We start from the raw sequence: 111499 nt of genomic DNA, 5'->3' as shown, positions 1-111499 counted from the left end.
CTAATTGTCATCAAAATGAAAACACGCCGGGTATACATGCTCCCCCGGGAAATCCCGAATGGCATCTGCCTCCTGCTGATATGAAAATGGTTTTTGAAGGTAGAACTGCGAACCAATTAGCTAAACAGCTTATCGATAAATCTACAAATGGGAATAAATCGATTAAAGAGTTGATTGCTCACGCAGAAGATACGTTGGTAAAAGCAGGCTGGCATCCCGCAGAAGGGCTATCTTTGCCACCTATGAGTCACGCCGAGTTTAAGGAGGCGTGGATAACCTGGCTTAAAACCGGTGCGTATGCTCCGGAAGAAGCAAACTAAAATATAACTCCAACACAACTTTAAGTGCTGTACGATAAGTTTTATACTAAAGAAAGAGCCGCTAATTTAGCGGCTCTTTTTGTTTAAACACGTTTATGATTTTATACTTCTTCCAGAATAGGATGGTTGTAAAAGCGTTTATTTTTTGCACGAGACAATGCATTAGTATACGCCGCAAAAATAGGAGGGAAAGGAGGTTCACCTAATCCTGTTGGGTTTTTACCATTTTCAACAAAATGCACTTCAATATCTTTAGGAGATTCGGGCATACGAATCAATCGGTAATTGTAAAAATTACTTTTTTGAGGAACACCATCCTTAAAAGTCATTTTGCCAAACATCGCATTTCCCAAACCATCGGTTACTGCGCCTTCCACCATATTTCGTGCAGCATCCTTATTGATAACAATGCCGCAGTCTACGGCACTGTATACTTTATCAAAGACTAATTTCCCATTGTCATTCTTCAAGTCAACAACATGACCTACATAACTGTTATGACAATAATAGGCTGCAACCCCTCGATGAATGCCGGGTTTTGAAGACTCCCAATTTGATTTGTTACGTAACAATTCAAGTAGCGCAATAAAACGATCTGCTTCATAATCATTGTCTTCACCTACCGGACTTATTTTTGCTTTTTCAAACAATTCTAATCTAAATGCAATAGGATCTTTACCAGCAGCAACAGCAACTTCATCTAAAAATGCCTGTTCAGAACCTCCCATAAAATTAGATCTCGGAGCTCTAAAAGCTCCGATGGTAATATTTGAATTAATTTGCCAGCTTTCAGCTAGATAATTGTCAACCGCTCCTGCCGGGAAACGGTTTGCATGCAGCGGACTTTCAGGTATACCGCCTGTTTTTATGTGGTAGGCAACCATTTTATTATTTTCATCCAAAGCTGCTCTGAAAGTAGCGTGGTAGGCAGGACGGTAAATGCCGTAAGTCATATCGTCCTCACGGGTATACACCAGTTTTACCGGTTTTTTTATTTTTTGAGAAATTACAGCAGCTTCAACGACTTCGTGAGAATATGCCCGTCTGCCAAAACCACCACCCATACGGGTCATAATAATTTCAATTTGATCTTTACTCATTCCTAGCCGTGCGGCAACCGTAGGCTCTGTAAGTTCTGGCGCCTGTAAAGGACCGGCTAATATTGCTTTATCATCAGTAACGTGAGCAAAAAAGTTTACAGGTTCCATGGCATTATGTGCCAAAAAAGGAGCGGTATATGTACTTTCAATAATCTTAGCGGCATTTTTAAAAGCTGTTTCAGGATCGCCATCTTTGCGTACTACAGTACCCGGTTCTTTAGATTTAGCATCCATCTGTTCCCAGTGATCCTCAGAACTCTCCAATCCTGCTGGAACTACCTGAGTCGATTTATTGCCAAAGACATTGAGTTTAAGCGTATGTTCTTCAAAGGGTTCCCACTCCAGTTTTAATGCTTTTTTTGCTTGCATAACCTGCCAGGTAGAATCACCTACCACTACCACTAGATTGGGAAAGGTAGCGGTATCAAAGATGTTTAACTCATAGCCTTCATTGTAAATATCAATATCAAAAATAGCAGTTATGCCGGGCATTTTTAAAGCTTCCGTACCGTCGTAAGATTTCAATTTAAGTCCAAATGCAGGAGGATGTTCTATGGTAGCATACTTCATTCCCGGCACCTTATAATCCATTCCAAATAAGGGTTTTCCGCTTACAATGTCTGGTAAAGCAACATTCTTTTTAGAGCTGCTTATGATCGTAAAATCCTCGGTATTTTTTAATTCTACAGACTCTGGGACTTTTTCTTGCGATGCTGCTTCCGCCATTTCGCCATAAGTACTTTTTTTACCGGATGTATGTTTTAAAAAGCCTTTTGTGGTTGTAATTTCTGAAGCTGAAACATTCCAGACTTTGGCAGAGGCATTAATTAGCATCTGGCGTGCTGTTGCTCCGGCTGTACGTAGGGCATTATAACCTTGCCGTACAGATTGACTGCCGCCAGCAAATTGTCTCGTATATAAATCGGTACGAAAAGGGGCTTGCTCAACAACAACTTGATCCCAGTCTACGTCTAATTCTTCAGCAACAATCATAGGTAAGGATGTTAATACATTTTGACCAAATTCTGGATTGGGAGCCATTATTGTCACTGTCCCATCTGTAGCTATTTTTAAATAGGCATTCATTTCAAACCATCCTTCAGAAATTTGTTCTTCAGCAATCGCTTTGGTGTTAGAATGCAAGAGCCAATTGAAACTTAATAGCATTCCGCCACCGGCTAAAGCTGAGGTTTTAAGAAAAGAACGACGATTTACGGAAGTTTTTATTGTACTCATAATTTTCGGTTTAAATTTCTGAACTTCAGAAATGCTAACCAATTTAGCAAATTAAAATACTATCTGAAACCTCTTGATATGCAAACCAGTAAAAAGGGTTAGCAATGCCGTAATATAATTAAGTTGCTTTCTTGGAAAGCAGATTAGGAAAATAGAATATGTAAACTGAAACTTTATTAGAATCAGAATTTAATTTTATGACGGTTGCAGCTGCAAAGCATTTATGTTCTATAGATTATTATTTAATTCTTAAATAATATTCACTTTAAAGACCTGATATATTGAAAAATGCTATGCTTTAAAATAACAGTCGGTTAAAAGTGCAAAAAGAAAAGGCTATCTAATTAGATAGCCTTTTTAAAATTGTAATACTATTTGGTTTTAATTAAAACCAATAGTCTCTAAACCTTGATGGCTTATTTTAATTGCTTCTAATGGAGTAGTATCAAACGTCTGATCTTGTTCTACAAAATAATACTGCATTCCAGATTTTTCTTTTTCGGCAAGAATACGTTTAAAGTCAATTGTTCCTTCACCTACAGGAGCAAATTTGCCTTCGTCATCCATATCCTTTACATGCCATAATTTAAACCTACCCGCATACTTTTCAAAATAGGCGACAGGATCTGCACCAGCTTTAGTTACCCAATATAGATCCATTTGAAAGTTAACATTTTTAGTGTCGGTGTTTTCAAGCAAGTAGTCTATAGGCACAATTCCGTTCTCATTTTTTTTAAATTCAAAGTCGTGATTGTGATACAACAATGTCAGTCCTGCAGCAGTACATTGTTCTCCAAGCGTGTTTAGAATAGTAGCCAGTTCTTCTACAGTTCCATCCATTCCCATAGTCATTGTCTCTTGATCAAAAGTAAACATACCCATAGGAGGTACCGGGATTACAAAATATTCAAAGCCGGCAGCTTTTACATCAGCAATCATTTGTGCTGCATTTTCTAGAGTAACAGATCCTTGATGCGTACTTACAGGTCTCAAATTAATATCTTCACAAAGTGATTTAAAATCTTGTGGCGTTAGATTGTAAAATTTACCATTTTCATATCCTGCTGCTTCAATATATGCATAGCCATCACTAGCAACTGTTTGCAATGTGTTTTCTGTATTTTCGGTCATTGCATCGCGTAGTGTATATAAGGCAAGACCGCCAAACTGATTTACTTCGGTTGAGTCTTGGATATTTTCATTTTCCGTCAAAGAATCTTTTTTCTTTTGATCTCCGCAAGAAAATAAGAGTAACGACACAAGTGCTATGCTTGCCAGTTTTAAATTAAGTTGAAAAGCCTGTATTCTCATAGGTATAGTTTTATTTATATTTTAAAATTAAGTTTTTATAATGAGCATAGCTTTGAAATAGTATTTTATTCATAGTTACGCTTAGTTTATGTAGATTAGCTCAATTATAAACACAGATTAAAATGCATTACTAGTTTTGTTTGTAATGGGATATTAACTCAGTTGGTTCAGAGTGTCACGTCGACAACGTGGAAGTCATTGGTTCGAATCCAATATATCCCACTTATTAAGTATTGCTTAAATAACCCTTGATATCAGTGATGTTAAGGGTTTTTTAGTTTTTAGTAGGTTTGTGAGATTGCCGTAAAAGTCTATATTTACGTATAAAATACGTATCTATTTTACGATAATTTTACGATTTATGGAGCTTAATATATTACTGTATCAAAACGATGGCAGCTCAAAAAAAGGGTTTCCGGTAAAGATCGTTTTATTTTCTAAGCGGCTAAAACGTAAAACTATTGGTCATTCTGAACTTAATGACTGGAATGAAGTACAGCAGCTTCCGCGGACATCGCACCCAGATTATGAGGATCTTACAACATCTATTCTACAGATGCGTGCTACTGCATTAAAAAGCGAATTCAAAAAACTAACCGACTTTAACCAGGCATTTGCAATGTTGCTGCACGAGAGTGTGAGTAGTGCTAGTGATGTATATACTTATTTTGATACAGTAATTGCGCGTATGCGGTCAATGGGGCGTGGTGGTACTGCAGATGCATATCATTCTACAAAAGTGCAATTCAAGGCTTTTAAACCTTTCTTAAGTTGGCAGGATGTTACTCCGCAATTTTTAGAAAGCTTTAAATATGAGAAGTTAAATACATTAAGCGATCGCACGGGGAAAAAACTAACAAATAAAACGGTGAAAGAATACGTGGCTTGTTTGCGTGCTTTGTATAATAAAGCATTAAAGGACCCGCAAGTACATCTGGTAAATACGTTTCCGTTTGAAGGAGTTACTAAGGATTTGTACACCCGCAGACGACGCAAAAAAAATAGGTATTTAGCTGTACAAACGGTTATGATGTTAGAAGGCTTGCAGGACCTTTCACCGCGTCAGCAGTTAACCGTGGATTTCTCACTACTGCAATATTATCTGGGAGGTGTTAACTTAATTGATTTGTACTACTTAAAGAAAGCCAATTTTTATAAAGACCGTTTGATGCTGGTGCGGAAAAAATTAGAACGCTATGAGGTAGAATTTGATGTTAAGGTTTTTGAGAAGGCGCGGAAAATTTTTGAAAAATATGCAGGTGTAGATCCTGTGTATTTATTTGATTTTAGTAAAGAGCCAAATGATTACAAAACCTTTAGAACAGTACATTATAAAACCTTGCAGCGTTTAAAAAAGAATCTAAATATCACCTTGTTGCCTCTTGATCAAAACTGGGGTACAAGTGTTATGCGCCACACATTTGCTACACACGCCAAATTCGCAAAAATAGATGAAGATATTATACGAGAATTAATGGGCCACGAGCGTGACGATATTGATACGGTTTATAAGGATAAATATCCGGAGGCTGTGCGTGATGCGGCACACCGCAAAGTTATTTATTTCGAGTAATAATTCAAGGTGTCGAATTCAAGACCTTTTTCCCAGCGTCAGGAAAAAGGTTCTAAGAAATAAGCCGCGCGGAAAATTTTAAAAATCATCTACTTCAGTATTCATATAGTTTTCAAAACTGTCAATAAGATCTAATACAACCTTACGTGCTTTTGCTTCTGTAAACTCGTAATCTGGTGCCAAGCTACTTCCTACTGCGGTGTAATTGTCTGGACTTATAGTAATACGTGTCGCACCATCTTTCACCTGTATTTTTACGATTGCAAATATTGCACCATCTACAATCTGGTATGCGCTTGAATAGCTGCCATCATACATTAAATATTTACCTGTAACGATACCGGCTTCTTTGTCTGAAAATTGAATGACTGACTTTGCGTCTCTAAAATTCTCAACCATCCAGTTGTTTGCCTTCACGTATAAATCTGCTGAAGATCCTGCGGCAGGTACATCACGTGAAATAGGTTCTATGCTTACCGGGGTTTTTGTTACTCCGCAGCTGTAAATTGTAAGGCTAATTAAAAAAAGTGTAATTATTTTTTTCATAAACTACTTAATAAGTGATGGTTAAAAATTGCTAAATTTTAAATTACAGAAATCTGTAAAACGATTGATTTTAACAAGTATAAATTAGGAATCCCCTTATAACTTTATACGTGATTTCAATGAAAAATAATTTAGAGGGGCTTAAGGATTTATTAGTGTACTGCCAAAATCGTGACAATTATACGAAAAAAGAGCGTAAGCAATTACGTGAAAATCTAAGAGTTGCGAGCAGCAAGACTCTTGTTAACCGTTCTTGAAAGATCGTTTATTCCCATATCTACGCTCTTTAAGCGTTTTCTTAGGCCGCTGGTCTCATCTCGTATTTCGTCTGTATTAAGGAGAATCATTTCTATGGCTTTGCTCATAAGATTTTGATTTCCTTCTAAAACATTACGCAAACCGGTGATTGCGGCTATAACTGTCTTAGCTTCATAGGAGCTTTGATCTTCGTTAAATTGAGGCTCTGTAAAGTTGGGATGACCTACAACATATTTACCTACAATTCGAGTTTCTACAAATTCTAATAGCTTGTTTATAGAATTGTTATGCGGGTTTTTTGAAGTTCCATCAAGAATTCTAGCGATTCCAGATTCAGTCATACCTGTAGCTTTAGCCATTTCATAGGCTGTAATGCCGTGTTTTTCAGATTCTTCTCTGATTAAATTGATTTTTTCTTCTTTACGTAACATAATGATTTACTGTATTTTACAATATTAATACTGTTAAAATCCGCAAAATATAGTATAGTATGCTATATTATACCATACAAATACTGTATTTTTGGAAAACCATTGACACACAAAAGGGAATTACAAACCCCGTGCCAAAAAAATGGAAATCCAAAAAAGTAAAGGTATGAATAAAACAGATGCTTGTAAAACTAATAAACCAATCTGCATCACTCCGGCCAACTTTAAGCTAGAGAGTATCACCCGCGTTGTTGCGGTTATTAATGGATTTGCAACACGGGGTTTTGATACCCGCGAGAAGTTTGTGAACATCGTTCAGGAACTGCTACCGGGAAAATATGACGGTGTTGATGGTATTAAAAAACTTTGGAATTATTACGGCTATCGCCATAAAGACGATACGATGAGTGATGATTTTGAAGCCTTACTAGAGAAACTCAAATCTGAATAATTATGAATTACATCGACTACAAAGAATTAGTAAAAGCTGAACGTGCAGAAGCTAAACACGAAGGTTTTATGTGGGGTTTTGTCGCCACGTTTTGTCTAGGCTTAGCTGCATTTGCATACTTAATACAATAAGCTATGGCATTAGATCTAGATGAATGCCGCGCACGTGTATATGCTATTAATACCAGCCTACGTCAAATAGGTTTAAGCTGGGAAGAAATAGAGACTTTCTGGGCAGAATGTTTCGCAGAGGCAAAAGCAGGAAAAGGAATAAAACCTGCCGCGCAAAATTTTGGAAAAACACCAGGTACTAAAGCTTTGAGCTCTGGTGAAGTATATATCAATTCTAAAAATCAATAATTATGAATGCAGTTCCATTTGAAGAAAGGCTTGTAGAGAAGTCAGAAAAGTTGTGTAATAATCGTCGTGAGAGACGTCGTACCAAATTTCGTCCTTTTCGAAATCGTAAAAATTACCCTACGATTATAACTCAAATAGGTCCTTTTGCCTTTTACAAATCTCATCCTAGAAAGCAGGTTATTGATTGTGGTAATGGGAAATTCAAAACAATTATTCATACAGTTTAATTCTCAACCTATGTTTTTTACTGAACACAATGTGAATTTAGAGAAGCGTATAGCTGAAGAAAAAACGACTTTGTTTTTAGGCGCTACACCTAACTATCACACGAAAGCTGCTGCTTATGCAAATAAAACCTGCAGTTACACCTATCCTGTTTTTGCATATCAGCGTGATGAGAATAAATCACGAACTACTCGCTTTGTGCAGGTGGGTTTAGCGGTGCCAAAGTAGTACTAATATTAATCATTAACCTATGTCTTCAACTGCTCAAATACTCGATGCATTCTTTGACCGCCTTAAGGCTGAAAATATGGTCATTGTACATCGTGATTTGGTTACCGGTAGCCATAAGCAAGAGGTGAGGCTTAAACAAAAGCGTTACCTCAAAAATGCTTCGCTTACTTGTAAACAAATTGCAGAAGCTGAGTTGTGGGGTGATATAGGAGAGCACCGTGTGCGTAATCTTATTAAGCAGCATTGTAAAGCTGGTGAAATCCTTGAGGTAGAACGCGGGAAAACTAAAATAACAAAAGTGATACGTGCCGGTGTAGAGCGCGTAGCACGTATAAGATCTGTAGTATGGCAGGATTGAATTGTAGAGTAGGACGTAAAGTGGATGCAGCAAAATATAAAGCGCTTATAGTAGCTGTTAAAATAGCTGAGGAAGTAGTTAATGATTCGCGGCATCTCACGGGTGTTAAAACCTGCTTAGGAAAAATGCACTGTAATCTGGATGCTACCAGTTTTGGTGATGAATGTAAAACGTGTAAAACTATACAGTAATGGGAAAAATATACCTACACCCGCAGTACAATAAATTCAGAAGGTTTCTTGCAGTTTTTGCGGGCCTTAATGACTTGAGTGAAGCAGACCTATTTGTTTATGAAAATAGTGGTTATAAGACGGTTGCTTGTTATGCTGCACGTAAATACTTTGATTTTACAGATGCACAATTATCAGAGTTTTTCCAGATATACATAAAGTTCTTAAACGAGCAATTAGAAGCTTTTGCGGTACAGATTTTAGTAGATCCTGTGCTCAAAGAAGGCTACGAGTGGGCGTGGAAAATGCATAACCAATTAGAATTAACCTACTCCAGTTATGGGGTTGAAAAATAGATGAATATGGCTTTAGAAAGAAGTTTTAAAGGTGTGTTTGTACCGCTTTCATTTTGGGAGCGTAAAGATCTGTTTTGGAATGATAAAATTTTCCTAATAGAAGCAGATTCACGCTATGGATTAAATGAAAAGTTTTGGGCTGCTGATGTTATTGAAGCTTTAGACTTTAATGAGCGTAATAATACCTTACTAATGCGATTATCTGAGCTCGGCTTTGTTAAGCTTTATGGATCTGGAGAAGTTGAATTAATAAAATCTTTAAAATGACCTATCAGTTTGATGTGGAATTAGCTAAAGAATACGGTGTAGAAAATGCCGTAATGCTTCAAAATATACACTTCTGGTGCCGTAAAAATGCAGCCAATAAGCGTAACTATTTTGAGGGGTATTTCTGGACGTATAACTCTCAGGAAGCGTTTGCGAAATTGTTTGATTTCTGGAGTAGAAAACAGGTGATGCGTGTGCTTAAAAACTGTCAAAAATTAGGTGCTTTAAAGGTTTCAAATTTTAATGAAAAGTCAAATAATCGCACACATTGGTACGCTGTAACAGAATCTGTTGAATATTTCTTAGGTCCCGTGTCTACTCATTGTCCCGAATGGGACTAACATATATAATGATACAGATAATAAACCATATATACATCAACACCCTTCTTTAGGCAAAAAAATTTATGAAGCTACAGAAGCAATAAATATCTTAAAATCTGGAGTAACAAATATTGAATCTGCCGCGCGTAAAAACAAACTTAAGATTGAAGTTGTTCAAGCTCAAATAGAAGTTTTTGTAACTGAGCAAATAGGTATAGAAAAAAGCTGGGACAATCGCCGTGACTTGTTAAGTCATTTTTTATACTGGATAGGAAAACAGGATCTCACTAATGAAAATATTGGCGAAAGTGTTACCTGGTTTATTTCAAAATTTAATGAAGTAAGCGGTCGTGGTTATGTTGCCACAGATGAGATTAAAAAGCTTTTTGCAATTCAGTTAAAAAACGGCTTTAGTGGCAGCCAGATGGTGCAGGCTGTACGCAATTTATATCACCACAATAACGACTGGCACCGCAAAAACAACTACGAGTTTGCAACGCCAGACTTTCTGCTAAAAGCTGAAAATCTAAACAAATTTTTAAACGCAAAATATTAAGGGTATGATTTCAATTAAACTAAATCCGTTAGAAAAGAGAAAAGGAAGTATAACTATTTCTCAGAAGTTTTTGTTTGAGTCTGGGGAAGCTGCTTTAAAGCAAGTTTTCTCAAACTTCTTTCCTATTGCTGTTGAATCAAGCCATAAATATAACTTTTATGATAGTGTAAAATATTTAGGGTTTAGCCCGCATTTTGAAATAGTTGAAAATGGTTGTATTACGCCTGAATATGAAATGAAATTACATACTGAAAATGATGGTACTGTAGTATTTGTTTCAATGGAAAAACTATAATTAAATGCCTTACTCAGATATCATAGCGGCAAAAAAAGAACTCAGCTTTATGGCAGATGGTTTAGCGTACTTCAAAAACGAAGAACGCAAGCTAGAGCGTATTGCGATGATTAATTGTTTTATACGGTTAGTCAATGCAGGTGAGTGCATTTATAATTCTGCTAAGACTTTTGAGCAAATAGATAGTTTGATTCTGCAGGAGTTTACAACGGTGTATGCGATGCGTGTAAAAGCGGCTAAAGTTTGCCAGATAGATGCGCTAGAGTTAATACGCAATGAGATAGGATTGTATTTGAGCTTCGGGTCTAAGGCGGCACTTGATCAGTGTGCATTTGAGTTGGCTCTTGGGTTTTTAGGTGACTATTCAGATCTGTCTGAGGAGCGTTTGAATGTAGATATTTCTAAAGATCTAGTAATGTCTGGCTTATTGAATTCTGCTCAAGAACAATTTAAACCGGCTGTAGTTGATGCTGTACGTTCAATCGCTTCACGTTGCAAATTATTGCCCTATGCAGATCTTAACCAGGCAAAGAAATACCGTGAAGATCTGGTGCAGCAATACAATGCGCTTCCGAAGGATAAAAAAGGCAATAAAGCAAACACTATAAATGTGTTAACCAATCTAATCAATACGGTTGAGAAAGATACTAAACGCAGTCTGCTTGCAGATATGGTGTGTTGTTTAATACTGCACCAGATGTTGTGTGTGTTTGAATATCACAAAGGAGAATGGACTTTAGAAATGATTGCTTCACAAGTAACATTTGTTAAGGATGCAGATCTGGATGTTCACATAGCAGCTGCGGGTGAAGTTATCGCTAATGATGTGTTTGCATATGCTGAAAAGAAAAATGCAGATGGCAGCCTAGAGGCATTGACGGATGTGATTAAGGCTAAGAAATTCACAGAATGTAAAACTCATTATATCACCCAGATGCATAGTGTACTTGGGTATTTACAAGAAAGTTACGGTTTATGGAAGAGTTAGTAGCACTAGATAAACCGATAGAAGCGATAGTAGAAGGTGTAGCCTTTGAGTGCGATCGTATTCGTGCTAGTGATAAGATCGAGAAAGAACCAGCGGTATTACTTATCGATGGGATTGCAAAGCTCACAAAGGGTAACATTAGTGCCGTAGAAGGTATAGCAAAATCTAAAAAGACATTTGGTTTAACGCTAATGATGTCTTGCATTGCTAGAGGTGAAAGTGTAGTGCCTAAGTTCTTACCGGTGGGATCTGGTAAGTTGGCTTGGATAGATACAGAGCAATCAAAGTCTGATGCGCACAAGGTAGTGAAGCGTATTGAGTATATGGCTGGTGGTGATGAGGGTCTGTTGTTCTTTGGTATGAAGCAGTATGCAGCTAAAGAGCGATTAAGTAAAACCGAGGCAATGCTTGAGAAGTATGGCAGTGAGATAGATGTTTTAGTCATTGATGGTATTAGAGACTTTGTGCGGGATTTTAATAACCCTATTGAAAGTAGTGATATGGTTGCGCTGCTTATGAAGTGGACGGTTGACTATGATATGCACATCTGTGTGGTCCTTCACGCTAATAAAAGTGACGGGAATATGCGAGGCCATTTAGGTACTGAGTTAGAGAATAAATCTGAGACTGTATTTAAGATTGCTAAGTGTGAGAATATGAAAGATACAAGTGAGGTGTCAGAGAAGTTTGGGCGTGGTAAAAACATTGAGCCGTTTATGTTCACGATCAATGATAGAGGTATGCCAGAGTTGATTGAAGGTGATGGTATAGATACAGATGACGCACCATATTAAAATGATTATGAAACTAAGGGCTTCACATATTGACATTAATAAAGCGATTGCATTGTGTACTCGTAACGGTATCAGTGTGACCAGTGTTCAAGTTGGTAAGAAGTTCTCAGTTAAAGTTGATGACAATGGTAGAGAGGTAACATACGATCAAACGGTTTACGCGCACCAGATTAACTCAGCGATTAAAAAGACTTGGAGATACTATGCAGCAAAGCTGCTTAATAAACAAACAGAAGATGCCAGTTAAACCTAACAAAGTAGAACGATCATACAAGCCTGCAACAGTTGCATTTGCACGACCACGTGACCTAAGTTGGTTTTACAATGCGCGCAAGTGGCGCAAGACTGCAAAAACATTTAAGGAGTTAAACCCTTTTTGTTATGAGTGTATGGCAGAAGACCGTGCAGGACTTCCAGAAGTAACAGATCACATCAAAGGTCTGGGTTATTTACTAGATAGCAACCGTGATGCATATGCTAATAAAGAATTACAGAACCTGTGCCACGCTCATCACAATAGTAAATCAGGTAGAGAAAGCCACAGAAATAAAATTAAATAAGGGTAGGGGTAAAAATCACTATCACACGAACACGCTGTACAACGCCCTTCAGCAAAGTTTTTACTCACAAGAATAAATTAAGGGGGGGGTATCAAATACAAGAGTTATGAAAAATCAAGGTGTACTATCAATCGCTCACAAAGGTAAGGCCACAGATAAATTACAAAAGCTGCCGAAGCCTCCAGTTTATTTAACTGACGAAGGTAAATCTCATTTTAAAAAATGGGGTCAACTTTTAATAAAACACAATTTACTCAAAGCTCAACATTTAGCAGCTCTTGAAATTCTCGCAAATGCAATGGGTGAATTTGAATGGTCGCTACGCGAGATAAAGCGCAAAAATGAAAAGCAGATGGGGGACGGTTACATCCAAACTTTTCAAAGTGGTGCGAGCCAGGTATCTGCTGAGATCACCCTAAAGGAAAAAGCCGAAAAGAAAATAATGCAATGCCTTAAACAATTTGGTATGGACCCGCGTAGCGAGAAGGAACTCGCAGCAGAAGACAACAGCGGCCAGTTATCAATGCTTGAAGCATTTGAGCAAAAACTTAATTCACACACATCGTAATATCTAAAACTCAATAATTATGTCACAATTCAAAATCGGGGAACATTATGACCCCACATTTAAAAAACTAGATGCCCTAGAAATTCAGCAAAACCTTGAAGGTATCTGTTATGAGATTAAAGAAGAAGCCTACACTAAGCAACTCACAGATGCAGACCTCGCTGAACGCAAAACAGATCTTGCAGAAGTAAGCATCGAGATTTCAGAGCTGGAGTACGAGAAGAAACAAATTAATCAGGAATTGCGCGCAAAGATCAAAACGCCAAAGGCTGTACGTGCAGAATTACTCGAAGCAATTAAACACCGTAGTGAGCACCGCAAGGGAAAACTGTTTCTGGTTGATGAACCTGAAAGCAGTATGATGTACTACTTCGATAGTGAAGGTATTTGTGTACACGCTAGACCTATGAAACCATCAGAAAAACAAATCAAAATAAGAACCTTAAAAAACGCAAGCAATGAGTAATGAGAAAATTGTAACACAAGTATTATCTGATAAACCAGATACTAAAGAAATTATCATCCGTACTGGTGATGCTGAAAAAATACTGCACGCAGGACCTTTGACTATAAACGGTAATATAGACGCACCTGCACGATTTTTAGAAGTACGCAGTGATGTAACAGACCGTTTGGAATCACATTGTCTGGTTTCTAAATCTGACGGAACCATTAAACTCATCAACAATGAAGGTTGGGAAAATGACCGCCAGACAATCACCGGTAAAATAGAAACTGGTAAACTTTATAAAGATTTAGGCATCAATGATTCTTCTAAATCCTACGGACCTAAAGAACTTTCAAAACGTTTTAAACTGTTGCGCGCGATATTTCCAGAGCGTGCAGATCACGCAAATGTAGTAGCTACGCTTAATAATTTTCAAGCAAAAGTTAACAGCGAGCTAAAAGATACAGACGATCGTCGCGGTAATAAAACCTTAGAATTTCAGCAGGCCGTAGAATCTAATGTGCCTAATGCATTCACTATAAATATTCCTTTAGTAGAAGGTGAAAATCCTACACCTATACTGGTAGATATAATTATAGAAGCGAGTAGCAGTTTAGATGTACGTTGTTTTTTAGAATCTGCAGACGCGGCCGAAAATATTGACAAGGTTCGAGAAGAACGAGTGATGCAGGAAGTAGAAAAACTTCAAGAGTTTACAACTGTAATTTTTATCTAATTCAAAAGGGTTGCGCCCCTTCAACCCTTTTTTAAATAACTCAATTATGAAAACAACGATATCAAAAAAAACGATTGAACTCTACAAAATAAGAGGTGAGCACGGTATTTACGCAGATATTTCTATTGATGATTCAGGCAACAATGCTGGCCGTATTCAGATAGCTTCAGATTATGGCTCTTGGGAAAATTATTGGGGCGCTTGTGCTACTTCATTCAAGCAGTTTCTAATTGGATTAGACATTCATTACACCGCAGGTAAATTTGGAGCAGATAGATGGTTTGATTTGGATGCGACAATAGAATCATTAAAAGATCAAATCAAGGATTATACTCGAGATAAATTAGAGTTGAGAGAGCTTAATTCAGAATTATCAAGCCTTAAAAACTGTTCATGTAAAGAAGAATTTATTGCTGTAATGCAAGGATGCGAAAGTCTTATGGATATGACTAATCATTGTCCGGATTTATGCACTGACATATCCCCTGCATTTAAAAGCTTTTGGTTAAATCTATGGCCCGCTTTTATCAACGAACTCAAATCTGAGGCTTTAAAACCCGCAAACTTTTAACTATGGAAGCCTTTTTCAAAACCTTAGAAGCACATCCCGGTGCGGCATTATTTACCGCCTTAGTAATACTAGCTATCGTGCAAATCATTCGATTTAAAATAGAGCAGGCCCCAGAAGATTATTAACCAATTATATCAACTCAATTATGTATAAATCGCAAAAAGCAGTAATAGCAGAACTCAGAGAGTTATTTGAAATAGATGACAATATCAAAAACGGATCAACAGAATCTAATGGTAGATTTTGCATCAATAAAAAACAAATGCAAAGAGATGAAGTAATTGTCAAGCTCCAGAATTACTTCAAGGGTGTTGGTGTTCAGGACGGTTATGTAAAAGTAAGTCCTATCACTTTTATTATTACCTCTTTTGAAGTCTGCCACGGGAAACCTACAACAGTAAATAGCTAAATCTTATGCAACCCACACAAAAACAAATCGCGTCAGTACCCTTTAAGTATGCTTTAGGTGTGCAATCTGGTGAGATCATCACCGGACTGCGTATCAAGCAAGCTGTGGCGCGCTTTTTTCAGTGGGTAGAAACTGCAGAAGCAGACGGCTATTATTTAGACCACGAGGCAGGGATGCGTATCATTAACTTCTTTCCTGCCGCATTAAAACACACTAAAGGTAAAGTAGCCGGTCAGCCGTTTGTATTAGCACCTTTTCAGCAGTTTACAATGTATAATCTATTTGCGTGGAAATCTGTTGAAACGGGTTATCGTCGTATCAATACCGTGTATGATAAGCGTGCAAAAAAGAACGGAAAGTCCGCAGAAATGGCGGGTCTTGCACTGGCGGTAATGATGATAGACGGTGAGAGTAGTGCAGAAGTATATGTTGGCGCGACAAAAGAAGATCAGGCAAAAATATGCTGGGATGCAGCAGCAGATTTTATAATGCACCCGCAGCATAAAAGTGACTATTTAGAACCCTTTGGTTTCCGTAAGCTGCAAAAAGAAATCCAGTTCACTACAAATGGTTCTAAAATGCGGCCGCTAGGTGGTGACAGTAAAACGCAGGATGGTATCAACTCTCATCTAAGTATTATAGATGAGTATCACGCCCACAAAGATGACGGTGTAAAAGAAAACTTAGAAAGCTCATCGGTGCAACGTTCGCAGCCTATTACATATCACATTACAACAGCCGGAGTGTACACATCTGGAGTTTGTAAGCAATATGAAGACACGTGTATAGAAATTTTAGAGGGTAAAAAGCACGATGACAACCTGTGGATAATGATTCACGATCTGGATAAAGGTGATAATTGGGAAGATTCAACAAACTGGTTTAAGGCAAACCCACTTTTGGGTCAGGGATTGTCGCTTAATAGTATCGAAAAAGAGTACATTAAAGCAAAAAACCAACCGTCAAAGGCTCCTAATTTTAAAACAAAACACCTCAATATGTGGGTAGATGCGCCAGAGATCTGGATATCTACAGATATATGGGATAAAGGTATAGTAGAGGAGATTCCTGCTGGCATATTTAAAGAGTTAGGCTGTTATGCAGGTGGTGACCTTAGTACCACTACAGATATTACAGCTTATGTGAATTTGAGTGAGCCTAACGTTAACGGCTTTAGATATTTAAAACTGTGGGCGTTTTGCCCTAAAGAAACCATTAAAAGACGCTCCCGTGAAGATAAAGTACCCTACGAAAGCTGGGTGCAGCAGGGTTGGCTCATTGCTACCGAGGGTAATACGGTTGACTATAAAGAGTACCGTGCAAAAATTGAAGAAACCTACCATACAAATGGTGTGGTGCGCATAGAATTTGACCAGTGGAACGCTGCCGAAATGGTAAATATGTTGATGGAGCAGCACTATAATGTGTCGTATTTCAGTCAGGGAATTGCCAATATGAGCGGACCAACAAAAGAATTTGAACGCCTGGTGATGGAAGGTAAGATTCTGCACGAAGACAACCCGCTTTTACGATGGATGCTAAGCGGCACAATCGTAGTGCGTGACCCTAACGAAAATGTAAAGCCACACAAAGGTAAATCTATAGGTCACGGCTATCGTATCGATGGGATTGTCGCCACTATTATGGCGTTAGGTGGTTCTATGAGCGTAGAGAAAAAAACAAACGTAGGCAAATACACAAACCCCGATGCCGAAGTATATATCTAATCAACTCAACTTAATAATTATGATATTAACCAGACTTGGAAATAAAAGGAAAATGAAAGATCTGCTCCGCGATAACTTTCCAAAACACCGTATGCGAATTGAGCTTTTTTTTGGTGCAGGCGGTAGCTTTTTTTATTTGGAAAAACCAAAATTTTCTATTCTTAATGATTATGATAGTGATGTTTATAATTTGTATTTACAAGTGCTTAATAATTTTGAAAAATTGAAAAAAGCGATCGAGCTATTACCTGTGTCTGAAGACTTGATCAATTACTGGCGTAAAAATTTAGAATCAGATCCATTAAAAAAAGCAATTCGTTTTCTGTTGCTTTCAAACTTCACCTACTTAGGTAAAGGAGATACAATTAGATTGGGTATTAATCACGATAAAAGAAACTTGATCAATCGGCTAGAGCCTACGCTGCAATTTCTATCAGATAGTAAAATTACAAACTGTGACTTTAGAGAAGTGCTTCCTAAAATATCCTTTCAAGAAAAGGTAACCCCAAAATCTGATTGTTTTGTTTATATGGATCCAGTTTATTTAGGTACTGAGCATTATTACAAAGTGCCAAAGTGGTCTGTAAATGATACTGAAGATTGCTTCAGAATAATGCAGGACTGCGGAATAAATACTGCTATGTCAGAATTTAATCACGAATGTGTACTTGATTTTGCTTCAGATTACAATATGAATGTTATCTATTTAAAAGATCGTCAAAATATTAAAAATACCCGTACAGAGATCTTGATCACTAATTATCAAAAGCCTCAAAGCGGTTTTTTTGATATGGCTGTTTAATTAATAACTCAACTTAATAATTATGAATTATCAAAATTTAATACCAGGTCAAAAAGTTTTTTTTAAGAAAGAAAATATTCCAATGGAGTTAATTGCTCGCACAGATAGGTATGCTGTAGTAGTTCGAAATATAGATATAGAAGAGGATTATGAATTAATTTATTTTGAAGTTGAAAGAGGTGCGTATTACGATACGCAGGAGGCTTTTGAAGCTATAAAAGATTTCCCAGTTTATTCTTTGTTAGATTTTGAAACAGAAACCAGAGCCCCTTCAAATTTAATTTTTAATCCTTGGGATTTTTGGAGTAAAAATGATTGTGTTGAGTGTTTGAGGGAACTTGAAAAGGCAACACATCAGTTGTCAACTCGAAACGGCGAAAAATTAATAATAGATTGGGATAGGACTTCTAATATAAAATCTAACGTTTAAAATCTAATCACAAAAACCCTCAACTTATGCCAATTATAACACCAGAAAAATTAGCAGAAATGCAGCGTCAAAGCGCAGAGCTTCGCAGTCAGTATGAGTTAGCGCGCACTATAGGTACACGTGAAGGTTTCTTTCAGCGTTATTTTAAATTGTTGCCTACCAGCCGTACTCAAGTAGAAGCCTTTAACCAGGTTAATGAGGAGTATCTTGAAATTTTTGGAGAAACAAAATATCAGGAATACAACAGTTTTAGAAACTGCTGTAGTCGCTATCTAAAAAGTAAATAAAATGAAAATAATTTATATCGCGCATCCTGTTGCTTACCCTAATAAAGAAGAAAATTTGCAGGCAATTCGGGAAATTGTAAGAGATCTCAATTTAAGTCGTGCAGACATAGTTCCATTTGCACCCTATGTAACAGATTGTATGATGTTAGATGATACAGATCACAAGCAACGCAGCCGCGGAATTGCAAACAATATGGCATTACTTTCTAGAAATTTTGTTAATGAAATATGGTTATACGGTAACCGTATAAGTGCAGGAATGTGGCAGGAAATAGAAATTGCGATGCAACTGGGTATTGCTATAAAATCTATGACTATTGCTACACAAGCGCAACTGGATGAATTTATGAGTAATAATTGATCGCCATAACTTTAATTTTTAATACAAACTTTATGAAACAAACCTTAGCCATTTTTTTAACTATACTAATTCTATTTGTAGAAAGTCTTTTGTTAGAGATCGATTTTATAACTAAAAATCCCTTGCGTGTAGCTATTGTGGTTCTTTTATTTATAATTACAATATATATTGGCTTTCGATTTGTACAGGTGTTAAGCACGCAGAAGCCTCCAGAAAATTAATTATGGTGTATTATCGTTTTGCAAATTATTCAAGAGCAGCTATTGAAGATATTTTAAAACGCATAGGTAAAGTAAGATTTGAAAAATATATTGAAAACTCAGGCCAGCAGCGTCCTAAAAAACTGGCTAACTTTAGATTATTGTACGATGGGAAAATGTGTTCTGTAGAATATAAGTTTCCGCAGAATCAAGAATATTCTAGGCTTTTTTTAATTAAGGAGTATGAAATGCCAGAAGCTGGATGGGTTTGGGAGATGTATAAAAAATAATACTTATTTATATTTAAGTAATTGATATATTTGCAAACACATAACCCCTCAGTTGGAGCTGAAGGGTTAGTAATTTCCGGAGGCTGTGGTCATCCGGTAACCGTACTAAGTAGTTTCTAAGCTACTTTTTAGGATACATAATTTTAACAAAGAGGTAAATGGTGATTAAGCTAGCAGCAAAACCAAGAATCTCAGTAGTTAGATTTAGAATCCAATAATAATCACTTATCATTATTTTTAAAGCCGGGATGTATCTCGGCTTTTTTGTTTTTCCAAAAGTAAATACACTTAATCTGAAAAGTCGTTAATAACTCAAAATTTTCTAAAATACTTTAAACAATTAATAATCTGCATTGTAGCATTTTTTAAATATGCAACATTGTTACATAATAACCTTTTTAAACCCCAGTATGTTTACAACTCATAATTGAATTGAGTTAGAATGGGGATTCTTGACCAGGTATTTCAACCTTTAAGTTTGCGATCATCCACTACCGGTAAAACTACTGGTAGTGGTTTCCCATTTTGGGGTGCTCCCGTTACTAAAAGCGGTGCCCGTGTTAATGAAGCCAGTGCCCTTTCTATAGGTGCATTTTTTAACGCAGTAGATCTCTCCAGCAATGATATTGCTAAACTTCCTAAAGCTGTCTACCAGAAAACAGGCGATAAACTAGAGAAATTAACAGACCATCCGGTTCACTTTTTAATTTCAGAAGAACCTAACGCATTTACTACTCCCTATAATTTCTGGAAATACTTAGTCTATTGCGCTATTATTAAAAAAGACGGTTATGCATTTATCTCTAGAGATAGTGCTACAGGCCGCCCAGTTTCATTAATGCATTTGCCGCCTAACGAGGTGACACCACTTAAAGGTGCAGACAAAATGTATTACAGATACAAGGGCCAGATTATAGATGGTGACGATATGATTCACATTTTCTTTTGGTCAGACAATGGGTATAGCGGTCTTAATGTCATTCAATATGCGGCTAACGCTTTAGGTGTTGCTTTAGATGGTCAGAACTTTGTGGGTAATTCCTTCCGAGGTGTATCTGCTGGAGTGATGGAGACAGACCAGAAAGTAGATCCTAATGTCAAAAAAATATTAGAAGATGGATTCCGTAGTAAAATGTCTAAAGAAGGCGAACATAAAGTCGCTTTACTGGATGACGGTTTTAAATACAAAGGGATCAATATCACCCCTGCAGAAGCGCAGTGGATAGAAAGTGATAACCGCAGCATTATTGCGATATGCCAATTTTTAAACGTAGCTCCCCATAAGCTAAAGATGCTTGATAAAGCAAATTACAGTAACCTGCAATTAATGACGATAGAGCATCAGCAAGATAGTGTGATGCCTCGTACTGTTAATATCGAGCAAGAACTTAAGCGCAAACTCTTCACGACTTCTGAAAAAGCAAACCGCTATGTAAAATTTAATCTAAGATCTCAATTACGAGGTGACCAGAAAACCGAAGCTGAATACTTAACTAAGCTAATCAGCTCTAAAGTGATGACACCTAATGAGGCGCGAAAACTTCTTGAAATGAACCCTATGGAAGGTGGTGACGAATTACTACAGATGGTAAATATGCAAACAGATAAGCAGCTTGCTGCAGCTAAAAAGACAGGCGATGAGTAAAGAAAAAGATTACATCAAGTCTATGGATGACAATGCAGAGCGCAGATTTTTTGTAGCTCCTGTTACTATAGAAAAGCGCGCCGCAGAAGGTGAGCAAAAGTTTTATGAGATTGAAGGTTTTGCCGCAAAATACAATCAGCGTACAAATATAGGTTGGTTTGATGAGGAGATATTACCTGGTGCATTTGATGATGTTATGAATGATGACATTCGTTGCTTATTTAATCACAATCCTAACTTTATTTTGGCTCGTAGTGTAGATGGTAAAGGAACGCTAAAACTAGAGTTAACACCAGAGGGTTTAAAGTATAGATATACTACTCCTAACCGCAGTTTTGCCTTAGATCTTCAGGATGCAATTGAAGCTGGTGATGTATCACAAAGCTCCTTTGCTTTCCGGGCAAAAGAAGTAATCTGGGTAAGACCAGAAAACGAAAACGACAACGAGCTGCGCCAGATTAAAAAAATGGAACGCGTTTATGATGTGGCACCAGTTACCTATCCTGCATACCAGGACACTTCCGTAGCAAAAAGAGGATTTGACGCCTTAGAGCGTAACAATCCTGATAACGATAATGAGCAATCATCCGCAAAACTGACGGTCCGTGCAGCTCAATGTTTAACCTATAATTACTAAAAGATGAAGAAATCTGATGAATTAAAACAGGAGCGTCAGGCTTTAATTGATGCTCAAAACAATCTAGTAGAAAAAGCTCAGGGCGAAAAGCGCGAGTTTACTACTGAAGAAAACACAGCCTTTGACAAACGTCACGGTGAGATTGAAGATTTTAATGCTAAAATCACTCGCGCTGAAGCTGCTGAAAAATTACAGCTTGAGAAAGCAAAACGAACTGCTACTCCTGTACATACAGGTTTAGGTGACGGTGAGCAAAAAGAAGAGGAGCAAATTAAGAAGCGTGCCTCTATTTTAGTAGCTCTAAATGCAGTGCGTTCTGGTCTTCCTTTGACTGGTGCAGAAAAAGAAATGCACGAGTTGGGCGAATTAGAAAACAAACGTGCCAAAGTTGAATCTCCAGAAAATTCACTATTAACTATACCTATGTCAATGCTTCGTGCTACGGCTCAGACGGTATCTGAAGATGGTGGTGATTATGGTGGTCAATTAGTGCAAGATCAAGCTCCACGTGTGCAGATGCCATTTGCACCTTCATCTATTTTAGGTCAATTAGGTGTAACTCGTATGACTGGTCTTTCTGGGGGTAAAATACCTTTGCCAGTTGCTGAGAATTACGATTTTGCTTGGTTGGGTGAGACAGAAACAATTAACGTTCAAAAGAAAAAATTTGATGGTCCTGCTTTAGATCCTAAGCGATTAGGTGCAGCAGTAGAAATTTCAAATCGTCTTTTGATTCAGTCTTCTCCAGATGTAGAAGGTATGATACGCCAGTTAATTGCCAATGGTTACGATCGCGCTATTAATGCAGCTGCAATTAATGGTTCTGGAGCAGATAATCAGCCTACTGGTGTTTTAAATGCAGCGGGTGTTCAGGTTTCAACTATTACAGCAGGCGCAGCTCCTACTCGCAAATCTCTTTTAGAGTTAATGGGTCTTGTAGATACTGCAGATGCTACAGAAGAAAGTTTAGCATTCTTAATGACTAAGCTGTTACGTACAGATTTAATGGGTCGCCTTGCAGATGCGGGTAGTGGTCGTTACTTAATGAATACAAAGGATGAGCTTGCGGGTTATGCTGCATACGCTTCAAGTTTTGTACCTCAATTAGCTGGCGGTCTTCAACCACTTATTTACGGTGATTGGTCAAAATTATTTGTTGGTGAGTGGGGTTCACTATCTGTACTTACAGATCCTTATTCTGCTTCACTTTCAAACAGTGTGCGACTTGTGCTTAATGGTCACGCAGACGTTCAGATTGCGCAGCCTAAAGCTTTTGCGGTTAACAAATTTATGGATGTTTCATAATTAGAAAATATGGCAAAGAAGAAAACAGCTTCTAAGTCTTCTGCTAAGTTGGTAAAAATCACCGGTCCTGTGGCCGGTAGATTTTTACTTCCTTACAATATAGACCAGGAGGTATCACTAGAGACAAAACAGGCAGACGAACTCATAGAGACCGGCTACGCTGTTGATTTGGAAAATATAGAAGTTGTTGATGCAACCGATGTTTCCGCAGGATCAAACCCTTCAAAAAAATAAGCGATGCTTAATTACACGGTAGTAGAAGCGATAGTAGAGTCTATAGATTTAGTCACATTAGATGAAGTTAAAGATCATTTGAGGGTGTCTAAAGATATAGATCTTGAAGATGAGATCATTCAGGTTTATATAGAAGCTGCTGTAGATAGTGCTTCACAGTATATAGGTGCTCCTGTTAACAGTTCTACCGTTGTTATTAATGCTCCGTGTTACAGTAACAAAATTGTATTTCCGGTTAGACCGGTAACGGCAATTACCAGCATTAACTATGCAAATAAGGAAGGTGTTAATACGCCTCTTGAGGCTGCTGAGTACAAAGCGGTTAATTACCGGCACGAGAATAAGGTGATTCTTTTAAATGCTTTTGATACGCAGCCAGATAATGAAGAAGCAATTACTATCACTGTACAATGCGGTTACACAGCAGAAACGCTACCCGGCAGCATAAGACGGGCGATACTTCTAGAGATTGCAGATATGTACACTTATAGAGAAGATCGTAAAGAAATTACTAATAAAGCAAGTGAAGCGGCACTAAGGCCCTACAGAATATATGGCTAGTAATACAAACTTTCCTGCAACTGGCGAACTAAGAACGCCAATATCCTTTTTCGAGGTGGCCGGTGGTCGTAATTCGATAAAAGAGCAGGTAGATGTATTTACACCACTAGTTACTCTTTACGCAAAGCGTGACGATGTAAGTGGCTCTGAAGCTTTACAAGATGGTACGGTGATCGCCTTGCAGGTGCGCCGCTACTATATACGCTTTCGTCAAGATTTATATGTCAAAGGCACAAAAAAAATGATAATTGAAGACAACGGCATAAAGTGGAATATTCACTATATGGGTGTTTTAGGAGATAACCAGTTCATTGAGTTAAAGTGCGGTAAACGTGAGTAATCGGGTAGATATAAATGTAGAAGGCTTTGAAGAATTAAGAGCAAAGCTTAAACAACTACCAGATAAAGTTAAAGGTCGTGAGATTGAGAAAATAATGAGGCGTGTTGCAAGGCCTACATTATTAGCTGCACGGCAACAGGCGCCTACCGGTAAAACCAAAGCACTTAAAAAAAGAATTAGTATTACTCGCATACGGTATCGAGATGCAGCAATGGCAGGGGTAAAGGTAACCCCTTCACGCAAAAAAGCATTTTACGCACACTTCGTAGAGTACGGTCATAATGTTAACCGTAAAGGATTTAAGCGTAAACACCGTAAAGGTGCAAATGCAGGCGGTGCGATAGGTAAAACAAAAGCAAACCCGTTTATGGATCGGGCGCGTACGTCAACCGTTCCGGGAGCAATAGAAAAGGCTAGAAAAGCTCTGGCAAAATATGTACAAACAGCGATTGATCGCTTAAGTAAATAAAAATGGTAGCAGCATTACAAACAGCATTAGCAATATTGGAAGACGTGCCACAACTGGGACCTTTTGTAGATAATATTTACCCACTGTATGCAGAAGAAGGTGTGGAGGGTTTGTACATCACTTATAAGGTTGATGAGAATGCAACAGCTACAAAAAGCGGAGTTACACAAGACCGATTAACTGTAGCGGTATTTGATACTAATTATCTACACGCAGCAGAGTTAGCAGATCACATAAAAGATTTTTTTACAGCAGATAAAAGAGCAGGAAACTTCTTTCACGAGGCTACTGCTAGCGATTATACCGAAGACTTAAAAGAAGCCTTCGTAATAGTAAGTTTCACATTTAAACATAAATAAAATGGCAAATAATGTAAGTGGTGTGCTTAGGCTCACTTTTGACGGTAAAAATTACTTCCACGAAACAGAGGCGTCGATATCTTTTAGCACAACATTTAAAGATCGTGTGACTAAAGATACTGATGGTGAGGAATCTGCTCCGGATATTAAGCGATGGACTGCTTCTGGTGGTGGTTTGGTACTTCACGAGGTAGATGACGCTTTGAAAAACGCCTTGTTTGAAGATCTTTTTGATAAATGGATTGGTGATGTTGTGGTTGATGTGCAATTTACTACTAATGCATCTGGTCAAACAGCTTATCAAGGAAAAGCTTGGATAGAAAGTCTTGAAATGAATAGCAATGCTAGTGAAGATCCTTCAGCTACTTGGAGTCTTAAAGGTATAGCATTGCCTGAAAAAATTATAGTACCAGCAGTATAATGAACGGAAGCAACATACAAATTAACGGCCATAAATACCCGGTAGTTTTTAACTACAAAACCTTTAAGCTATTAGGGAAGCGATGGGGGTTGCCGGGTATTAATGACGTTATGCAAAAGATAGCAGCTCTCGGTAGTATGCAAAATGCCACGTTTGAGCAATTTGACCAGTTTGGTGAATTGGTGCTAGTAGGCATTGAGGCTGCGGGTGAAGTTTTTGACGGTGATATTGACGATCTGGTAAACGCGGTTATGTTAGATCCTGATACGCGTGACAGTTTTATGCAGGAGCTTGAAGATAGTTTTTCTGATAAAAAAAAACAGACATCCAAGCCAAAAGCGAATCCAGCGAGCCGCAAGAAGAAATAAGTTGGGATGACCTTGAGCAAGTTGCTTATAAGGTGTTGAAGTTATTGCCATCACAATTCTATTCATTGACACCGCGCCAGTTTAGCAATCTTATACAAGCTGCTGGCGAATTGTTTGAATCTGAATATAAGCAAGAATGGGAAATTGCTCGCTACCAGGCATATTATACGCTTAAGCCGTATTTAGCAAAAGCAGACCAGACAAAACCCATTAAAGATATTATTGCCCTACCGTGGGAAGTGGTTCAAAAACCAAAACTCATAACTGAAAATAAAGAACGTGCCGCTAACTTTTGGGAGCGTGCAGATAAAGCTAAAATCTAAAACTAAATGGCATCATTTGCATCTGTAGCGATTAAATTTTCAGCTGATCTAAGTAGCTTTAGTTCTGGTGTTCAGAATGCGACTCGTACAATGGACCAGGCGGGTAAAAAGATGCAGAATATTGGTAAGCAGATGAGCCTTGCTATTACTGCTCCATTGGTAGGTTTAGGTACTTTAGCGGTTAAGAATTTTGATATACAGGCAAAAGCAATTGCGCAAGTTGAGCAGGGTTTAAAAACTACCGAAAATCAAGTAGGTAAAACTAGTGCTGAACTACAAAAAATGGCTTCAGATCTGCAAAACACATCGTTGTTTGGTGACGAGGCTATTCTTAAAGATGTTACTGCGCAGCTTCTAACATTTACAAATATTGCCGGTACTCAGTTTGAGCGTACGCAACAAGCTGCACTGGATCTCGCAACGCGTTTAGATGGGGATTTAAAAAGTGCATCTATTCAATTAGGTAAGGCGTTAAACGATCCTGTTGCTAATCTTTCAGCTTTAAGCCGTTCTGGTATTCAATTTTCCGAAGATCAAAAGAAAACCATTAATGCGCTGGTTGAAACAAACCGTCTGGCAGATGCGCAAACCATTATACTTGACGAACTGCAAAAGCAATACGGTGGTTCTGCAAAGGCTGCAGCAGATGCAGGAACTGGAGCTTTTAAGCAGCTTAGTAATTCTATAGGTGACTTAACAGAATCATTTGGTCAGATAATCGCGGAAGGTTTAAGGCCTTTTATAGATCGCTTAAAAGGTGTAGTGCAAGTAATTGAAAAACTCTCACCAGAAACTAAAAAACTAATCGTAGTAGTCGCAGCATTTGCAGCTTCTTTAGGCCCTGTGTTAATTATTACAGGAACATTAATTCGTAATATTTCTACAGTAATACCGCTTATTACACGTCTAGGTGTAGTGCTAGCTGCTAACCCTTACACGGCTGCTGCGCTTGCAATTGCGGCTATTGCAACGGCTTTTTATGTATTTAATGATAATGCGAAAGAGGCAATAAAAGTACAAAGTACATTGTCTCAAGTTTCAGACACGGCTGCAAAAAGCATAGCATCAGAAAAGGCTAGACTAGAGGAATTATTATTTACTGCTCGTGATGAGAAGTTAGCAAAAGAGCAGCGTCTTAAGGCGATACAGGAGCTTAATAAAATATCGCCAAAATATCTGGGTGACTTAACGATTGAAACGATCAATACAAATGCTGCTCGTGAAGCTATTGAAAAGTACAATGCGGAGCTTTTAAGAACTGCAACAATAAAGGCGGCTCAAGAAAAATTAACGGCATTACAAGCTAAGTTGATCGATGAAGAACTTGCGCAAAGTAAAGGGCGGCGAGATCTTCAAAAAGAAATAAATGAATTGTCTAAAAGTAGTAATCAGGCAGATTTTGATAAGCTGCAATTACTAAAGAAAATTCAAAACCAGAATACACAAGTAGGTGGTATAAGTAAAAAATTACAGGAAGACCGTATTGCAGGCATAAAAGCTGAAACACAGGAACTTCTTGAGCTTATAAAAAGTAATGGTATTTATACAGATACAATTGTAAATACACCTAAGCCTAAAGGTATTGAAGGGCGTAGGAAAGTAACAACTGTTAATACTATAAAAACCGAAGGAGCAAATATATTAAGTCCGTTAGATGCATTAGTAGCAAAGCTTCCTACTCAAGAAAAGATAATATCTGAGACTACTGGTCGTATAACTGGTGATTTTGAATACATATATGCAGTTGCAAATTCAGTAGGTGATGCTGTAGGTGATGCGTTTGAGCTACTAGGAAATAATGTGGCTAAAGGATTAGGTTTAGCGAGCGATGGTTTTGAAGGTTTTGTAGGTGGCTTATTTTCTACCATCACAAAGCTTATAAGTTTGATGCTTGCATCTTCTATATCGCAATCTATTGCGGGTGCTACGGCATCTGGAACTGCAACGGGGCCAGCTGCAGTGTTTACAACTCCAGCGTTTATTGCTACAGCTGTAGGGGGTGTATTATCTGCTTTTGCAGCTATACCCAAATTTGCTACTGGTGGTATAGTACCAGGTAACTTGACTTCTGGTGACCGCACATTAATACGTGCAAATGCGGGTGAGTTAATTCTTAATGCAGCGCAACAAAATAATCTTGCGCGTCAATTAGGTGGTGGTTCTGGTTCTACAGTAGGGCGTTTAACTACAAAAATTAGCGGTAAAGATTTGCAGATTGTACTAGACCGCGAAGCGAAATCTAACAAACGTAGATAATGCAAGATATACAGAGCATACAAATACAAGTAATAGACACGTACGACACTACGAGTGCTGCACCTGTGTATGAATTTGAATATGCAGAACGTGATAGTCTTATATTTTCTGCAGAAGCAGGTGATAACAAACATCATACTTTATATAAAACCAATCTTAGTTTTTCGTTTGAAGTTAGTGATCGTAGTGAAGCAAAATATAAAGATTTATTTACCGGTGATGAGCAGCGTTACCTGGTGCGTATTGTAGATAACTACAATGTGATTCACTGGACAGGCTTTTTATTACCAGATCAGCAAAACGAGCCTTATACAAGCGGGGTGTTTTATGTGAACTTTACAGCTACAGATGGTTTGCAATCCCTTAACGGAAAGGAATTAAGTATAGATTTTTACAGAGATGTAAAAACAATACCTCAAATACTGGGTGCTTGTCTTGCACAAACAGGTCAAAATTTACCAGTTGCAATTGCTCCTGGCGTTTATAATCAGTTTGCATCAGATAACTATGATTACTTTTTATACAATACAAAGAACTGGGAGGATAATATTATTTCGACTTTAGAAGTTCTTGAAAATGTTCTCGCTTCTTTAGATGCGTTTGTAGTTCAATATCGCCAGAAGTGGTATGTCGTTGGTCACAACTTAATGGCGAAGCAGTTTATTGACTGCAAGGTTTATGATCTTAATGGGGTATTTATAGAAAATCACACGCTAGGTCGTGCAATACGTTCTATAATATTTGAAGATCCTGCAACTGTAAGTTTGGTTGCGCCTTATAAAAAAGTGATTGTAGATGCAGATGTGTCTATCAATGAAGATCTGGTTAATGAAATTGAGGTTAAGCCAGAACATTACATTTGGTTTACAAATGAACCGAGATTAGATCCAGTGAATTGGATTTCTGTTGGCCCTAAACTGCAAGGTACATTGTCGCCCGGTGCACAACTATATCAAGATAATGCTTTAGAGAATTTCAGATTTCATAATAAGAATGAATTTATAGCAGGTGCAAATCCACCTTCAGAGCCTAAAAAGCTTAACCCAAATTTTGTAACCATTCCTACTTATAGTGTAAATATGGAGGTTACTGAAGTGCAATCACTTGCTAATTATATCGAGCTTCCGTCATTTGCTTATGTGAAAAAGAATTTTAAATCACTCTTAATGTCATTAACTACACGAGTGATTGTGTATTCAGATTTTGCAGATAATTACAGTGAGAAGGAAAATGAGAATTTTTATTATGACGCTGGGTCTAGGTGTGAGATACTGCTTAATGGATCTGTTGTATTTAGCACCTTTAGAGATCACCCTACATTAAACGTTACCAAAACAGTAGTAGGACCTACAGTAAGTGAATTTTCTTCAATTAGATATTTAGATTTTGAAATTAATCTAACAGATTTTAGGGTTCAAGAAAGTGGGTATCTGAGTTTGCGAGTTTATTTGCCTAAACAAAAATATTCAAATGATGCTGTAGGATGGTTTGTGCTTAAAGACTTCAGTTTAAACCTTAAGAAAAGCTATTCAGAGAGCCTTGTAATTAATAGACCTATACCTTTTACATCTGTATATGATACGAGTTTAAGTATTATTTCTTCAGAAACAAACATTACTACAGATCAGCTGTACCTCGATACATCTGTACCTCCTAAAACTGAAATCTCAATCTATTTTACTCGAGAATTAATTGACGGTAAAGTACATTTTGTTTTAACGCGTTCTGCATATCATAATCTGTTAAAGTATAAAGATTACCTCTATTTAAAATTGAGTTTAGATGCGGAGTACACCCCATTAGATATATCAGAGTTTGATTTTGGTTCTGAAGTCAATGCATCAAATACTGCGGTACGCTATTTTTTTACACTCGTAGATATTTTTGAAGACTTTAATGATTACCCATTTGCTTCAATTAAAATTATAGAACAAAGTGAGTATTTAAAGAGGCAGCCTATACCGTTAGTCAAGGCGCGTGAACAATGGTTAAAATCTGAAGGTGATGTACTTGAGCCGCGTAGCTTAGTAAAATGCTTAGCAGAAAACTATATGGATCGCTACGCTAGGCCTCAATTTACTTTTGAGGGTCACGCATTTGAGATTTACAATCCCTTGGATATTATAAAACAACAATTTGACGGTGAGCGTTTTTTTATACCCCTGCGTATTACTAATAATTTACACGCAGGCGAATGTGATTTGTTTATGATTGAAAATACAATAGAAAGTTTGCAAGACTATGAATATAGATAGTAAAACTAAACATCTAGTAGAATCTGGGGTAAAGCAAATAGTTTTCCCTGGGTATTGTAAGAAGGTTGCTTTTTTAGGAAGTAGTGGTATATCTGGAAGTAGTGGGAAGCTTGTTAACACTGTAACCTATGTGTGTCTTGGTGAGCCTATTCTAGGAAGCTCAGAAATTTTAGGGAGTTCAAAATTACGTATAACATCAACTATATAATAATGGGATTAAAACCAATAAAAAACGGATACGAAATAGGAGATCCTAATGCAGATTCTGTATTTGAGATATTAAATGCAGTCAAAGATAATTTCACTTATATAGAAAGTATCCTGAATGGTGTAGGCTCCTTTGGACCCATCACCCCTGCAACTGCATCAACATTTAATGTAGATGGTTTTGCCACTGCAGCAACTGCAGGAAACTATGTATTTGCACCAGGCACTGCTAATGAAATAACCATCAATGTTACTTCTGAAGAACTTAAAAATGCTGTAGTTAAAATAGATAAGAAGGGAGCGGCATATACTAAACAAGTTATTGATTTGGGGTTTACTAACATTGAGACTACCGATGCAATAACCCTTGAAAGTGAAGAAGCGGCGACTTCAAGAGGTGTATTCGGTTTCATTAAAGGTAACGCAAACGGAACAGAGAAAAAGGAATTAACTTTTGGTCCTTCAACAATAGCGACGACGACTTTAACTGCTGACAGAGCGTATTTTTCTGATGTGCCTGTAACGGAGACAGGGGTTGTTAAAAATGTTAAATTATATTCACCAGCGAACTCCGTTTTAAGTATTAAAAGGTATTCTATAGGTGCCACAGCAAATGATTATGTTTATCAAAATGAATTAGAAGTAAATATTGTAGCGGGATATAATGATATAACAGGATTAAATTTTAATGTAGTTCAGGGGGATATAATCGCGTACTACACACCTGTGAAATTATACTCAGGGAGCAATGGATTTATAGGTATTAGGGGTAAATCTGGGTATTTGGATAACACAACAAATCTTACTAAAGATTCTTTGAGTTATGCTGCTTTAAATATTCAAATACAAATGGTTATCGAATATGACAAACCGGTTTTTGTTGATGGATTACTTTCTCAAAATTTCGATAAAACTGCTGAAGAAAAATGGTCAAATGATAAATCTACTGCGGAGTATGTTAAAAAAGAACTTGCAAAAAATACTCCTCTTAAAACCGTAACCGATATAGTTATGGTTATAGATTACGGTCAATCCCTTGCAAATAATACAAATGCAGGAGCGTCAACCTTTGCAGCGCCTTTGCCTTACGTTATTAATACTTCAGGGGTAAATGTGAACTTACAAGATATGAGTAGTGGCTGGGCTGAAATGTTCTATGAACTAGGCAAAGAATATGGTGTGCTTCCTATTGATTTTAAGATAATGGTTGACAGAGCTGGAGCAGGCGGGAAAGCTATATTGCAACTTAACAAAGGAACTTCTTATTACAATGATTTTATAGCCAAAATAATAGCAGGTAAAGCTTATGCTGATTCATTAAATAAAACCTTTTCAGTTTTTGTTAATTGGACTCAAGGAGAAGAGGAGTATAGATGCGGAGGTAATCCCTCGCTTTATGGTTCAGGGCTTTGGATCGCTACAGATTACCATTTAAAAATTAAGCAATTAATAAAAGATATTAATGATGATCTTAAAGATGTTTTAGATCAACCATTTCCAGTAACATTAACCTGCGATCAAGTAGGTTCACACAATGCTTATTATAGATACCCTACTATAGCACACCAGCAGCTGAAAGCTTCTATAGAAGATCCTAATATTATTTTGGCTAAGACAATGTATGATCTCGATTATAATGCGGGAGATTATGCTCATGCTCCTTCCAAATCCTATCGTAATATGGGTAATCATTATGGGCTTGCTGCGTTTAAAACCGTTGTTTTAGGTCAGAAACATTATCCTGTATTCCCTACTAAACTAACAATAATAGGCAATGAAGGGTATTTAAAATTTCATGTAGATGAAAAACCCTTACAATTTGATGTTGATCTAATTGCGCCACTTCCCGACGGTAATTTTGGAATAGATCTTTTAAATGTTCAGAATGAAACAACAGGAACATTAGGTACAATTGAAAAATCTAGTGTTTCGGTTGTTAGCGTTGAATTAGTTAAAGACGATGTAGTTAAAATAACATTTAGCGCGCCCCCTCCAAGCGGTCATAGGCTAACGTATGGTGTTAATGGTAGTATGTGGCAGGATATTGACGGAACAGGAAGCGGAGCAGTTACAGGGCGTACATTAGGCGCGCGAGGTAATTTAAGAGATAGTCGAAATTATTTTAATAAAGTTGACAACTACTTCTATCTGCACAATTTTGCACCATTATTTGAAATAGTAATTCCGTAAAACCAATATCTAATAAACCCTAAGCAAATGATAATCTGGCAATCCATAATTGAAAAAAATAATTAAATGAAACCCATAACCGCCTTTTTATTTCTATTCAGCTTTTCGTGGAATTACCTGCTATATGCGGGTACTTCTACGCTTGTTGAGTACAAGCTAGATGCCACGATTTTGAAGTTTATGATTTTGGGTTTGGTTGTGCCTCCAGTTGCTGTTTATATGCTTATACGAGATGAGAATACACAGAACCCAAATCGATGGGATATAGGGATCACCATTTTACTATCTGCAGTATTTGTGTGGATGGGTTATGAGCTGCACCACTCGTTTGAGTTTCCCTTAGCAATAGGATTGCTTGTTTCGTTTGTAACAGGTTTAGGAAGTTTAAAACTAGCGATCACCATAAGAGATAGTGGTATCAAAGCGATTGTAGAAATATTTTCAGAAGTTAAGAATTGGGCTAAAAACAAATTGCAATGAAAAAAGATTTTTTTAGCATCCTGCAAGATACGCTCGTGGAACTACCAGAAGGATTGCATATGGCAGCCTTTGCGCTTCTACTAATGTTATACGCTTTTCTTTGTTTTGGCTTCTGGATGGAACGCCGGAAACACAAGCGGCACGTGAAGGTCTATTTTGTGATTCGTACCAGTTTAATAATGCTGTATATGTTTATGAAAGCTAGTGATTCAGGCTTTGGAATGTTTGACTTGTTCCTGCCTCTTTACATCACGTGTTGGATAGATGGCCTTATTGTAATTAAAGGCTTCACCTTTTACCGCTGTGAAAATCTTAAAGATGCATTTAGACGAATGACAAATTTTAATACGTACAGGAAGTAAAATCCTTTTAATAAAATCATTATGAAAATAGCAGTTGTAATAGGTCACGAGCCAAAAAGTAAAGGAGCTTTTTCGCCATATTTGGGAATGAGTGAGTATGATTATAATAGTGAAGTTGTCAAACACTTACCTGAAGATATAGCTATCTACAGACGTAAGGCGGGAGTTGGCTACCAAAAGCAAATGCGTTTACTCGCAGATGAGATGGACCCAGAGAAGTTTGATCTGGTTATAGAATTGCATTTTAATGCAGCAAACAACTTGGCTCACGGTTGTGAAGCACTTATATACAAGAAAAATGCAAGAAGCAGAATGTTTGGCGGTTTGTTTTGTAGAAATATCACTAAAGCTTACGGTACACGTGACCGTGGTGTAAAAGAACTTGAAGTGCCTAGTGACCGTGGTTTTTACTTTGTGTATTACCAAAGTGCTAATGCGCTTATTTTGGAGCCGTTTTTTGGAGATAATCCAGAAGCTAAGAAGTTTCTAGATCCTAAAAAATACGCTTGCATTATTGAAACTACAATTAATGATTATATGGCTGTACTATGAGAAAGCACACACTACTACGTTATATAGCCAGAATCACATTGCTAATTATTCTAGCCGGCTTATTTTCAATAGCAGTTTCTTGCAAATCAAAGCAAAAAGCTACGGAACGCTATAAAAATACAACTGCTTATGATTATGATAATAGTCTGAAAGAAACAGTGCAGAATAACCTGGTAAAAGATTATGTAGCTACGCGTAAAACGGAGATAGACTGGTCTTCTATCACAAAAAGTACCCACGCAAAGCCAATAGATCCTAATAAAAAGGCATCAGTTACTTATGGTAAGGATATAAATGGAAACCCACAAATAATACTAGAAAATGCGGAGATTACTACAACGGACCAACAGGAACAAAAAAAGGAAACCACGCAAGATTCTACCGGAACAAAAGAAGTTGATCAGGGTAAAAAAGAAACTGACTTTAACCAGACAGGCAGCGGACAAACATTAGAATCCGGTCGTAACTCTAATTCAGAGACAGAAGGGTTAAATTTTTGGGTAGCTGCAGGAATAGGTCTGGCATTATTTGTACTCCTTATATTGGCCGTAATTAAAGTCTATTTGAATAGGGTTTCAATTTTGGCAAAAATTAAAAAGTTTATCTAATGTTCATTAAACGCAGATTCACAATAGATTCAGAATGGATCGCTGGGGAAAATTTCTCATTAAGCTTTAAGCTTATTGCAGGCATCGCCTATGCAAGTGACTATACAGTGCTATTAATTGATTCATTGACATCATCTGTATTAAAAACATATGTTATTGCACCTGTAGGTGATCAAATCACTTGGTCGCCAGTTATTGCAGATCTTGAGGGTTTAGAAGTGGTGCGTTTTGAAGTGACTCCTACGGTATTAACCGCGGCAAATGCTGTTCATTTTAGTGGTATTATACGTGTGGTTGCTGGTGCAGATGTTCAGAATCTCGATGCACAAATAGAAGTTAGTGGCTCTCATATCGAAGCTCAAGAAATCGTTTTTTCATCTGGTAGATATGCTAGTCAAACACCAGTAGCTTTCAAGCCTGTTATTACTCCGGTAGATCCTAATAATTTAGAATTGACTGCAGACGATGGTACGAGATGGAGGTTAAGTGTTTCTACGGGTGGTGAGGCTTTTTTTGATCCAGTTGAAACGGTTCCGCCTGGTGCTTAGTTTCCGATTAGTTTACGAAAAACATAAAATAATTGTGTAAGTTACTGAAAATAAGTGTTTAATAATTAATTAATTATTGGTTCGAATCCAATATATCCCACAAATAAGGGCAATTTTATTTTCGATAAAATTGCCCTTATTTTAATCTTATATGTTTTTCATCAATGGGCTAGGAGATCTAAAATTCCTTCTAAGCGCATTCCCCGGGAACCTTTGATTAAAATGGTTGCTTTAGGTAGTAAGTAATTTATAGGTTCTGGAATTCCTTTTTGTTCCAGATCTTTTAGGTTTTTATATTTATAATAGGTGGTTTCCGTTTTGTGAAAATTTTCTCCTATAAAAATGATATGAGCTAAATCTAAGTTTTTAGCTAAGTCAATAATTGTCTGATGCTCTATTGCAGCTCGCTCTCCCAATTCAAACATATCTCCTAAAAATGCAACTTTTGGAGTAGTTTCTAATCCTGCCAAATTATATAGAGCGGCCTCCATACTTGAAGGGTTTGCGTTATAAGCATCGAGAATAATTGTCTGTTCTTCCCTGTTAATTATTTGAGATCTGTTGTTAGCGGGTATGTAAGATTCTATTGCGTCAATAATATCTTTTGTTTCAATTTTAAAGTATTTACCAATGGCCGCTGCCGCAGCAATATTTACGGTGTTGTATTGACCAATTAGATTACTCTGTAGCTGTTCACCGTCAAGTATTAAATTTGCATAGGGATTAGCAGGTCCGTAGTTAAACTGAATTGTTGCTTCTGCATGTTGACTAAAGGAATATGTGTGGGTCTCGTCAACTTTACTTTTCTGAATAGGATCGTCTAAATTCAAAAATAAGGTGCCCTTGTGACCTATGAGATAGGTGTAGAGTTCGCTTTTACCTTTAACCACACCTTCTATGCTTCCGAAGCCTTCAAGATGCGCTTTTCCAAAATTTGTTATATAACCAAAATCTGGAGCTACAATGTCTGTAAGTAATTCAATCTCTCCAATGTGATTAGCGCCCATTTCTATAATACCAAATTCTGTAGTGGAAGTCATAGACAATAGGGTGAGTGGTACACCTATATGATTATTTAAATTTCCTACAGTTGCAACAGTCTTGAATTTTTTTGATAATACGGAATGAATTAACTCTTTGGTAGTGGTTTTACCATTGCTTCCTGTTAATGCTAAAATAGGTATGTCTAAATGCTTTCTGTGTGTATGTGCAAGATCCTGTAGAGATTTAAGCACGTCCTCCACAAGAATAATGCGTTCATCATTTGTATGAAATTCTTCTTCATCAATTACTGCATATGAAGCACCTGAGTTTAAGGCTTCTTGTGCAAAACTATTCCCATTAAAATTTTCTCCTTTTAAAGCAAAGAATAGTTTACCCTTTTCGATTTTACGGGTGTCTGTAGTAACTCCTGTACTTTCTAGGAATAAAGTATATAGATCTGTCGTACTCATAATTATCAGGTAAAAAAAATGCCCAAAGCGAATCGCAATGGGCATTAAAATTAAGATTTATATCTGTAGATACTAATTAGTTTCTAGGAGTTTTATTTTTAGTCGCTTTAGAACCTACGCGGGACATTGCATTTCTAAAACCTATATCATCTGTAGCCATAGATTGTGGTAAATATCTGCGTTGTGCAGGATCTAACCAGTATTCTCTATCTCTCCAAGATCCACCTTTATAAACACGTACTTCATCATCAATTAATGTGGTACGGTCATTTGCTTTATCATATTCTTTATTCATACCGTTTTCTCCGGCAGAAATTTTATTGATTGGTGAATCATACATTCTGTCATTTGCAGAAGCATCAGAAAAACTTTGATAATATCTAGATGATTGTTTGTCACCATCTCTAAAATTACGGTTGTCACTATCGGAAAACTGGGTTCTTAGATAGGTATCATCTTCTGTAACCGGAACTTGAAGAATTTCTCCTGGTAAGTTACGAGCAACAATTTTACCATTGTCAAGTGTGTCAAAAACAATGTCTGCAGTTGTAAGAACTTTTACGGTTCCATCTTCATTTATAGCGTTTTTAGTATAAACGTTACCACGGTAGTAGTTAAAGTCGTTATACTCATCATCTACTATAGGTCTGTAAACATCAGCAACCCACTCAGAAACGTTACCGGCCATATCATAAAGACCGTAATCATTAGGCTCATAAGATTTGATCTCTGCAGTTATGTCTGCATTGTCATCAGACCATCCTGCAATACCACCATAGTCACCATCGCCCTGTTTAAAGTTTGCTAACTGATCACCTCGAGTTTTACGATTACCAGATCTGGTATATGCACCATCCCAAGGGTATTTTTTTCTTCCGCGATAAGCGTTATATTCTCTAATTCCTACAAGGCCTAAAGCAGCATATTCCCACTCCGCTTCTGTAGGTAGGCGGTATTTTGTAGTAGAAATAATACCATCCTTCATTTGTACATAAATATCTTTAGCTTCAACACTACCTCCCGGATTGTTAGGGTTAGATTTTGGAGTGTTTGCTTTTTCTCGTTGTGCAGAAGCTCTTCCTCCCCGTATTACATCATCTTGACCGCCATAAGTAAGGCTAGGTGATTGTAAATACGTGTAGGTGTCAAAAGTAGATTCTGCATCCACATTATATTTAGCTCCCTTTTGAGTATAACCTTCTTCCTCTAGTACAAATTCATTGTATCTATTTGTTCTCCAGTTACCAAACTCAACTGCCTGAATCCAGCTCACACCTACTACAGGGTATCTGGCATATGCAGGATGACGTAAATAATTTTCAGTCATTGTCTCGTTAAATCCAAGACGGTTACGCCATACCAAAGTATCTGGTAATGCACCATAATAGATGTTGCGGTAATTAGCTTCTTCTGGAGGGAAAACCTTTTTTAAATAATCGAGATACTCTAAGTACATTAAGTTAGTAACCTCAGTTTCATCCATATAGAATGATTGAACGTGCTGCTGATTTGGAGTGTTATTCCAGTCGTGCATAACATCATCCTGAACCTGACCCATTGTAAAAGTTCCGCCTTCTATAAAAACTAAGCCCGGTGCAGCTTCCTGCTCTTTGTAGTCTGTATTAGCTTGGAAACCTCCATCTCTGTCATTAATACTCCAGCCGGTAGCTCTGGAGCTGTTTTTGTAGTCTCTGCCTTTACCTCCACAACTTGTTAATAGCATTGCGATGAGGCTGAAGCTTAGCGATTTAAGCACAAGATTCCTATTCATAGGTGTAAATTCTTTAAGCAAAATTTGGGACTGCAATATAATATAAAGCAGTCAAATTGCAATAAAATAATAAGTTATGCAAATTACTAAGTCTATTAATACAGTGAGTTAGCTTATTTTAAACGAAAAATACCACGCTTTAGTATATCTAATGATCTTTCACTTTTTTGTGGTATTTCTTACTTACTTTGCATGCTATTCTTACTTGATAAATGAGGACTTATATATTTACTACTTTTCTTTTATTTATAACATCAGTTTTTTTTGCACAACAAAAAGAGTTTAGTATTAATTGGGAAGAATCTGTAAATGTTTCTACCTCAGATAAGACTTATTATGTGCCTGGTTTTAATAACCAATATTTTAGCTTTTCTCCGGTATACGGTATTAAATATTCTAATAGGTGGGAAGTAAAATCGGGATTGTCACCTAGTAGTGTCAAATTTACGCCGCTCGTTACAAATACTATATCTATACAAGACTTAAAAGATCTACCATTAGATGCTTTACCTACATCTCCTCAATTTGATTCTAGGACCTCTATCTCTCGTGGAAAACCTAATTTTGAATTCAGCTTTTCACCTGTTTATTATGCAAACAATCAAGTATATAAGATTGAGCGATTTAGAATAGAATATGCCGATGGGCGATCTTCAAGTAATTTTATATCTTCAATTCAAGCTGCCGATAATTCTGTACTGTCTTCCGGAGATATTTATAAATTTTCTGTAGATAAAACCGGGATTTTTAAGTTAGATAAACGGTTTTTAGAATCGCTGGGAATGAATGTTCGAAGCATTAACCCACAAAATTTAAAAATTTATGGGAATGGTGGCGCAATGCTCCCATTACGGAATAAGGATAATCAATTTTTTGATCCTCAAGAGAATGCGATACGTGTTGTAGGAGAGGCTGATGGTCGTTTTGATGATGAAGATTATATTTTATTCTACGCCGAAGGTTCGCTGGGGTTTAATGCTGAAAGCTTAACCCATATTAATACATATACAGATAAGTCCTATTATTTTATTACCGCATCAGGTGGTGCCGGATTGCGTGTGCAGGAGCAGCAACAGTCGATTGAAGCTGCAGCTAGTGTTATTAATACTTTTGATGACTATCAGTTTTATGAAGTAAATGAGCGTAATTTACTGAACTTAGGCAGGCGCTGGTTTGGTGAACGCTTTGATGTAATAAATGAACAGAATTTTGAATTTAATTTTCCCAATCGGGTAGTTTCTGAACCCATTGATATTCGATTATACGTCGCAGCTATTTCAGAATCGCCTACTGTTTTTACTGCATCGGTTAATGGAAATCAATTTGCAAACCTTCCTTTACTAGCTATCAATGAGTCAATTCTCGCTCGCGGGACTGCGTATGATAGTTATAGATTTCCAGATGCTAATCCTAGGATTCAGGTAAATGGCGATCAACTTAATGTGCAAATAAATTACTTAAATAATGGAAATCCTTCAAGTACGGGTTTTCTAGATTTTATTGCTATTGGCGCAGAACGGAAACTTCAAGGAACAGGGGAGCAGTTTAGCTTTGCAAATAATAGTGTGATTAACGCGGCGGGTGTGGGCAAATATGAAATAGCGAACGCTGCTACAATTTCAGAAGTTTGGGAAGTGACCAATAAAGCGGCAGTAACTTCGGTTTCTAATAAAGAAGGTTTGTCCATCTTCAGTTTTAAGTCAAGGTTAGGTGTCTCACGTAAATTTGTGGCTCTAGATGCTCAGGATTTTTACGTGCCGCAACAGGTAAGTCAAAATGCATTAATTCAGAATCAAAATATTAAAGGTTCTGTGCTCGCAGCGCGTAGTGCTATAGATTACTTAATGATTACTTCAGATTTGCTGCGACCACAAGCAGAACGATTGGCAAACCACAACAGAAATTTTAGAGGATTAAATGTGAAAGTAGTTTCACTAGAGGAAATCTACAACGAATTTAGCTCTGGCAATCCCGATATTGGAGGTATACGTAATTTAATACGCTATGTTTATGAAAGCGAATCATCTCCCGAGGAGCGCTTAAAATATGTTTGTTTGTTTGGTGATACTTCGTTTGATTATAAAGATAGAATTTCAAATAACAATAATATTGTACCCACTTTCAATACCTATTTCAGCTTTTCTCAGTCACAATCCTATATGACTGATGATTATTTTGGATCATTAGATCCAGAAGAGGGAATTATTGAGAATGGAAGTCCGGTAGGTAATGGAGGTGCAGATCGTTTAGATGTAGCAGTAGGGAGAATACTCGCAGATACCCCGCAATTGGCAAATAGCGTAGTCGATAAAATCATAAGTTATGATTCGCAAACTGCATTGGGGAGATGGCGTAATAACTTTTTACTCGTATCTGATGATGTTGATTTACCCTGGGAATTTGAGGAGCTAGAATCTACAATTGATGCATTAGGGGATCAAATTCAAATAGAAAAGCCTTTTATAAATGTAAAAAAAATTCATAGCGATAGTTATGTTCAGCAAGCATCTGCGGGCGGTAACAGATACCCTGAGGTAAATGAAGACATTGTGAACGAACTTGAGGCAGGTGTGCTGGTAATGGCTTATTTAGGTCACGGTGGGGAAAATACATTAGCTTCAGAATTCATATTTACCAGAGATAATGCAAAAGCATTAAATAACCCAGATAGGCTTCCGTTGATTGTAACAGTAACTTGTGAGTTTACTCGATTTGATAATCCCAACCGTACGGCAGCAGGAGAAGAGTTATTCTGGAATTCTCAGGGTGGAGCCGTAGGCTTGGTCGCTACCACACGCGAAATTTCGGTACGCTTAGGGGTGAGTTTTAATCAGCAGTTAACCTCAGAGCTTTTCTCTTTTGGTACAAACGAGATAAAAAGTGTTGCTGAAAATCTTAGGGAAACAAAAAATCAGATCAATGATGATAATCGTAGAGTGATTTTTTTTATTGGAGATCCCGCTATGAAGTTGGGTTTTGCAAAACCAGATATTAGACTTACATCAATTAACGATACTCCATTAACTCAACAAATAGACACTTTAAAAGCCTTAAGTCGTGTGCGAATGGCCGGTGAGATTGTAGATGCGACTGGTAATCGACTAAGTGCATACTCTGGGGATTTATCTGCTACTGTATATGATAAATATGTTAATCGACAAACTTTAGGTAACGATGGAACCCGAAATGCAGCAGGAGAATTATTAATTCTCGACTTCAAATCCTTGGGTGCTGTCTTGTATAGAGGACAAGCTAGTGTGCAAAATGGAGTTTTTAATTTTGAATTTGTGGTTCCTAAAGATGCTTCAATTCCCATAGGTAATGGAAGGGTAAACTTCTACAGTAAGCGAACCGGTATTTTTGAAGATCAAGCTGGAGAGGATCAGCGTATTCTTGTAGGCGGACTAGACGAAGATGCACCAGAAGACAATGAGGGGCCTTTGATTAATTTATATATGAATGATGAGGGCTTTGTTAATGGAGGAATTACAAACACCTCACCTACATTATTGGTAAAGTTAGAAGATGAAAATGGTATAAATACCGCAAGTGGGATAGGTCATGATCTTATTGCGATCGTAGATGGTGATGAGGAAAACCCGATAATTCTAAATGATTTCTACGAAAGCGATATTGATAATTTTAATATAGGGAAGGCATTAAGAAAACTTAGAGATCTTGAGCCGGGAATGCATGTGGTTACAGTCATAGCTTGGGATACTTATAATAACTCTTCAACAGCCGATTTGCAGTTTATCGTTGCAGGAGATGATGAACTGAAGCTAGATCGGGTTTTAAATTATCCCAATCCATTTGTAAATTATACCGAGTTTTGGTTTAATCACAACCGCCCTTTTGAACCGTTAGAAGTGCAAGTGCAAATTTTCACGATTTCTGGTAAAGTGGTAAAAACCATACATCAATTGGTGAATACAACCGGGTTTTTATCAAGAGAAATAACATGGAACGGACTCGATGATTTTGGACAAAAAATAGGAAAAGGTGTGTATGTGTATAAGATTACTGTTAAATCTACGTTAACGAATAAGAAGGTTGAAAAAATTGAGAAATTAGTCATCCTGTAAGCATTTAAATATATATTTGTCAAAAAGCGCTACTTTAAATGAATAAATTACTACCCGTTCTACTTGTTATTGTAAGTGTTTTTCCTGCTGTAGGGCAGGAAGTAGAGGGACGACCTATTACTACAGGTGTTCCATTTTTAGCAATTGCTGCCGATGCGCGTTCTGCCGGAATGGGTGATCAAGGGGTCGCTACAAGTCCTGATGCCTACTCGCAACAATGGAATCCTGCGAAATATGCTTTTATAGAAAGACAACAGGGAGTTGGTTTCAATTATACCCCGTATTTAAGTCAGTTAGTAAATGACATTTTTTTAGGGCAGGTAACCTACTTTAATAGGATAAATGAGCGTAGTGCTTTTGCAGGAAGTATGCGGTATTTTAGTCTTGGTGAAATCGAAGCTGTAGATAACGAAAGTCAAATTGAAAACCCACTTATTTTAAGTCCGAACGAATTTACACTTGATCTATCATACGCTTTACGTCTGGGTGATCGTTTTTCGATGGCTGTAGCAGGACGTTATTTAAGAAGTAATTTAAAACTTCAGGTACAGGATGAAGACGCAAGTGCAGCTAGTTCCCTAGGAGTAGATATTGCAGGATTTTATCAATCAGAACAAATAGCGTATAATGATTTTGATGGAAGATGGAGAGGTGGTTTTAATATCTCTAACATAGGTCCTAAAATTAAATATGATGATGCGGGACAAGAGAATTTTATACCTACAAATCTTAGACTAGGTGGTGGTTTTGATTTTATTTTAGATGCGTATAATACTATAGGTATTGGTTTAGAATTTAATAAACTGCTGGTGCCATCGCCTCAGGATTTTAATGGAGATGGAGTTATAGATGGGTCAGATAATTCAGAGTATCAAAACATCGGGTTTTTGGAAGGTGTATTTCAATCTTTCGGGGATGCTCCTAATGGAATTAGTGAAGAGGTCAAAGAGGTTACTTGGTCTCTGGGAGCAGAATATAATTATGACAATGTATTTGCCTTTAGAGCAGGATATTTTAATGAAAGTGATTTAAAGGGAGCTCGTAAATTTGCTACTTTAGGATTAGGTTTTCAGTATTCTGCAGTAGATATTGATGTCTCTTATTTATTTTCTACAACACAAGTACGTAATCCATTAGAAAATACATTGCGGTTTGGGCTAACATTTAGTTTTGGAGATTCTTTTAGAGAATATTAAAACTACTGAAGAACCTAATCCCGCATCTTAAAATTACAGATGAAAAAAATACAGATTCAATCTGAGCTTGAGGTTTATGATGAGCTATCAGAGTTACCTCAGGATATACAAAATCTAATGCAGGCAGCTTTTGTCGCTAGGGATAATGCCTATGCTCCGTATTCTCAATTTCACGTGGGAGCCGCAATATTGCTAGATAATGGTGAGATTATAAAAGGAAGCAATCAAGAAAATGCTGCTTATCCTTCTGGGTTATGTGCAGAACGGACGGCAATTTATTATGCCGGAGCTAACTTTCCTGATGCAAAAATTATAATGATGGCCATATCTGCTAAAGCTAAAAATAAAGAAACACTTACTCCTATTCCTCCTTGTGGATCGTGCAGACAGGCAATTGCCGAATATGAAGTAAAGCAAAAGCAACCTATTGCTATATACTTTATGGGAGAGCGTGGAAGCGTAATTAAAAGCGATTCTCTTCAGAATTTGCTCCCCTTATTATTTACTCAAGAATATTTATAACGAGCCTAGAATAACCCATAAGTTGATTAAAACTATGCCGGTTTTCAATCTTGAAGATGTGAAGTTTTTTTTATTGAAAGACTTTCTCTCTTCCTTATGAATATACTATTTTTGTTATTCGTCAATTTATGACGAGCTGGTGTATAGATAAACCCATATTTAATGAAAGAAATCACAAAAGAAGTATACCTTAATTGGTATGAAGAGATGTCCTTCTGGCGCAAGTTTGAAGATAAATTAGCTCAAGTCTATATTCAACAAAAAGTAAGAGGGTTCTTGCATTTATATAATGGTCAAGAAGCAATCCTTGCAGGTGCTTTACATGCGATGGACCTTACTAAAGATAAAATGATTACTGCTTATCGTAATCACGTGCAGCCTATAGGTATGGGAGAAGATCCTAAGCGTGTAATGGCAGAGCTTTATGGTAAAAAAACCGGAACCTCAATGGGATTAGGTGGCTCTATGCACATTTTTTCTAAAGAACACCGTTTTTACGGTGGTCACGGTATCGTAGGAGGTCAAATTCCTTTGGGTGCTGGTCTTGCTTTTGGAGATAAGTATTTTAAGAGAGAAGCTGTAACTCTTACCTTTTTTGGGGATGGAGCTGCACGTCAAGGTTCTTTACACGAAACTTTTAATATGGCGATGAACTGGAAGCTTCCAGTTGTATTCTGTGTTGAAAACAACGGGTATGCAATGGGTACTTCGGTAAAACGAACAGCCAATCACGAAGATATTTGGAAGTTAGGTTTAGGTTATGAGATGCCTTGTGGTCCTGTAGATGCGATGAACCCGGTTGCGGTTGCAGAAGCATTTGACGAGGCTATATCTAGAGCGCGTCGTGGAGATGGCCCTACCTTCTTAGAACTGAAAACTTATCGTTATAGAGGTCACTCAATGAGTGATGCTCAGAAATATAGAACTAAAGATGAGGTTGCAGAATATCAAAAGATAGATCCTATTACCCAGGTAAAGGATATTTTGTTAGAAAAGCAATATTCAACTGAAGAAGAATTGAAAGAGATAGATAAGCGCGTAAAGAAACGAGTTGCTGAGTGTGAGAAATTTGCTGAAGAAAGTGAATTCCCAGACAAATCAATTATGTATGACGTTGTTTACGAGCAGGAAGATTATCCATTTTTAGCACATAAACCAGTATAATAGTATGGCAGAAGTAATAAAAATGCCTCGCCTTAGTGATACAATGGAAGAAGGAACCGTTGCATCTTGGCTGAAAAAAGTAGGTGATAAAGTAGAAGAAGGTGATATCCTTGCCGAAATTGAGACAGATAAAGCCACTATGGAATTTGAATCCTTTTACGAGGGGACATTACTTCATATTGGTATTGAAGAAGGAGAAACTGCTAATGTAGATTCATTGCTAGCTATTTTAGGTGAAGAAGGAGAAGATATTTCTGGATTACTTGATGGCGGTGCAGAATCATCTTCAGATTCTGAATCTAAGGGTGAAGAGTCTGAAGAATCTGTAGGTTCTGACGATGATCAAGATAAAGAAGAAGAGTCTACTGAAGACACAAAATCGTCAGATGAATCATCTAATGAAGAATCTGAAACTAGTGAAATGCCTGAAGGAGTTGAGGTAATCTCAATGCCACGTTTGAGCGATACCATGGAGGAAGGTACAGTTGCCTCTTGGTTGAAAAAAGTAGGTGATAAAGTTGAAGAGGGAGATATCTTAGCTGAGATCGAGACAGATAAAGCTACTATGGAGTTTGAGTCTTTTTATAAAGGTACTTTACTTCATATAGGAATTCAAGAAGGTGAAACTGCAAAAGTAGATGCCTTACTTGCTATTATAGGTGATGAAGGTACAGATGTTTCTGGTATTGTAAACGGAAAACAAGCAAGCTCTTCTAAAAAGGAAACTTCTAAAAAAGAAGAACCTAAAAAAGAAACTCCAAAGAAAGAGGAATCAAAAAAGGAGGAGCCTAAAAAAGAGGCGCCTAAAAAAGATTCTGGAAAACAGGAAAAAACTAAATCTGAATCTAGTTCTTCTGCAGACGGTCGCATATTTGCATCTCCATTAGCAAAGAAGCTAGCTGAAGATAAAGGTGTTGATATTTCTAAGATTTCAGGTAGTGGGGAGAATGGTAGAGTAGTGCGTAAAGATGTTGAGAATTATACTCCTGCTTCTTCTGGCGGGAATGTTCAGCAATTTGTTGCCACTGGTGAAGAAAGCTATGAGGATGTAAACAATTCTCAAATGCGTAAAGCAATTGCAAAATCACTAGGAAAATCAAAGTTTACTGCGCCGCATTACTACTTGAATGTAGAGTTCAATATGGAGAATATGATTGCATTCCGCAGTCAGTTTAACCAGTTGCCAGACACAAAAGTGTCCTATAATGATATGATCATTAAAGCGGTTGCAATTGCGTTGAAACAGCATCCTCAAGTTAACTCGCAGTGGTTTGACGATAAAATGCGTTTAAACAATCACGTTCATATAGGTGTTGCTGTTGCTGTGCCAGATGGTCTAGTTGTTCCTGTTGTAGAATTTGCAAATGAAAAGTCATTACAGCAGATAAATGCAGAGGTTAAAGAACTAGCAGGGAAAGCTCGTAACAAAAAGTTGAAGCCTGAAGAGATGCAAGGCAGCACATTTACGATTTCTAACTTAGGAATGTTTGGTATTACAAACTTTACTTCGATTATAAATCAGCCTAATTCAGCTATTCTTTCGGTAGGTGCAATTATTGAAAAGCCTGTTGTAAAAGATGGTCAAATTGTAGTAGGCAATACCATGACTTTGTCTATGGCTTGTGATCATCGTACTGTTGATGGAGCAACCGGAGCACAGTTTTTACAGACATTAAAAATGTATATTGAAAATCCAATTTTGATGTTGACCTAATGGTTAATACTCATTTATAATTTATATTTTAAAATCCCGTCAGAACTTGACGGGATTTTTTTATCTTGAACCTATGAGAAAATATTTAGTTGTTTTAAGTGCGTGTACGATGATGGCCTGTGGAAGTCATTCTGATGTGCGCGAAGTAGATGCAGCCGCAGCGGCTGATACATCTAAAGGATATAATCAAAATACCACGATAAGTGCAAATATTAATACATCATCAAATTCTTTAACTACTGCTAAAGAGATTGTAAGTCCTGATGCAATTAAAATGCACGTAGAATATTTAGCTTCAGATTTATTAAAGGGCCGAAATACGGGTAGTACGGGTATTGATGAAGCTGCTACTTATATCATAAAGCAATTTCAAGATGCTGGGGTAAAGCCTTATTTTAGTTCTTACCGAGATAAATTTGATGCAAAAGGAGTGTCAGGTTTTAATGTAGTAGGAATGGTTGAAGGTACAGATCCTGATTTAAAAACTGAATATGTTGTTATTGGAGCTCATTATGATCATATAGGTAGTGCCAAAGTAGTCAATGGAGATTCTATAGCAAATGGAGCTAATGACAATGCCTCAGGAACATCGGCAGTTATTGAATTGGCTAAATATTTTGCCGAAACTAAAACAAATAAACGTAGTATTATATTCGCTCTTTTTGCAGCTGAAGAAATGGGTCTATTAGGTTCTGCTCATTTAGCTAAACGTTTAAAAACTACTTCTATTAATCCCTATGTTATGTTTAACATTGAAATGATAGGAGTTCCTATGACAGATAAGGATTATACGGTTTATCTGACGGGTTTTGAAAATAGTAATATGGCAGAGAAATTTAATGGCTATAGTGGTTCTAAGGTTATGGGATTTTTACCACAAGCTAAACAGTATAACTTATTTAAGAGGAGTGATAATTATGCCTTTTACGAAGAGTTTAAAATACCAGCGCAAACTGTTTCAACCTTCGATTTTACTAATTTTGACTTTTATCATCATGTAGATGATGAAGCGACTGTAATGGATTTTAATCATATTGCGAATGTTGTTAATCAGTTAATTCCCGGAGTAGAAGGAATGACTAATAGTAATTCTCACGAAATTATTTGGAATGAGTAAGAGTAAAAATATTGTTCTTACAGGAACGAGTAGGGGAATTGGGTTTGAAATGGCGCAACTCTTAGCCTCACAAGGACATCAGGTATTAGCGTTATCACGGAACGAAAAGCCGTTAAGTGAGAAAAATATCCAAGGAATACATACTTTCTCATTTGATATCACTAACGCTTCAGACTTCACGCGGGTTACATCTTTTATTACTGAAAATTGGCAATCTGTAGATATTCTTATTCATAATGCCGGAGCTTTATTAAATAGTCCTTTTGAGGAGATTAGTAGACAATCTTTCCGTAGCATATATGAAGTCAATGTTTTTGGAGTGGCAGAATTAACTCAAACGGTATTGCCTTTTATGAAATCTGGATCTCACGTAGTTACCGTGAGCAGTATGGGAGGAATTCAAGGAAGTTCTAAGTTTCCGGGGTTAGCTGCCTATAGTTCAAGTAAGGGTGCAGTAATAACCTTAAGCGAATTACTCGCAGAAGAATACAAAGATAAGGGAGTTGCCTTTAATGTTTTGGCACTTGGAGCCGTACAAACCGAAATGCTAGAAGAGGCGTTTCCAGGTTATGAGGTGCCACTCTCTGCCGCTGAAATGGCGAGCTATATAGCAAACTTTTCGCTTACAGGAAATAAATTTTATAATGGTAAAGTGTTGCAAGTAGCTGCAACAACTCCCTAAGTAATGAAAGAAATTTTAGGTAAATACATACCTGATCAAGCTGTAGAGCCGGTGTTTGAACTTATTAAAGCCTTAGGAGTTCACTTAAAAATTGTTGATGAGCGGGTTACAAGGCACGGAGACTACAGAAGATTAGCAGATGGAGGTCATCAAATCACAGTAAATACAAATTTAAATACCTACCGCTTCTTAATAACCCTGATCCATGAAATTGCACATTTAGTGGCATTTCAAAAATATGGAGCACGAATCAAACCCCACGGAAAGGAATGGAAATATACATTTCAAAATTTAATGCTTGCTTTTATTAGACCAGAAATTTTTCCGAAGCAGATATTGCCCGTAATAGCAAATCATTTTAAGAACCCTAAAGCGAGTAGTGATACTGATGCTAAGTTATCGTTAGCTCTTAAGGAATTTGATCCTTCCAATGATAAAAACTATATATTTGAAATTCCAGAAGGTAGTTATTTCAAGATTTACAACGGCAAAATTTTTAAAAAAGGAGCTAGGCGGGTAAAGAGATATGAATGTATTGAAACTGCTACGGGTAGAATCTATTTATTTCAGCCTAATGCTGAAGTAGAATTAATAAAATAAATAATGATCGATAGTAAAAATTATTATGCAGTTATAATGGCTGGAGGAGTAGGATCTCGTTTTTGGCCTTTAAGTAAAGCAAATTATCCAAAACAATTTCACGATATACTTGGAGCTGGTGAAACTTTAATTGAACGAACATTTGGTCGTTTATCCCAGACAGTTCCTGCAGATAATGTATTGGTTTTAACAAATGAGCGATATAAAGCGCTTGTAAATGAACAATTGCCAAAAGTAAAGGATGAGAATATTATCCTAGAGCCAGCTATGCGTAATACAGCGCCTTGTATTTTACTGGCTGCACTTAAGATCTATAAATCTAATCCAGACGCAGTAATGATTGTTGCGCCTAGCGATCATTGGATAGAAGACGAAGCTTCATTTCTTAAAAATTTAAATACAGCTTTTGAATCTTGCGTAACTGATAATTCTGAAGAAAAATTATTAGTGACTTTGGGTATCGAACCCACATTTCCTCACACAGGATACGGTTATATCCAATATTCAGATAATACAACAGAAGTTAAAACGGTTAAAGCGTTTAAAGAAAAACCAGACTATAATACAGCTAAAGAATTTTTGGCAGAAGGTAATTATTCTTGGAATGCAGGTATTTTTATATGGAGTGCTCGTGCTATAATAGAAGCTTTTGAGAAATATCTACCAGAAATGTTCTCACTATTTAATGACGGATATGATGTGTTAAATACGGACGATGAGGCTCAATTTATTGAAGATAACTATGCCAAAGCAGAAGATATAAGCATCGATTACGGAATACTTGAAAAAAGTAAAAATGTCGGAGTTATTCCAGCGACATTTGATTGGAGTGACTTGGGCGCTTGGGGTTCTTTATACGACAAATTAGATAAGGATAAAGATGATAACGTTATTGTTAATGCAAAAGTAGTTACTAAAGAAGCTACCGGTAATTTAATACGTACCCAGGCAGGTAAAGTTGTTGTTATTGATGGTTTAAATAATTTCATTGTAGTAGATAGTTCTGATGTTCTAGTAATTATGCCTAAAGCAAAAGAGCAAGATGTCAAAATTATGCGTAATGAGGTTAAAGAGAAATTTGGGGCAGATCTAGTCTAATATTTTATGAAGGAAGAAAATAAACCAAAAGAAGAGCACGTAGTTTCTAATGAAGCTGTTAAGAAAGATGCGAAGAGTCTACTTAAAAATGTGCGAAGCTTTATGTCTGAATTACTCGACATACGGGAAGATACAGATAGAGATTCTACAATCGAAGCTGTAAAAAAAGATATTTCTTTTAAAGGTCACAATGCGTGGATTCTTATTTTCTCAATCTTTGTTGCTTCTATTGGTTTAAATGTAAGTAGTACTGCTGTTGTTATTGGGGCGATGTTAATTTCTCCATTAATGGGACCTATTGTAGGTATAGGGCTTTCATTAGCAATTAATGATATTGAGATGCTTCGGCGCTCATTAATTAATCTTGCTGTAATGATCATTTTAAGTGTACTTACAGCTACTATTTACTTTTTAATATCTCCTATAACCGAACTTACTCCAGAACTTGAGGCGCGTACATATCCAACGATTTTAGATGTATTGGTTGCGATTTTTGGTGGTTTGGCGCTTATTGTAGGAAAGACAAAGAAAGGTACTATGGCAAGTGTAATCTTTGGTGTAGCAATTGCTACAGCCTTGATGCCGCCACTCTGTACGGTAGGATATGGTATAGCTATGGGAGAGCCTTCTTACTATACAGGAGCTTTCTATTTATTTTCAATCAATGCTGTATTTATAGCGCTCTCGACATTTCTAGTGTCAAAGCTTTTAGGTTTTCCTATGGTAAAATATGCTAATAGTAAACGTAGAAGATTTGTAGCTCAAATGGCATCTTTAGTTGCGCTGGTTGTTATGATACCTAGTATGTTTCTATTCTATAATCTTTACAAAACCCAAGTATTTAATAGCGCTACCGAGGAGTATGTAAAAGAAATAATAAAGTATGAAGGTGCCGAAGTGGTGAAGCTTTCTCAAGATTATAAGACTAAAAATATTGACGTCTATTTAATCGGAGCATTAGTCCCAAAACAGAAAATAGCGGAGTGGTATAGAGGTATTCGGGAGGAAGAAAATTTAAAAGATGTGAATCTGAAAATTCATCAGGGATCTGATCAATCTTCTGAAATGGCTGCTCAATTATCAAGCGCAGTAAAGTCTGGTATTTTAGAAGATTTATATGTAAATAATCAACAGGCTTTAACCGATAAGAATAGTCAGATACTTTTATTAGAAGAGCAGCTTACACGCTTACGATCCTCAGGAATTCCTTTTGTAGGGTTAAGTGAAGAAGTGCACGTAAATTACGAGAATATAGAGCGTTTTGGGTTTTCAAACACTATAAATACCGACTTTAAAAAGGCAGATACAATCCCCGTTTTCTTTGTTCAGTGGAATTCAAAATTAAATGAAAGTTCAAAAAGAAAAGAAGAAGCTAAACTGAAAAATTGGATTAAATTAAAATACAATTTAGATACACTAAGTGTGGCCAGATATCCGCTAATACAGAATTAAGCAATCAAGAATTATTTTAAAGAGGGGTATGTTATTGATGATCTTTTATAACAGCCTCTCTTACTTTTTTAAATAAATCTGAGGAATAAACAAAATCAGTTACATCTTGATTTTCTGTATTAAAGATTGAGTCTTTAGATCCTTCCCACGCTAAATGTCCCTTTTGTAAGAATACAATTTTCTCACCTATCTCCATTACAGAGTTCATATCATGCGTATTTATGATAGTAGTAATATCATACTCGTGGGTAATCTCCTGAATAAGGTTATCTATAAGTGTCGCAGTACGTGGATCTAATCCTGAATTTGGTTCGTCGCAAAATAAATATTTTGGATTGTTCACAATAGCTCTAGCTATTGCTACCCTTTTTTGCATACCACCAGAAATTTCAGAAGGGAGCTTTTTATTAGCGTCAATTAGATTAACACGTTTAATTACTTCATTTGCACGTTCTAATCGCTCAGCTTTACGTTGTTTAGTGAACATTTTTAAGGGGAACATGATATTTTCTTCCACCGTCATTGAATCAAATAGGGCGCTTCCTTGAAATACCATTCCCATTTGCTCGCGTAATGTCCTTTGGTTTTCTGGAGATAATTCAGAATACGCCTCACCATCATATAATATTCTTCCTTCCGTAGGTCTAAATAAACCTAAAAGGCATTTTAAGAATACCGTTTTCCCAGATCCACTTTGACCAATAATCAGATTGGTTTTTCCTTTTTCAAAGGTTGTAGAGATTCCTTTTAAGACTAATTCATCTCCGCCAAATCCTTTCTTTAAATCCTTAACTTCGATCATTAGCTTAAAAGTAATTGAGTTAATACATAGTTTGCTAAAATAATAAACACACTAGTCCATACAAACGATGTGGTACTTGCTTTACCAACTTCAAGAGCCCCACCTTTCATATAATATCCGAAGAATGATGGAATCGTAGCTAATAGTAATGCAAATACAAATGTCTTTAAAAATGCGTATACCAATTGGAATGGTATAAAATTATCTTGTAATCCTACAATAAATTGATCCCCTGTTGCAAAACCACCAAAAACAGCAGCAGTATAGCCCCCAAGTATCCCAAGAAACATTGCGATAGCAATTACGAAAGGATAAAATAACATTGCAATTATTTTAGGAAACACTAAATAGTTTAGAGAATTTATACCCATAACTTCTAATGCATCTATCTGTTCTGTTACCCGCATTGTTCCTATACTAGAGGTAATAAATGAACCCACTTTACCTGCCATAATAATAGAAATGAATGTAGGAGCAAATTCTAATATTATAGATTGTCTGGATGCAAATCCTATTAATGACTTGGGTAATATTGGGTTATCCATATTGAGGGCAGTTTGTATGGCAACAACTCCTCCCACAAAAAAGGATATAAAACATACGATACCTAATGATCCTATTATTAAATCATCAATCTCTTTAAGAACAAGATTACGTAGTACAGAGGTTTTGGTAGGTTTAATAAAAACACCCTTTAACATCATAAAATAAAGACCAATCTCTTTAAGGTATCCCATATTGCTATTTTCAGGCTTAAAAATAGCAAAAATTGGTGTGCCCCCTATTTAAGATTAACTTAATCTTATTATTAAACCAAAGGATTAGTTTTGTGTAACAAATTAAATAAACAATGAATTTTACTCTTTTAAAGTCTTTCTCGCTGGGTATTTTAATGGCAGCGGGTTTGCAAGGTTTTAGTCAGGCTAACAATGAAAAACCCAAACTTGTAGTAGGTGTGGTGGTAGATCAAATGCGGTATGATTATTTAACTCGTTTTGCCAATCATTATGGCAATGATGGTTTCAAACGTTTACAACGTGATGGTTTTGATTGTCAAAATAATCATTTTAACTACGCTCCTACTTATACAGGCCCTGGACACGCATCTGTTTATACAGGGACTACGCCCCAAAACCACGGTATAATTTCAAATAACTGGTACAATAAATTTGAAAAAAATGAGGTGTATTGTGTAGAAGATACTACCGTTGCTTCTGTAGGTACAACAAATGTAGGGGTAGGGCAAATGTCTCCTCGTAGAATGAAAACAAGTACCGTTACAGATGAAAATAGAATGCATACTCAGATGCGAGGTAAAACTATAGGAGTTGCAATAAAAGATCGAGGCTCTATTCTTCCTGCTGGGCATACTGCAAACGGAGCATACTGGTTTCACGGGGCTGATGAAGGCGTTTTTGTCACCAGTACGTATTATATGGAAACCCTTCCAAAATGGGTGAAAGATTTTAATAATAAGAAAATAGCACAATCTTATATGAAGGTTTGGGATACCTACAAGCCCATAACTGAATATATAGAAAGTGGAAGTGATGAAAATAATTTTGAAGGCGGGTTTAGAGGAAAAGAAACAGCATCATTTCCGTATGATCTTAAGAAATTAGGGTCGCAAAACGGAAACTTTGATATTATAAAAAATACACCCTACGGAAACTCATTAACAACAGACTTTGCTATTGCAGCTTTAGAAGGTGAGCAATTAGGATTAGATAAGGATACAGACTTTTTAGCCGTAAGTTATAGTTCTACAGATTATGTGGGGCATAACTTCGGAGTAAATTCTAAAGAAGTTCAAGACACGTATGTGCGCCTAGATAAAGATATAGCACGTTTGTTTAAAGCGCTTGATGAGCAAGTAGGAGAAGGGAATTACACTTTATTTCTTACTGCAGATCACGGGGCTGTAGATGTGCCCTCTTACCTAACGAGTTTAAAAATTCCTTCTGGTTATTTTAAAGGATCTCAATTTAACAAAGAATTGAAGGATTTTGTGGCTAAAAAGTATGGGCGAAATGATCTTATTGAAGATATTTCAAATTATCAGGTTTTCTTTAGCTACAACGTGCTTGCCGATGAGGGCATCAATGCTGAAGAATTACAAAAGGATATTAAGCATTTTGCTTTACAATATGAGGCAGTTGCTATGGTATATACTCGTGCACAGATGGAGCAAGGATCTTATGATACTGGTGTAGCTTCTCTCATTCAGAAAGGATTTAATCAAAAACGAAGCGGAGACGTATTTATCGTGCTTGATCCTGGTTATTTAAGTGGTGGCGGAACGGGCTCTTCACACGGTTCTGCATTTAGTTATGATACACACGTTCCTTTATTATTTTACGGAAACGGAATAAAAAATGGAAAAACGGCTAATAAAACTGAAATTCCGGATATAGCCGCAACGATTTCAGTATTACTTGGGATAGAATTCCCTAATGGGATATCTGGAACTGTAATTTCTGAGGCTCTAAAGTAATTTCTGTTTGATCTTCTTCCAGCGAAGATTACGTATAAAAACACCTTCCTGTTTAGTAACTAAATAGGGTAGGTGTTTTTTTTGTGCCAGAAAAAAACCTTTTAAATAATCTATAAACAATTTAGCGCTCTTTTTCCTGAAAGCAAGTTTTCCAGAAGCAACTGTTGTGAGAAATAAGCCGTAGCGCATACCATAGAAAGCTTCACCTTGTTTATATCTTGCTTTAGAAGTATAGGTGTGCCCCGTAGGTTTTAAATGCTTGACTTTTAAATTTTGATCTGTCGCTACTTCCCATTGATGATACTGCGCAAGTAATTCATCTAAAGTATCCCATCCCATCGCTGTTTTCAAGCCATTAATAGATTCGAAACAAGCTTTACGATAGCATTTTAATGCGCCTCGTATGTGATCTTTATTTGTTAGGTTTTCTAATTGCCAAGTGCCGTTTTGTTCGATATAGCAAAACCCTCCAAACATTCCCAACTTGGGATTCGCTTGAAAATTTGAAACCAATACTTCTAAATAATTATCCGGAAAAATTAAATCTGCATCAAATTTACAAAGCAAATCATAGTCTGTAGTTAAATGTGTTAAACCATAATTAAAGGCTTGTACTACTTTACTGCCGGGTAGATGAAGTGCCTCAGATTTTTTTTGAATAAGCTGAATGGTATCATGAATTACTGCATAGCTTTTTACCACGGCAGCGGTGTCATCAGAGCTGCCGTCATCAACTACTACAATTTTATGTGCTGCATAAGATTGATTCAGTAAAGAATCTAGTGTCAAACTGATTAATGATGCTTCGTTATATGCAGGTATAATTATTACAATTTTCATTTTCGCTCTGCGTAAATCAAATAATATCTGGGTGTAAACAAGCGTAATAAAGGTCTAAAGCCAATTTTTTTGACTGGATGTGTAAATTTTTCTCGTTTCTTAATAACCCAGCCTGATTTTTCTAATAACCAATCAAATTGCCAATCCTCAAATTCGTGATAGTGCCTATCCCATTTATCATTTTTATTTTGATATGCGGGAGAAAACCAAAGTTTTAGAGGAATACTTGCGACAAGTTTGTCTGATTTTATATCCTTCAAAACATTAAAAGGGGCTAGTAAATGTTCAAATATTTCAAATGCAGTTACTGCGTCTGCAGTTGTATTTTGAGCGACTACTGTGTCAACATCCAGATCTTCACCCGTTGTATTTTGGACGTGGTAACCCTGTGTTTTCATAATTTCAGAAAACGGATTTTCTACGCCTAAGTCTAGAATAGAACTTCCCTCGGGCAATACTTCTTGGAGAAACCTTGCTGTTATAGCATATCGTTTATTGGGAAAAGTTTTTTCGTACACAGCTTTGATAGTTTTCCACAGCGTGGATATTTGAATTTTCGGATTTATTTATTTTAAAAACGAATGTAAAAGTAAGTGATTGCTCGCATTTAGTTAAAGAGATTTGTAAGGATAATAAAAAGGCTTGTGCATATGCAAAATTCTACGAAGCTTACAACCTATAATTTGTGTAGATTTGCATCATGTTGATACGACAGATTTAACAATTATGGCAGACCACCAGCTCAATCCCCAAAAATGGGTTGATAAATACTCAGATTACCTTTATAATTACACGATTGTAAAAGTTAGTGATAAAGAGATCGCTGAAGATATTATTTCTGAGACTTTTCTTGCCGGGTTAAAGTCGATGAAGAATTTTAAAGGGGAAGCTAGTGAACGTACTTGGTTAATTTCTATTCTTAAGCGTAAAATTATAGATCATTATCGTAAAATAAATTCTAATAAGGGGAAGGCTGAAGTTCGTATGAACTATGCTAGCGATGAAGAAGCCGGAGACTGGTTAGAAGAGCGCGTTGCAGATCCCTTTGACCGTACTGCAGAAGATGATTTAGAAAATACAGAACTAGGTGTTGCGATCTATGCGTGTATAGATAAATTGCCAGAGAAACAGGCTGCAATATTTAGGAAAAAAACAATTGAAGGTCAGGATACTGAAACTATTTGTAAAGAATTTGATATTACACCGTCTAATTTATGGGTAATCATTCACAGGGCTCGCACAGCACTGGCGAGTTGCTTAGAAGAAAACTGGTTATAAGAGATGAAACTATTTGTAAATTGTAAAAAGGCAGGTCACCTTTGTGATAAGGTTCAATATAAAGATGCTTCTCTATTTGAGAAACTTAGTGTGGTTGTCCATAATATGGTTTGTAAGCATTGCTCTGATTATTCAGAACGCAATTTGCGATTGACCAAGCTTATAAATGACCCTAAGTGCAAAAAGATGCCCGAAGATTGTAAGAAGCGTATTCAGCAGGAATTAGATCGGGAATTGGCTAAAGATCAAAACAAATAAATACCAGAGAATGGGTATTCCTTCTACAAAAAAGGATGCGTAATACGTAGATTGATTTTTTAAAGCTCGTAATATTGCCAGTCCCGTAAGTCCAATTACTAAATAGTGTACTACTCTTAAATAAGGAGTTATCGATACTTTAAAAAACTCCAAAGTCACGCAGATTGCAAGTAGAGCCAAGCCAAAAAGTTTGGTTTTTTTTATGCCCAATAGTTGAGGTAATGTGCCTAAATGCTCACTATCATATTTTACATCTCGTATTTCAAACGGAATGATTAAAGCGAGTACAAATAAAAATCTTTGTACTAAAATTAGAGTAACATCCCAATCCCAAACAGCTTCCTTATAAACTACAGGTAAATAGGTGGTCACTCCAGACCAGACAGCTGCAATTATAAAAATTTTTAAAGTAGGTATGTGTCTCAGATTTCTTTTCTGCGGCATAACGGGTAATGCGTAGAATAACGTCAATAGGACTAAGGGAATGCAATAGATATAAAACTGAAATTCAAATTGGAATAGAATTATCAGTAATATTAAGAAGCATAGAAATGAAAACGCCTGAATAATCTTTAATTTATCGGTGAGATTTCTATGATGTAACCCGGCCAGACTAGCATACTTCACAAAATTATAGCCGGTTATTGTTCCGAAGAATAAAAAGTAATTAAATAAAAAACCTACCTCAAGATGCAGTTCGTTTTGAGTTACCAGCGACAAGCAAAGTACAGCAAATGCAACGTGCATACTGCTATTGATATAAAAATCAAATAGACCTCTTACTAGCTTCATTTCGTAAATATACTTTAACTGTTAATAAGTGTATTAAGTGGTTGAAAAAGTCATTGTTTCATACAGTTTTATTCATAACTGAAATCGTAATTTTGCCGCATCTAAAAATACACAAATTGCATATGAGAACAGATGTTTTTGCTTTAAGGCATATTGGATCAAGACCGGAAGAGAAAGAGGAGATGTTGAAAGCGATAGGAGCAGATACTATAGATCAGCTTATTTTTGAGACTTTGCCTGATGGTATAAAATTAAAGAAGCCCTTAAACTTAGAACCTGCGTTAAGTGAATATGAGTACGCAACTCATATCAATTCGCTAGCAAGTAAAAATAAATTGTTTAAAACCTATATAGGTTTAGGGTACCACGAGGCAAAAATTCCTGCAGTTATACAACGCAATATTTTAGAAAATCCCGGTTGGTATACTGCTTATACTCCTTATCAGGCAGAAATTGCTCAAGGTCGACTAGAGGCTTTGCTCAATTTTCAAACGATGATTGCAGACCTTACCGGTATGGAGCTTGCAAATGCATCTTTGCTGGACGAGTCAACGGCAGCAGCAGAGGCTATGACCTTGCTTGCAGCTGTACGTAGTCGTGATCAAAAAAAGAATGATGTAGTTAAGTTCTTTGTTGATAAAGAAATTTTACCACAAACACTTTCTGTACTACAAACGCGAGCTATTCCTGTAGGTGTAGAGTTAGTTATAGGAAATGCTCAAGAATTTGAATTTGGTTCAGATTATTTTGGAGCATTATTACAATACCCTGCCGCAAGTGGAGAAATCCACGATTATGCAGGCTTTATTTCTAAAGCTAAAGAAGCTGATATAAAAGTTGCAGTTGCTGCAGATATTATGAGTCTTGTGTTGTTAGAATCTCCGGGACATCTAGGTGCAGATGTTGTAGTGGGTACTACTCAACGGTTCGGAATTCCTTTAGGATATGGCGGACCTCACGCAGCGTATTTTGCTACACGCGAAGAATATAAACGTAATATTCCCGGACGTATAATTGGTGTTACTAAAGACCGTAATGGTAACCGTGCTTTGCGTATGGCGTTGCAAACTCGTGAACAGCATATTAAACGTGATAAAGCCACTTCAAATATTTGTACAGCACAAGTTTTACTAGCTGTTATGGCTGGTATGTACACAGTATATCACGGCCCTCAAGGGTTGAAATATATCGCTACAAAAATTCACCGTACCACAACTGCATTAGCAGATAGTTTAGAAAAATTAGGTCTGTACCAACTTAATACAGGATATTTTGATACTATTCGCGTCAAAATTGACGGGTCTAAACTTAAGAATATCGCAGAGGCTAATGAGATTAACTTCTATTATCCAGATGAAAATACAGTTTCGGTTTCTATAAATGAGACTACAAGTTTAGCTGATTTAAACACTATAATTTCAGTTTTTGCTCAGGCTTTAGATAAAGAATTTGTTGCTTTAGAAGAACTTCTAGAACTTGATGCGTTACCAGATAATTTACGTCGCAAGACTGAATTTATGACTAACCCTGTATTTAATAGCTATCATTCTGAAACAGAGTTGATGCGTTATATTAAAAGGTTAGAGCGTAAAGATTTGTCTCTTAATCATAGTATGATCTCTTTAGGTTCATGTACTATGAAATTAAATGCGGCTTCAGAAATGCTTCCGTTAAGTGATCCGAGATGGGGAGGAATTCATCCATTTGTGCCGGTAGAGCAAGCTCAGGGTTATCAAGAAGTTCTAACTAAGTTAGAAAGTCAGTTAAATGAAATCACTGGTTTTGCAGGTACTTCATTGCAACCTAATTCTGGCGCACAAGGAGAATATGCCGGCTTAATGGTAATTAGAGCGTATCACGAAAGCAGAGGTGAAAGTCACCGTAATATCTGTTTAATTCCATCATCTGCACACGGAACGAATCCTGCAAGTGCGGTAATGGCGGGGATGAAGGTAGTTGTTACAAAGGCTACTGAATCTGGAAATATTGATGTTGAAGATTTACGCCAGAAAGCAGAAAAATATAAAGATAATTTATCTGCCATAATGGTTACTTACCCATCTACGCACGGAGTTTATGAAAGTGCAATTCAGGAAATTACCGGTATTATTCATGAGAATGGTGGGCAGGTTTATATGGATGGCGCTAATATGAATGCACAGGTAGGATTAACAAATCCTGGAAGAATAGGTGCAGACGTATGTCACCTTAATTTACATAAAACATTCGCGATCCCTCACGGAGGTGGTGGACCTGGTGTAGGACCTATATGTGTTGCCGAACAACTCGTACCATTTTTACCTACAAACCCGGTAATTAAAACAGGCGGATCTCAAGCGATTTCAGCAATATCTGCTGCGCCTTGGGGGTCTTCACTTGTTTGCTTAATTAGTTATGCTTATATAAAAATGCTAGGTGCAGACGGACTTAAAGAATCTACTGAGGCAGCAATTTTAAATGCAAATTATATAAAGGAGCGACTTAAAGGTTCGTTTGAAGTCTTATATTCTGGTGAAATGGGTCGCGCTGCTCACGAGATGATCATAGATTGCCGCCCATTTAAAGATAATGGTATAGAAGTAGTAGATATTGCTAAACGTCTTATAGACTATGGTTTTCACGCTCCTACAGTATCATTTCCTGTTGCAGGAACAATGATGATAGAGCCTACTGAAAGTGAAAGTAAGGCAGAACTAGATCGTTTCTGTGATGCAATGAACTCAATTAGAAAAGAGATTGATGCGGCTACTATAGCAGATGAAAATAATGTTCTGAAAAATGCTCCTCACACTTTGCATATGCTTACCGCAGATACGTGGGATTTACCTTATACTAGAGAGCAAGCAGCTTATCCTTTGGAATATGTTGCAGATAATAAATTCTGGCCTACTGTGCGTCGTGTAGATGATGCTTACGGAGATCGTAATTTAATTTGTACTTGCGCTCCAATTGAGGAATATATGGAAGAAGCGTAACAGCCATTTAATATTTCATAAAAAACAAAACCACCTGATCAACAGGTGGTTTTTTTATTTTTAATGTCTTGTTTAAATTCAGCATAAGTAGTTGAGATAACATATCACAAACCCTTTTTAGGTCATTAACTTCATAATGGTTTTTGTAATCCAGTTTTCTTTCTGATTAATGATTTTTTCAAGCATGGTATCTGCTTTTTCGACGAAGTCGTGTAACTCTTGTGTCTTTTTCTTGAACTTTTGTGCTTCTTTACTCGAATCATCATCAAAGTTTTTAACCCCTTCAAGAACGCGTAAAGCTGGTTTAACCTCGCGTCTGCTGCGTTCAATCGCTATCTTACGCGCTAAAGAATCTACATCTTGATCTGCAACAAAATATTCGCGACGCTCTCCGGGTTTGTATTCTTTATAAACAATTCCCCAATCGATAAGACCACGTAAATTCATACTGGCATTTCCTCGCGAAATTTTAAGTTCTTCCATAACTTCTTCCATAGAAAGTGATTCTGGTGAGATCATTAAAAGCGCGTGAATCTGAGCCATCGTTTTATTAATTCCCCATTGAGAGCCCAAAGCTCCCCAGGTCTGTAAAAATTGTGCTTTTGCATCAGTAAATTCCATATTTAAATATACTAAATATTTGAAAGTTTCAGTAATAAGTGAAACATATTTATTAGTTAGGGAGAAGTATATTTGCAGGATGAAAGCATTAATTATAGGTAACGTCTGGCCTGAGCCGGTTTCTTCTGCAGCAGGAGCTCGCATACTTCAATTGCTAAGAGCTTTGCAAAACCAGGGATATAAAATACATTTTGCATGTGCAGCCGGGAAAACAAATTATGCAGAAGATCTGGAAAATCTTGATATAACAACTCAAGAAATAAAATTGAATGACGTATCCTTTGATCAGTATATCGCAACGCTTAATCCAGATTTAGTTCTTTTTGACAAATTTGTTATCGAAGAGCAGTTTGGGTGGCGTGTAAAAGAACAATGTCCAGATGCGATACGCGTTCTGGAGACTATAGATCTCCACGGACTACGCAAGGGTAGGGAAGCGGCATTAAAAGCAGGTGTTCCCTTTACAGAAGATTTTTTAGATAATGATTTTGCTAAGCGAGAAATAGCAAGTATCTATCGATGTGATTTGTCCCTTGTAATTTCTGAAGCTGAAATGCAACTTTTAGAGGAATACTTTAGAATTCCTAAACAGCAAATTTTTTACCTGCCCTTTATGGTCGATGAAGTGACGTCTTCTACCAGTACTAATTGGAAAAGGTATGAGGAACGCGCTCACTTTGTTACGATAGGCAATTTTAGACATGAACCTAATTGGCAATCTGTACTTCAATTAAAAAAAGAAATTTGGCCATTAATTCGGAAAGAATTGCCTCAAGCGGAAATGCGAATTTATGGGTCATATCCTGCTGAAAAGAATACGCAACTGCATAATCCTAACGAGAAATTTTATGTTTTAGGTAGAGCCGAAAGTGCTTTTGAAGTTATTGAGGATGCACGTGTACTATTGGCGCCGCTTCTTACCGGAGCGGGTTTAAAAGGAAAATTATTGGAAGCAATGCAATGTGGAACTCCAGCAGTTACCAGCACAGTTGGAGCTGAAGGTATGCATGGAGAATTGCCATTTAACGGGATCGTGACTGACGATTCGGCTCTCTTTGCTCAAGCAGCAATTGAGTTGTATACCAATGAAGATAATTGGCTTCAAGCAAGAGCTAATGGTATAGAGGTTATAAATGAGCGTTTTCTAGCTAGTAAATGGCAACCCGAATTTGCAAAGAGTCTTAGCGCGTTAAAACAGAATTTAATACCACACCGCAAGTCAAATTTTACAGGATCTATGCTCTGGCACCAATCGTTACAGGCTTCAAAATTTATGAGCAAATGGATAGCAGAAAAAAATAAATAAGATCCTCAAAAGCATAACTCTTGAGGATCTTATTATTGTTTTTCAAAATGAAGAAAATTAGTTATAAAAATCGAACTTAAAACAAGTGAAATACCTGCTAAAATAATCCCGATAAGCATGTTTTCTACATTTAGATTATTCAAATTAATATATAATAACCCCACGCTTATTCCAAGGATAGCAGCCAGCCCACCATATAATCTATTATTAATTTTGTGAGATAGAATCATCCCACAGCTCTTGCACACAATAGGAGGATAGGATTTTAAACTCAGAAACTTTTTATAATTTTCTGAGTAGCTAATTTAGAATCACAATTAGGGCAATTGGCCATATGAGTTTTATTTTATTAACCCTGCTCTCTTTAATAAAGCTTCAGGATTAGGTTCTTTTCCGCGGAAGCGTTTGAACAAAACCATTGGATCTTCAGTACCACCTTGTGATAAAATGGAATCCTTAAATTTTGTTGCTACTTCTTTATTAAAGATACCATTTTCTTGAAAATAAGCAAAAGCATCAGCATCTAACACTTCTGCCCATTTGTAAGAGTAGTAACCGCTAGAGTAACCTCCTTGGAAGATGTGGGAGAAAGAAACACTCATGCAGTTCTCGGGAACTTCAGGATATAGCTTCGTGTTTTCAAATGCTGCCTCCTCATGAGCTTTAACATTAGTTATTCCGCTAGGATCTGCTGCATGCCAAGACATATCTAAAATACCAAAGCTTAATTGACGCAATGTTTGCATACCTTCTTGAAAATTGGCTGCTTTTTTAATTTTATCAATTAGTACCATAGGAATTGTTTCTCCAGTTTCATAATGCTTAGCAAAAAGCGCTAGAGCTTCTGGTTCATAGCACCAATTCTCTAAAATCTGACTTGGTAATTCTACAAAATCCCAAAACACAGAAGGTCCTGATAAACTAGGATAGGTGGTATTTGCCAGCATTCCATGTAAACCGTGACCAAACTCGTGAAATAAGGTAGTAACCTCGTTGAAGGTTAGAAGAGACGGTTTTGAAGCTGTAGGCTTAGTGAAATTACAAACGTTAGAAACGTGTGGACGTTCATTAATACCATCTTTTATAAACTGACCCTTAAATTGCGTCATCCAGGCACCTCCGCGTTTTCCTGCACGCGGATGAAAATCTGCGTAAAAGAGCGCAATAAAATTATCTTTCTCGTCAAACACTTGATAGGTTTTGACATCTTTATGATATTTAGGAATACCAAAAACTTCAACAAATCTCAGATTATAGAGTTTAGTTGCAATCGTAAATACACCCTCTATTACATTTTCTAATTTGAAGTAGGGTTTTAGGAGTTCGTCATCTAATTCAAAAAGTTCTTGTTTTAGTTTTTCTGAATAAAAAGCACTATCCCATTTTTGGAGTTGGTCTATATCGTCACGTTCTTTTGCAAAACGTTCTAGTTGTTTAAATTCAAGTTCAGCGGCTGGTTTTGCTTTTTCCAGCAGATCTTCAAGAAAACGAGTAACATTCTCTGGTGTCTTTGCCATACGCTCTTCTAAAACAAAATGCGCATGAGTTTTATAGCCTAAAAGATTTGCACGCTCGTGACGTAGATTTACAATTTCGAGAACATTTTTTTGATTGTCGAGCTCGTCATTGTGAAAACCTTTTGCGCCAAAAGCAAGAGCCATTTCTTTACGAAGTTCTCTGTTTTCAGCATACTTCATGAAAGGAATATAACTTGGATATTCTAGTGTGAAAATCCAGCCATCTTTTCCTTTTTCCTCGGCAGTTTGAGCAGCAGCTTCTTTAGCGCTTTCTGGTAAACCTGCTAAATCAGATTCATTTGTAATATGTAATTCGTATTTATTAGTCTCGGCTAATATATTCTCTCCAAAAGTTAAAGCAAGTTTAGAGAGTTCGGTATCAATTTTCCGTAAACGACTTTTTTTATCTTCAGAGAGGTTTGCACCATTACGAGCAAACCCTTTATATTTTTTCTCGAGTAAAACAAATTCTTCTCTAGTGAGATCTAATTGGTGTCGTGATTCATAAACTGCTTTAACACGTTTAAACAAGGCCTCATTTAAAGTTATATCATTTGAAAATTCAGATAATAATGGTGATATTTCCTGAGCAGTCTTTTGAATTTTATCGTTTGTCTCTGCACTATTGATATTAAAAAATACGCTGGTCACCCGATCTAATTTATAACCGGCAAAATCTAATGCAGCAATTGTATTTTTAAATGTAGGTTCTTCAATAGAATTAGAAATTGCATCAATTTCTAAACGAGCTTCTTTTATAGCGGCTTCAATTGCAGGTTTATAATCTGCATCATCAATTTTATCAAATGGTGCTATATCAAAAGTATTGAGCAATATATTTTCAGAATTTTTCAATTTGAATGTATTTTATTAAGAATATGTCGTTAATCTAGTATTGTATAATTTTTAACGGGATATCTTGTTAAATTGTTTAATTTTGTTAAACCCCAATAACTTACTGGAATAGATTTGTAGACAGGTTTGATTAATAATATTTAGAATGGTTAATAAATAAAATTTAATTGCCTAGCATTTCTATAGAGAGCCGTCTTTGACGGCTCTTTTTATTTTTTAATAGTTTTGGCGCCTTCTATGACTTTAGTCTTGAGGCTATCTTTAAAATCAACTATTTTATCTCTGATAGCGATATCGGAGGCACCTAAAATTTGAGCAGCAAGAATTCCGGCATTTTGAGCTCCGTCAAGTGCTACTGTAGCAACAGGAACACCACCCGGCATTTGTAATATGGATAATACAGAATCCCAACCATCTATTGAGTTACGCGATTTAACCGGAACGCCAATAACTGGTAAAGGTGATAATGATGCAATCATTCCCGGTAAATGTGCAGCGCCACCGGCACCAGCTATAATAACTTTTATGCCTCGCGTGTGTGCATTTTTACCATAATCGAATAATTTATCGGGAGTACGATGTGCAGAAACTATATCTATTTCTGTTTCGATTTCAAATTGCTTTAATATATCTATCGCAGCTTGCATGATTGGCATGTCGCTGGTACTTCCCATAATAATTCCTACCATATGATGTGTTTTTAAGCTTATTACTTTGTGATAACTTTTATTGTATTTTTTACTTCCTCTGCAATTTTACGAGCTTCACTAAGATCACTATTTATAATTGTGACGTGTCCCATTTTCCGGAATGGTCTGGTTTCCCGTTTGCCATATATATGAGGAATAACGCCTTTTAGTGCTAGAATATGCTCAATCTTCTCGTAAAATACATCTCCTGTATAACCTTCTTCTCCAACCAGATTCACCATAACAGCACCCGTTTTACTTTCCGTTTCTCCTAGAGGTAAACCTAAAATTGCTCGTAGATGTTGTTCAAATTGATTTGTATAACTGCCTTCTATACTGTAGTGCCCGCTATTGTGGGGTCTTGGGGCTACTTCGTTAACTATTATATCATCATCTTCCGTTTGAAATAATTCTACTGCTAGAAGTCCTACGTGCTCAAATGCTTCGGAAACTTTAGTGGCAACCTCACGTGCTTTTTGTGCTACTTGCTCATCTATACGAGCCGGGCAAATCACATATTCTGCTTGATTCGCTTCAGGATGAAATTCCATTTCTACTACGGGATAGCTTTTAACCTCTCCTTTAGGATTGCGCACCACAATTACCGCAAGTTCATTTTTAAAGGGAATCATACTTTCAGCAATACAAGGAACATCTATAATTTTATTTAGATCTTCTGCATTACGTACGACTTGTACACCTTTTCCATCATAACCACCTTGAGTACTTTTCCAAACAAAAGGAAAGCTCATTTGATTTGCTGTTAAGTCTAGTCTTAGAGCTTCTAAGTTTGGGAATCTTTTATATGCTGCGGTGGGAATATTTTGTTCTGTATAAAAATCTTTCTGTACACCCTTATCTTGAATTTTCCGTAAAGTTTGCGGACTTGGATAAACCGTAATTCCCTCGGCTTGTAATTTTTCTAAAGCCTCAATATTTACTGCCTCAATTTCAAATGTAACTACATCAGCTTGTTTTCCGAAGTTATAAACCGTTTCAAAATCCATAAGATCTCCCTGAACAAAATGATTTGCAGCTATTCTTGATGGAGCTTCTGGGCTTGGGTCTAATACCAGTGTTTGTATATCAAACTTACGAGTCTCGTAAAGTAGCATTTTACCGAGTTGACCACCGCCTAAAATTGCAAGTTTAAAATCTGAAGAGAAATAAGAATTCATTAAAATAAGGTCTGTTAGCATCAAAAATTTATGATTGCAAAAGTAAGATTTTAGCACTAGAATTGTGCGTGTATGATCTTAAAACCTTTGTAAGATGAAGCGCTCTGTTTATTTTTGGGACTCGAGTTCATATTGAAATTTCTAAAGGTTTATATTAACTAACAATATGTATCTTTGCTGTTTAGTTTAAACCACTTCCAGACTAACCATGATTAAACTACACGGTCTCCATTTTGATGAGTTTATCTCAGAAGACAAGCTCAAACAGGCAATAGAAGAAGTAGCAAATAAAATTAACGCAGATTATGATGGTAAAGAGCCGCTTTTTCTGGTTGTTCTTAATGGTGCGTTTAAATTTGCAACAGAGTTATTAAGCCGATTTAACGGCAATTGTGAGATTGAATTTTTAAAGCTTAGCTCGTATGACGGTACTTCAAGTACCGGTGAGGTAATGACACATATTCCCATAGATGCAGATCTGGAGGATCGTGAGGTTATTATAATTGAAGATATTGTTGATAGTGGTAACACTATTGAAAAGTTGACCGAAATGATGGTGAGTGGTGGAGTGAAAAATTATCGCTTTGCCAGTTTATTTTTTAAGCCTGAGGCCTATTCAAAGGAATATAAGATTCATTACGTTGGGTTAGAAATACCTAACGATTTTATAGTAGGCTATGGCCTTGATTATAACGGTTTGGGGCGTAACCTCAATGCTATTTATAAACTTAAAAACACAAAAATGACAAATTTGGTATTGTTTGGCCCTCCAGGTGCCGGGAAGGGAACACAAGCCTCTTTTTTGAAAGAAAAGTACAATCTGATTCACATTTCTACCGGAGATGTTTTTAGATACAATATAAAAAATGCTACTGAGCTAGGTATGCTGGCTAAATCATATATGGATAAGGGGCAGCTAGTTCCAGACACCGTAACCATAGATATGTTGAGCGCTGAAGTAGATAAGAATGCAGATGCTAATGGTTTTATATTTGATGGTTTTCCAAGAACTATAGCCCAAGCTGAAGCACTTGATGCGCTTTTGAGTGATAAAAACACGCAAGTATCTGCAATGATCGCATTAGAAGTTGATGATGAGATTTTAGTTCAAAGACTTCTGGAACGTGGTAAAACAAGTGGCAGAAAAGATGATGCAGATGAGACTGTTATACGTAAACGTATTAAAGTTTACTATGATGAGACGGCTATTTTAAAAGGATACTATCAAAAACAAGATAAATATTTTGGTGTTGATGGAGTAGGAGAGGTTACTGAGATTACAAACCGTTTGAGTAAAACAATTGACACACTTTAACTAGTGTACAAGTGCTATTAAGTACTTATATTTTTAATTTATAGATTTTTATGACCGAAGGTAATTTTGTTGATTATGTGAAGATGCACGTTTCATCTGGTAAAGGTGGGGGAGGTTCTGCTCACTTGCGCCGTGAAAAGTTTGTGACAAAAGGTGGGCCTGACGGTGGTGACGGTGGTCGTGGCGGTCATATTATCGTGCGTACAAACCCAAATTTGTGGACGCTGCTTCATCTTAAATTTAAAAGGCATATTAGAGCTGGGCACGGTTCTAACGGAAGTAAGCAAACGAGTACTGGTGCAGATGGGGAAGATATTTATGTTGATGTGCCATTAGGTACAGTTATACGAGATACAGAAACGCAGGAGATTATACGCGAGCTTACCGAGCTAGACGAAGAGTTTATAATTGCCAAAGGTGGTATGGGCGGTTTAGGGAATGCTCATTTTAAAACTGCAACAAACCAGACTCCTCGTTATGCACAACCAGGAATGGATGGTGTTGAGGTTAATGTTACTCTAGAGCTTAAGGTACTTGCTGATGTAGGATTAGTAGGATTTCCTAATGCGGGTAAGTCTACCTTATTATCGGTAATTACTGCAGCTAAACCAAAAATTGCTAATTATGAGTTTACAACTTTAAAACCTAATCTTGGAATAGTACAATACAGAGATTTTCAAACTTTTGTCATTGCTGATATCCCCGGAATCATAGAAGGTGCAGCAGAAGGAAAAGGTCTGGGTCACCGTTTTTTAAGACACATAGAGCGTAACTCAACATTACTCTTTATGATACCAGCTGATGCTCCAGATGTGGCAGAGCAGTATCACGTTTTATTTAATGAACTTGAGAAATACAATCCTGAGCTGTTAGATAAAGACAAGTTAATAGCAATTACAAAATGTGATATGCTTGATGCAGAGCTCAAAGCAGAGCTCAAAAAGGAATTAGATAAATCACTTGAAGTGCCCTATTTATTTATATCCTCTGTTGCACAGCAAGGACTAGTAGAGTTGAAGGATAAGCTTTGGGCTATGTTGAATAAGCCTGAATCTAACGATTAATCCAAATATTTTTTTAGGATTTTATTGACTTACATACTTCATCATTATGCCTATTTTTAGAAAAAAGCATAATGATGAAGTATTTTTCAGTTATACTGGTTGCCTTTGTTTTAATTTCTTGTGGTTCTACTCAGGTAAATTATGATTACGATGAGCAAATAAGTTTTTCTAAATATAAAACATATAATTACCTGCCTGATATGCAGACTGGTTTAAGTCAGTTAGATGCTAATAGGCTTATAAGTGCGATCGATTTGGTTATGGGTGAAAAAGGTTTTACAAAATCTGAAAATCCTGATTTGCTAATTAATATAATGTCTGATCAGTACAGAGAATCGTCTCAGAATTCAGTAGGTGTAGGAGTAGGTAGTGGCGGTTATGGTGGAGGAGTGAGTATAGGTGCCGGAATCCCTTTAGGAGGCAGTAAAGACCATCAAACGATTACCATAGACCTTGTAGATAGCAGCGAAGATATTCTTGTATGGCAAGCCGTAAGCGATAGTAATATTGCATTAAATACAAATCCTCAAGACCGAGTTTCTTACTATACTAAAGTGAGTCAGAAAATTTTCAAGAATTTTCCTCCCGAGAAATAAAGTGCGACTTACTAATTTTATTGAACGTTATATTTCTGGTCTGCTTTTTGTTTAGCTTTGAGCAAAATAATTATCTATGTCTTTTCGGTTTGTATCGTTAATTTTCATTCTCTTATTCGCTTTTCCCAGTTATTCACAGCAGTCTGAATTTGTGATGGCAGAAAATTATTATAATGCTGAAAAATTTGATAAGGCGAAGCCTCTATTGCTTTCCTATTTAAAAAAACATCCTTCAGATAAATTAACTCGAGAATATTTAGGGGATATAGCTTCCTATTCAAAAAATTGGGATTCTGCCTTATCATATTATAAAGATCTTGTAGAAGAACAATCCTCAAGTGCTAACTATCATTTTAAATATGGCGGGGCTTTAGGAATGAAAGCTTTAAGTATAAGCCGCATTCGAGCTCTTACCTATATCGATGACATAAAAGAGCACTTTCATAAAGCAGCAAAATTAGATCCTAAACATATTGAGGTTAGATGGGCACTTATTGAACTTTACTTACAACTGCCCGGAATCATTGGTGGCAGTACTAGCAAAGCCCAAGATTACGCACTAGAGTTGCAAAAGATTTCTCCTGTAGATGGATATCTTGCCAGAGGTTATGTGGCAGAATACCAAAATAATTTAAAAGAAGCTGAAGGCCTTTATAAAAATGCTATTCGTGTGGGTGGATCACCTACAACATACGCAAAACTTATCGCATTATATGAGAAGGATAATGAGCCTCAAAAAGCATTAGACGCAGCAACTACAAGTTTCAAAATACATAAGCGCAATCAAATTAATTATCAAATAGGTAAGATTGCTGCTGAATTTAATTTAGAGCCGATTCTAGGCTTAGCTAGTCTCAAACAGTACATTGCAAATTATTCTTACAAAGATGGGGTTCCTGTAGGTTGGGCGCAGTATAGAATGGCACAGATCTATAAAAACCAAGGAGACAAGACCAAAGCACTTCATTATATAAATTTATGCTTGGCAGACTTGCCAGATTTTAGTGATGCCCACGACGAGAAAAAGCAGATAATAGCTATGTAATTTATTAAATCACGATATTTTAAAAATTAGCGTGATGTGATTTTTTGTAACTTGCCTAGACAATTTACAAGCGATTATGAGAGTACATTTTATAGCTATAGGTGGGAGCGCAATGCATAACTTAGCATTGGCACTTCATCATAAAGGTTTTGCTGTTAGTGGTAGTGATGACGCTATCTTTGAGCCATCAAAATCCCGACTTCAAAATTATGAGTTGCTTCCTGTAGAAATGGGTTGGTTTCCAGATAAAATTACCTCAGATATTGATGCTGTTATTTTAGGTATGCATGCTAAAATAGACAATCCAGAATTGGTTAAAGCTCAAGAAATCGGATTAAAAATTTATAGTTACCCAGAGTTTCTTTATGAACAATCTAAGGAGAAAACACGTGTAGTTATAGGAGGATCTCACGGAAAAACTACAATAACCTCTATGATCCTGCACGTTTTGCATTATCACAGTAGAACAGTAGATTATATGATAGGCGCACAACTACCGGGCTTAGAGACTATGGTGCACCTTACCGATGAGAATGACTTTATTTTACTAGAAGGTGATGAGTACTTATCATCTCCTATAGATAGAAGACCTAAATTTCATTTATATCAGCCTAATATTGCGCTCATAAGTGGTATAGCCTGGGATCATGTAAATGTTTTTCCTACATATGAGAATTATATTGAGCAATTTGAAACTTTTGCAGAATCAATTTCCAGAGGAGGAATTCTTGTTTACAACGAGGATGATGCTGAGGTAAAACGTATTGCTGAAGCGGCTCAAGCCCCAACCAGAAAGCACTCCTATACCTTACCTGAATACAGTATTGAAAATGGAGAGACTCTGCTAAATACTCCAGACGGACCAATGCCAATATCTGTATTTGGAGAATATAATTTAAGCAATTTAGCAGGAGCAAAATGGATTTGCCAGCATATGGGTATTGATGAAGATGATTTTTATGAGGCCATTGCAGGATTTGAGGGAGCTGCTAAACGTCTTGAAAAAATAGGTGAAACGGCGATAAATATTGCTTATAAAGATTTTGCGCATTCACCTTCAAAAGTAAAAGCAACAACAGATGCAGTTAAAAATCAATACCCTAACAAACGCTTGGTTGCTTGTTTAGAACTTCACACCTATAGTAGTTTAAATGCCGAATTTATAAAAGGTTATAAAGGAGCGTTAGATGCGGCAGAAGATGCAGTAGTCTTTTACTCACCAGAAGCGGTAGCTATAAAACAATTAGAAACGATTACTAAAGAGCAAATTGCTTCAGCCTTTGATAGAGAAGATTTAATTATTTATACAGATCCCACCGAATTTAAAAGTTATCTCGAAAACACTGCATTTAATGATACAGTACTTTTACTTATGAGTAGTGGAAATTACGGCGGATTAGATTTCAGTAAAATTCAGGATTTATTATAGCTCGATGATATAAGCTTATTATTTATTTTTGGGTTTGTGATTTTTATATATGGCCTCTACATAGTTATTCATAATAGATGAATAATTTTCAGTTAGTGCCCCTTTGGCGCTTTGGATATCATTCTCATTTTTATCTTGAGATAGTTTAAACTTTCCTTCCCAGGATGTTATTTTAATTTCAAATCCTGTAACGTATTTTACAAAAGCTTCCATTCTTGAATCGTTAATATCTAATTGAAATTTTTGATTCTCTCCTTCAAGATACTGAGTTAGTTCTACCATAGTTTCCTTTAATTCTTCAGATGATTGAAGTTTTATAAGGGAGCCCTCAAGATGTATTTTAATATAATTCCAGGTAGGAAGTTGTGGAGTGGTGTATATGCTTGGTGATATGTAACTATCAGGGCCATTAAAAACTAGAGTTACTTTAGAGCCTTCCTGCAAATGGCTTAACTGAGGATTAGTATTATCTATATGTCCCAACAGTGACCCGGTATCCGCATCGGGCTTATACAATAGGGGGAGATGAGTTAATAATGGTTTGTCATCTTTAGCCGTAATAATCAATGCCAAAGGAAATGTCTTTATGGTCTCAACGATATTTATAAACTCTGATTCTTGATGATGCGAAGGGGGATAAGCCATTTTTATAATTTTCAATTTTTCAGAGGTAAAGTTACCTTAAAGCGTATTTGAAAAAGTTTACTGAATACGATTTTTGCGGTTCAATGCAATCTAATTGTTTAAAAGCGTCTTAAGTTTTAATTTCTTGAAATACATTCTATATATTTAGAGATCATTTAATTATCTAGCAATTAGTAATTTATAGTTGAGTGAGTTTTACTTAAATGTATACTATGGTGAAAAAATCAGATTCTTTTTCAATTAAAAAATGGTCGTTAGATGATCGTCCCAGAGAGAAATTATTGAATAAAGGAAAAGATGTATTGACAAATGCAGAATTAGTTGCAATACTTATAGGATCTGGAAATAGGGAGGAAAGTGCAGTAGCTTTAAGTAAACGTATTTTAAGTTCGGTAGACAATAACTTAAACGCAGTAGGTAAACTGAGTATAAATCAATTATTAAAATTTAAGGGAATAGGTGAGGCCAAAGCAGTTTCTATTGCTGCTGCCTTAGAATTAGGGCGTCGCAGAAGAATTGAGGATGTCGCTGAAGTTCATAAAATAACGGGAAGTAATATTGTGTTTGAAATTTTACAGCCTCTACTAGGCGAGCTTCCACATGAAGAATTTTGGATCTTGTATTTAAATAATGCAAATAAGGTTTTAACAATGCATCAACTTAGTAAAGGAGGTATGACCGGGACACTTGTAGATGTAAGACTTGTTTTAAAAAAGGCTTTAGAGACTGGTGCTGTAGCATTAATAGTTGCTCATAATCATCCTTCTGGCACCCTCAAACCTAGTCAAGCTGATAAAAATATTACAGAGAAACTCCAGCAAGCTGCAAAATCTCTAGATATTAAGGTTCTTGATCATTTAATCATTACCGAAAAAGCCTATTTTAGCTTCGCTGACGAAGGTTTGTTGTAATTCTTTCGCCCTTTTAAGAAAAATACAGAACTTGCCTTCAAGAAAAATTTTATGCTTCTAGTATATACTCATAAAATAACTCCACGCCTACGCTATACATTCAAACATATATGTACTGCGATTTTAGGAATCCCTGTAAAATTTACGACCGCTGTAGATGAATTTATCGTACACGATAGTCTTAAGCTTTCTTATACAAGCAAACCTTTAGGGAAAGAAATACATATAAAAAGTCAGGATGTGCTTTTTGAACAGGGCATTTCTGATATGGAAATTAATGTACAACCCTGGCTTGATACGAAGTGTTTTTTTGTAACCGGTACAAAAAGTGCGCTGCCTTATGACATATTTGCTGCAGCATTTATTCTATTGAGCAGATATGAAGAATTTTTGCCACACGTTAAAGATGCTGAAGGGCGCTTTCCGGCATCAGAAAGTTTAGGCTTTCAGGAAGATTTTCTAACAGAACCGGTGGTCGATATCTGGGCATATCACTTTAAAGATTTGCTTAAAGAGAAATATCCCGACTATAATTTTTCGACTAAAAAGTTTGCATTTCAGGCTTTAGTAGATGTAGAGCAAGCTTATGAAATGTATGACATTGGGTTTATACGGGAAATTACCAGTTTTGTAAGCGATTTATTGCGACTACAATTTTCTCGACTTTGGCTACGGCTTCAGATTAATTTAGGCTTGCGGAAAGATCCTTATGATACCTTTAGTTGGTTGATCAATGTTCAGAAAAAATCTAAATTTAAGTTCTTGTTTTTCTTTCAGGTGGGAGATTTGTCGACCTATACGCGTAATATTCGGTACAATAAACAATCCTTCAGAGAGCTTATTAAAATGGTAGGCGACTATAGTGAGATAGGTCTTTTGCTTTCAAAAGAAGCATTGGATTATCAAAAGAATATGAAGCTTGAGAAAATTCGTATTGAAGGAATTACGAATAAGCCTTTAAACGCTATACGCTGTGGTAGTGAGATGGTGAGTCTTCCGGTACATTATAGAGAGATGATTAATCAGGAAGTCAACAATGATTATTCTATGGGTTATCCCGATACCTTAGGATTTAGAGCAGGGACTTGCACGCCGTTTTTCTTTTATGATTTAGATTATGAGAGTATTACTCCGTTAGTTCTACATCCCATCTGTTCTCAGGCGCAAACTTTTGAAGCAGAAGTACTAGATGCAAAAGATTTAAATGAGGTATTGGATGTATTTTTTAAAATGAAAGCGGAAGTTGAGCGTGTAAACGGAACTTTTATTTTTAGCTTCAAAAATAAATCAGTAACGGGTAAAGGGCAGGATGAAGGCCAGTGGAAGCAATTTTTTAGAGAATTAGTACATGAGTAAATTATCTGGAGTAAATCATATATTTTTTGACCTTGATCATACGCTTTGGGATTTTGATAAAAATTCTAAACTTGCTTTTGAGACAATTTTTGAGAAGAATAAAATAGTGGTGCCAGTTGAGGAATTTCTGGCAGTTTACAGTCCGATAAACTTTAGATATTGGAAATATTTTAGAGAGTCAAAAATCACTAAAGAACAGTTGCGTTACGGTCGTCTGAAGAAGAGTTTTGAAGGTTTAAAAGTGAATATTGACGATTATTTGATAACCAAATTGTCTGATGACTATATCACACATTTGCCAGATCATAATCATTTGTTTGACGGAACATTAGAATTATTAGAAGAGTTAAATAAAAATTATAAACTGCATATAATTACAAATGGGTTTGAAGAAGTGCAGGCGTTAAAATTAAAAAAGTCAAAGATTGACCATTTTTTTAAGACGGTAACCAGTAGCGAATCTGTAGGTGTAAAAAAACCAGATATGCGTATATTTCATCACGCCTTAAGTACTGCTGGGGCAGGAGTGGCTGAGAGTGTAATGATTGGAGATACGTATGAGGCCGATATTTTAGGAGCGCAACGAGTAGGTATGCGCACGATTTTTTTTAATTACCATAAAGAAATAGCGCATAACGAGCAGCTGGTCATAGATCGAATAGATTCGGTAAAAATCTTTTTGTAATAGCATTAGATTGTACTTCAATTAAATCTTAATTTGCTAGTTTAAGTTGATAAATTTATAAAGCGTGCGGAATTCCATTCCGACTTTGATTAAAAGATATTTAGTATGAAAATTAAAATTGTTTTTTTCTTTTTGATGATAACCTGTGGTTCTGGACTAGTGGCACAAGAACTTGCAGATTATAAATATATTATTGTACCTCAGAAGTTTGAATTTCAAGATGAAGAAGGTGAATATGAATTAAATGGGTTAACACGATTCTTATTTATAAAATATGGTTTCAATGCTTACTTAGAAAATGAAGCGCTTCCTGCAGACTTAAATGAATCTGGTTGCAACACATTATACGCGCGTGCAGATGTTAGTGGATTCTTAAGTACAAACGCAGCAATAACACTTGTAAATTGCAGAGGTAAAGAAGTGTTTGCATTACCTGAAGGCAAAAGCAAAATAAAATCTTTCAAAGAAGGGCATCAGGATGCTTTTAGAAAGGCTTTTGCAAAATTAGAAGATATGGGATATTCTTATTCTGATGAAATTGTTACTAAAGCAACTATAACAGAAGAGGAAAATGTTAAAAATTTAGTTCCTGAGATACGTAAAATTCAGGCAAAGAAAGAAGAAGTTGCAAAGAAAGAAGTTCGTGTTTCTAGTGTAATTAATACAAAACAAGAAACTGTTCAGGAAGCAAAGGAGCTGACACCAAATGTTGTTAAAGATTCTAAGTCTATTTCAAATCAAAACCCATCTTCTCAAAGTAATGCCGAGCTTGTTCTTGTAAGTGTAGATGGCTCTTTTACTTTAAAATCTTCAGTAAGTGGGTTTGATGTTTATGAAGGTTCCACTAAGATTGGTACAGCTACAAAGACATCTGCGGGTTCTTACTTGGTAAGTACATCAGAGTTCACAGGGGTTGGTTTTTATGATAATAATCAATTTACTGTAGAACGTGAAATTAAAGGTGTTTCGGGCTTAGTGAAAATGATATTTACTAAAAAATAAATTAGTAATCATATTTATGGCCCCAGCGATTTTTAAGAAATTTTCTTATTCCATCCTCGCGGGCATTATCTCCAGGATCATATAACTTTTGATTTGTTATTTGTTCAGGGAGAAATTCTTGTGCAATAAAATTTCCCGTACCGTCGTGTGAATATTTATATTCATCACCGTAACCTAATTCCTTCATTAATTTTGTTGGAGCATTACGTAATGCCATAGGTACAGGTAAGTCTCCGGTCTGTTTAACCAGCTGCTGAGCTTTGTTGATGGCCATGTAGGAAGCATTGCTCTTTGGTGATGTTGCGAGATAGGTGACACACTGACTTAAAATAATACGAGCTTCTGGGTATCCTATGGTATTTACAGCAGTAAATGAATTTGTCGCCATAATGAGAGCGGTAGGATTTGCATTGCCTATATCTTCTGAAGCTAGGATTATTAGTCTTCTAGCTATAAACTTTAAATCTTCACCCCCTTCTATCATTCGGGCTAAATAATATACTGCCGCATTGGGGTCGCTGCCTCGTATAGATTTTATAAAGGCAGATATTATATCATAGTGCTGCTCGCCGGTTTTGTCATATAAAACGGTATTTTGTTGAACCTTGCTCTTCACCATCGCATTGGTAATTATGACTTCATCTGCCGTATCAGTCGTGACGAGTAATTCAAAAATATTTAAGAGTTTACGGGCATCGCCACCACTTATGCGCAACAAGGCTTCCGTTTCTTCAAGAATAATCTTTTTCTTAGATACGATAGTGTCTTGGGTAATTGCACGCTTTAGAAGCGCTCTAAGATCGTCTGCTGAAAAAGGATTCAGAACATATACCTGACAACGCGACAATAGAGCTGGTATCACTTCAAAGCTTGGATTTTCTGTGGTAGCACCTATTAATGTAACCCAACCTTTCTCGACTGCTGCCAACAAAGAATCTTGTTGAGATTTACTAAAGCGATGGATTTCATCTATAAAAAGAATAGGGTTCTTCTGTGTAAATAAACCTCCGGCAGTTTTAGCCTTATCAATTACTTCTCTTACATCTTTTACACCGCTATTTATTGCGCTCAACGTGTAAAAAGGGCGTTTTGATTCTTCTGCAATAATGGTGGCTAGCGTAGTTTTACCTACCCCTGGAGGTCCCCATAAAATTAGTGAAGGTATTAAACCAGATTTTATAGAAGATGTAAGTGATCCTTTATCACCTACAAGATGTTCCTGACTTAAATAATCATCAAGATTCTTAGGGCGCAAACGTTCTGCTAGTGGTGCATTCATAATTCAAAATTATTTAATTACTTGAGATTAACTGCCAGTATTTCCTAATTTATGATTTTGGATAAACAATTGCTAGTAGGCTATAATATGGGTAAAGAAACACATCATCATTCCTTTCAATTTAATAATCGGGTTATTATTTATCCGATATTATTCGTTCTGTTGATGTGGCTTGTATTTTGGTTTGAATTAAGGTTTAGTTTTAATTTTACAAAATACGGTGTGTTGCCTAGAGAACTATCAGGACTACGTGGAATATTATTTTCGCCATTCATTCATTCGAACCTCAGTCATCTTTGGCATAACAGTATCCCTACATTAGTACTTCTAGCCGGTTTGATTTATTTTTATCGACCCGTAGCGCTAAAAGTGTTTTTATTCCTAATTATATTTAGTGGCTTAGGAACCTGGATTGTAGGCCGAGACGCTTATCATATAGGAGCAAGTGGTATTGTCTATGGGCTAGCCTCTTTTCTTTTCTTTAAAGGTTTATGGTCTAAAAATTTCCGTTTGACAGCATTTTCCTTAATCGTCGTTTTTCTTTACGGAAGTTTAATTTGGGGAACACTACCCCTACAAGATGGTATGAGTTGGGAAGGTCATTTGTCTGGTTTTTTAACAGGAGCAATTTTAGCTTTATTGCTTCGGAATAAGATTGCAAAAGCTCCAAAATATATATGGGAGACAGAGTCTTACAATTCTAATAATGATCCTTTTTTACAACAATTTGACGAAAATGGAAATTTTATTGATCCTCCAGCACCTGATACTGAAGAAGAAAATTTTAAAGAAGATTAGCTTCTCTGCCTAACGATCTCGTATAAAAAAGCACCACAAGCTACAGAAACATTAAGTGAACTTATAGTACCCGCCATTGGTAACTTTGCTTTGTGATCTACGAGTTTTAAAACTCCAGGGGTAACCCCTTTACCTTCACTTCCCATTACTAAAGCCATAGATGGTTTATAGTCTATGTCATAAACAGAATCTTCTGTTTTTTCTGTCGCGGCTACTACTTTTACGCCAGAACCTTGTAGGTAAAATAAAGCATCCTTAATGTGATCTACTTTGCAAATAGGAATATTAAAAATAGCACCTGCAGAAGTTTTTACTGTATCATCAGTAACCGGAGCGCCACCAGATTTAGGTACAATAATCGCATCAACACCTGTACAAACAGCAGTGCGAATAATAGCGCCAAAATTACGTACATCGGTAAGTTGATCAAGTAAAAGAAACAAGGCCGGTTTTTCTAAAGACAATACGGCTTCTGCTGTAGCTTCAAAATCTGCAAATTGAATAGGGGAGATAGTGGCAATAGCTCCCTGATGATTTTGATCTGATAGTTTGTAAAGCTTTTCTTGTGGAACGTATGAAACAGATATTCCATGTTCTCTTACTAATCCTTCTAATTGTTTAGACAAGGGATTATTTAGTCCCTTTTGAAGATAGATTTTCCCTATTTCTTTACCTGCGTTTATCGCTTCAATAATCGCTCTTGTACCGTAGATATGGTTGTTTTTTGACATACTGCAAAGATAGGTTTGTTTTAAGTTTTGCGAAATAAAAAAACCACCCGTTTGCACGGGTGGTTTTAAAGATTATAATATGAACTTTAACTTAATTAACGTCCCAGAATAATTTACTTAAAACAGTATCGCCATTTTCTAGGCCTGCAGCAGCTGCAGAACGGTTCTCTCTGTTTAAGGTTTGTAAAATTTGAGGATATCTCAAACGGAATGGCAAATCTGTTACACCATTTACTCCAGATTCAAATGTATAAGTCTCAATACGATTTGCTGGTGCTTGCGCTTGAATTTGATTTTCAGGAAGTCTTACAGTATCACCTGGAAGCAATAACGTATTTGGAAATCCAGTCTTTCTATAGGTTGCGTAAGCAGTATTAGGCTGCATGTAAAGCGCTATGTATTTTTGATTCAAAACATTAGCTTGTGAAGCAGCTGGTAAAGTTGCTATATATGCATTGATATCAGCCTCTTCAACGCCCCATTTTTGCATAGAAGCACGTACACCATTTTCGTAATTAACTTGATCAAATCCGTTTTGCTCAGATAATATAAAAGCTACTTCAGAATATTCCATAAGAACTTCTCCGAAGTCTGGCTTAAGAACATTACTACTCATAAATGAGTATGCAGTAAATGGAAGAGAAGTCATATTTCTAAATGCATAAGGTGCACCAAAATAATCATCAGGATCTTCGCTTCTAGTATACGTACCATCTTTAACTTCTTGAATACTTGCACTGATTGGAGCAGCCATTTCAAAAAGTCTAGGGTCTAAACCAAAATTACCTGTTTCACCTTTTAATAAATTAATGAATGGTGCAGCTACTGCAAAGTCAGTTCTACCTATAAAAGCAACCCACATAGGAGAGGCATTTAAATCTGTAGTTTCATAACTCTGTACAGCATTGTCTGCATTTGAAGTCATAACTCCAGATTGAATAGCAGTTGTAATTGCAGCGTTTGCAGTCGCAGCGTCTACATTTCTCAAGTTATTTGCTACTCTTAAAATAAGTGAATTTGCAAATTTTTTCCATTTTGTAGCATCACCGTTAAAGATATTATCACCACTTGTGAAAACTTGCTCATTAGTATTAATCATATCAGCAGATTCTCTCAACTCATTTAAGATATCAGCGTATATTTTCTCTTGTGGAGCAAATACCGGACTTAAATTAGTATCAACGCTTAATGCTTGAAAATCTGGATCATCATTACCATAAGAATAGTAAGGTACATCCCCGAAGAAATTTGTCAACTCATAGAACATATAAGATAGCATAATTCTTGAAGCAGCTATCTGATTGTTGTTATTACCAGAGCTTGCAGCAGCATCTCTAGTCTCTTCATTTGAGTTTAAATCAATGATTGATTTTAAATCTGTTGCAACTAAGTATGTATTTTGATAGATACTTTGTGCTGAAGTTTCGCGATATAAATAACGATCTTCATCTGCATAAGCAGTTTGACCCCAATACTGAACCCAAACTTGCGTTAGTCTACCAGAGTTAAAAGCATCACGGCTAAAATCTGTGAATTGTTTTGTCGCAGAAGTAAATATGTTAGCCGTTGGAACGACCTCAGGATCGTTTGGGTTAATATTAACTTCTTCTAAGCCCTCCTCACAAGAACTGAATCCTGCAGAGATGATGAGCATTAATAAGATTATAAATTTATTTTTCATTTTTTCTTAGAATTTTAATTGAACATTCAATCCATATGAACGAGTAGAAGGAAGTGAACCACCTTCTGAACCTTGAATATTTCCACTACCAGAAGTAGCTACTTCAGGGTCAAAGTTGTCGTTATCTAATCCCCATACAAATAAGTTTCTACCAAAAGCAGTTAATCTAACATCGCTAAATGCATTCCCTAACCAATCTTTAGGTAAACTATAACCTAATGTAATTTCACGAACTTTCCAGTAAGACGCGTCGAAAACGTTTTGATTATCATTCCCAAAGTAGAAATCTGTACCGTACTGTTGAGCAGAAATTACTTGAGTGTTTGTTGCAGTATTTGAAACCGTATAAGAACCGTCATCGTTGTATGCAATATCACCAGTAACACCAGGTAAAACAATACCTTCTTCACGAATATTATTAGCAGCAGTTTGCTCTAAAATACCTGAGTAGTTACCCCATATATTTGTAAGAGAACGGTACTTACCACCTTTTTGTCTGTCAATAAGAACACCAAGGCTTATTCCTTTATATGTAAATGTGTTTCTTAATCCTGCATTATAATCAGGTAATATCGAACCTAGATTCTCAACATCCTGAGTTTCTGCGTAACTACCATCAGAATTCACAACTTTATTACCTGCATCGTCATAAACGTAGTTAGTACCTCTAATCTGGCCATAACGCTCACCTACAACAGCATTTAAAGAAACACCATTAAAAGGGAATGATGCTAATTGTAGCGTCTCTAATCCTTGAGGTAGACTTAACAAAGTGTTCTCGTTTTTAGAGAAGTTGAAAGTAAGATCCCAAGTGAAATCATCTGTCATTATTGGAGTTGCATTAAACAAAACTTCAATACCCTTGTTTTCTAATTCACCTGCGTTAAGTACGGTAGATGTAAATCCTGTTGCTGGATCAACTTGTACTGGAGTAATCAAATCTTTGGTTGTTTCGTTGTAGTAAGTTACATCGAATCCTAAGCGACTATTAAAAAATGAAGCTTCAATACCAAATTCATAAGTACGTTTTTCCTCTGGAAGAAGAAATGCATTCTTATTACTGCTACCTAATGTAAACGGTACAGAACCTAGAAACGGATTGCTCCCTGAGTAAACATTTATCAATGCATAAGGATCGGTATCACTACCTACTTCAGCATAACCAGCTCTTAATTTTAAGAATGATAACCAATCTGCTTGGATAAATTTAGATGCTATAAAACTTCCACTTAATGAAGGATAGAAGTATGAATTGTTATCACCTGGTAATGTAGAAGAAAAATCATTACGACCAGTAACAGTTAAATAAGCGAAGTTGTCATATCCTAAAGATACAGAACCAAATAAACTATTGATTTGACGTTGAGAATCAAACTCACCAACAGATACATTATCTGCAGAGTTACTTAAGTTATAGAATCCTGGAACAACTAAACCACCATTAGTATTACTACTTAATGAATGATATTCATTAACACGACGATTGCCTCCAAAGAATGTATTGATGCTTAACTTATCATCAAATACTTTTTTGTCATAATGTAATCTTGCTTCATAGTTAATTTCTTGAAAATCTCTGTCTATTTCAGAGTAATAAGCTTGAGCTTGAGAGCCTACAGCTGTTCTTTCGTTAACTCTAAAATCATAAGTATCACCATAAACTTTAGCTACTGCATAAAAGTCATCTGTAAAATTATAGGTTGCACCTACAGAACCATACCAGCGTGTTCTCTTATCACTAGCAGTGTTTTCATTTAAAATCCAATATGGGTTATCTGTATATCTTGGAGTTGCATCATCAAATGCTGTTCTGTTCCAAGTTCTTTGACGACCATCTGGAGTTTGATATGCTTTTAAACGCTCGTAATCTAATGATGTTTGTCCAAATTGATATAACTGCTGTATTACCCCAGCGCCTGTATAACCAGATGCAGGTCTATTAAAACCATCTGTTACTGTGAAGTTTACAGAAGCATCAACTTTCAGTTTGTCTCCTATTTGTGAAGAGCCGTTGAAGTTAATACTAGTCTTCTTAAGATTAGTGTTTGGTAAAATACCTTCTGTTTGCGTATTGTTTATAGATAAACGCATGTTTGAATTTTCACCACCTTGAGCAAATGCTACTCCGTTATTGTAAGAATAACCTGTTTTAAATAAAGTGCTTCCATCATTTTCTGGAGCTAACCAAGGTCTTGTTTGTAAGTAATCGTCAGGGAATTCTGGATCAAATGCATCCCAGTGAAGAACTTGTTGTCCTCTATAACGAGGTCCCCAAGACTCATCAGTTCCATAATCAACTACATCATAGGTAACACCATTAATAGTACCTTGATTAAAGCCGCCTTGATCACCAATAGTGAAATTTCCACTACCTCCACCATATAACTTTTGAGTTTGAGGTAAAATATTTACCTCCTCAAAGGTGATACCAGAATTTACTGTTACTTCACCTTTACCTTTTTTACCAGATTTAGTAGTAATTTGAATAACACCATTACTTGCACGAGAACCATAAAGTGCTGCAGCTGCACCACCTTTTAGTACGTTCATAGATGCAATATCATCAGGGTTGATGTCGAATCCTGTATCACCAAAATCACGACCACCGCCACCATTTTGGGTTGTGCTAGAGTTGTAGTTACTGTTGTCTAATGGAATACCATCTACAACAATAAGAGGTCTGTTTTCTTGAGTAATAGATCCAATACCACGTATAACAATACGAGAAGAACCTCCTAAATTACCACTAGCATTAGAAATTTGAACACCAGCAACTTTACCTGAAAGTGCATTTAATGCATTGCTATTTCTTGTTTCAGTCAATTCTTCGCTTGAAACTTCTTGCGTAGCATAACCAAGAGATTTTTTCTCTCTAGTAATACCTAAAGCTGTAACAACAACTTCTTCTAATGCCTCTCCAGCTTGCATGGTAACGTTAATTGTTGCTGAAGATCCAACTACTTTTTGAACTTCCCCAAAACCAATGTAAGAGAATACTAAAGTTGCTCCTTGCTCAGTCCCAATAGTGTAATTACCATCAAAATCTGTTTGAGTACCAGTTGTTGTGCCCTGGATTACGATGTTTACTCCTGGAAGGGGAACCCCACTTCCATCAGTAACCGTTCCGGTTACTTCCTTTGTTTGTGCAAACGAGATTTGCACCACTAACACCAGTAAAAGTGTTAGCAATCCACTAAATTTAGTTTTCATGTTTATTATTTATTTGAATTAGCCAGCAGCGAATTTGTATAAATAATATTCAAAAAACAATTTTTATCTCTTAAATCTTGCGATAACCATCAATTAATTTCAATAAAATCAAATTTATCTTGTGAATATCTTATTATTTAAGTGTTAAAGTATTTAATTTTATTGATATCATAATTATTTTTATAAGAACTATATCTTGTTGATGTTTAGTTTGTTATAATTTTAATTAATAAAAATTTAACTTTTGGAAATATCGAACTTTTAGCGCATCTGGCGCTTGATCAAATTATTTAAAAAAAATAGCCATTCTAGCTTTACACTAAAATGGCTATTCAGGCTAATTCAAAGTTTAATTATTAACCTCAGTTTTAGTAAAAATTTCTACTAGTCCGGGAAAACTAGTATTTGCATTTATCTCAATTTGTGGGTATAAAAAGCGTTGAGGGACTGACGAATTGGTACTTCCTTTAATTGGAATATTTAATGCATTGTTTGTTCTTCTGATATCATGAAAAACTTGTAATGAGCCAATTAATGAAATATATTTTTCTTCTAAAATTTGATTTATTAATACGTCTCCAGTGGCCGTACTAGGAGGAAAAGTCCCACCATATTCTGAAGCCAAATAGTTTCTTACAGTATTAAATGGAGTGTTTCCGTCTTGATTAGTTCGTGCTGCAGCTTCAGCTTCGATTAGCTTAGTTTCAACAAAACTAATTATTGGAAAGCTCGCATCAATAGCAAAGTAGCCTCCATCATTTGTATTCACTTCTGAATTAGCAGTGTCAAAATAAACATCTAGTCTATTACTATCACCAGGGGTAGCTAATAATCTAGGAGTAGTACCATCTAATAATCTTAATAGATATGGGGAATTACATAAGCCTAAATAACCACCTCTCTGCTCTTGAGTAAATTGAAAATAAAGATTCTTTTCCCCTGTATTTACACCATGTCTCGCTAGAAGATCTCCGCTCGCAGAAGTGATTCCAAGTCGCGATTCTGTATACGCTCCAGTATAATTTTTCGAGATAAGGAAATATCGTGCTTTAAGCGAATGGGCAATTTGTGACCAAGTGGCATCATTTTGAACAAATATTGTGCCTCCAAAGGCATTACTTACTTTTGTATTTCCAACGTTTGTTAATGCGTTGTTTAATATTTCTTGTACTCCTGCTAGAACATCAGATTGTTTATCATATTGAGGATTAGGAAATAATAAAGGGTCACCAGCCTCACTAAAAGGAACATCTCCAAATAGTGCTGCTGCTTCTCCAAATAATAAAGCTTCCATTATTTGAGCTACTCCTAGCAGAACATTATCTCCATCTATTGCGGCCTTGTCCTGTACATATTGAGATTGAGCTACACCTGCTGCATATAGATCATCCCAAGTGTCATCAAAATCTCCAGTCGTAACAGCGTACGTTTCATATGGAATATATTGTCTGTCACATCCTGAAAATTGATCGGTAAAGAGCCCGGCATACCGTGAGGCTTGACTTTCTGAAAGTTTTATTACTTCTAATTCTGCTTGACCAATCACTAAGGATCCTGGTGCATCTGTAAAATTGTTTGGATCTGTATTTAGATCCTCAGAATAATCTTCACAAGAAACAGTGGAGATTAAAAGTCCGATAGTAAATATTTTGAATATATTTTTCATGTCTGATTTATCTAAAGTTAATTAGTAAGAAATTTTAAGGGTAAATAAATAGGATTTTGTTCCAGGGTTATTGAAGTATTCTAAACCTCTACCTTTAGAAGCTCCAGTTAAATTCGTTTCTGGATCAAAGCCTTCAATATCTGTCCATAATATTAGGTTTCTTCCTGTTACTCCAAATTCTATTGCTTGAAGTCCTATTCTCTCAACATAAGTAGATGGGATAGCATAAAATAGAGATAGCTCTCTAAGTCGTGTCCAAGATCCATCTTCAATAAATTGCTCACCAACAGCGCCAAAACCACCACCAAGGCTACCGTACCAAGCTTGATCAAGAGCAACTGGGCCGCCACCGAAATCTTGAATATTACCTCTAAAAGCAGTATTAGCAGGAATTGTAACTCCGCTATAATTAACTAGTGCTTCAGTTGAAGTGCTTTCGTTTGCAGTTATAGGAGATATACCAAACGTATTAAGTACCCCATTTGAGCCTCCCCAAATATCACCTCCTTGAGAAGTTTCTACTAGTGCACTTACGGTAAATCCTTTAAATGATAATGAAGTGCTTATACCACCTCTCCAATCGGGGTTAGGATCACCAATTACTCCTTCTTGACTAGCTTGTGTAGGAAAGCCATTGGCGTCAAGAATTAAATCGCCAGCTTCATCTCGAGCAAAAGATACTCCCCAAAGAGCTCCAAAAGGTTCTCCTTCAACAACTCGAGATGAAGTTCCTGTAAAACCATTTAAGAAATAGGATTGTACACCACTAAGACTTTCAACGATGTTGTCATTTTTAGAGTAGTTAATATTTATATCCCATTTTAAATTTTCACTACGAATTATATTGAGACCTAAGTCTAATTCTATACCCTTGTTTGAGATTTCGGCAGCATTCTGCAAAACACTCGAAAATCCTGTAGATGATGGAAGATCAATTGGTAATAAAGCATCCTCGGTAGTTCTATTGTAGTAAGTAGCGCCTAAAGAGATTCTATTATTAGCAAATCTCAAATCGGTACCAATTTCAAATTCTTTTATTCGCTCGACAGTTAAGTCTGGATTACCTTTTGTCGTACTTCTAGTAAATGGATTTCCATATACTGATGCTGATAAAGCATCACCCCAAGAAGATGCGATTCCACCAGGACCGAAGGTAGTTAAACTTGCGTATGCAATAGGCTCTATACCTACTTCTCCGTAGGATGCTCTTAGTTTACCGAATGAAAGTATTGATTTATCTTCTATATTTTCAGAAAATGCCCATCCGGCAGAAAAGCTCGGGTAAAAGATAGTTTCATTAAGAGATGATGCTCTTTCTATTCTACCTGTTGCTTCTAAGAAAATTTGATTAAACAAATCAAAATTTAGAACACCATAACCTCCCGATTTTCTTGTTAGAGATTTAAACAAAGATGGAGATTCATTTGCTGCCTCTGCATTACCGAATATCCTAAGGTCGTCTACAAATGGATTTGTAAAAATTGTTGAGGATCCGCCTAGATTTTGATAATCATTTTCTTCAAACTGAGCGCCAAGAATCCAGCTAAGATTAATATCTGATGTAATTACATTGCTTCCGTTTAAAAAGATGTTATAGGTTTGTTGTTTCTCTTGGATTTGATTTCTAAAAAACGCCCCTGTTGCAAATCCTGCTGCAGAGTTAACAGGAAAAAATGTTTCTCTAGTATCTGTATAATAATCTAAACCGTAACGCCCAGTTAAACTTAAATTGTCAAGTATTTTCCAGTTAATTTCTGGATTAATGATAAAACGTTCTACTTCATTAGGGTTCTCTTGTTCATTTATAGTCCAGCCTGGATTGTTATAAACTGGAGCAGCAGAACCTAAATCATTTCTATATCCTCTATGAGCATTTAAAAAACTTACACCTGCATCATTAAAATAAGTTCCTTTATAATCTGTATTGTCAAAATCTGGCGACGTTCTCAAATATCCAAGATATAGACCATTTAAATTAGATCCTTGTTGAATTCTTTCTGAAGATACTTTGGAGTATGAAGAGTTTATTCTTGCCATAAATTTATCAGAAACACGTGCTTCATGATTAAATCTTAATGTTTGTCTGTTATAAGATGAACCACCTCTGATGATACCTTCTTGATCTAAGTCAGATACACTAATAAGTGTATTTGTGTTGTCTGTAGCATAACCTAAGCTTAAGGAATTATCAATAGTTACACCTGTCCCAAATATCTGATCTCTGTTTGCGCTATTAAAAACTTCCTGAGATCTTTTTTCTGTAATTGGGTAGTAAAGATTACCAGAGTCTGCTTCAAAATACCGCCCCGATGTGTCAACTAAGTCTGGTCCGCCTACTCGATCTGCTATTTTATCCCCCCACGAGTTACCCGTATTTCTTGCAAAAACACCGTTATTTCCTTGCCCATAAAGTCCTTGTTTTTCAAATTCAACATTAACCTTGTCAAATGAAACTGATGATCTAAAGTTTACAGAAACATCTTTGCCTCCAGATCCTTTACCTTTTTTAGTTTTGATTATTATTACTCCGTTAGCTGCTCCTGTACCATAAATAGATGCTGCTGCAGCGCCTTTTAAGACGGTAACATTTGCGATATCTTCAGGATTAATGTCATTTAATCTTGATTGTTGAACAACACCATCTGTTCCACTCCCCACGCTTGTATTAGAAATAATCACACCATCCAATACAATAAGTGGTGAGGCGCTACCTAAAACTGTATTTTGACCTCTAATTTGTATATATGCGCCTGCTCCGGGATCACCTGAGCTTCTCGTGATATTAACACCAGATGTTTTCCCTGAAAGTCCTTGAATTAAACCTGTTTCTCCAGATTTTGATATTTCTTCAGTACTAATTGTTGTTGATGAACTTAAATCTTCATCTTTCTTTTTTTCTAAGCCCAAAGCTGTGAGAATTATCTCATCCAACTGTTCTCCTTGTTCTAATGTGACATTAACGATATTAGAACTTCCAACAATTTGAGATTTGTTAGCAAACCCTACATAGGAAAAGACAATTGTACTCCCATCTGTAGCTGCGATAGTGTATTTACCATCAAAATCTGTCTGTGTCCCTTGTGTAGTGCCCTTAACTATCACATTCACACCGGGTAGGGGTATTCCCGAATCGTCAGTAACTGTACCTGTAACAGTTTTGGATTGTGCAAATGTTATTTGCATCGTTAACACAATTAGCAGTGTCAAAAAACCTTGTAATTTTGTTTTCATATTTAATATTTATTTGAATTAGCCAGGCTAAATGTCATCAAAAAAAACATAGAAAACAATTATTGTGTTAAAAAAAATAAAAACTTTAGTTAACAAATATGATTTATGTGTTAAATCAAATATATGTAGCCTTTGTTTGATCTTGCTGAGAAATATTTGTTAAAAATCATGATGTATTAAATTTAATATTAAGAATTAGACTTAATTATTAATATTGTTAATTAGCTTTTGTAAGCTATTACTTGAAAAATTAAGAGTTTTAAGATTTTTGTAGCTGATGTGGTCTATTTTGGAAGAGAGGGTATTTTTTCAAAATTCCGTTGAAATACCTATGTGAATTATAGTGTTAGAAAATTGTATGGGTGTATTTTTAGAAATACCGTTGGCTATATTAATTAATAATAAGCCTGACTTAGTCTGTATGCCACTACCTAGTCCGAAACTATATAGAAACAGCGGATTTTCTAGATCTGGAGAAAAGGTGTATGCTACATCAGTTATCGTGTTTACGAAAAGATTTTGTGCAGGCTTAAATCTATATTCTGTACGGATTAAAAAGTAACTTGAAGCCAATAGCTGATTTTCCTTAAAACCTCTAATGCTTTTATTGCCTCCAAATCGGAACAATTCATTTTCAAAATAATTTTTAGATTCTAATGCTCTTATTATACCATTGAAATAGAATTGATGGATTTTAAGATTGGAGGTGACTATTGATGCGTCTAATGTAAATTTGATTTGGTTAACTTTTGTTTGTAATTCACTAGGATTACGTTGTAATGCGCTTAATTTGAATGAGGATTTAAAAATGCTTTCTGAATCGCTGATGGTTTTAGAGTTAATCCCAAATCCAATCTCCTTTTTGTTGTAGTTGGAAAGTAGATCGTTTGCAGTTAACTTTAAAAGCGTTGATTCTTCTAATCCGGCGGTTATATTAATTTGTGTTTTACTGTTAAGTCCATATTGCAAAGCGATAGTCTGGCTTGAAGTTGAAAAGGTAGAATCTTTTCTAAATAAGTTTAGCGAGGTTTCAAGAGTGATTGGGGATTTAAATACAAAAGGGAAGTGTGTGGAGAGGTTTAGGTTCTGCTGGTCGTTTCCATCTCCTCTGTAAAGAAGGTTTAGAGATTCCCCATAATTAAAATTATTTAATAATTCTAAATCTAAATTTCCATTAATTCCGAATTTACTACTGTAATTAATGTTGCCAAAACCTAAGTATCCTTCAAATGAATTGGATTTCGCTTTTTGACCATATAAATAGAGCGTCTTCGATTCTTCGGTTATTAATATATCAGAATCTTTAGTTTTTGTCACAAAAGGTAATTGGTGAAAATTTTTAGATATGTTATTTAGGTATTTTTTGTCTGCTCGTTGATTAATTTTTAAGTAGTGAGTAGTGTAAGAAACAGGAAATTTTGGATAGCCAACGATGTTTACTTTTGTTGCTTTCGGCTTGCTGTTGCGTATTACTGTTAAAATAGCTGAGAGTTCGTCGTTTGCTATTTTTAGATTTCGTAACTGAAATACGGTTGTAGGTCTAGCATGTCTTGCTTCGTGCTCGCTCAAATCTGTAAGCAATTTTGTTGCATCTTCCGTATTTATTATTAGCCGGTCATTATTAAGGGGAATTCTTTTTTGATTTAGAAACTCTTTTGTTATACTGTCATTAATATGTATGGTAATTTGTTTTGATTGTGGGCCACTATTAAAATTTAAATTTCTTTTGCTGAAGGTTGAATAATCTTTATCTAATTTAATGGTGTGACTGAAATACCCAGATTCCTCCATTTTGGTGGTGGTGTTGCTAATGGCGATATCAAGTTGAGCTAACGATTCAAATATTCGCTGTGGAAAATATATGGATGCAATGCTGTCTTGCTGTGTATTCAATGTTTCAACAGTGACTACTATCTTTTGACTAAAGCTATGAGATGGGATAATCAAATAAATGATTAATAGAAAGTTGAAGAATATTTTTTGAGTATTCAATTAGTAAGAATCTAGATTAAGATTAAAATCTATAGTTTGTTTAAAGGTGATTTTGGTGTATTGGCTAAATACCTTTGAAAATTAATGAATTATAGCTTGAATTACTCAATTTATTTTATACCTTTGCAAGCCCTTAGAAGAGGGGCAATTAGATTAACTATAATTAGGTAAAGGAAATTATGCCAACAATTTCACAATTAGTACGAAAAGGAAGAGCCAAAATAACCAAGAAGAGTAAATCGGCTGCTTTAGATTCGTGCCCACAACGCCGCGGGGTTTGTACCCGTGTGTATACCACTACACCTAAAAAACCTAACTCAGCAATGCGTAAAGTAGCGCGTGTTAGATTAACTAACGGTAAAGAGGTGAATGCATACATTGGTGGTGAGGGTCACAACTTACAAGAGCACTCGATAGTATTGGTTAGAGGTGGAAGGGTGAAAGATTTGCCAGGAGTTAGATATCACATTGTACGTGGTGCATTGGACACAGCAGGTGTTCAGGGTAGACTACAACGTCGTTCTAAATATGGTGCAAAACGCCCGAAGAAGTAATTATCAACACTTTTAAAGAGAAGAAATGAGAAAAAGACAGGCCAAAAAGAGACCTCTTTTACCAGATCCAAGATTTAACGATCAACTTGTTACGCGTTTTGTAAACATGATGATGTGGGATGGTAAGAAGTCGGTAGCTTTTAAAATCTTTTACGATGCAATGGATATCGTAGAGGAAAAGAAAAACAACGAAGAGAAAACTGCTTTGGAAGTTTGGAAAGATGCATTATCTAACGTTATGCCTCACGTAGAAGTACGTAGTCGTAGAGTAGGTGGAGCTACATTTCAAATACCAATGCAAATTAGACCAGATCGCAAGATATCTACTGCGATGAAGTGGTTGATTAGTTATTCGCGTAAGCGTAACGAAAAATCGATGGCTTCTAAATTAGCTGCAGAAGTATTAGCTGCTGCTAAAGAAGAAGGTGCTGCTGTTAAAAAGCGTACAGATACTCATAAGATGGCGGAAGCAAATAAAGCATTCTCTCACTTTAGATTCTAAAATAAAATGGCACAAAGAGATTTAAAATATACAAGAAACATAGGTATTGCGGCTCATATTGATGCGGGTAAAACTACAACAACTGAGCGTATACTTTATTATACTGGTGTTAGCCATAAAATAGGCGAGGTACATGATGGTGCTGCGACTATGGACTGGATGGAGCAGGAGCAGGAGCGTGGTATTACTATTACATCTGCTGCAACGACTTGTTCTTGGAAGTTCCCAATGGAAAACGCTCAGCCGTTACCAGATTCAAAAGATTATCACTTTAATATTATTGACACTCCTGGTCACGTTGATTTTACGGTAGAAGTTAACCGTTCATTGCGTGTTCTTGATGGTCTAGTATTCTTGTTTAGTGCAGTTGATGGTGTTGAGCCTCAATCTGAGACTAACTGGAGACTTGCTGATAATTATAAAGTGCCTCGTATGGGCTTTGTGAATAAAATGGACCGTCAAGGTTCTAATTTTCTTGAAGTTTGTAAGCAGGTAAAAGAAATGTTAGGTTCAAATGCTGTGCCTATCGTTTTACCTATTGGTGATGAAGCTGACTTTAGAGGGATTATAGACCTTGTTAAGAATCGTGCTGTAGTATGGCATGATGAAACTCAAGGAGCGACATTTGATGTTGTGCCTATTCCTGAAGAAATGAAAGAAGAAGTAAGAATGTATCGTGGTATGCTAATCGAAGAGGTTGCTGCTTATGATGAGAACTTGCTTGAGAAATATATGGAGGATGAGGATTCTATTACTGAAGATGAAGTGCATGCTGCGCTTCGTGCTGCTGTAATGGATATGTCTATCATTCCAATGATTTGTGGTTCTGCTTTTAAAAATAAAGGTGTTCAGTTCTTATTAGATGCTGTATGTCGTTATTTACCTTCTCCAGTTGATAAAGAAGGTATTAAGGGTACAAACCCAGATACAGAAAAAGAAGAATGGCGTAAGCCAGATGTTACTGAGCCTTTTGCAGCATTAGCATTTAAAATTGCAACAGATCCATTCGTTGGTCGTTTAGCTTTTTTCCGTGCATATTCTGGTCGCTTAGACGCTGGTTCTTATGTGTTGAATAATCGTTCTGGAAATAAAGAGCGTATTTCTCGTATTTATCAAATGCATGCTAATAAGCAAAATGCAATTGATTTTATCGAAGCGGGAGATATAGGTGCGGCTGTTGGTTTTAAGGATATTAAGACTGGTGATACATTAACATCAGAAAAGCATCCTATTGTTTTAGAAAGTATGGACTTCCCAGATCCAGTAATTGGTATTGCTGTGGAACCTAAAACTAAAGCAGACGTTGATAAGTTAGGTATGGCTTTATCTAAGCTTGCTGAAGAAGATCCAACTTTCCAAGTACGTACTGATGAGGCTTCTGGTCAAACAATTATATCTGGTATGGGTGAGCTTCACTTAGATATTATTGTTGATCGTCTTAGACGTGAATTTAAAGTAGAGGTTAATCAAGGTCAACCACAAGTTGAATATAAGGAGGCTATAACAAGATCTGCTGATCATAGAGAGGTTTACAAAAAACAATCTGGTGGTCGTGGTAAATTTGCTGACATTGTATTTACATTGGAGCCGGCAGAAGAAGGTAAAGTTGGTTTAGAGTTTGTTAACGCTGTTAAAGGTGGTAACGTTCCTAAAGAATATATTCCTTCTGTAGAAAAAGGATTTAAAGCAGCTATGGTAAATGGTCCTTTAGCAGGATTTGAAGTTGATGCGATGAAGGTTACGCTTAAGGATGGTTCTTTCCACCCAGTGGATTCAGATGCATTATCTTTTGAACTTGCAGCTAAATTAGGATTTAAATCTTCTGCTAAAGCTGCTGGAGCTGTAGTTCTTGAGCCAATCATGAAGGTTGAAGTTATTACTCCAGAAGAGAATATGGGTGATATCGTAGGTGATCTTAACAGACGTCGTGGTCAAATGACAAGTATGGGTGACCGTGCTGGTGCAAAAGTTGTAAAAGCAACAGTGCCATTATCAGAGATGTTTGGTTATGTAACTACTTTACGTACTTTATCTTCAGGTCGTGCAACTTCTACTATGGAATTTTCACATTATGCAGAAACTCCAGCGAACGTATCGCAGGAAGTTATTGCAGCGGCAAAAGGAATTGCTAACGCTTAATTACTAAGAAATGAGTCAGAAAATCAGAATAAAACTTAAATCTTACGATCATAACTTAGTAGATAAGTCTGCTGAAAAAATCGTAAAAACGGTAAAAAGTACCGGTGCTGTAGTGACTGGGCCAATCCCACTTCCTACTCATAAAAAAATCTTTACAGTATTACGTTCACCTCACGTTAATAAAAAATCTCGTGAGCAGTTTGAGCTTAGCTCTTACAAACGTTTACTTGATATCTACAGTTCTTCTTCAAAAACGATAGATGCGTTAATGAAGTTAGAATTACCTAGTGGAGTTGAAGTAGAGATAAAAGTCTAATTATTTCGGGCTTTTTAATTTAAAGCCCGATTTATTTAAATGTCCTAAGCTGCGTGCGAGGGAAAAACGGTAAAAATACATTCAGGGTTGAAAGTATTTTGACCCTGTTTTTATTTAGGCTAAGGCCAAAAAAAAATAAGTAAAATAGTAATAATCAATAATAATTAATATGTCTGGGTTAATTGGAAAAAAAGTGGGTATGACCAGCATCTTTGACGAGAACGGGAAAAATATTCCTTGTACTGTTATAGAAGCAGGTCCCTGCGTTGTTACCCAAGTCAGAACTGAAGAAGTTGATGGGTATAGTGCTCTTCAATTAGGTTTCGATGACGCAAAGACTGCAACCAAAGCTGCTCAAGGGCACGCTAAAAAGGCTGGTACAGTTGCTAAGCGTAAAATCGTTGAATTTCAAGGTTTTGATGGTGAGTACAATTTAGGCGATACAGTAACTGTAGATGTCTTTAAAGAAGGTCAGTTTATAGATGTAGTAGGTACATCTAAAGGTAAGGGATTCCAAGGGGTTGTAAAACGTCATGGTTTTGGTGGTGTAGGTCAATCTACTCACGGTCAGCATAACCGATTAAGAGCTCCTGGTTCTATTGGTGCTGCTTCTTATCCTGCTCGTGTATTTAAAGGTATGCGCATGGCTGGTCAAATGGGAAATGAGCGAGTTAAAGTTCAAAATTTAAGAGTTTTAAAAGTAGTTGCTGAAAAGAATCTACTTGTGGTTAAAGGTTGTGTACCTGGTCACAAAAACGCTTATGTAATTATTGAAAGGTAATGAAAGTAGCAGTAGTTGATATTAAAGGAAAAGAAATAGGGAGAGAGGCAAACCTTTCTGATGCTATTTTTGGTATAGAGCCTAATGATCACGCTATTTACTTAGATGTAAAGCAACACCTTGCTAATAAAAGACAAGGTACGCATAAAGCTAAGGAGCGTGCAGAAATTGCAGGTAGTACACGTAAGATTAAAAAACAGAAAGGTACAGGTACAGCACGTGCTGGTAGTATCAAGTCTGGTGTATTTAAAGGTGGTGGACGTATGTTCGGACCTAGACCTCGTAATTATTCATTCAAATTAAACAAAGGTCTTAAACGTTTAGCGCGTCGTTCAGCTTTAACTCTTAAAGCAAATGATAAAGCTATCATAATCGTTGAGGATTTTAAATTTGAAACTCCAAAAACAAAAGATTTTATTGATGTTGTAAAGGCTTTAGGCCTAGATAATAAAAAGTCTTTGTTTGTGTTGGGTGAGTCAAATAATAATGTATATTTGTCGTCACGCAATTTGAAGACCTCTGAGGTTATAACGAGTTCAGAATTAAGCACTTACAAAATTATGAATGCTCATAATGTAGTGTTTTTAGAAGGTTCTCTAGAAGAAATTGAGCAAACTTTAAGTAAGTAAACAACATGAGTATTTTAATAAAACCCGTGATTACCGAAAAAGCTACAATGGATAGCGAGCTAAATAGCCGTTATACATTTGAAGTAAATCCCGGTGCTAATAAGATCCAAGTGAAAAATGCCGTTGAGGCAGCTTATGGAGTTTCGGTAATTAAAGTTAGAACAATGAACGTTCGCCCTGATCGTAATACCAAATTTACAAAGTCTGGTATGATCACTGGTAAAACAAAAGGCTTTAAAAAAGCTATTGTACAGGTGGCGGAAGGTGATGTGATTGATTTTTATAATAACATTTAAGACAGAAAAATGTCAGTAAGAAAATTAAAACCAATCACCCCAGGACAGCGATTTAGAGTAGTAAATGGGTTTGACGCCATCACTACTGATAAGCCGGAAAAAAGCCTATTGGCTCCGATGAAAAGATCTGGGGGGAGAAACAGTCAAGGTAAAATGACCATGCGCTATACTGGTGGTGGTCATAAAAGACGCTATCGCGTAATTGATTTTAAAAGAAATAAAGTAGGTGTTCCTGCAACCGTAGCTACAATTGAGTATGATCCTAATCGTACGGCTTTTATAGCTTTATTGAACTATCAAGATGGGGAGAAGCGTTATATCGTTGCTCCTAATGGTCTTCAGGTAGATCAAAATGTTGTATCTGGATCTGGTTCTGCTCCTGAAATAGGAAATGCATTACCATTATCTGATATTCCATTGGGTACAATTATTTCTTGTATTGAACTTCGTCCGGGACAAGGAGCTATTATGGCTCGTAGTGCTGGTGCATTTGCTCAGCTTATGGCTCGTGATGGAAAGTTTGCTACAGTTAAGTTGCCATCTGGTGAAACTAGATTAATTCTTGTTAATTGTATGGCTACAATAGGTGCTGTATCTAACAGTGATCATCAGCTTATCGTTTCTGGTAAAGCTGGTAGAAAGCGTTGGTTAGGTAGACGTCCACGTACAAGACCAGTAGTGATGAACCCTGTTGATCACCCAATGGGTGGTGGTGAAGGTAAATCTTCTGGTGGTCACCCTCGTTCTAGAAATGGTATACCTGCTAAAGGTTACAGAACGCGTACTAAGACTAAAGCGAGTAATAAATATATTGTAGAACGTAGAAAGAAATAATAAGATATGGCACGTTCATTAAAAAAAGGACCTTACGTTCACTATAAATTAGAGCAGAAAGTAGCTGCTAATGTAGAAGCTAATAAGAAAACAGTAATCAAAACTTGGTCAAGAGCCTCGATGATTACTCCGGATTTTGTTGGTCAAACTATTGCAGTTCACAACGGTCGTCAATTTGTTCCTGTTTATGTAACAGAGAATATGGTTGGTCACAAGTTAGGAGAATTTTCACCTACGAGATCTTTTAGAGGTCACACGGGGTCAAAAAATAAAGGTAAAAAATAATTGAAGCTATGGGAGTTCGTAAAAAAGAAAGAGCAGAGCAGATAAAAGAGGCTAAGAAGAACGTAGCCTTTGCAAAACTGAACAACTGCCCTACTTCACCTCGAAAAATGCGCTTAGTTGTGGATTTAGTGAGAGGTCAGAAAGTAGAGAAAGCGCTTCAAATATTGAAATTCAGTAACAAAGAAGCTTCTCGTCGTGTAGAAAAGTTAGTTCTTTCTGCCATTGCAAACTGGCAAGAGAAAAACGAAGATGCAAGTCTTGAGGATGCAGATTTAATTGTTAAAGAGATTCGAGTGGATGGCGGTAGTATGCTAAAAAGACTTCGTCCAGCACCACAAGGTCGCGCACACAGAATTAGAAAACGTAGCAACCACGTTACTGTGGTTTTAGCTGCTAAAGATAACACACAAAGCAAATAATAATGGGACAGAAGACAAATCCAATCGGAAATCGCCTAGGTATTATCAGAGGATGGGAATCTAACTGGTATGGTGGTAACGACTACGGCGATAAACTTGCCGAAGACGATAAGATTAGAAAGTACATTCATGCTCGTTTATCTAAAGCTAGTGTGTCTAGAGTAATTATTGAGCGTACGCTTAAGCTTGTAACCGTTACTATCACTACTGCAAGACCTGGTATAATTATTGGGAAAGGTGGTCAAGAGGTAGACAAGTTGAAAGAAGAACTTAAACAAATTACTGATAAGGAAGTTCAGATCAATATTTTTGAGATTAAACGTCCTGAACTTGACGCTTTTTTGGTTGCTTCCTCAGTAGCCCGTCAAATTGAGAATCGTATTTCTTACCGTCGTGCAACGAAGATGGCTATTGCGGCTGCAATGCGTATGAATGCAGAAGGTATTAAAATACAAATTTCTGGCCGTTTAAATGGTGCAGAAATGGCTCGTTCAGAATCTTATAAAGAAGGTCGTATTCCATTATCTACATTCAGAGCTGATATTGACTATGCTTTAGTTGAAGCACATACTACTTATGGTAGATTGGGCATCAAAGTATGGATCATGAAAGGTGAGGTTTACGGAAAGAGAGAATTATCTCCTTTAGTAGGTCTTGCTAAGAAGCAAGGAGGAAAGGCCGGTCGTGGAGCTGGATCACCAAAGCCACGTCGTAGAAAGTAATTTTTTAAAGTAAAAAGAGATGTTACAGCCTAAAAAGACAAAGTTTCGTAAGCAACAGAAGGGAAGAATGAAAGGTAATGCTGGAAGAGGGCATTTACTTTCTAATGGTACATTTGGTATCAAATCATTGGACTCTAACTTTCTTACGTCAAGACAAATAGAAGCTGCACGTATTGCTGCAACGCGTTTTATGAAACGTGAAGGATCTTTATGGATCAGAATATTTCCAGATAAGCCAATTACAAAGAAGCCTTTGGAAGTACGTATGGGTAAGGGTAAAGGTGCCGTTGAGTATTGGGCAGCTGTAGTTAAGCCAGGTAGAATGTTGTTTGAAATAGGTGGTGTTTCTGAGCCGGTGGCTCGTGAAGCATTGCGATTAGCAGCACAGAAGCTTCCGGTTAAAACAAAATATGTAGTAGCTAGGGATTATCAAGCTGACTAAATTCTAGAAAAATGAAACAATCAGAAGTAAAAGAACTATCTGTAGCAGAATTACAGGAAGAGTTAGTAAAAGCGAAAAGAGCTTATACCGATTTAAAAATGGCACATGCTATTTCTCCTTTGGAAAATCCCATTCAGCTTAGAGGTCTAAGAAGATCAGTAGCTCGTATTGCTACAGAGCTTACAAAACGCGAATTACAATAATGCTGCTTAAGATGGAAAAAAGAAATTTAAGAAAAGAACGTATAGGTGTCGTTACCAGCAATAAAATGCAGAAATCAATTGTGGTTGCTGAAGTAAAAAAGGTAAAACACCCTATGTATGGTAAATTCGTTTTAAAAACGAAAAAGTACGTAGCACACGACGAGCAAAACGACTGCAACATTGGAGATACAGTAAAGATCATGGAAACAAGACCTTTAAGTAAATCTAAAAGTTGGAGACTTGTAGAAATCATTGAAAGAGCTAAGTAATTATGTTACAACAAGAATCAAGATTAAGAGTAGCTGATAACACTGGTGCAAAAGAAGTTTTGACTATTAGAGTGTTAGGTGGTACAAAAAGAAGATATGCTTCTGTAGGTGATAAAATAGTTGTTTCGGTTAAAGATGCAACTCCAAATGGCCAAGTAAAGAAAGGTGCTGTTTCTACTGCAGTTGTTGTACGTACACGTAAAGAAGTACGTCGTCAAGATGGATCTTACATTCGTTTTGATGATAATGCTTGTGTGTTATTAAATGCTCAGGGAGAAATGCGCGGTACTCGTGTATTTGGTCCTGTAGCGAGAGAGCTTCGTGATAAGCAATTCATGAAGATTGTATCATTAGCACCAGAGGTGCTTTAATACAGAAGTAAGATGACAAAGCTTAAAATAAAAGTTGGAGATACCGTGCGTGTAACTGCTGGTGATCATAAAGGTCAAGAAGGTAAAGTGCAGCGTGTTATTAAAGATAAGAACAAAGCAATCGTTGAAGGGGTTAATTTAGTTTCTAAACATGAGAAGCCTAGTGCTTCTAATCCTCAAGGTGGTATTGCGAAGAAAGAGGCAGCTCTTCATATTTCTAACCTATCTCTAGTAGATGGTAACGGTGATGCTACACGTGTAGGATACCGTATGGAAGGGGATAAGAAAGTGCGTTTTTCTAAAAAATCAAATGAAGTAATTTAGTTATGGCTTACATTTCAAGACTAAAGACCGAATATAATGAGCGCATAATCGCAGCTCTGAAGGAAGAATTTGGGTATGCAAATGTTATGCAGGTTCCTAAATTAAAAAAGATCGTTATCTCAAGAGGGGTAGGTGCGGCTGTAGCAGACAAAAAATTGATTGATTATTCTGTAGAAGAATTAACTACAATTGCTGGTCAAAGAGCTATTGCAACTATGTCTAAAAAAGATGTCGCTGCTTTTAAATTACGTAAAGGAATGCCAATTGGTGCAAAAGTTACATTACGTGGTGAGCGTATGTATGAATTCCTTGATCGTTTAATTACATCAGCATTACCTCGTGTAAGAGATTTTAATGGTATTAATGCAACAGGATTTGATGGTCGTGGTAACTATAGCCTAGGTATTACTGAGCAAATAATATTTCCTGAAATTGATATCGATAAAGTTCGTAAAATTGAAGGTATGAATGTTACCTTTGAAACTTCTGCTGAAACAGATAAAGAAGCGAAAGCATTATTAACTCAATTGGGAATGCCCTTTAAAAAGAAGTAATTATGGCAAAGGAATCAATGAAAGCTCGTGAGAGAAAACGCGAGAAACTTGCAGCCAAATATGCTGATAAAAGAAAGGCTTTAAAAGAAGCTGGAGATTATGAGGCATTACAAAAGCTGCCTAAAAATGCATCCCCTGTACGTCAACATAACCGTTGTAAAATAACAGGACGTCCTAAGGGATATATGAGAACTTTTGGTTTGTCACGTGTAACTTTCCGTGAAATGGCTAACCAAGGTCTTATACCAGGTGTTAAAAAAGCAAGCTGGTAAATTAAGAATAAACTGGTTTTAGGTTTTATTTTAAATAGTTAAAATAGAAAACCAAGACCGCAATTTAATATAAATGTATACAGATACTATTGCAGATTTTCTAACTAGGATTAGAAACGCAGCAGCAGCAAACCACCGAGTTGTGGAGATCCCTGCTTCTAACTTAAAAAAAGAAATAACCAAGATCTTATTTGATCAAGGTTATATTTTAAGTTACAAATTTGAAGACAAAACTGCTCAAGGTTCAATTAAGATTGCTTTGAAATATGATAAAGAGACAAAAGACTCTGTTATCAAGGACATCCAAAGAATAAGTAAGCCTGGTTTACGTAAATATTCATCTTCTAAAGATGTGCCTCGTATTCTTAATGGTTTAGGGATCTCTATTGTTTCTACTTCAAAAGGAGTAATGACAGGAAAGCAGGCTCAACAAGAGAATGTAGGAGGAGAAGTACTTTGCTACGTATATTAATCAGTTAAAAGAACAGAGCAATGTCAAGAATAGGAAAAAACCCAATTACAATACCAGCCGGTGTTACTGTTGATGTAGCAGATGGTATGATAACTGTAAAAGGAAAGTTAGGAGAGCTTAAACAAGAGTATTCTAACATAGATATTAAAATTGAAGAAGGTGTAATTACCTTAGAGCGTTCTTCTGATAAAAAAGAAGATAAAGCAAAACACGGTCTTTACCGTGCTTTAATAGCTAATATGATTGAAGGTGTAGCAAATGGTTATACTAAATCATTAGAGCTTGTAGGTGTAGGTTATAGAGCTAGTAATCAAGGTCAAAAATTAGATTTGGCATTAGGTTACTCACACAATATTGTTTTGGAAGTTGCGCCAGAAGTTACTGTTGAAACAGTAAGTGATAAAGGTAAAAACCCTATCGTGAAACTTACTTCATTTGACAAGCAGTTAGTAGGTCAAGTGGCAGCAAAAATTAGAGGTTTCCGCAAGCCTGAGCCTTACAAAGGAAAAGGTATCAAGTTTGTAGGTGAGCAATTAAGAAGAAAAGCAGGTAAGTCTGCATAATAAAATAGCGTTATGGCATTTTCAAAATACACTAGAAGAAATAAAATACGTCTCAGAATCCGTAAGGCTCTTGTGGGTACTGCAGAACGTCCAAGACTTTCTGTATATAGAAGTAATAAAGAAATTTACGCGCAGATCATTGACGATACTACGGGTAAAACGATAACCGCTGCATCATCACGCGATAAAGATTTTTCTTCATCTGAAGAAAATAAAGCTGATATTGCTAAGCGAGTAGGAAAAGCGATAGCTGAGAAGGCTAAAGAAGCAGGAATTGACGCGGTTGCATTCGATCGTGGTGGTTACTTGTATCACGGGAGAGTAAAACAATTAGCAGAAGGAGCCCGAGAAGGCGGATTAAAATTCTAAGAAGTTATGTATCAAAAATATAAAAACGTAGAGTTAGTAAAACCAAGCGGATTAGATCTTAAAGACCGTTTAGTAGGTGTTCAACGTGTTACTAAAGTAACAAAGGGTGGTAGAGCTTTTGGTTTTTCTGCAATTGTTGTTGTAGGTGACGAGAGTGGTGTTGTAGGTCAAGGTCTTGGTAAATCTAAGGATGTTGCAAGTGCTATTGCAAAAGCTGTAGAGGATGCTAAGAAAAACTTAGTACGTATACCGCTTAGTAAAAGTACGATACCTCACGAGCAAAAAGGTAAATATGGTGGTGCGCGAGTATTGCTTATGCCAGCTGCTCCTGGTACGGGTGTAATAGCAGGTGGTGCAATCCGTTCTGTATTAGAGGCTGTAGGTATTCACGATGTACTTTCAAAAAATCAAGGATCTTCTAACCCACATAACGTGGTAAAGGCTACCTTTGATGCACTTTTACAATTGAGAAGTGCAGAGACTGTTGCTAAGCAAAGAGGAATTTCTCTTGATAAAGTTTTTAAAGGATAATTTTAAGACAATGGCAAAAATTAAAGTAACTAAGGTTAAGAGTGCGATTAATCGTACTCAAAACCAGAAGAGAACTCTTGAGGCTTTAGGTCTTACAAAGATGAACCAGGTTGTGGAGCATGAAAATACTTCAAACATCTTGGGAATGATAAATAAAGTGAGTCATTTAGTTTCTGTTGAAGAAGCTTAAACAAAACAATAAAATGGGTTTAAACAATCTAAAACCGGCAGCAGGCTCGGTAAAAAAGAACGACAGCAGGCGAGGTCGTGGTGAAGCTACAGGAAATGGTGGAACCGCAGGCCGTGGGCACAAAGGTGCGAAGTCACGATCAGGTTATTCTAAGAAAGTAGGTTTTGAAGGAGGTCAAATGCCTCTTCAAAGACGTGTTCCTAAATTTGGTTTTACAAATGTAAACCGTAAGGAATTTTCAGGAGTAAATCTTGATACTTTACAAGAATACGTGGATGCTGGAAGAATCCAGGATGAAGTTACTATTGATGTTTTGGTTCAAAACAGATTAGTAGGTAAAAATGACTTAGTTAAGATTTTAGGTCGTGGTGAGCTAAAAGCTAAACTGAAAATTAGTGTTCATAAATTTACAGCCTCAGCACAAAAAGCTATAGAAGCAGCAGGCGGAGAAGCAGTAACTTTATAACATTATTAGTATGAAGGCTATAGAAACGATTAAGAATATTTGGAAAATTGAAGAGCTAAAGAATCGCATTCTTTTAACATTAGGTTTGCTTTTAGTATACCGTTTTGGAGCTCAGATAGTACTTCCGGGTATTGATGCATCTCAATTAGCCAACTTGTCTGCTCAGACAGACGGAGGTTTACTTGGGTTATTAAACGCATTTACAGGTGGGGCATTTTCGAATGCCTCTGTATTTGCATTGGGTATTATGCCTTATATCTCTGCATCTATTGTAGTGCAGCTTATGGGTATAGCAGTACCTTATTTACAAAAATTACAGAAAGAAGGGGAAAGTGGTCGTCGCAAAATTAACCAAATTACACGTTGGTTAACTATTGCTATTACGCTTATACAGGGTCCGGGTTATATAACAAACCTATTTAATATCCTACCTCCTGAAGCTTTTGTAATGGGTAGCAATGTGACATTCATTGTTTCTTCTGTAATTATTCTTACTACTGGTTGTGTATTTGCAATGTGGTTAGGTGAGAAAATAACAGATAAAGGTATAGGGAATGGTATTTCACTATTAATTATGGTGGGTATTATAGCAAGATTACCACAATCATTTATTCAAGAATGGATTTCTAGGGTATCTGAATCGAATGGTGGATTAATTATGATTTTAATTGAATTAGTAATTTGGTTTGTCATAATTCTACTTTCTGTATTACTTGTTATGGCTGTGCGTCAAATACCAGTACAATATGCGCGTCGTACTGCTAGCGGTAGCTACGAGCGTAATGTATTTGGAAGTAGACAATATATTCCTTTAAAGCTTAACGCTTCTGGAGTTATGCCTATCATATTTGCTCAAGCAATTATGTTTATACCAGGTGCTGTAATTGGCTTGTCTGAATCTACGACGGCCCAATCAATAGCAGCCGAATTTACTAATATCTTTGGATTCTGGTATAACCTTGTATTTGCTTTATTAATTATAATTTTCACTTATTTCTATACTGCGATAACGGTGCCTACTAACAAGATGGCAGACGATTTGAAGAGAAGTGGTGGTTTTATAGCAGGTATTAGACCAGGTACTGAGACATCAGAATATTTAGATAGAATTATGTCTCAAATTACGTTACCAGGATCTATATTTTTAGCATTGATTGCTGTTTTTCCAGCAGTTGCTGTAAGTGTGTTGGGTATGCAACAAGGATGGGCACTTTTTTATGGTGGTACTTCTCTACTTATTTTAGTAGGTGTAGCAATTGATACAATGCAACAAGTGAATTCTTATTTACTTAATAGACACTATGACGGTCTTATGAAATCAGGTAAAAACAGAAAAGCAGTAGCATAATGGCAAAACAACAAGCAATAGAACAAGATGGTTCAATTATTGAAGCATTGTCAAACGCAATGTTTAGAGTTGAATTAGAAAATGGTCACATTGTGACTGCGCATATCTCAGGTAAGATGCGTATGCATTATATTAAACTATTACCTGGAGATAAAGTAAAACTAGAAATGAGCCCATACGATTTATCAAAGGCTCGTATAACTTATAGATACTAGACAAGATGAAAGTAAGAGCATCAGTAAAGAAAAGAAGTGCAGACTGCAAGATTGTACGTCGCAAAGGAAGATTATACGTTATTAATAAAAAGAACCCTAAGTTCAAACAAAGACAAGGTTAAGGATTATGGCTAGAATTGCAGGGGTAGATATCCCAAAACAAAAGAGAGGTGTAATCGCTTTGACGTACATCTTTGGAATCGGAAATAGTAGAGCTCAGAAAATATTAGCAGAAGCTGGTGTTGATGAGAATTTAAAAGTAAACGAGTGGGATGATGATCAAATTGGTCGCATTCGTGATGCTGTAGGTTCTTATAAAATTGAAGGTGAACTTAGAAGTGAAGTTTCAATGAGTATTAAGCGTCTTATGGACATTGGTTGTTACAGAGGTATTAGACATCGTTCTGGATTACCATTACGTGGTCAACGTACTAAGAATAACTCAAGAACCAGAAAAGGTAAGCGTAAAACGGTTGCTAATAAGAAAAAGGCAACTAAATAATAAGTAACAATGGCAAAGCAAAACACTAAAGGTGGAGGGAAAGGCGCAAAAGCTACTAAAGGTACAAAAAAGCGCAAGGTAATTGTTGAATCGATAGGTGAAGCTCATATTTCAGCATCTTTCAATAATATCCTAATTTCTTTGACGAATAAAAAAGGTGATGTAGTTTCTTGGTCTTCAGCTGGTAAAATGGGCTTTAGAGGTTCTAAGAAAAACACTCCTTATGCTGCACAATTAGCTGCAGAGGATGCAAGTAAAGTAGCTCACGAAGCTGGTTTACGCAAAGTAAAAGTTTATGTAAAAGGACCAGGTAATGGTCGTGAATCTGCAATTCGTTCTATCCACAACAGTGGTATCGAGGTTACAGAAATCGTAGACGTTACTCCATTACCACATAATGGATGTCGCCCTCCTAAGCGTAGAAGAGTTTAATTAATTATTTATTTTTATATCAACCGGGGATCAACGATTTTGCGAAGGACTAGACCTTAATTCCTTAATCACCCCACAAATTATCAATTAGAATGGCAAGATATACCGGTCCTAAAACTAAGATCGCTCGTAAATTTGGCGAAGCAATTTTTGGAGATGACAAATCTTTTGAAAAAAGAAATTATCCTCCAGGTCAACACGGAAACAACAGACGCCGTGGTAAAAAGTCTGAATATGCTATACAGCTTCAAGAAAAGCAAAAAGCAAAATACACTTACGGAATTTTAGAAAATCAATTTCGTAATATGTTTGAGAAAGCAACACGTTCAACAGGTATCACAGGGGTTGTATTACTTCAATTATGTGAGTCTCGTTTAGATAACGTTGTTTACAGAATGGGTATTGCACCTTCAAGAAGATCTGCACGTCAGTTTGTATCTCACAGACATATTACAGTAAATGGTGAATTAGTAAACATTCCTTCTTACCAAGTAAAACCAGGAGACAATATTGCAGTACGTGAAAAGTCTAAATCTTTGACAGCAATTCAGGATTCACTTTCAAATGCAAGCCACGTTTATGAGTGGATCACTTGGAATAATGATACAAAGCAAGGTACTTTCGTAGCAGTTCCTGAGCGTATTCAGATTCCAGAAAATATCAACGAACAGTTTATCGTTGAATTGTACTCTAAATAATAATAACAACTCTTAGAAAACATAATATGGCATTACTAAATTTCCAGAAGCCCGATAAAGTCATAATGATAGACTCTACCGACTTTGAAGGTAAGTTCGAATTCAGACCTTTAGAGCCAGGTTACGGTTTGACTGTTGGTAACGCGTTACGTAGAGTATTACTTTCTTCTTTAGAGGGTTTTGCAATTACTTCTGTGCGCGTAGAGGGTGTAGATCATGAGTTTTCAACTATAGCTGGAGTTGTAGAAGATTTTACCGAAATCATTCTTAATTTAAAACAAGTACGTTTTAAAAGACAGATTGATGAGATAGATAATGAGACTGTAACAATTTCTGTATCTGATAAAGAACAATTAACTGCAGGAGATTTCCAGAAATTTATTTCTGGTTTTCAAATTCTTAATCCAGATTTGGTTATTGCCAATATGGAAAAGAAAGTTAATATCAATATGGAAATCACGGTTGAAAAAGGTCGTGGTTATGTTCCTGCTGAAGAAAATAAAAAGCAGAATGCACCTATAGGTACGATATTTACTGATTCTATTTACACTCCTATAAAGAATGTTAAATATAGCATTGAAAATTATCGTGTAGAGCAAAAAACTGATTATGAAAAATTAGTTTTTGAAATCATTACTGATGGTTCTATACATCCTAAAGATGCATTAACTGAAGCTGCAAAAACATTGATTCACCATTTTATGTTATTCTCTGACGAGCGTATCACCCTTGAGGCAGATGAGATCGCGCAGACTGAAACATATGATGAAGAATCACTGCATATGCGTCAATTGCTTAAAACAAAATTAGTGGATATGGATTTATCTGTACGCGCTTTGAACTGTTTGAAGGCTGCTGAAGTAGAAACTCTTGGAGACTTAGTTTCTTACAATAAGAATGACCTTATGAAGTTCCGTAACTTTGGTAAAAAATCTCTTACAGAGCTAGAAGAGCTTGTAAATGTAAAAGGTTTGAACTTTGGTATGGATCTTTCAAAGTACAAATTAGATAAAGACTAGTAACGCAACATAGTTTGCTCCTCAAAAAGGGTTGAGCAAGATGTTTGCATAAAATAAATGTCATGAGACACGGAAAAAAAATAAACCATTTAGGACGCCAAACTGCACATAGAAAATCTATGCTTGCAAACATGGCTTGTTCTCTTATAGAGCACAAACGTATCAATACTACTGTTGCTAAAGCTAAAGCGCTTAAGCAATTTGTAGAACCTATTGTTACAAAATCTAAAGTAGATACTACTCATAATCGTCGTATCGTAATGAGTAAATTGCGTCAAAAAGATGCAGTTGCAGAATTATTTAGAGATGTTGCTGTAAAAGTAGGAGATCGTCCAGGTGGATATACTCGTATTATTAAATTAGGTAATCGTTTAGGTGATAATGCTGATATGGCAATGATCGAACTAGTAGACTACAACGAGATTTATAACTTAGGTAAGACTAAGAAAAAATCAACTCGTAGAGCTGGTAAGAAAGCTGCAACGTCAGAAGTTGATGCTCCTGCTGCAAAGAAAGAAGCTGCTCCTAAAAAAGAGACTAAAGGTTCTGATGAAGAAGAATAGACTTTTCTTTTGTATCGAATAAATTGAAAAAGGATAAGCCGTTTAGGTTTATCCTTTTTTTTATAATTATTTTTGCCATAATTCAAATCGTATTTAAATTAACAACATGAAGTATCAAACCAATCGTAAAGCAATAATACTACTCGCTGACGGAACCATTTTTTATGGTAAGGCTGTGGGGGATAAAGAGGGTACGGCCTTTGGAGAAGTATGTTTCAACACGGGAATGACTGGATATCAAGAAATTTTCACAGATCCTTCTTATTTTGGTCAATTGATGGTGACGACCAATGCTCATATAGGGAACTATGGTGGCAATAATGAAGAAACAGAATCTGGTACAGTAAAAATTTCAGGTTTAATCTGTAGAAATTTTAGTTATAACTATTCGCGCACACGAGTTGACGAATCTTTACAATCATTTTTAGATAAAAATAGTTTGTTCGCGATTTCAGATGTAGATACTCGAGCTTTAGTTGCTTACATTAGAGATAATGGAGCGATGAATGCAGTAATTTCTTCAGATGTTGAGAATATAGAAGGATTAAAGAAGCAATTAGCGGAAGTGCCTGATATGAATGGTCTTGAACTTGCTTCTAAAGTTTCTACTAAAGAGGCTTATTACTTTGGTGATGAAAATGCGTCTTATAAAGTAGCAGCTCTTGATCTCGGAATCAAGAAGAATATATTGCGAAACATGGCCTCTAGAGATATTTACGTAAAAGTGTTTCCGTACGATTCTACCTTTGAAGAGATGAATGCTTGGAATCCTGATGGTTATTTTCTATCTAACGGACCTGGAGATCCAGATCCTTTGAAGCAAGTTATTCAAACAACTCAAGACATACTGGCTGCAGATAAGCCGCTCTTCGGGATATGTTTAGGTCATCAAATCATTGCATTGGCAAATGGTATAAGTACGTTTAAAATGCATCACGGGCATAGAGGAATTAATCATCCAGTGATGAATCATACTTCAGGAAAGGGTGAAATAACATCTCAAAACCACGGATTTTCGGTAAATTATGATGAGGCTATATCAAACACCAATCTCGTAGTTACTCATCAGCATCTAAATGATAATACGGTAATGGGTCTAAAAATGAAAGATAAGGCTTGCTTTTCTGTACAATATCATCCTGAAGCAGGACCCGGTCCTAATGATGCTACTTATCTTTTTGATGAGTTTATAGGCTCTATGAAAAAGAAAACTGCTTAAAATAGTATTCAACTATTTTATTTGAACACATTAAATTTTTAGAAAATGCGGTTTTTTAATCTATGATCGTCATTAATTTCATTAGGTGAGTCGAAGTTTTAAATTATCATTAAATTAATTCTAAAGAAACCATTAGCGCATATAAATACTGGCTTTTTCAGTATATTGCTAATGCTTAAATAACTAATCAATTTTAAAATAATATGAGTATAATTATCAATATCCACGCACGTCAGATTTTAGATTC

133 protein-coding genes and 1 tRNA gene (2 of these 134 cut by a window edge) are annotated in these 111499 nt (G+C 36.4%); 111 read left to right on the top strand and 23 right to left on the bottom strand.

Annotated features, from left to right (window positions below):
• Positions 1-320, top strand: partial view of a hypothetical protein gene (locus ABVM53_RS03580; RefSeq protein WP_405329592.1) — the end only. 325 nt of this gene lie to the left of the window's left edge; 320 of the gene's 645 nt are visible here — the last part of the coding sequence; the start codon falls outside the window, past its left edge; the stop codon is at positions 318-320.
• Between the two features lie 101 nt (positions 321-421).
• On the opposite strand, the gene ABVM53_RS03575 is transcribed toward ABVM53_RS03580, so the two are convergent.
• Both ABVM53_RS03575 and ABVM53_RS03570 read right to left on the bottom strand, forming a co-directional pair.
• Positions 422-2656 (bottom strand): molybdopterin cofactor-binding domain-containing protein, encoded by a 2235-nt coding sequence (locus ABVM53_RS03575; protein WP_405329589.1) that lies wholly within the window; start codon positions 2654-2656, stop codon positions 422-424.
• A gap of 381 nt (positions 2657-3037) precedes the next feature.
• Positions 3038-3967 (bottom strand): sugar phosphate isomerase/epimerase family protein, encoded by a 930-nt coding sequence (locus ABVM53_RS03570; RefSeq protein WP_405329586.1) that lies wholly within the window; start codon positions 3965-3967, stop codon positions 3038-3040.
• Between the two features lie 147 nt (positions 3968-4114).
• Between ABVM53_RS03570 and ABVM53_RS03565 the strand changes: the two genes are divergently transcribed.
• Together ABVM53_RS03565 and ABVM53_RS03560 are read left to right on the top strand one after the other, a co-directional pair.
• A tRNA-Val gene (locus ABVM53_RS03565) sits at positions 4115-4189 on the top strand.
• A 139-nt stretch (positions 4190-4328) separates the two neighbouring features.
• Entirely contained in the window at positions 4329-5540 is a 1212-nt protein-coding gene (locus ABVM53_RS03560) for a phage integrase SAM-like domain-containing protein (RefSeq protein WP_405329583.1), read from the top strand.
• Positions 5541-5618: 78 nt separating this feature from the next.
• On the opposite strand, the gene ABVM53_RS03555 is transcribed toward ABVM53_RS03560, so the two are convergent.
• Together ABVM53_RS03555 and ABVM53_RS03550 are read right to left on the bottom strand one after the other, a co-directional pair.
• Complete coding sequence (locus ABVM53_RS03555) at positions 5619-6086, bottom strand: DUF4468 domain-containing protein (protein ID WP_405329581.1); 468 nt, start codon at positions 6084-6086, stop codon at positions 5619-5621.
• A 215-nt stretch (positions 6087-6301) separates the two neighbouring features.
• Positions 6302-6775, bottom strand: coding sequence for a hypothetical protein (locus tag ABVM53_RS03550; RefSeq protein ID WP_405329578.1), 474 nt, complete (start codon positions 6773-6775; stop codon positions 6302-6304).
• 142 nt (positions 6776-6917) lie between these two features.
• Here ABVM53_RS03550 and ABVM53_RS03545 point away from each other — a divergent pair, with 142 nt between their 5' ends.
• From ABVM53_RS03545 to ABVM53_RS03305, 49 genes are all read left to right on the top strand, one after another.
• On the top strand, positions 6918-7226 hold the full coding sequence (locus tag ABVM53_RS03545) for a hypothetical protein (protein ID WP_405329575.1): 309 nt from the start codon (positions 6918-6920) through the stop codon (positions 7224-7226).
• A 2-nt stretch (positions 7227-7228) separates the two neighbouring features.
• The gene (locus ABVM53_RS03540; RefSeq protein WP_405329572.1) at positions 7229-7357 is read left to right on the top strand and encodes a hypothetical protein; all 129 of its coding nucleotides are present in this window, start codon (positions 7229-7231) and stop codon (positions 7355-7357) included.
• Positions 7358-7360: 3 nt separating this feature from the next.
• Positions 7361-7585, top strand: a complete 225-nt coding sequence (locus tag ABVM53_RS03535) for a hypothetical protein (RefSeq protein WP_405329569.1) — start codon at positions 7361-7363, stop codon at positions 7583-7585.
• Between the two features lie 2 nt (positions 7586-7587).
• Positions 7588-7812 (top strand): hypothetical protein, encoded by a 225-nt coding sequence (locus tag ABVM53_RS03530; protein WP_405329566.1) that lies wholly within the window; start codon positions 7588-7590, stop codon positions 7810-7812.
• 10 nt (positions 7813-7822) lie between these two features.
• Positions 7823-8038 (top strand): hypothetical protein, encoded by a 216-nt coding sequence (locus ABVM53_RS03525; RefSeq protein WP_405329564.1) that lies wholly within the window; start codon positions 7823-7825, stop codon positions 8036-8038.
• Between the two features lie 22 nt (positions 8039-8060).
• Complete coding sequence (locus ABVM53_RS03520; RefSeq protein ID WP_405329561.1) at positions 8061-8399, top strand: hypothetical protein; 339 nt, start codon at positions 8061-8063, stop codon at positions 8397-8399.
• Entirely contained in the window at positions 8387-8590 is a 204-nt protein-coding gene (locus ABVM53_RS03515) for a hypothetical protein (RefSeq protein ID WP_405329558.1), read from the top strand. The genes ABVM53_RS03520 and ABVM53_RS03515 overlap by 13 nt, the downstream gene beginning before the upstream one ends.
• On the top strand, positions 8590-8925 hold the full coding sequence (locus tag ABVM53_RS03510; protein ID WP_405329555.1) for a hypothetical protein: 336 nt from the start codon (positions 8590-8592) through the stop codon (positions 8923-8925). Before ABVM53_RS03515 ends, ABVM53_RS03510 begins: the two co-directional genes overlap by 1 nt.
• 6 nt (positions 8926-8931) lie before the next feature.
• Positions 8932-9192, top strand: a complete 261-nt coding sequence (locus ABVM53_RS03505) for a hypothetical protein (protein ID WP_405329552.1) — start codon at positions 8932-8934, stop codon at positions 9190-9192.
• Positions 9189-9533 carry a hypothetical protein gene (locus tag ABVM53_RS03500; RefSeq protein WP_405329549.1) on the top strand — a complete coding sequence of 115 codons (345 nt, stop codon included), beginning with the start codon at positions 9189-9191 and terminating at the stop codon, positions 9531-9533. Before ABVM53_RS03505 ends, ABVM53_RS03500 begins: the two co-directional genes overlap by 4 nt.
• A gap of 226 nt (positions 9534-9759) precedes the next feature.
• Entirely contained in the window at positions 9760-10071 is a 312-nt protein-coding gene (locus ABVM53_RS03495; RefSeq protein WP_405329546.1) for a hypothetical protein, read from the top strand.
• Between the two features lie 4 nt (positions 10072-10075).
• Positions 10076-10366, top strand: coding sequence for a hypothetical protein (locus ABVM53_RS03490; protein WP_405329544.1), 291 nt, complete (start codon positions 10076-10078; stop codon positions 10364-10366).
• A gap of 4 nt (positions 10367-10370) precedes the next feature.
• Positions 10371-11354 (top strand): hypothetical protein, encoded by a 984-nt coding sequence (locus tag ABVM53_RS03485; RefSeq protein WP_405329541.1) that lies wholly within the window; start codon positions 10371-10373, stop codon positions 11352-11354.
• Positions 11342-12148: an AAA family ATPase gene (locus ABVM53_RS03480; RefSeq protein ID WP_405329538.1), complete on the top strand. Its 807-nt coding sequence runs from the start codon at positions 11342-11344 to the stop codon at positions 12146-12148. The genes ABVM53_RS03485 and ABVM53_RS03480 overlap by 13 nt, the downstream gene beginning before the upstream one ends.
• 7 nt (positions 12149-12155) lie before the next feature.
• Positions 12156-12395 carry a hypothetical protein gene (locus tag ABVM53_RS03475; RefSeq protein WP_405329535.1) on the top strand — a complete coding sequence of 80 codons (240 nt, stop codon included), beginning with the start codon at positions 12156-12158 and terminating at the stop codon, positions 12393-12395.
• A complete protein-coding gene (locus ABVM53_RS03470; protein WP_405329532.1) occupies positions 12385-12708 on the top strand; it encodes a hypothetical protein in 324 nt (107 codons plus the stop codon). The genes ABVM53_RS03475 and ABVM53_RS03470 overlap by 11 nt, the downstream gene beginning before the upstream one ends.
• A 106-nt stretch (positions 12709-12814) precedes the next feature.
• Complete coding sequence (locus ABVM53_RS03465; protein WP_405329530.1) at positions 12815-13276, top strand: P27 family phage terminase small subunit; 462 nt, start codon at positions 12815-12817, stop codon at positions 13274-13276.
• 19 nt (positions 13277-13295) lie between these two features.
• Positions 13296-13742 (top strand): hypothetical protein, encoded by a 447-nt coding sequence (locus ABVM53_RS03460; protein ID WP_405329527.1) that lies wholly within the window; start codon positions 13296-13298, stop codon positions 13740-13742.
• Positions 13735-14460, top strand: coding sequence for a hypothetical protein (locus tag ABVM53_RS03455; RefSeq protein ID WP_405329524.1), 726 nt, complete (start codon positions 13735-13737; stop codon positions 14458-14460). The genes ABVM53_RS03460 and ABVM53_RS03455 overlap by 8 nt, the downstream gene beginning before the upstream one ends.
• A 46-nt stretch (positions 14461-14506) precedes the next feature.
• Positions 14507-15031 carry a hypothetical protein gene (locus tag ABVM53_RS03450; protein ID WP_405329522.1) on the top strand — a complete coding sequence of 175 codons (525 nt, stop codon included), beginning with the start codon at positions 14507-14509 and terminating at the stop codon, positions 15029-15031.
• A gap of 2 nt (positions 15032-15033) precedes the next feature.
• Entirely contained in the window at positions 15034-15156 is a 123-nt protein-coding gene (locus tag ABVM53_RS03445; RefSeq protein ID WP_405329520.1) for a hypothetical protein, read from the top strand.
• A gap of 20 nt (positions 15157-15176) precedes the next feature.
• Positions 15177-15440, top strand: a complete 264-nt coding sequence (locus ABVM53_RS03440) for a hypothetical protein (RefSeq protein ID WP_405329517.1) — start codon at positions 15177-15179, stop codon at positions 15438-15440.
• A gap of 5 nt (positions 15441-15445) precedes the next feature.
• Entirely contained in the window at positions 15446-17167 is a 1722-nt protein-coding gene (locus tag ABVM53_RS03435; RefSeq protein ID WP_405329514.1) for a terminase large subunit, read from the top strand.
• The gene (locus tag ABVM53_RS03430; protein WP_405329511.1) at positions 17148-17969 is read left to right on the top strand and encodes a DNA adenine methylase; all 822 of its coding nucleotides are present in this window, start codon (positions 17148-17150) and stop codon (positions 17967-17969) included. The genes ABVM53_RS03435 and ABVM53_RS03430 overlap by 20 nt, the downstream gene beginning before the upstream one ends.
• A 22-nt stretch (positions 17970-17991) precedes the next feature.
• A complete protein-coding gene (locus tag ABVM53_RS03425; RefSeq protein WP_405329508.1) occupies positions 17992-18399 on the top strand; it encodes a hypothetical protein in 408 nt (135 codons plus the stop codon).
• A gap of 26 nt (positions 18400-18425) precedes the next feature.
• Positions 18426-18686, top strand: a complete 261-nt coding sequence (locus ABVM53_RS03420) for a hypothetical protein (RefSeq protein ID WP_405329505.1) — start codon at positions 18426-18428, stop codon at positions 18684-18686.
• A gap of 1 nt (position 18687) precedes the next feature.
• Positions 18688-19047 (top strand): hypothetical protein, encoded by a 360-nt coding sequence (locus ABVM53_RS03415; RefSeq protein WP_405329502.1) that lies wholly within the window; start codon positions 18688-18690, stop codon positions 19045-19047.
• Positions 19048-19079: 32 nt separating this feature from the next.
• The gene (locus ABVM53_RS03410; protein ID WP_405329499.1) at positions 19080-19268 is read left to right on the top strand and encodes a hypothetical protein; all 189 of its coding nucleotides are present in this window, start codon (positions 19080-19082) and stop codon (positions 19266-19268) included.
• Positions 19269-19270: 2 nt separating this feature from the next.
• Positions 19271-19537, top strand: a complete 267-nt coding sequence (locus tag ABVM53_RS03405) for a hypothetical protein (protein ID WP_405329496.1) — start codon at positions 19271-19273, stop codon at positions 19535-19537.
• Between the two features lie 478 nt (positions 19538-20015).
• Entirely contained in the window at positions 20016-21182 is a 1167-nt protein-coding gene (locus ABVM53_RS03400) for a phage portal protein (RefSeq protein ID WP_405329493.1), read from the top strand.
• On the top strand, positions 21175-21819 hold the full coding sequence (locus ABVM53_RS03395; RefSeq protein WP_405329490.1) for an HK97 family phage prohead protease: 645 nt from the start codon (positions 21175-21177) through the stop codon (positions 21817-21819). Before ABVM53_RS03400 ends, ABVM53_RS03395 begins: the two co-directional genes overlap by 8 nt.
• Positions 21820-21822: 3 nt before the next feature.
• The gene (locus tag ABVM53_RS03390) at positions 21823-23124 is read left to right on the top strand and encodes a phage major capsid protein (RefSeq protein ID WP_405329487.1); all 1302 of its coding nucleotides are present in this window, start codon (positions 21823-21825) and stop codon (positions 23122-23124) included.
• Between the two features lie 9 nt (positions 23125-23133).
• Positions 23134-23358, top strand: coding sequence for a hypothetical protein (locus ABVM53_RS03385; protein ID WP_405329484.1), 225 nt, complete (start codon positions 23134-23136; stop codon positions 23356-23358).
• 3 nt (positions 23359-23361) lie between these two features.
• On the top strand, positions 23362-23919 hold the full coding sequence (locus ABVM53_RS03380; protein WP_405329481.1) for a head-tail connector protein: 558 nt from the start codon (positions 23362-23364) through the stop codon (positions 23917-23919).
• On the top strand, positions 23912-24259 hold the full coding sequence (locus ABVM53_RS03375; protein ID WP_405329478.1) for a head-tail adaptor protein: 348 nt from the start codon (positions 23912-23914) through the stop codon (positions 24257-24259). The genes ABVM53_RS03380 and ABVM53_RS03375 overlap by 8 nt, the downstream gene beginning before the upstream one ends.
• Entirely contained in the window at positions 24252-24728 is a 477-nt protein-coding gene (locus ABVM53_RS03370) for an HK97-gp10 family putative phage morphogenesis protein (protein WP_405329475.1), read from the top strand. The genes ABVM53_RS03375 and ABVM53_RS03370 overlap by 8 nt, the downstream gene beginning before the upstream one ends.
• Before the next feature lie 2 nt (positions 24729-24730).
• Positions 24731-25087, top strand: coding sequence for a hypothetical protein (locus ABVM53_RS03365; protein ID WP_405329472.1), 357 nt, complete (start codon positions 24731-24733; stop codon positions 25085-25087).
• A 1-nt stretch (position 25088) separates the two neighbouring features.
• On the top strand, positions 25089-25508 hold the full coding sequence (locus ABVM53_RS03360) for a phage tail tube protein (protein WP_405329469.1): 420 nt from the start codon (positions 25089-25091) through the stop codon (positions 25506-25508).
• Positions 25508-25876 (top strand): hypothetical protein, encoded by a 369-nt coding sequence (locus ABVM53_RS03355; protein WP_405329466.1) that lies wholly within the window; start codon positions 25508-25510, stop codon positions 25874-25876. The genes ABVM53_RS03360 and ABVM53_RS03355 overlap by 1 nt, the downstream gene beginning before the upstream one ends.
• Before the next feature lie 32 nt (positions 25877-25908).
• Positions 25909-26199, top strand: coding sequence for a hypothetical protein (locus ABVM53_RS03350; RefSeq protein ID WP_405329463.1), 291 nt, complete (start codon positions 25909-25911; stop codon positions 26197-26199).
• A 6-nt stretch (positions 26200-26205) separates the two neighbouring features.
• On the top strand, positions 26206-28455 hold the full coding sequence (locus ABVM53_RS03345; RefSeq protein WP_405329460.1) for a hypothetical protein: 2250 nt from the start codon (positions 26206-26208) through the stop codon (positions 28453-28455).
• A complete protein-coding gene (locus ABVM53_RS03340; protein WP_405329457.1) occupies positions 28455-30710 on the top strand; it encodes a hypothetical protein in 2256 nt (751 codons plus the stop codon). Before ABVM53_RS03345 ends, ABVM53_RS03340 begins: the two co-directional genes overlap by 1 nt.
• Positions 30697-30918 (top strand): hypothetical protein, encoded by a 222-nt coding sequence (locus ABVM53_RS03335; RefSeq protein ID WP_405329454.1) that lies wholly within the window; start codon positions 30697-30699, stop codon positions 30916-30918. The genes ABVM53_RS03340 and ABVM53_RS03335 overlap by 14 nt, the downstream gene beginning before the upstream one ends.
• Positions 30919-30920: 2 nt before the next feature.
• Positions 30921-33107, top strand: coding sequence for a hypothetical protein (locus ABVM53_RS03330; RefSeq protein WP_405329452.1), 2187 nt, complete (start codon positions 30921-30923; stop codon positions 33105-33107).
• A gap of 66 nt (positions 33108-33173) precedes the next feature.
• Positions 33174-33587, top strand: a complete 414-nt coding sequence (locus tag ABVM53_RS03325) for a hypothetical protein (protein ID WP_405329449.1) — start codon at positions 33174-33176, stop codon at positions 33585-33587.
• Positions 33584-33949, top strand: a complete 366-nt coding sequence (locus ABVM53_RS03320; protein ID WP_405329447.1) for a hypothetical protein — start codon at positions 33584-33586, stop codon at positions 33947-33949. Before ABVM53_RS03325 ends, ABVM53_RS03320 begins: the two co-directional genes overlap by 4 nt.
• A 21-nt stretch (positions 33950-33970) precedes the next feature.
• Complete coding sequence (locus ABVM53_RS03315; RefSeq protein WP_405329444.1) at positions 33971-34501, top strand: N-acetylmuramoyl-L-alanine amidase; 531 nt, start codon at positions 33971-33973, stop codon at positions 34499-34501.
• Positions 34498-35109 carry a hypothetical protein gene (locus tag ABVM53_RS03310; RefSeq protein ID WP_405329441.1) on the top strand — a complete coding sequence of 204 codons (612 nt, stop codon included), beginning with the start codon at positions 34498-34500 and terminating at the stop codon, positions 35107-35109. The genes ABVM53_RS03315 and ABVM53_RS03310 overlap by 4 nt, the downstream gene beginning before the upstream one ends.
• Positions 35109-35657 (top strand): hypothetical protein, encoded by a 549-nt coding sequence (locus ABVM53_RS03305; protein ID WP_405329439.1) that lies wholly within the window; start codon positions 35109-35111, stop codon positions 35655-35657. The genes ABVM53_RS03310 and ABVM53_RS03305 overlap by 1 nt, the downstream gene beginning before the upstream one ends.
• Before the next feature lie 161 nt (positions 35658-35818).
• Here the strand turns inward: ABVM53_RS03305 and murF are convergent, their stop codons facing one another.
• Both murF and gldJ read right to left on the bottom strand, forming a co-directional pair.
• Positions 35819-37111, bottom strand: coding sequence for a UDP-N-acetylmuramoyl-tripeptide--D-alanyl-D-alanine ligase (gene murF / locus ABVM53_RS03300; RefSeq protein WP_405329436.1), 1293 nt, complete (start codon positions 37109-37111; stop codon positions 35819-35821).
• Between the two features lie 76 nt (positions 37112-37187).
• A complete protein-coding gene (gene gldJ, locus ABVM53_RS03295; protein WP_405329433.1) occupies positions 37188-38882 on the bottom strand; it encodes a gliding motility lipoprotein GldJ in 1695 nt (564 codons plus the stop codon).
• Between the two features lie 212 nt (positions 38883-39094).
• Here gldJ and porU point away from each other — a divergent pair, with 212 nt between their 5' ends.
• The 10 genes from porU (at position 39095) to ABVM53_RS03245 (ending at position 52512) form a co-directional block, all read left to right on the top strand.
• The gene (gene porU / locus ABVM53_RS03290) at positions 39095-42967 is read left to right on the top strand and encodes a type IX secretion system sortase PorU (RefSeq protein ID WP_405329430.1); all 3873 of its coding nucleotides are present in this window, start codon (positions 39095-39097) and stop codon (positions 42965-42967) included.
• A gap of 38 nt (positions 42968-43005) precedes the next feature.
• A complete protein-coding gene (porV, locus tag ABVM53_RS03285) occupies positions 43006-44163 on the top strand; it encodes a type IX secretion system outer membrane channel protein PorV (RefSeq protein ID WP_405329427.1) in 1158 nt (385 codons plus the stop codon).
• Positions 44164-44202: 39 nt separating this feature from the next.
• Positions 44203-44685 (top strand): cytidine deaminase, encoded by a 483-nt coding sequence (gene cdd / locus ABVM53_RS03280; RefSeq protein WP_371456900.1) that lies wholly within the window; start codon positions 44203-44205, stop codon positions 44683-44685.
• A 162-nt stretch (positions 44686-44847) separates the two neighbouring features.
• The gene (gene pdhA / locus ABVM53_RS03275; RefSeq protein WP_371456901.1) at positions 44848-45849 is read left to right on the top strand and encodes a pyruvate dehydrogenase (acetyl-transferring) E1 component subunit alpha; all 1002 of its coding nucleotides are present in this window, start codon (positions 44848-44850) and stop codon (positions 45847-45849) included.
• 4 nt (positions 45850-45853) lie between these two features.
• Entirely contained in the window at positions 45854-47563 is a 1710-nt protein-coding gene (locus ABVM53_RS03270; protein WP_405329423.1) for a pyruvate dehydrogenase complex dihydrolipoamide acetyltransferase, read from the top strand.
• A gap of 73 nt (positions 47564-47636) precedes the next feature.
• Positions 47637-48680, top strand: coding sequence for a M28 family metallopeptidase (locus ABVM53_RS03265; protein ID WP_405329420.1), 1044 nt, complete (start codon positions 47637-47639; stop codon positions 48678-48680).
• Positions 48673-49362 (top strand): SDR family NAD(P)-dependent oxidoreductase, encoded by a 690-nt coding sequence (locus ABVM53_RS03260; RefSeq protein ID WP_405329417.1) that lies wholly within the window; start codon positions 48673-48675, stop codon positions 49360-49362. Before ABVM53_RS03265 ends, ABVM53_RS03260 begins: the two co-directional genes overlap by 8 nt.
• A gap of 3 nt (positions 49363-49365) precedes the next feature.
• Positions 49366-49962 carry a SprT-like domain-containing protein gene (locus ABVM53_RS03255; protein WP_405329414.1) on the top strand — a complete coding sequence of 199 codons (597 nt, stop codon included), beginning with the start codon at positions 49366-49368 and terminating at the stop codon, positions 49960-49962.
• A gap of 3 nt (positions 49963-49965) precedes the next feature.
• A complete protein-coding gene (locus ABVM53_RS03250) occupies positions 49966-51060 on the top strand; it encodes a mannose-1-phosphate guanylyltransferase (protein ID WP_405329411.1) in 1095 nt (364 codons plus the stop codon).
• 6 nt (positions 51061-51066) lie between these two features.
• Positions 51067-52512, top strand: coding sequence for a DUF389 domain-containing protein (locus ABVM53_RS03245; RefSeq protein WP_405329408.1), 1446 nt, complete (start codon positions 51067-51069; stop codon positions 52510-52512).
• Between the two features lie 31 nt (positions 52513-52543).
• On the opposite strand, the gene ABVM53_RS03240 is transcribed toward ABVM53_RS03245, so the two are convergent.
• Positions 52544-53314: an ABC transporter ATP-binding protein gene (locus ABVM53_RS03240; RefSeq protein WP_405329405.1), complete on the bottom strand. Its 771-nt coding sequence runs from the start codon at positions 53312-53314 to the stop codon at positions 52544-52546.
• A complete protein-coding gene (locus tag ABVM53_RS03235) occupies positions 53314-54051 on the bottom strand; it encodes an ABC transporter permease (protein WP_128757698.1) in 738 nt (245 codons plus the stop codon). Before ABVM53_RS03235 ends, ABVM53_RS03240 begins: the two co-directional genes overlap by 1 nt.
• Before the next feature lie 113 nt (positions 54052-54164).
• Here ABVM53_RS03235 and pafA point away from each other — a divergent pair, with 113 nt between their 5' ends.
• Positions 54165-55808 carry an alkaline phosphatase PafA gene (pafA, locus tag ABVM53_RS03230; RefSeq protein ID WP_405329401.1) on the top strand — a complete coding sequence of 548 codons (1644 nt, stop codon included), beginning with the start codon at positions 54165-54167 and terminating at the stop codon, positions 55806-55808.
• On the opposite strand, the gene ABVM53_RS03225 is transcribed toward pafA, so the two are convergent.
• Positions 55800-56648 carry a glycosyltransferase family 2 protein gene (locus ABVM53_RS03225; RefSeq protein ID WP_405329398.1) on the bottom strand — a complete coding sequence of 283 codons (849 nt, stop codon included), beginning with the start codon at positions 56646-56648 and terminating at the stop codon, positions 55800-55802. The genes pafA and ABVM53_RS03225 overlap by 9 nt on opposite strands.
• A complete protein-coding gene (locus ABVM53_RS03220) occupies positions 56645-57166 on the bottom strand; it encodes a methyltransferase (protein WP_405329395.1) in 522 nt (173 codons plus the stop codon). The genes ABVM53_RS03225 and ABVM53_RS03220 overlap by 4 nt, the downstream gene beginning before the upstream one ends.
• Positions 57167-57374: 208 nt before the next feature.
• On the opposite strand from ABVM53_RS03220, the gene ABVM53_RS03215 reads away from it, so the two are divergent.
• Together ABVM53_RS03215 and ABVM53_RS03210 are read left to right on the top strand one after the other, a co-directional pair.
• Positions 57375-57926: a sigma-70 family RNA polymerase sigma factor gene (locus tag ABVM53_RS03215; protein ID WP_128757694.1), complete on the top strand. Its 552-nt coding sequence runs from the start codon at positions 57375-57377 to the stop codon at positions 57924-57926.
• A 3-nt stretch (positions 57927-57929) separates the two neighbouring features.
• Positions 57930-58184 (top strand): hypothetical protein, encoded by a 255-nt coding sequence (locus tag ABVM53_RS03210; RefSeq protein WP_405329392.1) that lies wholly within the window; start codon positions 57930-57932, stop codon positions 58182-58184.
• Here the strand turns inward: ABVM53_RS03210 and ABVM53_RS03205 are convergent.
• Positions 58149-58976, bottom strand: a complete 828-nt coding sequence (locus ABVM53_RS03205) for a hypothetical protein (RefSeq protein ID WP_405329389.1) — start codon at positions 58974-58976, stop codon at positions 58149-58151. The genes ABVM53_RS03210 and ABVM53_RS03205 overlap by 36 nt on opposite strands.
• 122 nt (positions 58977-59098) lie before the next feature.
• Between ABVM53_RS03205 and gcvP the strand changes: the two genes are divergently transcribed.
• Complete coding sequence (gene gcvP, locus ABVM53_RS03200) at positions 59099-61951, top strand: aminomethyl-transferring glycine dehydrogenase (protein WP_405329386.1); 2853 nt, start codon at positions 59099-59101, stop codon at positions 61949-61951.
• Between the two features lie 117 nt (positions 61952-62068).
• Here the strand turns inward: gcvP and ABVM53_RS03195 are convergent, their stop codons facing one another.
• The gene (locus ABVM53_RS03195; protein WP_405329383.1) at positions 62069-62572 is read right to left on the bottom strand and encodes a GbsR/MarR family transcriptional regulator; all 504 of its coding nucleotides are present in this window, start codon (positions 62570-62572) and stop codon (positions 62069-62071) included.
• Positions 62573-62651: 79 nt separating this feature from the next.
• On the opposite strand from ABVM53_RS03195, the gene ABVM53_RS03190 reads away from it, so the two are divergent.
• Entirely contained in the window at positions 62652-63878 is a 1227-nt protein-coding gene (locus ABVM53_RS03190; protein WP_405329380.1) for a glycosyltransferase family 4 protein, read from the top strand.
• A 341-nt stretch (positions 63879-64219) separates the two neighbouring features.
• On the opposite strand, the gene ABVM53_RS03185 is transcribed toward ABVM53_RS03190, so the two are convergent.
• The 3 genes from ABVM53_RS03185 to ABVM53_RS03175 form a co-directional block, all read right to left on the bottom strand.
• A complete protein-coding gene (locus tag ABVM53_RS03185; RefSeq protein ID WP_405329377.1) occupies positions 64220-66250 on the bottom strand; it encodes a M3 family metallopeptidase in 2031 nt (676 codons plus the stop codon).
• A 209-nt stretch (positions 66251-66459) separates the two neighbouring features.
• Entirely contained in the window at positions 66460-66939 is a 480-nt protein-coding gene (gene purE, locus ABVM53_RS03180) for a 5-(carboxyamino)imidazole ribonucleotide mutase (RefSeq protein WP_371456917.1), read from the bottom strand.
• Positions 66940-66959: 20 nt separating this feature from the next.
• Positions 66960-68117, bottom strand: a complete 1158-nt coding sequence (locus tag ABVM53_RS03175) for a 5-(carboxyamino)imidazole ribonucleotide synthase (RefSeq protein ID WP_405330843.1) — start codon at positions 68115-68117, stop codon at positions 66960-66962.
• Between the two features lie 208 nt (positions 68118-68325).
• Between ABVM53_RS03175 and ABVM53_RS03170 the strand changes: the two genes are divergently transcribed.
• The 5 genes from ABVM53_RS03170 (at position 68326) to ABVM53_RS03150 (ending at position 73566) form a co-directional block, all read left to right on the top strand.
• Positions 68326-69432, top strand: a complete 1107-nt coding sequence (locus ABVM53_RS03170; RefSeq protein WP_405329373.1) for an adenylate kinase — start codon at positions 68326-68328, stop codon at positions 69430-69432.
• A 50-nt stretch (positions 69433-69482) separates the two neighbouring features.
• Positions 69483-70496 (top strand): GTPase ObgE, encoded by a 1014-nt coding sequence (obgE, locus tag ABVM53_RS03165; protein WP_405329370.1) that lies wholly within the window; start codon positions 69483-69485, stop codon positions 70494-70496.
• A 74-nt stretch (positions 70497-70570) separates the two neighbouring features.
• Positions 70571-71092 (top strand): DUF4136 domain-containing protein, encoded by a 522-nt coding sequence (locus tag ABVM53_RS03160; RefSeq protein WP_405329367.1) that lies wholly within the window; start codon positions 70571-70573, stop codon positions 71090-71092.
• A gap of 76 nt (positions 71093-71168) precedes the next feature.
• Positions 71169-72137: a tetratricopeptide repeat protein gene (locus ABVM53_RS03155; protein WP_405329364.1), complete on the top strand. Its 969-nt coding sequence runs from the start codon at positions 71169-71171 to the stop codon at positions 72135-72137.
• 76 nt (positions 72138-72213) lie between these two features.
• The gene (locus tag ABVM53_RS03150; protein WP_405329361.1) at positions 72214-73566 is read left to right on the top strand and encodes a UDP-N-acetylmuramate--L-alanine ligase; all 1353 of its coding nucleotides are present in this window, start codon (positions 72214-72216) and stop codon (positions 73564-73566) included.
• An 18-nt stretch (positions 73567-73584) separates the two neighbouring features.
• Here ABVM53_RS03150 and ABVM53_RS03145 read toward each other — a convergent pair whose 3' ends face one another.
• Positions 73585-74211 carry an FMN-binding negative transcriptional regulator gene (locus ABVM53_RS03145; protein WP_405329358.1) on the bottom strand — a complete coding sequence of 209 codons (627 nt, stop codon included), beginning with the start codon at positions 74209-74211 and terminating at the stop codon, positions 73585-73587.
• A gap of 212 nt (positions 74212-74423) precedes the next feature.
• Here ABVM53_RS03145 and radC point away from each other — a divergent pair, with 212 nt between their 5' ends.
• From radC to ABVM53_RS03125, 4 genes are all read left to right on the top strand, one after another.
• Positions 74424-75122, top strand: a complete 699-nt coding sequence (radC, locus tag ABVM53_RS03140; protein WP_405329355.1) for a DNA repair protein RadC — start codon at positions 74424-74426, stop codon at positions 75120-75122.
• Positions 75123-75173: 51 nt separating this feature from the next.
• Positions 75174-76478 (top strand): polysaccharide deacetylase family protein, encoded by a 1305-nt coding sequence (locus ABVM53_RS03135; RefSeq protein WP_405329352.1) that lies wholly within the window; start codon positions 75174-75176, stop codon positions 76476-76478.
• Positions 76471-77163 (top strand): YjjG family noncanonical pyrimidine nucleotidase, encoded by a 693-nt coding sequence (locus ABVM53_RS03130; protein WP_405329350.1) that lies wholly within the window; start codon positions 76471-76473, stop codon positions 77161-77163. The genes ABVM53_RS03135 and ABVM53_RS03130 overlap by 8 nt, the downstream gene beginning before the upstream one ends.
• A 105-nt stretch (positions 77164-77268) precedes the next feature.
• A complete protein-coding gene (locus ABVM53_RS03125; RefSeq protein ID WP_405329347.1) occupies positions 77269-78165 on the top strand; it encodes a hypothetical protein in 897 nt (298 codons plus the stop codon).
• 1 nt (position 78166) lies between these two features.
• Here the strand turns inward: ABVM53_RS03125 and ABVM53_RS03120 are convergent, their stop codons facing one another.
• Complete coding sequence (locus ABVM53_RS03120; RefSeq protein ID WP_405329345.1) at positions 78167-79444, bottom strand: replication-associated recombination protein A; 1278 nt, start codon at positions 79442-79444, stop codon at positions 78167-78169.
• 57 nt (positions 79445-79501) lie between these two features.
• Here ABVM53_RS03120 and ABVM53_RS03115 point away from each other — a divergent pair, with 57 nt between their 5' ends.
• The gene (locus tag ABVM53_RS03115; protein ID WP_405329342.1) at positions 79502-80242 is read left to right on the top strand and encodes a rhomboid family intramembrane serine protease; all 741 of its coding nucleotides are present in this window, start codon (positions 79502-79504) and stop codon (positions 80240-80242) included.
• Here ABVM53_RS03115 and rlmB read toward each other — a convergent pair.
• The 6 genes from rlmB to ABVM53_RS03085 form a co-directional block, all read right to left on the bottom strand.
• Entirely contained in the window at positions 80239-80973 is a 735-nt protein-coding gene (gene rlmB, locus ABVM53_RS03110) for a 23S rRNA (guanosine(2251)-2'-O)-methyltransferase RlmB (RefSeq protein WP_405329339.1), read from the bottom strand. The two genes, ABVM53_RS03115 and rlmB, sit on opposite strands and share 4 nt — an antisense overlap.
• A 91-nt stretch (positions 80974-81064) precedes the next feature.
• Positions 81065-82654: a SusD/RagB family nutrient-binding outer membrane lipoprotein gene (locus ABVM53_RS03105; protein WP_128757673.1), complete on the bottom strand. Its 1590-nt coding sequence runs from the start codon at positions 82652-82654 to the stop codon at positions 81065-81067.
• A gap of 6 nt (positions 82655-82660) precedes the next feature.
• Positions 82661-85864, bottom strand: coding sequence for a SusC/RagA family TonB-linked outer membrane protein (locus ABVM53_RS03100; RefSeq protein ID WP_405329336.1), 3204 nt, complete (start codon positions 85862-85864; stop codon positions 82661-82663).
• A gap of 349 nt (positions 85865-86213) precedes the next feature.
• Complete coding sequence (locus tag ABVM53_RS03095; protein WP_405329333.1) at positions 86214-87530, bottom strand: SusD/RagB family nutrient-binding outer membrane lipoprotein; 1317 nt, start codon at positions 87528-87530, stop codon at positions 86214-86216.
• A gap of 21 nt (positions 87531-87551) precedes the next feature.
• The gene (locus tag ABVM53_RS03090; protein WP_405329330.1) at positions 87552-90761 is read right to left on the bottom strand and encodes a SusC/RagA family TonB-linked outer membrane protein; all 3210 of its coding nucleotides are present in this window, start codon (positions 90759-90761) and stop codon (positions 87552-87554) included.
• A gap of 309 nt (positions 90762-91070) precedes the next feature.
• Positions 91071-92654: a hypothetical protein gene (locus tag ABVM53_RS03085; RefSeq protein ID WP_405329328.1), complete on the bottom strand. Its 1584-nt coding sequence runs from the start codon at positions 92652-92654 to the stop codon at positions 91071-91073.
• A gap of 278 nt (positions 92655-92932) precedes the next feature.
• On the opposite strand from ABVM53_RS03085, the gene rpsL reads away from it, so the two are divergent.
• The 34 genes from rpsL to eno all read left to right on the top strand — a co-directional run.
• Positions 92933-93307, top strand: coding sequence for a 30S ribosomal protein S12 (rpsL, locus tag ABVM53_RS03080; protein WP_009779177.1), 375 nt, complete (start codon positions 92933-92935; stop codon positions 93305-93307).
• 25 nt (positions 93308-93332) lie between these two features.
• Positions 93333-93809 (top strand): 30S ribosomal protein S7, encoded by a 477-nt coding sequence (rpsG, locus tag ABVM53_RS03075; RefSeq protein WP_028376355.1) that lies wholly within the window; start codon positions 93333-93335, stop codon positions 93807-93809.
• A gap of 6 nt (positions 93810-93815) precedes the next feature.
• Positions 93816-95948, top strand: a complete 2133-nt coding sequence (gene fusA / locus ABVM53_RS03070; RefSeq protein WP_128757668.1) for an elongation factor G — start codon at positions 93816-93818, stop codon at positions 95946-95948.
• 10 nt (positions 95949-95958) lie between these two features.
• Positions 95959-96264 (top strand): 30S ribosomal protein S10, encoded by a 306-nt coding sequence (gene rpsJ / locus ABVM53_RS03065; RefSeq protein WP_009779180.1) that lies wholly within the window; start codon positions 95959-95961, stop codon positions 96262-96264.
• A 169-nt stretch (positions 96265-96433) separates the two neighbouring features.
• Positions 96434-97045, top strand: a complete 612-nt coding sequence (gene rplC / locus ABVM53_RS03060; RefSeq protein WP_128757667.1) for a 50S ribosomal protein L3 — start codon at positions 96434-96436, stop codon at positions 97043-97045.
• Entirely contained in the window at positions 97045-97674 is a 630-nt protein-coding gene (gene rplD, locus ABVM53_RS03055) for a 50S ribosomal protein L4 (RefSeq protein ID WP_371456936.1), read from the top strand. Before rplC ends, rplD begins: the two co-directional genes overlap by 1 nt.
• 5 nt (positions 97675-97679) lie before the next feature.
• Positions 97680-97970 (top strand): 50S ribosomal protein L23, encoded by a 291-nt coding sequence (gene rplW, locus ABVM53_RS03050; RefSeq protein WP_028376351.1) that lies wholly within the window; start codon positions 97680-97682, stop codon positions 97968-97970.
• Between the two features lie 9 nt (positions 97971-97979).
• On the top strand, positions 97980-98804 hold the full coding sequence (gene rplB, locus ABVM53_RS03045; RefSeq protein ID WP_128757665.1) for a 50S ribosomal protein L2: 825 nt from the start codon (positions 97980-97982) through the stop codon (positions 98802-98804).
• A gap of 6 nt (positions 98805-98810) precedes the next feature.
• The gene (gene rpsS, locus ABVM53_RS03040) at positions 98811-99089 is read left to right on the top strand and encodes a 30S ribosomal protein S19 (protein ID WP_128757664.1); all 279 of its coding nucleotides are present in this window, start codon (positions 98811-98813) and stop codon (positions 99087-99089) included.
• 8 nt (positions 99090-99097) lie between these two features.
• The gene (rplV, locus tag ABVM53_RS03035) at positions 99098-99508 is read left to right on the top strand and encodes a 50S ribosomal protein L22 (RefSeq protein ID WP_128757663.1); all 411 of its coding nucleotides are present in this window, start codon (positions 99098-99100) and stop codon (positions 99506-99508) included.
• 2 nt (positions 99509-99510) lie between these two features.
• A complete protein-coding gene (gene rpsC, locus ABVM53_RS03030) occupies positions 99511-100230 on the top strand; it encodes a 30S ribosomal protein S3 (protein ID WP_128757662.1) in 720 nt (239 codons plus the stop codon).
• Positions 100231-100249: 19 nt separating this feature from the next.
• A complete protein-coding gene (gene rplP, locus ABVM53_RS03025) occupies positions 100250-100672 on the top strand; it encodes a 50S ribosomal protein L16 (protein WP_028376346.1) in 423 nt (140 codons plus the stop codon).
• A gap of 11 nt (positions 100673-100683) precedes the next feature.
• Positions 100684-100875, top strand: a complete 192-nt coding sequence (gene rpmC / locus ABVM53_RS03020) for a 50S ribosomal protein L29 (RefSeq protein ID WP_028376345.1) — start codon at positions 100684-100686, stop codon at positions 100873-100875.
• 11 nt (positions 100876-100886) lie between these two features.
• Positions 100887-101144 carry a 30S ribosomal protein S17 gene (rpsQ, locus tag ABVM53_RS03015; RefSeq protein WP_128757814.1) on the top strand — a complete coding sequence of 86 codons (258 nt, stop codon included), beginning with the start codon at positions 100887-100889 and terminating at the stop codon, positions 101142-101144.
• 2 nt (positions 101145-101146) lie between these two features.
• Positions 101147-101515 carry a 50S ribosomal protein L14 gene (gene rplN, locus ABVM53_RS03010; RefSeq protein WP_128757660.1) on the top strand — a complete coding sequence of 123 codons (369 nt, stop codon included), beginning with the start codon at positions 101147-101149 and terminating at the stop codon, positions 101513-101515.
• A 12-nt stretch (positions 101516-101527) separates the two neighbouring features.
• Complete coding sequence (rplX, locus tag ABVM53_RS03005) at positions 101528-101839, top strand: 50S ribosomal protein L24 (protein WP_128757659.1); 312 nt, start codon at positions 101528-101530, stop codon at positions 101837-101839.
• Positions 101840-101841: 2 nt separating this feature from the next.
• Positions 101842-102393 carry a 50S ribosomal protein L5 gene (rplE, locus tag ABVM53_RS03000; RefSeq protein WP_128757658.1) on the top strand — a complete coding sequence of 184 codons (552 nt, stop codon included), beginning with the start codon at positions 101842-101844 and terminating at the stop codon, positions 102391-102393.
• Positions 102394-102395: 2 nt separating this feature from the next.
• Positions 102396-102665 (top strand): 30S ribosomal protein S14, encoded by a 270-nt coding sequence (gene rpsN / locus ABVM53_RS02995; protein WP_128757657.1) that lies wholly within the window; start codon positions 102396-102398, stop codon positions 102663-102665.
• A 73-nt stretch (positions 102666-102738) separates the two neighbouring features.
• Entirely contained in the window at positions 102739-103137 is a 399-nt protein-coding gene (gene rpsH / locus ABVM53_RS02990; protein ID WP_371456938.1) for a 30S ribosomal protein S8, read from the top strand.
• Positions 103138-103157: 20 nt separating this feature from the next.
• Positions 103158-103700: a 50S ribosomal protein L6 gene (gene rplF / locus ABVM53_RS02985; protein ID WP_128757655.1), complete on the top strand. Its 543-nt coding sequence runs from the start codon at positions 103158-103160 to the stop codon at positions 103698-103700.
• Between the two features lie 12 nt (positions 103701-103712).
• Complete coding sequence (rplR, locus tag ABVM53_RS02980) at positions 103713-104069, top strand: 50S ribosomal protein L18 (RefSeq protein WP_128757654.1); 357 nt, start codon at positions 103713-103715, stop codon at positions 104067-104069.
• 6 nt (positions 104070-104075) lie between these two features.
• Entirely contained in the window at positions 104076-104600 is a 525-nt protein-coding gene (gene rpsE / locus ABVM53_RS02975) for a 30S ribosomal protein S5 (protein ID WP_028376336.1), read from the top strand.
• A 10-nt stretch (positions 104601-104610) separates the two neighbouring features.
• On the top strand, positions 104611-104790 hold the full coding sequence (gene rpmD / locus ABVM53_RS02970; RefSeq protein ID WP_128757653.1) for a 50S ribosomal protein L30: 180 nt from the start codon (positions 104611-104613) through the stop codon (positions 104788-104790).
• A 13-nt stretch (positions 104791-104803) separates the two neighbouring features.
• Complete coding sequence (rplO, locus tag ABVM53_RS02965; RefSeq protein WP_028376334.1) at positions 104804-105256, top strand: 50S ribosomal protein L15; 453 nt, start codon at positions 104804-104806, stop codon at positions 105254-105256.
• A gap of 10 nt (positions 105257-105266) precedes the next feature.
• The gene (gene secY / locus ABVM53_RS02960) at positions 105267-106604 is read left to right on the top strand and encodes a preprotein translocase subunit SecY (RefSeq protein ID WP_371456939.1); all 1338 of its coding nucleotides are present in this window, start codon (positions 105267-105269) and stop codon (positions 106602-106604) included.
• Positions 106604-106819 carry a translation initiation factor IF-1 gene (gene infA / locus ABVM53_RS02955; RefSeq protein ID WP_028376332.1) on the top strand — a complete coding sequence of 72 codons (216 nt, stop codon included), beginning with the start codon at positions 106604-106606 and terminating at the stop codon, positions 106817-106819. Before secY ends, infA begins: the two co-directional genes overlap by 1 nt.
• A 5-nt stretch (positions 106820-106824) precedes the next feature.
• Positions 106825-106941 (top strand): type B 50S ribosomal protein L36, encoded by a 117-nt coding sequence (ykgO, locus tag ABVM53_RS02950; protein ID WP_009779203.1) that lies wholly within the window; start codon positions 106825-106827, stop codon positions 106939-106941.
• Between the two features lie 5 nt (positions 106942-106946).
• Positions 106947-107321 (top strand): 30S ribosomal protein S13, encoded by a 375-nt coding sequence (gene rpsM / locus ABVM53_RS02945; protein ID WP_128757651.1) that lies wholly within the window; start codon positions 106947-106949, stop codon positions 107319-107321.
• A 9-nt stretch (positions 107322-107330) separates the two neighbouring features.
• On the top strand, positions 107331-107753 hold the full coding sequence (rpsK, locus tag ABVM53_RS02940; RefSeq protein WP_035899755.1) for a 30S ribosomal protein S11: 423 nt from the start codon (positions 107331-107333) through the stop codon (positions 107751-107753).
• Between the two features lie 92 nt (positions 107754-107845).
• The gene (gene rpsD / locus ABVM53_RS02935) at positions 107846-108451 is read left to right on the top strand and encodes a 30S ribosomal protein S4 (RefSeq protein WP_128757650.1); all 606 of its coding nucleotides are present in this window, start codon (positions 107846-107848) and stop codon (positions 108449-108451) included.
• 26 nt (positions 108452-108477) lie between these two features.
• Complete coding sequence (locus ABVM53_RS02930) at positions 108478-109470, top strand: DNA-directed RNA polymerase subunit alpha (RefSeq protein ID WP_128757649.1); 993 nt, start codon at positions 108478-108480, stop codon at positions 109468-109470.
• A gap of 62 nt (positions 109471-109532) precedes the next feature.
• Positions 109533-110033 carry a 50S ribosomal protein L17 gene (rplQ, locus tag ABVM53_RS02925; protein WP_405329301.1) on the top strand — a complete coding sequence of 167 codons (501 nt, stop codon included), beginning with the start codon at positions 109533-109535 and terminating at the stop codon, positions 110031-110033.
• Positions 110034-110139: 106 nt separating this feature from the next.
• Positions 110140-111252 (top strand): glutamine-hydrolyzing carbamoyl-phosphate synthase small subunit, encoded by a 1113-nt coding sequence (carA, locus tag ABVM53_RS02920; protein WP_405329297.1) that lies wholly within the window; start codon positions 110140-110142, stop codon positions 111250-111252.
• Positions 111253-111455: 203 nt separating this feature from the next.
• Positions 111456-111499, top strand: partial view of a phosphopyruvate hydratase gene (gene eno / locus ABVM53_RS02915; RefSeq protein WP_405329295.1) — the start only. It continues 1246 nt past the right edge of the window; 44 of the gene's 1290 nt are visible here — the first part of the coding sequence; it begins with the start codon at positions 111456-111458; the stop codon falls past the right edge of the window.

Source organism: Leeuwenhoekiella sp. LLG6367-2.1 (assembly GCF_045055775.1).
GTDB lineage: Bacteria > Bacteroidota > Bacteroidia > Flavobacteriales > Flavobacteriaceae > Leeuwenhoekiella > Leeuwenhoekiella aequorea.
The sequence above is the reverse complement of the archived record's forward strand: the minus strand, read 5'-3'. Positions and strand labels throughout refer to the sequence as shown.

What these genes read in the sequence shown, in the direction of transcription:
- ABVM53_RS03575 (WP_405329589.1), bottom strand. Translation starts at nt 2,656, where the DNA reads ATGAGTACAATAAAAACTTCCGTAAATCGTCGTTCTTTTCTTAAAACC.
- ABVM53_RS03570 (WP_405329586.1), bottom strand. Translation starts at nt 3,967, where the DNA reads ATGAGAATACAGGCTTTTCAACTTAATTTAAAACTGGCAAGCATAGCA.
- ABVM53_RS03560 (WP_405329583.1), top strand. Translation starts at nt 4,329, where the DNA reads ATGGAGCTTAATATATTACTGTATCAAAACGATGGCAGCTCAAAAAAA.
- ABVM53_RS03555 (WP_405329581.1), bottom strand. Translation starts at nt 6,086, where the DNA reads ATGAAAAAAATAATTACACTTTTTTTAATTAGCCTTACAATTTACAGC.
- ABVM53_RS03550 (WP_405329578.1), bottom strand. Translation starts at nt 6,775, where the DNA reads ATGTTACGTAAAGAAGAAAAAATCAATTTAATCAGAGAAGAATCTGAA.
- ABVM53_RS03545 (WP_405329575.1), top strand. Translation starts at nt 6,918, where the DNA reads ATGGAAATCCAAAAAAGTAAAGGTATGAATAAAACAGATGCTTGTAAA.
- ABVM53_RS03540 (WP_405329572.1), top strand. Translation starts at nt 7,229, where the DNA reads ATGAATTACATCGACTACAAAGAATTAGTAAAAGCTGAACGTGCAGAA.
- ABVM53_RS03535 (WP_405329569.1), top strand. Translation starts at nt 7,361, where the DNA reads ATGGCATTAGATCTAGATGAATGCCGCGCACGTGTATATGCTATTAAT.
- ABVM53_RS03530 (WP_405329566.1), top strand. Translation starts at nt 7,588, where the DNA reads ATGAATGCAGTTCCATTTGAAGAAAGGCTTGTAGAGAAGTCAGAAAAG.
- ABVM53_RS03525 (WP_405329564.1), top strand. Translation starts at nt 7,823, where the DNA reads ATGTTTTTTACTGAACACAATGTGAATTTAGAGAAGCGTATAGCTGAA.
- ABVM53_RS03520 (WP_405329561.1), top strand. Translation starts at nt 8,061, where the DNA reads ATGTCTTCAACTGCTCAAATACTCGATGCATTCTTTGACCGCCTTAAG.
- ABVM53_RS03515 (WP_405329558.1), top strand. Translation starts at nt 8,387, where the DNA reads ATGGCAGGATTGAATTGTAGAGTAGGACGTAAAGTGGATGCAGCAAAA.
- ABVM53_RS03510 (WP_405329555.1), top strand. Translation starts at nt 8,590, where the DNA reads ATGGGAAAAATATACCTACACCCGCAGTACAATAAATTCAGAAGGTTT.
- ABVM53_RS03505 (WP_405329552.1), top strand. Translation starts at nt 8,932, where the DNA reads ATGGCTTTAGAAAGAAGTTTTAAAGGTGTGTTTGTACCGCTTTCATTT.
- ABVM53_RS03500 (WP_405329549.1), top strand. Translation starts at nt 9,189, where the DNA reads ATGACCTATCAGTTTGATGTGGAATTAGCTAAAGAATACGGTGTAGAA.
- ABVM53_RS03490 (WP_405329544.1), top strand. Translation starts at nt 10,076, where the DNA reads ATGATTTCAATTAAACTAAATCCGTTAGAAAAGAGAAAAGGAAGTATA.
- ABVM53_RS03485 (WP_405329541.1), top strand. Translation starts at nt 10,371, where the DNA reads ATGCCTTACTCAGATATCATAGCGGCAAAAAAAGAACTCAGCTTTATG.
- ABVM53_RS03480 (WP_405329538.1), top strand. Translation starts at nt 11,342, where the DNA reads ATGGAAGAGTTAGTAGCACTAGATAAACCGATAGAAGCGATAGTAGAA.
- ABVM53_RS03475 (WP_405329535.1), top strand. Translation starts at nt 12,156, where the DNA reads ATGAAACTAAGGGCTTCACATATTGACATTAATAAAGCGATTGCATTG.
- ABVM53_RS03470 (WP_405329532.1), top strand. Translation starts at nt 12,385, where the DNA reads ATGCCAGTTAAACCTAACAAAGTAGAACGATCATACAAGCCTGCAACA.
- ABVM53_RS03465 (WP_405329530.1), top strand. Translation starts at nt 12,815, where the DNA reads ATGAAAAATCAAGGTGTACTATCAATCGCTCACAAAGGTAAGGCCACA.
- ABVM53_RS03460 (WP_405329527.1), top strand. Translation starts at nt 13,296, where the DNA reads ATGTCACAATTCAAAATCGGGGAACATTATGACCCCACATTTAAAAAA.
- ABVM53_RS03455 (WP_405329524.1), top strand. Translation starts at nt 13,735, where the DNA reads ATGAGTAATGAGAAAATTGTAACACAAGTATTATCTGATAAACCAGAT.
- ABVM53_RS03450 (WP_405329522.1), top strand. Translation starts at nt 14,507, where the DNA reads ATGAAAACAACGATATCAAAAAAAACGATTGAACTCTACAAAATAAGA.
- ABVM53_RS03445 (WP_405329520.1), top strand. Translation starts at nt 15,034, where the DNA reads ATGGAAGCCTTTTTCAAAACCTTAGAAGCACATCCCGGTGCGGCATTA.
- ABVM53_RS03440 (WP_405329517.1), top strand. Translation starts at nt 15,177, where the DNA reads ATGTATAAATCGCAAAAAGCAGTAATAGCAGAACTCAGAGAGTTATTT.
- ABVM53_RS03435 (WP_405329514.1), top strand. Translation starts at nt 15,446, where the DNA reads ATGCAACCCACACAAAAACAAATCGCGTCAGTACCCTTTAAGTATGCT.
- ABVM53_RS03430 (WP_405329511.1), top strand. Translation starts at nt 17,148, where the DNA reads ATGCCGAAGTATATATCTAATCAACTCAACTTAATAATTATGATATTA.
- ABVM53_RS03425 (WP_405329508.1), top strand. Translation starts at nt 17,992, where the DNA reads ATGAATTATCAAAATTTAATACCAGGTCAAAAAGTTTTTTTTAAGAAA.
- ABVM53_RS03420 (WP_405329505.1), top strand. Translation starts at nt 18,426, where the DNA reads ATGCCAATTATAACACCAGAAAAATTAGCAGAAATGCAGCGTCAAAGC.
- ABVM53_RS03415 (WP_405329502.1), top strand. Translation starts at nt 18,688, where the DNA reads ATGAAAATAATTTATATCGCGCATCCTGTTGCTTACCCTAATAAAGAA.
- ABVM53_RS03410 (WP_405329499.1), top strand. Translation starts at nt 19,080, where the DNA reads ATGAAACAAACCTTAGCCATTTTTTTAACTATACTAATTCTATTTGTA.
- ABVM53_RS03405 (WP_405329496.1), top strand. Translation starts at nt 19,271, where the DNA reads ATGGTGTATTATCGTTTTGCAAATTATTCAAGAGCAGCTATTGAAGAT.
- ABVM53_RS03395 (WP_405329490.1), top strand. Translation starts at nt 21,175, where the DNA reads ATGAGTAAAGAAAAAGATTACATCAAGTCTATGGATGACAATGCAGAG.
- ABVM53_RS03390 (WP_405329487.1), top strand. Translation starts at nt 21,823, where the DNA reads ATGAAGAAATCTGATGAATTAAAACAGGAGCGTCAGGCTTTAATTGAT.
- ABVM53_RS03385 (WP_405329484.1), top strand. Translation starts at nt 23,134, where the DNA reads ATGGCAAAGAAGAAAACAGCTTCTAAGTCTTCTGCTAAGTTGGTAAAA.
- ABVM53_RS03380 (WP_405329481.1), top strand. Translation starts at nt 23,362, where the DNA reads ATGCTTAATTACACGGTAGTAGAAGCGATAGTAGAGTCTATAGATTTA.
- ABVM53_RS03375 (WP_405329478.1), top strand. Translation starts at nt 23,912, where the DNA reads ATGGCTAGTAATACAAACTTTCCTGCAACTGGCGAACTAAGAACGCCA.
- ABVM53_RS03365 (WP_405329472.1), top strand. Translation starts at nt 24,731, where the DNA reads ATGGTAGCAGCATTACAAACAGCATTAGCAATATTGGAAGACGTGCCA.
- ABVM53_RS03360 (WP_405329469.1), top strand. Translation starts at nt 25,089, where the DNA reads ATGGCAAATAATGTAAGTGGTGTGCTTAGGCTCACTTTTGACGGTAAA.
- ABVM53_RS03355 (WP_405329466.1), top strand. Translation starts at nt 25,508, where the DNA reads ATGAACGGAAGCAACATACAAATTAACGGCCATAAATACCCGGTAGTT.
- ABVM53_RS03345 (WP_405329460.1), top strand. Translation starts at nt 26,206, where the DNA reads ATGGCATCATTTGCATCTGTAGCGATTAAATTTTCAGCTGATCTAAGT.
- ABVM53_RS03340 (WP_405329457.1), top strand. Translation starts at nt 28,455, where the DNA reads ATGCAAGATATACAGAGCATACAAATACAAGTAATAGACACGTACGAC.
- ABVM53_RS03335 (WP_405329454.1), top strand. Translation starts at nt 30,697, where the DNA reads ATGAATATAGATAGTAAAACTAAACATCTAGTAGAATCTGGGGTAAAG.
- ABVM53_RS03330 (WP_405329452.1), top strand. Translation starts at nt 30,921, where the DNA reads ATGGGATTAAAACCAATAAAAAACGGATACGAAATAGGAGATCCTAAT.
- ABVM53_RS03325 (WP_405329449.1), top strand. Translation starts at nt 33,174, where the DNA reads ATGAAACCCATAACCGCCTTTTTATTTCTATTCAGCTTTTCGTGGAAT.
- ABVM53_RS03320 (WP_405329447.1), top strand. Translation starts at nt 33,584, where the DNA reads ATGAAAAAAGATTTTTTTAGCATCCTGCAAGATACGCTCGTGGAACTA.
- ABVM53_RS03315 (WP_405329444.1), top strand. Translation starts at nt 33,971, where the DNA reads ATGAAAATAGCAGTTGTAATAGGTCACGAGCCAAAAAGTAAAGGAGCT.
- ABVM53_RS03310 (WP_405329441.1), top strand. Translation starts at nt 34,498, where the DNA reads ATGAGAAAGCACACACTACTACGTTATATAGCCAGAATCACATTGCTA.
- ABVM53_RS03305 (WP_405329439.1), top strand. Translation starts at nt 35,109, where the DNA reads ATGTTCATTAAACGCAGATTCACAATAGATTCAGAATGGATCGCTGGG.
- murF (WP_405329436.1), bottom strand. Translation starts at nt 37,111, where the DNA reads ATGAGTACGACAGATCTATATACTTTATTCCTAGAAAGTACAGGAGTT.
- gldJ (WP_405329433.1), bottom strand. Translation starts at nt 38,882, where the DNA reads ATGAATAGGAATCTTGTGCTTAAATCGCTAAGCTTCAGCCTCATCGCA.
- porU (WP_405329430.1), top strand. Translation starts at nt 39,095, where the DNA reads ATGAGGACTTATATATTTACTACTTTTCTTTTATTTATAACATCAGTT.
- porV (WP_405329427.1), top strand. Translation starts at nt 43,006, where the DNA reads ATGAATAAATTACTACCCGTTCTACTTGTTATTGTAAGTGTTTTTCCT.
- cdd (WP_371456900.1), top strand. Translation starts at nt 44,203, where the DNA reads ATGAAAAAAATACAGATTCAATCTGAGCTTGAGGTTTATGATGAGCTA.
- pdhA (WP_371456901.1), top strand. Translation starts at nt 44,848, where the DNA reads ATGAAAGAAATCACAAAAGAAGTATACCTTAATTGGTATGAAGAGATG.
- ABVM53_RS03270 (WP_405329423.1), top strand. Translation starts at nt 45,854, where the DNA reads ATGGCAGAAGTAATAAAAATGCCTCGCCTTAGTGATACAATGGAAGAA.
- ABVM53_RS03265 (WP_405329420.1), top strand. Translation starts at nt 47,637, where the DNA reads ATGAGAAAATATTTAGTTGTTTTAAGTGCGTGTACGATGATGGCCTGT.
- ABVM53_RS03260 (WP_405329417.1), top strand. Translation starts at nt 48,673, where the DNA reads ATGAGTAAGAGTAAAAATATTGTTCTTACAGGAACGAGTAGGGGAATT.
- ABVM53_RS03255 (WP_405329414.1), top strand. Translation starts at nt 49,366, where the DNA reads ATGAAAGAAATTTTAGGTAAATACATACCTGATCAAGCTGTAGAGCCG.
- ABVM53_RS03250 (WP_405329411.1), top strand. Translation starts at nt 49,966, where the DNA reads ATGATCGATAGTAAAAATTATTATGCAGTTATAATGGCTGGAGGAGTA.
- ABVM53_RS03245 (WP_405329408.1), top strand. Translation starts at nt 51,067, where the DNA reads ATGAAGGAAGAAAATAAACCAAAAGAAGAGCACGTAGTTTCTAATGAA.
- ABVM53_RS03240 (WP_405329405.1), bottom strand. Translation starts at nt 53,314, where the DNA reads ATGATCGAAGTTAAGGATTTAAAGAAAGGATTTGGCGGAGATGAATTA.
- ABVM53_RS03235 (WP_128757698.1), bottom strand. Translation starts at nt 54,051, where the DNA reads ATGGGATACCTTAAAGAGATTGGTCTTTATTTTATGATGTTAAAGGGT.
- pafA (WP_405329401.1), top strand. Translation starts at nt 54,165, where the DNA reads ATGAATTTTACTCTTTTAAAGTCTTTCTCGCTGGGTATTTTAATGGCA.
- ABVM53_RS03225 (WP_405329398.1), bottom strand. Translation starts at nt 56,648, where the DNA reads ATGAAAATTGTAATAATTATACCTGCATATAACGAAGCATCATTAATC.
- ABVM53_RS03215 (WP_128757694.1), top strand. Translation starts at nt 57,375, where the DNA reads ATGGCAGACCACCAGCTCAATCCCCAAAAATGGGTTGATAAATACTCA.
- ABVM53_RS03210 (WP_405329392.1), top strand. Translation starts at nt 57,930, where the DNA reads ATGAAACTATTTGTAAATTGTAAAAAGGCAGGTCACCTTTGTGATAAG.
- ABVM53_RS03205 (WP_405329389.1), bottom strand. Translation starts at nt 58,976, where the DNA reads ATGAAGCTAGTAAGAGGTCTATTTGATTTTTATATCAATAGCAGTATG.
- gcvP (WP_405329386.1), top strand. Translation starts at nt 59,099, where the DNA reads ATGAGAACAGATGTTTTTGCTTTAAGGCATATTGGATCAAGACCGGAA.
- ABVM53_RS03195 (WP_405329383.1), bottom strand. Translation starts at nt 62,572, where the DNA reads ATGGAATTTACTGATGCAAAAGCACAATTTTTACAGACCTGGGGAGCT.
- ABVM53_RS03190 (WP_405329380.1), top strand. Translation starts at nt 62,652, where the DNA reads ATGAAAGCATTAATTATAGGTAACGTCTGGCCTGAGCCGGTTTCTTCT.
- purE (WP_371456917.1), bottom strand. Translation starts at nt 66,939, where the DNA reads ATGGTAGGAATTATTATGGGAAGTACCAGCGACATGCCAATCATGCAA.
- ABVM53_RS03175 (WP_405330843.1), bottom strand. Translation starts at nt 68,117, where the DNA reads ATGAATTCTTATTTCTCTTCAGATTTTAAACTTGCAATTTTAGGCGGT.
- ABVM53_RS03170 (WP_405329373.1), top strand. Translation starts at nt 68,326, where the DNA reads ATGATTAAACTACACGGTCTCCATTTTGATGAGTTTATCTCAGAAGAC.
- obgE (WP_405329370.1), top strand. Translation starts at nt 69,483, where the DNA reads ATGACCGAAGGTAATTTTGTTGATTATGTGAAGATGCACGTTTCATCT.
- ABVM53_RS03160 (WP_405329367.1), top strand. Translation starts at nt 70,571, where the DNA reads ATGAAGTATTTTTCAGTTATACTGGTTGCCTTTGTTTTAATTTCTTGT.
- ABVM53_RS03155 (WP_405329364.1), top strand. Translation starts at nt 71,169, where the DNA reads ATGTCTTTTCGGTTTGTATCGTTAATTTTCATTCTCTTATTCGCTTTT.
- ABVM53_RS03150 (WP_405329361.1), top strand. Translation starts at nt 72,214, where the DNA reads ATGAGAGTACATTTTATAGCTATAGGTGGGAGCGCAATGCATAACTTA.
- ABVM53_RS03145 (WP_405329358.1), bottom strand. Translation starts at nt 74,211, where the DNA reads ATGGCTTATCCCCCTTCGCATCATCAAGAATCAGAGTTTATAAATATC.
- radC (WP_405329355.1), top strand. Translation starts at nt 74,424, where the DNA reads ATGGTGAAAAAATCAGATTCTTTTTCAATTAAAAAATGGTCGTTAGAT.
- ABVM53_RS03135 (WP_405329352.1), top strand. Translation starts at nt 75,174, where the DNA reads ATGCTTCTAGTATATACTCATAAAATAACTCCACGCCTACGCTATACA.
- ABVM53_RS03130 (WP_405329350.1), top strand. Translation starts at nt 76,471, where the DNA reads ATGAGTAAATTATCTGGAGTAAATCATATATTTTTTGACCTTGATCAT.
- ABVM53_RS03125 (WP_405329347.1), top strand. Translation starts at nt 77,269, where the DNA reads ATGAAAATTAAAATTGTTTTTTTCTTTTTGATGATAACCTGTGGTTCT.
- ABVM53_RS03120 (WP_405329345.1), bottom strand. Translation starts at nt 79,444, where the DNA reads ATGAATGCACCACTAGCAGAACGTTTGCGCCCTAAGAATCTTGATGAT.
- rlmB (WP_405329339.1), bottom strand. Translation starts at nt 80,973, where the DNA reads ATGTCAAAAAACAACCATATCTACGGTACAAGAGCGATTATTGAAGCG.
- ABVM53_RS03105 (WP_128757673.1), bottom strand. Translation starts at nt 82,654, where the DNA reads ATGAAAAATAAATTTATAATCTTATTAATGCTCATCATCTCTGCAGGA.
- ABVM53_RS03100 (WP_405329336.1), bottom strand. Translation starts at nt 85,864, where the DNA reads ATGAAAACTAAATTTAGTGGATTGCTAACACTTTTACTGGTGTTAGTG.
- ABVM53_RS03095 (WP_405329333.1), bottom strand. Translation starts at nt 87,530, where the DNA reads ATGAAAAATATATTCAAAATATTTACTATCGGACTTTTAATCTCCACT.
- ABVM53_RS03090 (WP_405329330.1), bottom strand. Translation starts at nt 90,761, where the DNA reads ATGAAAACAAAATTACAAGGTTTTTTGACACTGCTAATTGTGTTAACG.
- rpsL (WP_009779177.1), top strand. Translation starts at nt 92,933, where the DNA reads ATGCCAACAATTTCACAATTAGTACGAAAAGGAAGAGCCAAAATAACC.
- rpsG (WP_028376355.1), top strand. Translation starts at nt 93,333, where the DNA reads ATGAGAAAAAGACAGGCCAAAAAGAGACCTCTTTTACCAGATCCAAGA.
- fusA (WP_128757668.1), top strand. Translation starts at nt 93,816, where the DNA reads ATGGCACAAAGAGATTTAAAATATACAAGAAACATAGGTATTGCGGCT.
- rpsJ (WP_009779180.1), top strand. Translation starts at nt 95,959, where the DNA reads ATGAGTCAGAAAATCAGAATAAAACTTAAATCTTACGATCATAACTTA.
- rplC (WP_128757667.1), top strand. Translation starts at nt 96,434, where the DNA reads ATGTCTGGGTTAATTGGAAAAAAAGTGGGTATGACCAGCATCTTTGAC.
- rplD (WP_371456936.1), top strand. Translation starts at nt 97,045, where the DNA reads ATGAAAGTAGCAGTAGTTGATATTAAAGGAAAAGAAATAGGGAGAGAG.
- rplW (WP_028376351.1), top strand. Translation starts at nt 97,680, where the DNA reads ATGAGTATTTTAATAAAACCCGTGATTACCGAAAAAGCTACAATGGAT.
- rplB (WP_128757665.1), top strand. Translation starts at nt 97,980, where the DNA reads ATGTCAGTAAGAAAATTAAAACCAATCACCCCAGGACAGCGATTTAGA.
- rpsS (WP_128757664.1), top strand. Translation starts at nt 98,811, where the DNA reads ATGGCACGTTCATTAAAAAAAGGACCTTACGTTCACTATAAATTAGAG.
- rplV (WP_128757663.1), top strand. Translation starts at nt 99,098, where the DNA reads ATGGGAGTTCGTAAAAAAGAAAGAGCAGAGCAGATAAAAGAGGCTAAG.
- rpsC (WP_128757662.1), top strand. Translation starts at nt 99,511, where the DNA reads ATGGGACAGAAGACAAATCCAATCGGAAATCGCCTAGGTATTATCAGA.
- rplP (WP_028376346.1), top strand. Translation starts at nt 100,250, where the DNA reads ATGTTACAGCCTAAAAAGACAAAGTTTCGTAAGCAACAGAAGGGAAGA.
- rpmC (WP_028376345.1), top strand. Translation starts at nt 100,684, where the DNA reads ATGAAACAATCAGAAGTAAAAGAACTATCTGTAGCAGAATTACAGGAA.
- rpsQ (WP_128757814.1), top strand. Translation starts at nt 100,887, where the DNA reads ATGGAAAAAAGAAATTTAAGAAAAGAACGTATAGGTGTCGTTACCAGC.
- rplN (WP_128757660.1), top strand. Translation starts at nt 101,147, where the DNA reads ATGTTACAACAAGAATCAAGATTAAGAGTAGCTGATAACACTGGTGCA.
- rplX (WP_128757659.1), top strand. Translation starts at nt 101,528, where the DNA reads ATGACAAAGCTTAAAATAAAAGTTGGAGATACCGTGCGTGTAACTGCT.
- rplE (WP_128757658.1), top strand. Translation starts at nt 101,842, where the DNA reads ATGGCTTACATTTCAAGACTAAAGACCGAATATAATGAGCGCATAATC.
- rpsN (WP_128757657.1), top strand. Translation starts at nt 102,396, where the DNA reads ATGGCAAAGGAATCAATGAAAGCTCGTGAGAGAAAACGCGAGAAACTT.
- rpsH (WP_371456938.1), top strand. Translation starts at nt 102,739, where the DNA reads ATGTATACAGATACTATTGCAGATTTTCTAACTAGGATTAGAAACGCA.
- rplF (WP_128757655.1), top strand. Translation starts at nt 103,158, where the DNA reads ATGTCAAGAATAGGAAAAAACCCAATTACAATACCAGCCGGTGTTACT.
- rplR (WP_128757654.1), top strand. Translation starts at nt 103,713, where the DNA reads ATGGCATTTTCAAAATACACTAGAAGAAATAAAATACGTCTCAGAATC.
- rpsE (WP_028376336.1), top strand. Translation starts at nt 104,076, where the DNA reads ATGTATCAAAAATATAAAAACGTAGAGTTAGTAAAACCAAGCGGATTA.
- rpmD (WP_128757653.1), top strand. Translation starts at nt 104,611, where the DNA reads ATGGCAAAAATTAAAGTAACTAAGGTTAAGAGTGCGATTAATCGTACT.
- rplO (WP_028376334.1), top strand. Translation starts at nt 104,804, where the DNA reads ATGGGTTTAAACAATCTAAAACCGGCAGCAGGCTCGGTAAAAAAGAAC.
- secY (WP_371456939.1), top strand. Translation starts at nt 105,267, where the DNA reads ATGAAGGCTATAGAAACGATTAAGAATATTTGGAAAATTGAAGAGCTA.
- infA (WP_028376332.1), top strand. Translation starts at nt 106,604, where the DNA reads ATGGCAAAACAACAAGCAATAGAACAAGATGGTTCAATTATTGAAGCA.
- ykgO (WP_009779203.1), top strand. Translation starts at nt 106,825, where the DNA reads ATGAAAGTAAGAGCATCAGTAAAGAAAAGAAGTGCAGACTGCAAGATT.
- rpsM (WP_128757651.1), top strand. Translation starts at nt 106,947, where the DNA reads ATGGCTAGAATTGCAGGGGTAGATATCCCAAAACAAAAGAGAGGTGTA.
- rpsK (WP_035899755.1), top strand. Translation starts at nt 107,331, where the DNA reads ATGGCAAAGCAAAACACTAAAGGTGGAGGGAAAGGCGCAAAAGCTACT.
- rpsD (WP_128757650.1), top strand. Translation starts at nt 107,846, where the DNA reads ATGGCAAGATATACCGGTCCTAAAACTAAGATCGCTCGTAAATTTGGC.
- ABVM53_RS02930 (WP_128757649.1), top strand. Translation starts at nt 108,478, where the DNA reads ATGGCATTACTAAATTTCCAGAAGCCCGATAAAGTCATAATGATAGAC.
- rplQ (WP_405329301.1), top strand. Translation starts at nt 109,533, where the DNA reads ATGAGACACGGAAAAAAAATAAACCATTTAGGACGCCAAACTGCACAT.
- carA (WP_405329297.1), top strand. Translation starts at nt 110,140, where the DNA reads ATGAAGTATCAAACCAATCGTAAAGCAATAATACTACTCGCTGACGGA.